We start from the raw sequence: 115,343 nt of genomic DNA, 5'->3' as shown, positions 1-115,343 counted from the left end.
CTGCCTGAAGGCTACCAAATTTCGTGGGGCGGCGAATATGAATCATCCAAGGATGCACAAGAGGCGCTATTTGGCTCGTTGCCAATGGGTTACTTGTTGATGTTCATTATCACCATGCTTCTGTTTAACTCGCTGCGAAAGCCGCTTGTTATTTGGTTTACCGTTCCACTCTCAATTATTGGTGTTTCGATTGGATTACTGGCGACTGACATGCCGTTTAGCTTTACCGCTTTCCTAGGCTTACTCAGTTTGAGTGGCATGATTTTGAAAAATGGGATTGTGTTACTTGATCAAATCAACATTGAACTGAGCTCAGGTAAAGATCCCTATCAAGCGGTTTTTGATAGTGCAATTTCTCGTGTTCGACCGGTAAGTATGGCGGCATTAACCACTATACTAGGGATGATTCCACTGGTATTCGATGCGTTTTTTGGCTCTATGGCAATCACCATTATGGCAGGCCTAGGTTTTGCCACGGTACTGACACTGATTGTGGTACCGGTACTGTTTGCCACACTATATCGAATCAAACCATCCACTGCCGGATAATTCATGGAATGAATGCCGATTCGTTTGAGCCAGCCCGGAACTTTCCGGGCTTTTTTATGCGCGTATAACAGCAAAGGATATTAAGTATATTCAAATAAATTAACTAACCGACACACGACTAAAGTATAGATACGAACCTATTATTAACGATCTTATAAATAGAATTTCGATCTGGTTAATGACGAAAATTTGAATAATAAGTCTAGTTAAATAAGACAAAAGTAAATAAAAAAGCAAAGGAACAAAACCAATATTTATTGATTGAAACGCTAGTGAAAACTGTTTGCAATAAAACAGTGACGAATCCATGCAAATCGATGCAACAAGAATTTATCGCTATAAAACAGTCGGATACATTTAGCTGATAAATCTAAGTATAAATAAAAGTCTCATAAAATCAGAGCTTTGAGATTTCTTAACATGTATATAACATTTCATTCCGTATGAGATCTTGTTCAACTTTATGCACTTTATTTCTTAAATTATTTGAAGTGTAACAAATAAGGTTTAGCTTAAATTAATAAGGCAAGGGAAAGTCTAGCCAAAAAAATATGATTCGCGTCAGTTGGTGTTATCAGCACTATGCAGTCGTTATTAATGATTATTTATTTGCTGTTTAGAATGGAGTCTCTGAATGAAAAAAATCGCTTTGATCACAGGATCAAAAGGCGGAATTGGTTCTGCAATTTCCACACAATTAGTTGAAGATGGCTACCGTGTCATCGCTACTTATTTCACAGGTAACCATCAGTGTGCACTCGATTGGTTCAACTCAAAAGGCTTTACCGAGCAACAAGTCAGACTATTTGAGCTCGATGTCACCGACACACAGCAATGCGCTGAGCGTTTGGCGAAATTACTCGAAGAAGAAGGCACGATTGACGTTGTGGTCAACAATGCTGGCATCACCCGCGATTGTACCTTCAAGAAAATGAACGCTGCTGCTTGGAAAGATGTGATTGAAACCAACTTGAATAGCGTGTTTAACGTCACCCAACCTCTTTTTGCGGCCATGTGTGAGAAAGGCAATGGTCGCGTCATCAATATCTCTTCAGTCAATGGTCTGAAAGGCCAGTTCGGACAAACCAACTACTCAGCGGCTAAAGCAGGCATGATCGGCTTTTCAAAAGCACTCGCCGCAGAGGGGGCACGAAGTGGCGTGACGGTCAATGTCGTCGCGCCAGGTTATACCGCGACGCCGATGGTAGAAGAGATGAATTCAGAGGTACTAGAGTCAATCAAAGCGCAGATTCCTATGCGCCGCTTGGCCACTCCAGAGGAAATTGCTCAATCTGTATCTTATCTCGTTAGTGACGCCGGAGCTTACATCACAGGGGAAACCCTCTCTGTGAATGGCGGCTTATACATGCATTAAGGAGTCATAAGATGGAACGTATATATATTGTTGGTGCAAAACGAACACCCATTGGCTCTTTTGGCGGATCGTTAAAAGAGATTTCTGCAGGAAACCTAGCTTCGATTGCGATAAAAGCGGCGATCTCTCAAAGCGGTGTAGCGGTAGATGACATTGATGAAGTGATTGTCGGTAACGTGGTCAGCGCTGGGCAAGGCATGGGTGTTGGCCGCCAGGCAGCTTTGTATGCGGGGATTCCCGAACAGGTCCCCGCCTATTCATTGAATATGGTTTGCGGAAGCGGCATGAAAACCGTAATGGACGCCGCGAGTCACATCAAAGCGGGTGATGCGGATGTGGTTGTCGCCGCCGGTGTAGAAGTGATGTCACAAATTCCTTTTACCGTGCCTGCCAATGTGCGTGATGGCAACAAGATGGGCAACATGACTTTGACCGATCTGCTGATCAATGACGGCTTAACCGATGTGTACAACCAATACCACATGGGAGTGACGGCAGAGAACGTGGCCAAGCAGGTTGGAATTAGTCGTGAGCAGCAAGACGAATACGCACTATCGAGCCAGCTAAAAGCAGTATCGGCGATTGAAGCCGGTAAGTTCAAACAAGAAATTGTTTCAGTAGAGGTGAAAAAGCGCCGAGAAACCGTTTTGTTTGATGCAGATGAATATCCAAAACCGGAAGCAACATTAAGCGGTTTAGCTAAGCTACGTCCAGCGTTCGACCGAGAAGGAACGGTAACCGCGGGCAATGCATCGGGGATTAATGATGGCGCAAGTGCGATCGTTGTCGCGAGCGAGTCGGCGGTTGAAAAGTACAACTTGGTGCCGATTGCTGAGGTGGTGAGCTATGCTCAATCTGGCCTCGCACCGGAAATCATGGGGTTAGGGCCGGTTGAGGCAGTGTCAAAAGCCTTAGCGAAAGCAGACCTCTCCATCGATCAAATTGGTGTCTATGAACTCAATGAGGCCTTCGCCGCGCAAGCGCTGGGTGTCATTCATCAACTCGCTGACAAGCATCAAGTACCGGTTAGCTCAATCTTAGATAAGGCAAACCTGAATGGCGGGGCTATCGCGCTTGGTCATCCACTTGGGGCGTCGGGCAATCGCATCTTGGTATCGTTAATTCACGAACTCAATCGAAGTAAGCATCAGTACGGAGTCGCGTCATTGTGTGTTGGTGGCGGTATGGGCACGGCTGTTGTAATCAAATCAATTCGTTAACCTTAATAAATGGACTTTTTAGGAGTACTTACTATGTATACCGATTTTTTCAAAACTTTTACTGACCAAACTGAAAAAACGCTTGAACCCTATGTCAATTTCAACAAGCTAGTGACCAAGAATGTTGAAGTATTAACTGAGCTGCAACTGAATGCGATTCGCACTTACAGCGAGATGGGACTGGCACAAATGAAGGCGGCGAGCGAAGTCAAAGACGTGACTTCTTTAACCGCTTTTAATAGTCAACAACTGTCGGTACTCACAAAGCTCTCTCAGCAAATGATGGACGACAGCAATAAGCTTCAAGCGATTGCTAAAGAGTTCAAAGACGATGTTGAGCAAATGACATCGGAAAACCTTAAGACAGTGACTCCTGCATAACACTGACTTGTTTTGCCGCCGCAAGGCGGCATTTTTCCGATCTTAGGAGTAGTAATATGTTACAGCACTTCTTTTCGGACTACCTTGTTAAGCTCCAAGAAACCAATCAAAAATGGTGGGATGATCTAGAACTCAGCAGGGCAGCCACGAATACCCCTCTCAACAAAGCAATGCAGGAAGTCAATTTTGAAGATACGGCTAAACTCTTCGAAAGCGCCGCCAACCAGCCTGCTGCATTGCTAAAAATTCAATCCGATTGGTGGCAACAACAACTGCAAATTTGGCAAAATGTTGCATTGTCGGCCAACACGCGAGACGAAGTCGTTCAAGCTGAAAAAGGCGATAAGCGCTTTGCCAATGAAGAGTGGCAAAAAGACCTGTTTTTTAATTTTATTAAGCAATCTTACTTGCTGTTTAGCAAAACTTATTTAAACACCATAGATAGCATCGAAGGCTTGGATGAAAAGAGCAAAGAAAGGATCAGTTTCTTCTCACGTCAAGCGATCAATGCGCTTTCACCAAGCAACTATATTGCAACTAATCCAGAGCTGCTTAAGCTAACGCTAGAGCAGAACGGTGAAAATCTGCTTGCAGGTTTAGAGAAGTTGAAAGAGGACGTTGAGTCTAGCGCCGATATTCTCAAAATCCGCATGACCAACAACAACGCATTTCGCATTGGAGAAGACATTGCAAATACGCCAGGAGAGGTGGTGTATCGCAATGAACTATTTGAGCTGATCCAATATCGCCCTATGACTGAAACCGTCAACGCCACACCGCTGCTGATCGTTCCGCCGTTTATCAACAAGTATTATATTTTGGACTTGCGCGAAAAGAACTCTATGGTTCGCTGGCTGCTACAACAAGGCCATGCGGTGTTCATGATTTCCTGGCGCAATCCAAGCCAAGCGCAACGAGACGTAGAGTTTGGTGACTATGTGACTGAGGGGGTCGCGAAAGCCGTCACTGCGATAGAAGATATCACTGGGCAAGACCAAATCAACGCGGCGGGCTACTGCATCGGTGGCACTGTATTGGCAAGCACTATTGCCTACTATGCAGCGAAGCGGATGAAAAAGCGTATCAAGAGTGCTACCTTCTTTACGACGTTACTCGACTTTTCACAACCTGGCGAAGTGGGCGCCTATATCAATGACACCATTATCAGTGCGATTGAAGCGCAAAATAACGCCAAAGGGTATATGGATGGTCGCTCGCTAAGTGTGACGTTTAGCTTGTTACGAGAGAACAGCTTGTACTGGAATTACTATGTTGATAACTACTTAAAAGGTCAAAGCCCAGTCGACTTTGATCTTTTGTATTGGAATAGCGACAGCACCAACGTTGCCGCGAGCACACATAATTTCTTGTTACGCGAGCTCTATCTCAACAACAAACTGGTCCAAGACAAAGGCGTCAAAATTGGCGGAGTGTGGATTGATTTGAATAAGATCAAAATACCTAGCTACTTTGTCTCCACCAAAGAAGACCACATCGCCCTTTGGCAAGGTACTTACCGTGGTGCATTAAATGTAGGCGGCAACAAAACCTTCGTTTTAGGTGAATCCGGGCACATTGCGGGGATCGTCAATCATCCAGACAAGGGTAAGTACGGTTTTTGGACCAACGACTCGCTAGATGACAACGCTGACGAATGGTTAACCAATGCCGATCATCAAAGTGGATCATGGTGGACACATTGGGACCAATGGTTACAGGGCTTTAATCCTGATGAACAAGTCGCGCCGTTTAATATCGGCAGTGATCAGTTCCCAGTGCTCGACCTCGCCCCTGGAAACTATGTGAAGCAAGTTTTGCCGATCCAGTCCTAAACTGATGTCCTCTCCTACCAAGCCTCTAGCTAACGCTAGAGGCTTTTTGTTTGTAATCGGTGAACTGATCTGGTTAATTAGCACAGAAGGGTGTTTCAGTGGTTTTAGCTAAGGACAGATTATGAAAACAATCGGCGTGATCGGTGGTATGAGCTGGGAGTCGACCACGACTTACTATCGCTATCTCAACGAAGTGGTCAAGCAAGCGAAAGGTGGCTTACATTCGGCAAAAGTAGTGATCAATAGCGTCGATTTTGCTGAAATCGAGCAACTGCAACGCCAGGGAGATTGGCAACATAGTGGTGAGCTGTTAGCGGGTGCCGCGCGCTCGTTGCAATCTGCTGGGGCGGATTTTTTGCTTATCGCGACCAATACAATGCACAAAGTGGCGTCTCAAGTTGAACAAGCGGTGGATATTCCCTTGCTGCACATCGCTGATGCGACCGGTGAAGCGTTAGTTAACCAAGGTATCACAACCGTTGGGCTACTGGGGACGGCGTTCACTATGGAGCAGGCGTTCTATAAGCAAAGGTTGACGGATAAATTTGGTATCCAGGTAATAGTGCCAAACGGTGTGCAGCGCCGACTGGTACACGATGTGATTTACCAAGAGCTCTGTTTAGGGCAAGTCAACAGTCGCTCAAAAGATGACTTTTGCACCATTATCGAAGAACTCGCATCGAATGGTGCAGAGGGAGTGATTCTTGGCTGTACGGAAATCGGTTTGCTTATCTCTCAAACGGACGTGGCTGTGCCACTGTTTGATACGGTAGCCATTCATGCTCAAGCCGCAGTCAAAGAGGCATTGAACCTTGAATAGAAATGTTTGGTTGCTTTCACTTTGCCAAGCATTACTTATGACTGGCAACATCCTATTGATCTCGGTGATCGGATTAGTCGGAAAAACGCTCGCTCCGAGTCCGAGTTTTATTACCATGCCAGTGGCATTGCAGTTTTTGGGCTTGATGACAGCCACCATTCCGGCTTCGCTGATCATGGGTAAACTGGGGCGCAAAAAAGGCTTTGGTATCGGTAACATCATTGGTATCAGCGGCGCCGCGATAGCAACACTCGGACTAGCTCAACAGCATTTTAGCTTGTTCTGTGTTGGCACGTTTCTACTGGGTATTGGCATAGGATTTGGCACTTTGTATCGCTTTGCTGCGATTGAAGTTTGTGATGAAGACGCGCGCCATCGTGCCATTTCTATCTCGATGGCAGGGGGCGTGTTAGCCGCAGTTCTTGGTCCGAATTTAGCGATCTATTCACAACAGTGGTCGAATGATGGCTTGTATATTGGGGCGTTTATTGCACTGATTGGCTTGAATATTTTAGCGCTGGGCTTATTGCAGACGATTCGTTTTCCGCCTCTAGTCAAAGCGAAAGTTCAGCGAGGCAGTGATTCACTGAAAACCATCATTTCACAGCCCAATTTCTTAGTTTCTGTTTTTGCTGCCATGGTTGCCTATGCGGTGATGAATATCTTAATGACGGCAACACCTTTGGCCATGATTGGCTGCGGCTTTGATTTTCATAAAGCTGCTGGGGTCATTGAGTGGCATGTGTTGGGGATGTTCGTCCCTGCATTTTTTACTGGGCGGTTGGTCGAAAAATTTGGACCGCGGCGGATGATATTAACTGGGGGATTGCTGTTTATCCTTTGCGTTGCTATCAACATTCACGGTCAAACCATTTGGCACTTTAGGCTTGCGTTAGTGTTGCTTGGTGTTGGCTGGAACTTTATGTTTATTTCGGCGACCGGGCTGTTTAGCCAGTCTTACCGTGAAGAAAACAGATCCAAAGCTCAGGCATTTAATGAGTTTTTCGTATTTGGCTGCGTAACTATTACCGCACTATTATCCGGTTGGTTAGAAACCAGTGTCGGTTGGCAAGCGATGAACCTTTATGTGTTGCCGTTTGTCGTGGCAGTAATGGTGGTGTTTGCCATCAACACGTACCGCGCTAAGCAGGTTCGATATCAATAATCGAAGACAAAACTTCAAAAAGCCGCATCCAATATCACAGGTTGCGGCTGGTTGGATTAGTCAGTTGCTATGGGTAGCGATGGCGTTGCACCCCATTCTGTCCATGAACCGTCATAAACAGCAAGATTTTGATAGCCACAAATGTAGTAGGCGAGTAGAACGATACACGCAGTCACGCCAGATCCGCAGCTGAAAATCGTGTGTGGATACGCGCTTGGGTTGAGTTTGCTGAGCGTCTTTTTTAATACTGGGAGCGGTTTAAGCCTGTGACCATCCATCAGCTCGGCAAAAGGCAAACAGGCCGAATTTGGTATGTGGCCACTACGAACGCCAGGGCGAGGCTCAGCGACTTCACCATGAAAGCGGGCTAGGCCACGTGCATCCACAGTGAGGCTGTTGGGGTTATCAATATGTGCGAGCACGTAGTCGGAGTCGACGAAGCAGCGGTTGTCGATGACACCTGAGAAATTGCCCGGACGGGTGACTTCGCTATAGCTTTGAGTGACATCTAAACCCTGGCGCTTCCATTCGGTCAAGCCGCCATCTAGTACATAGACTTGTTGGTGTCCCATCGCTTTGAGCATCCACCAAGCGCGAGGAGAAGCGAACGTACCACTGTTGTCGTAAACCACGATAACAGATTCATTGTTCAAACCCAGCTCGCGTGCCCGTTGGTTAAACAAGGCTTCACTTGGCATCATGTGCGGAAGGGACGAATTCGGATCACTAAAGATGGTGTCGTAGTCAAAACGACGCGAACCTGGAATAAGGTTGATGTTGTCTTTCTCAACTTCACCCGGAATTTGAAATTCGATACTGGCATCAAGTATCACCAAGTTTGGATTGTTGAGTTGTTGAACTAGCCATTCGGTATTCACAAGTGGTGACATAGTGATTCCTTTCTTTAATCTGTTGCGAGACATCTTAGTAGGTGAAATGTGCTGACGTCGCTGAGCAAGCTTTGTCGTTGTTCAATAATCACTGTAGAGCCTTCTGGACACTCTACTTTAGGGTCGACTTGCACTATCAGCTCACCTTGAGTCAGAGATATTTTTAGAAAACGTCGGTGTCCATCAAGCGATTGAGTCAATGTTTGCGACAACACCTGACCATGCAACTGTTGAGTTTGATCGGTTTTAAACCAAAGCAACGCGACAAGCAGGGCACAGGCGAGGGCAAACATTGCGAGAAAAGTCTTAGGTTTATCCATCAATGACTCTCTTGGTCTCAACCACCGCACACGTTACAACTGGCCATCTTGACTAGATTCAATTCACGCCAAGACATAGTGAGAGCATCCAAAATCAAAACCTTTCCTTGCTTGGGTGTGCCGTAGTTGGCTAAAACCTTGATTGCTTCCATCGCCTGAACAGCACCGATGATCCCAACGACAGGGGCCATAACGCCTGCTTCGACGCAGCTTAACGTTCCACTGCCAAATAGAGCACTGAGGCATTGATAACAGGGCTCGCTAGGATCTTTGTATGTAAAGACGCTCACTTGGCCCTCCATACGAATCGCAGCACCTGAGACCAATGGCGTTTTATGCTGATAGCACAGGCGATTGAGTTGGTTGCGAGTGTCGACGTTGTCGCTGGCATCGATAACCAATTGGTGCTGATGAATCAGATCGCTAAGCTCGCTATCACTTAGGCGTCGGTCAACCGTGTCTACCTTAATGAAGGGATTAAGCTGACGTAACGTGTTGGACGCTGAGAGCACTTTTTTGCTCCCGATATCCGAATCATAATGCAGAACCTGACGCTGCAAGTTGGAGAGCTCAACCACATCGTCGTCGATCAGCGTGAGTCGACCGACACCCGCAGTCGCTAGATACTGACTGGCGGCGCAGCCTAATCCACCGGCTCCGAGAACTAACACCGAACTCTGCTTGAGGGCCTCTTGACCCTCAAAGTCGAAATTCTTCAGTACGATTTGACGGTTGTACCGCAGCATCTCTTGATCAGATAAGATCTCCAAGTGTGACCTCTAGTAAAGTGTTGAGTTAAACAGTTGGATGTTAACGGTTTCGCCAACTTCGACGCGGCCACGTTCTCGCTCTAACACGACAAAACAGTTAGCCAAACTCATCGAGCGAAACGCACCAGAGCTTTGATTGCCGGTTGTTTCGACCACAAACTGACCGTTATCAATTGAGTAAATACCGCGCTGGTAATCGGTGCGCCCGGGCGCTTTTTTGAATGCACTTCGTGTTACCGCTGGAATCGATTCCGGCGCTTTCCATTCGGTATGACCCGCCAGTTTAGCTAGTAGTGGCTGAACCAAAACATACATAGTTAATACCGCAGAAACTGGGTTGCCAGGCAAGCCGCAGAACCAAGCGGTTGATAGCTTACCAAAAGCAAAAGGTTTACCCGGTTTGATGGCCAATTTCCAAAAACCGATTTCACCGAGTTGCTCGAGTATATCTTTGGTGTAATCGGCTTCGCCAACGCTCACGCCGCCAGAGGTAACGACGACATCCGCGAGAGTTTGCGCCTTTTCAAAGGTTGCTTTGAGTGTTTCTGGACAGTCAGGAATAATCCCGAGGTCAATGGCTTCACAGCCAAAATTCTCAATGAGCGGCTTAATCCCGTAGCGGTTACTGTCATAAATCTGGCCTTCGGCGAGTGGCTCGCCCAATGGTCTTAACTCATCGCCAGTTGAGAAGAAGGCAACGCGTGGTTTGCGCACCACAGTCACGTGACTGATACCTAAGGTCGCGATCATCGGAATGTCACGAGCCGTAAGACGGGCACCTCTGGCTAACACGACATCACCTTGATTGATATCGTCGCCAGTGGGACGGATGTTTGTCTGTGGCTTGACTTCAGATTGGTTGAACTTAATTCCCGAATCGGTTTGCTCGGTGTTCTCTTGCATGATCACGGCATCACAGCCAGCTGGAATTTTAGCCCCGGTCATGATTCTGATACAGGTGCCCTTTGGCCATTGGCCTTCAAATGGTTGGCCAGCAAATGACTTGCCTGCGAGGGGCATAACTGTGCTCTGGTTCAGGTCGGCAATACGTATCGCGTAGCCATCCATTGCCGAGTTATCGAACGGCGGGACATGAATTGGAGAAAGGATCGGTTCAGCGAGTACATAGCCGATCGCATCGGCCAATGGCAGTTGTAAAGTCGCTTGGATGGGTTTAATTGGCGACAACATTTTGTCCATCGCTTCTTCAATTGGCATTAAGCCTGGTGCATCACAGCAGCCCATATCTGAATCCTTGGCTATTCGTTGTTATTATTGACGGGTCACTTTAGCACAATATCGCTTTGGCAATAATGACCCCTGTAAAATATGGGTGTAATTATTCAAAAATCCGAGTATCCTTGTCAGCCATCCTAAAGGGGTAAATGTGAGGAAGTGGAATGTCAGGTCTTAGCGAATCCGCAAAGTTGGTCAAAGATGCGCTAGAACGCCGAGGATTAGAGACGCCTATGGCGCCTAACTCGTATAGTCGAGAGGAGAAAAAAGAAAAAATTCAGCATCATATGCGTGAAATTCTCTCTCTATTAGAACTTGACCTTACCGACGACAGCCTAGAAGAGACACCGCATCGTATTGCTAAGATGTATGTCGACGAAATTTTCTCTGGGCTTGATTACGCCAACTTCCCCAAAATCACTGTCATTGAAAATAAGATGAATGTCAGTGAGATGGTTCGCGTTAAAGACATTACCGTGACCAGCACTTGTGAGCACCACTTGGTGACCATTGATGGTCGCGCTGCGGTTGCCTACATCCCGCGTGGCAAGATTATCGGTTTGTCGAAGATTAACCGAATTGTTCGCTTTTTTGCCCAGCGTCCACAGGTGCAAGAGCGCATGACCCAACAGATTTTAGTGGCGCTGCAAACACTGCTAGAGTCTGACGATGTGGCCGTGACCATCGATGCGACTCACTACTGCGTGAAATCGCGTGGGGTGATGGATGCAACCAGTGAAACCACTACTACAGCACTAGGTGGCATTTTTAAATCGAACCCGGCAACACGCCATGAGTTCCTGCACGGAATTCGCTAGGCGAGCAGAGTCGATGCAACGAATTCAAAACCGCTTCTATTTCGAAGCGGTTTTTACTTTTTATCGCTGGGAGATTGACTCTTTCAGCCATCCTTAAAGGATAAAACTGTGACAACTTCATTTAAAACGCTTAGCCTGCAACCTGAACTGCTAGAAACCCTAGATAGTTTAGGCTATACCGAGATGACGCCGATTCAACAACAGGCACTACCTATGGTGCTTAGTGGCAAAGATGTGATTGGTCAGGGTAAAACTGGCTCCGGCAAGACGGCGACTTTCTCGCTCGGTTTGCTGAGTAACCTCAATGTAAAACGCTTTCGCGTTCAGACACTTGTTCTATGTCCAACTCGAGAGCTGGCGGATCAAGTTGCGAAAGAGATTCGTACTTTGGCACGTGGTATTCACAACATCAAAGTACTGACTCTGTGTGGTGGTATGCCGATGGGACCACAAATTGGTTCGTTGGAGCATGGCGCGCATATTTTGGTCGGTACACCAGGTCGTATCCTTGATCATATGTCAAAAGGGCGCATTAGCCTCGATGAACTGAATACGCTGGTCCTTGATGAAGCGGATCGTATGCTTGATATGGGCTTTGAAGATGCGATCGATACGATCATCGGAGCAGCGCCAACAAAACGCCAGACACTTCTGTTCAGTGCGACTTTCCCTAATAACATTGAATCACTTGCCGCTAAAGTGATGGTTAATCCGGAGATGGTTAAAGTCGAGTCGACCCATGAGAAAACCACTATTGAACAACGCTTTTACCAGCTAAATACCACCGAAGAGCGTGATGATGCGTTAGAAACACTGTTACTGACCCACAAACCTGAGTCTTCAGTTGTGTTTTGTAACACCAAGAAAGAAGTCCAAAATGTGGCAGATGAACTCAGTCACCGTGGTTTCAGTGTAGTCGAGCTTCATGGTGATATGGAACAACGTGAGCGTGAACAGGCGCTGACGATGTTCGCTAACAAGAGTATCTCTGTTCTGGTCGCAACCGATGTGGCTGCGCGCGGCTTAGATGTGGATAACTTGGATGCGGTATTCAACTTTGAGTTATCGCGCGACCCAGAGGTACACGTGCACCGCATTGGTCGTACTGGTCGCGCTGGTTCAAAAGGGATCGCATTCAGCTTCTTTAGTGAAAAAGAGGCTTACCGTGTTGCGCGCATTGACGAGTATATGGACATCGCTATTTCTCCAGTTCAGTTACCGGAAAAGCCGATTGAACGTCCTTTCTACCCAAAAATGCAGACCATTCAAATTTTAGGTGGTAAAAAGCAAAAGGTACGTGCAGGAGACATTCTTGGTGCCCTAACCAAACAAGCGGGACTGGATGGCAAAAAAATTGGCAAGATTAACATTTTGGCTATGGTGTCTTATGTCGCAGTTGAACATGAGATAGTCAAACCTGCACTGAAACAGCTACAAACGGGTAAAATGAAAGGGCGTAACTTTAAAGCTCGCGTGATGCGCTGATTTGTAACTTAGATAACAAAGCCAACTCATTTGAGTTGGCTTTTTACTAAGCGCATGGAGAAACTGTGGGTTATTGCTCAAATAGGTATAGATAGTCACCGTATCCCTGAGCCAGCATATCGCTCTGCGGAATAAAGCGCATTGCGGCTGAGTTCATACAATAGCGCAAACCCGTAGGCGCGGGGCCATCTTTGAACACATGTCCGAGGTGAGAGTCAGCAAAGCGACTACGCACTTCAGTGCGGGGATAAATCAAGTGGTAGTCGGTTTTAGTGACAATGTAACCTTCATTAATCGGCTTAGTAAAGCTCGGCCAACCTGTGCCGGATTTGTATTTATCCGTAGACGAAAACAAGGGTTCACCGGATACGATATCGACATAAATACCAGGCTGTTTGTTGTCCCAATAGGTGTTATCAAATGCACGTTCTGTCCCTTCTTCCTGAGTAACATAGTACTGGAGATCGGTAAGTTTCGCGCGGATCTCCTGTTTGGAAGGTTTAGAATAAGGTTTCACACTTTGCGCTTTTTTCTGCTGGTCAATCATGCTGCGCAAGGTAACCGGATTATCATTGCGATCCTCTCCGAATATCTCATCTAAATACTGGTCTCGCCCAGAGGCGTAGCGATAGTAGTTATAACGGACTTTATTGCGTTTGTAGTAGTCTTGATGATAGTCCTCTGCAGGCCAAAACTTATCAAACTGAATCAACTCAGTTTTGAGCGGCTTGCGAAAAATACCCAATTGGTCGATTTCATAGATAAAGTTTTCGGCAATCTGCTGTTGTTCAGCGTTGTGATAAAAGATAGCAGGACGATAATGCGCTCCGCGGTCGACAAAGGAGCCTTTATCATCGGTAGGGTCTATATGACGAAAGAACTGATCCAATACTTGCTCGTAGGTAACGCTGTTGGGATCGAAGGTCACTTTGACCACTTCGATATGATTGGTTTTTCCTGAGGAAACTTGTTTGTAGGTGGGATTCTCAAGTTTGCCACCGGAATACCCAGAGACAACATCAATGACACCGGGTAATTTCTCAAGATCCGACTCTGTACACCAGAAGCAGCCTCCGGCCAGTGTCGCGACTTCTTGGCTTGTGCTATTGGGCTTAACCATGTGATTGTCTGCGACACCGAAAAAAGAAACCACAACAGCCAATGCTGCGACTAGGGGTAGGGCAAACTGTAACTTCACTTTCATTTCAACCTCATCGATTGTTTTTTTGTTATCGACTTATTAGAACGGTCGACGGCGAAAAAAATTACGCATCAATAATAGTTTTTATTGTGAAGCAGAGATAAAAGATCAAAAAAGGCGCTTCGAGAGCGCCTTGTGGTGTTTGCTTTACTTAACCTAATGACGGCAGCAGGCCAAGGGTAATAAACACTTGGGTCGTCACGATGACAATGCCGACAACTGTCCCGAGAGTCAGCGCGAGGTTGCCTCCAGCGACTTGATACCCTGTTTGAGGCGACATGCTTCTGGCTTTTTTGACCATCATAATCGGCAAAAAGATAGCTAATACCACCAATGCGATGGCGGCATAGCCCAAGGCGGTAATGAAGCCCTCGGGGTAGAACAGAGCGAAACCCATTGGCGGCAAGAACGTCACTAAGCCAACGCTGACACGCGAGCTGCTGGCGCCGCGTTGTTTTAGGCTATCACCAAGGAACTCAAATAGGCCAAGGCTGACACCGAGGAAAGAGGTCAACAGCGCTAAATCGGCAAACACCCCGATTGTCTGGCCCAAGTTGGATTGATGAACGGTGGTGGCTAAGGTGGAAATCAGCGCGCTCAATCCTTGATTCTGTAACAGTGTTGACTGATTGACAACGCCAAGAGTGACCAATTGCCAGAAGATGTAAACAATCAAAGGAATAGAAGAGCCGATCACAATCGCTTTACGCAGCGATGGGGTATGTCCGTCTAAATAGTTAACGATGGCCGGGATACTGCCATGAAAACCAAACGATGTGAAAATAACAGGAATCGCGGCGATCACTAAACCTTGTTCGACCGGCATACTGAGTAAGTACGATTCGGTGACATTAGGTGCGAGAAAAACGAGTACGGTAGCCATCGCGATGATCTTTAAACCAAATAGAACGCGGTTCACTCTATCTACCGTCGCTGTACCAATTGTTACGACAGATGCAACAATCAAGGTGAACAACAGCGTGGCATTGGTGGGAGAAATTTCTAGATCTAGCAGCGTACTGACACGCTCGGCAAACTGGGCACCGCCCCCAGCGATATAGGCAGCGCAAAGTGCGTAAAACAGAAATAGCATGGCAAAACTTGCCAGCCACTTGCCTTTTTTGCCAAGAAATTGATTGGCCAATGTATGCAGAGTCGCGCTGTGATCGGCATGTTGGTGCACTTCTATCATAAGTAGAGCGGTATAGGCCATCAAAGCCCATAGCCCAAGCATAATCAATAGTGAGGTGGTAAATCCGATTCCGGCCGATGCCAAAGGGAGTGCCAACATACCGGCACCTATGGTGGTGCCAGCAATGATCAAAGTACTACCTAATACCTTTGAATTGTTCATTGTATCTAATTCTTTACATTTGTGTGCTGTATATCGAGTGAGCTGCTAGCTATTAACCAATTTTTGGATGAGATAACTAGCAATGTCGGCATTGTGCAGAACTAAATGAGGAATTTCAAGGCTGATGTACATATTATTTACCACTAGTGTACATTAAAGTTTACTAACTTTGTGCGGGTCGATAAACCAAACGTTTGCATGAGAGTCAAATCAAAGCGCCAACAGATTTTACTTTGCGCTTTCAAAAAACTGTCATATAAGTGGTTTAAAAAGGAAGCATGGGCCCGCATAGTAAGTCATGGACTTACTGAGTCTATATCGTGTTTTATAAAGGAGGTCCCAATGAGTGACCAAACAAGAAACGAAGAATGTCTTGAGCTACTTGATGCGATGGAGGTTGGCTTCGAGTTGTCTGATTATGATCAGTCTATAGAAGAACTCGCGGAAGATATTTTTAAGTAGTTATTATTCATTTCAGTACTGACGCTATACAGCGTCCCAAGGTAAGCCAGTGCAAAAGCGCTGGCTTTGTGCTTTTATTAAGGTTTGAATTGACTGCTATTTCACTATGAACTTCCTTGCTCATCTGCATATCGCTGATCATTGTCAGTCCAATTTACTCGGCAACTTATTGGGCGATTTTGTCAAAGGAGCGCCAGAGCCACACTACCCAGAAGCCATCGCTAAAGGCGTGAGACTGCATCGCTTTGTTGACTCTTACACTGATCAGCATAGTGAGGTGAAGTGTGTAAAAGCGCTATTTGCCAATGGAACCAGACGTTATGCTCCGATTGCACTCGATATGTTCTGGGATCACTGTCTCGCCGCTCATTTCAGTGACTATCACCCGCAGTCGTTGTCGTCATTTAGTTGTGCTGCGCATCGACGAGTGGCCAAGGATATGCAATTGGCGCTTCCGCCCCGTTTTGTTCAAGTTCATAGTGCGATGCAACAAGGGCGATGGTTGGAGTCGTATCAGCACCTAGACAATATTGGCTATGCCCTTGAGCGAATGTCGCAGCGCTCGCCGAGAATGGCGCCGCTGGCTGACTGTTTTGCCTATTTAGAGCGCCATCAATCACGCTTAACTGAGGTGTTTAGTCGCTTCTACCCTCAGGTACTAAACGCCAGCAAAAGTTTCTGTTAGAATCGTCGCCCTCGTCACTACAGGTAATCCTTCATGTCATCACCATTTTCTCTACTTGGACTCGGTCCAACACTGGTCACGACGCTTGACTCTCTCGGCTTTACGCAACCGACAGACATTCAACGTCAAGCAATTCCTCACGTGTTAGAGGGCAGTGATGTGTTGGCTGGAGCGCAAACAGGGACAGGGAAGACCGCCGCTTTTGGACTACCGATCTTACAGCGGATGTTAGACCAACCTGTACACAGAGACTTGCAAAGCAATGACGTTACTGCGCTGGTGTTAGTGCCAACTCGTGAGCTTGCACAACAAGTGTTCGACAGTATTAAGCAGTACTCAGGCAGTAGCGATTTGCATATCGTGACCGCGTATGGTGGAACCAGTATGAATGTTCAGACTCGCAATCTAGCCAACGGATGCGATATCTTGATTGCCACACCAGGCCGTTTATTGGACCACCTCTATTGCAAAAATCTGAACCTGAAAAAGACATGCCATTTAGTTCTCGACGAGGCAGACCGCATGTTAGACATGGGGTTCATGCCTGATCTAAAACGAATCCTTAAGAATTGCAATCCGGATAGGCAAGCCTTGTTCTTTTCTGCTACGTTTGACACGCGGATCAAGAACATTGCCTATAAAATGTTGCAGCAGCCCGTTGAAATACAAGTGAGTCCGTCCAATAGCGCAGCAGAAACGGTGAAACAGATGGTTCACCCAGTGGACAAAAAACGCAAAGCTGAACTGCTTGCTTACTTGATTGGCTCACGCAACTGGCAGCAGGTATTAGTATTTACCAAAACCAAACAAGGCAGCGATGCGTTAGCCAAAGAGCTGAAGCTCGATGGAATCAAGGCAGTGTCAATAAATGGGGACAAAAGCCAGGGTGCACGTCAAAAAGCGCTCGATGATTTCAAGTCGGGGCAGGTGAGAGCGCTCATTGCGACCGATGTGGCGGCGCGCGGTTTAGACATCCAGCAACTCGAGCAGGTGGTGAATTATGACATGCCCTATAAGGCTGAAGATTATATCCATCGCATAGGTCGCACGGGCCGAGCAGGTCAGCCAGGCTATGCGGTGTCGCTAATGAGCCGAGATGAAGAGTATCTGCTTGAGGCAATAGAGCGGCTGCTTGATGCCAAACTACCGCAAGAATGGCTAGCGGGCTTTGAGCCTAGTTTGGTTGAAGATGTTGAGCCAGACAAAACGCCGCGAAGGAAAGGCAGAGGTGCGGAGAAACGCAAAATGAAAGCGAAGCTTAAAATCCACGCGAATCGCGGCAAGAAAAAATAGTCGACAGGCTCATATCATTGGTATGAGCCTTTTGTTTTACTGATAAAGGACTAACTAGTGAAACTGGCGTTACTCAACTTAAAAGATGCTGCTGAGCTACTCAAGTTCGAACTAGAAAATAGAGCGTGGTTTGAGCGCTTTATTCCGCCGCGCGAAGTCGGTTTCTACACTTTGTCTGGTGTTCAACAGCATATTCGCGAATTTTTGCTCGACTATCACTGTGGTGAGATGTTGCCGCTGCTAATCAAGACCGCTCAGGGAGAGATCATCGGTCGAGTCAATGTTACTAATATGAGTAGTAACAGTTGCAATGCACACCTTGGGTATCGAGTTGGCCAATCGTCAGTCAATCAAGGCGTCGCCAAGTGGGCGGTAGGGCAAGTTCCATCTCTACTAACAAACCACAACATTTCTCAGCTCTATGCCTATGCACAAACCACAAACCTTGCGTCGCAGAAGGTGTTACAGGCAAGTGGCTTTGTCTTTACCAAACGCGTTGATAACTTCGCACAACTGCATGGTCAGCCGATTAATTGCTATGAATATCGACTTAAGCTTGGTGAGGGAAAACGCTGACAGCACAGCTATAAAAAACGGAAGCACTTGGCTTCCGTTTTGTATGAGTGGCGTCACGAATATTGGGCGATGAGGTTGTCCCAACTCTTACGTTGCTGGGCTAGGTCATGTTTGATTTGCTGATATCGCATTTTTAACAAGCTACGCTCATACTTTTCTACCAAGCCGTTGCGCGTCGCTTCCAACATTTGCTTTTTCACCTCATAGTAGTCAGACATTTTACCAACCAGTTGCTCAAACTCTCTATTAAGTGCGTCATTGATTGCCCTAGCATTGGGGAGCTGGTGGACTCTATTTGTTGCGGTAATAAGCGCCTGTTTTGCTCGCGCTTTCTCTATTTTGAGCTTGGGAGTGATTCTGAGTTTCGAGGTCAAACCTAGCCATGAGCAGCTTTTAATCAACCACTTGGTAGGGTCGTATTGCCACCAATAAATACCGTTGCGATAGTCATTTTCGAAAATGTGGTGGTAATTGTGGTAGCCCTCGCCGAAAGTAAACACTGCAAGCACGGCATTGTCGCGAGCGGTGTTTTTGTCAGTATAAGGCTGCGAACCCCAAATGTGAGCCAACGAGTTAATAAAGAAGGTTGAGTGGTGACTGAGCACTAGGCGCAATACACCGACGATCAACAGCATTCCCCATATATCCCCGTAGATGAGCCCTAGCGCGATAGGTACGCCAAGGTTCATGACCAATGCTAGCACCACGTAGTATTTGTGTTGCCACATCACGATGCGGTCTTTTTGTAGATCACGACAATTGCTGTAGTCCGAATATTGATTGGCGTTGTATTCACGCAGCATCCAGCCTATGTGCGAAAACCAAAAGCCGCGCTTGGCTGAATAGGGGTCTTTGTCATTATTGTCTACGTGCTTATGGTGAATGCGATGGTCAGAACTCCAATGCAAAGCACTGTTTTGTAGTGCGAAAGCGCCACCCAAGGCGAATAGCCAACGCAGAGACCAATGAGCTTGATAGGTTTTGTGCGACCACAGGCGATGATATCCCGCCGTAATCGAAAGATTACAAAAAGAGAAACAAATCAAAAACCAGAACATGTGCTCTAGGCCGTATCCGTAATGGACTCCATACCAAGGAACAACCAGCACTGCCGTTAAGAATGATGACAAAAAGATTACGATATTTAACCAAATCAGAGGGGGCTTGTGAGAATCCGACATGGTGATGACTTCCTTTCAGCTAACACTTGTGCGCCAGAATATCAGCGTACACGTGTAAGTCAAACTAATTTCTATTCATTATTGGTGTCGATCACGTGGGATAGGAACCCTGTTTGTAACTAGAGGTAACATAGGATGATTAGTACTCGCTTATATGCATAAAAATTCGATGAATTTGACAGATTGCTCTAGAATGTTTGGCTTTTTGTTAAATGTTTTATAGTATGAAGGGGTTAAATAATCCTTACAGGAAGTAATAAGGAACTATAAATGGAATTAAAGTTAGCTGAATATAGCGACTATCAGCGTATTGCGACTTTGCATGCTCAGAGTTGGAAGATGTTTTACCAAGGCATTCTAGGCTCAGAGTTTTTGCAACAAGAAGTCGATGAAGAGCGCAGTGCTATTTGGCAAACCCGTCTGATCAACCCTCCTTTTAATCAACATGTCGTTCTTCTCGAAGAGGGAGGGCTGTTATGTGGATTCGTCTGTGCGTTCGGTAATCATGATTTTGAGAAAGGCACCATGATCGATGCCTTGCACGTTGATCCTGCTTATCGCGGCAAGGGTGTGGGAGTGAGGCTGTTGGCCGAAATGGCCAAATGGATCGCCCAGTATTTCCCAGACAATGGTGTTTATCTAGAGGTAATGAAAGACAACAAACAGGCGGTCGATTTTTATCGCTATATAGGCGGAGAGTGTCTTGAGGAGCGTCTTTGGAATGCGCCTTGTGGCCATCAAGTGCCCGAACTAGTGTATACGTGGAAGTCTGGCCAAGATTTGTTAGATTGCGTATTGCCGCACACTAACTTAGAGCCTGTAACGGGTTGATATAAATAACCTTATCGTCGTAAACAGCTTCGATGGTTGATTGTTGAGCGCCATCGCTGGTCACCACTAAAAACGCCCCCACGTTACGTGCGGGGCGTTTTTAATTTAGTCCCAGTTAAGATGTTTTGAACTGAGCGACCGCGCTGTCCATCTCGGCAGCTTGAGCAGAAACGCGGTCCACTTCACTCAGACACTGTTTGGCTGAACTCATGTTGCCTTCCGAGATAGAATTTAGCTCGGTAATTGATTCGCTGACCTGATTCATCACGATGCCTTGCTCTTCAATTGCGGAAGCAATACGTTCAGAATTGGCTTGTATGGTTTCCATATCGGTAATGATTTGGCTTAGGCTGCTATCGAGAGTGCGTGAAGCTTCTAGCGTTTGAACCCCTTGCTCGTTACATTGATCGATATTGGTCACCACTTCTGCCATCTGGCTTTGAATAGCAGACACCACTTTTGTGATCTCTTCTGTCGATTGGTGTGTGCGACTCGCCAGAGCGCGCACCTCATCGGCAACCACTGCGAAACCACGGCCTTGCTCACCAGCACGCGCTGCCTCAATGGCGGCGTTGAGTGCGAGTAAGTTTGTTTGTTCGGCGATTTCTTGAATGATGTTTACCGCATCACCAATTTTATCTACATGGTTGTTGAGTGAACTGATAGATGCTTGGCTGCTACCTAAGATTGATGACAGCTGGTCGATGTTGTTAACAGTAGAATCAACGACTTTACGACCATTTTTGGCGTTTACAGACGCTTGTTGAACGCCCTCTACCGCCACAGCAGTACTCTCTGAAATTTCGTTAATGGTAAGCACCATTTCTTGCACAGAGGTTGCCATGGTGCCGGTGTGGTCAGCTTGAACATGGAACTGCTCGATAACATTTTGTAGTTCGTTGTGCATGCTTGAAGTGCTGTGTGTCAACTCACGAGACTTGGTTTGAGAGCCCGAGATCAGATCTTCGAACTTATCGAGTAGCTCGTTGAAGAAGTTACCAATAACCGACAGCTCATCTTTTCTGGTTAATTTTGCGCGCAACGAGACGTTGTTGGTACGGGCGATTTCTTGTATCGCGTGCAGCAGGTTAGCCACTTGTTGGTTGATAGAACGAGAAATTTGGAAGATAAAACCAAAAATGACTAGAACCACGATAGCTGTAACCACAAGCTTGAGCGTGTTCAGTTGCTCGCGGGAGCTTTGGGTTTGTTCTGCTAACGTTGCTGCGAAAGATTTGAACTGCTCCTCGACAGTGTGGGATAAGCCGCGAGTATCACCAAGTAAACCTTGGTTGTACTTGAGACCGACCACTTTGGCTTGATTGACGTAAGCAGAGGCTGCTTTAAGCAGTGCTGCGGAATCTGGTGGCAGAAGCTCTGACTGAAAATCGCCTTTCAGAATATTTTCATTAAAATCAGCCAATTGTACTAATTGGTCACTAGTCAAAGTCGGGCGAATGAGGTCTAACTCTTTGTTGTATGCGCCGATAAGGTTACTCTCATCATTCAACCCTAGTTGCTGGAAAGCTTTTACTAGTTGATTGAACCCTTTTTGATAGTTAACAATATCGACCCTAAGCTGCTGACTAGAAGGGAGTTGGTAATCTTTTAGGATTACGGCGAGCTCTTTTTCCAGATCAAGGAAAGTTTGCATATTCTTGTTAAACGTATCGAGATATTTGGTGTCTTTACGTAGCAAGAAATCCTTTTCATTGCGCCGTAGATTAAGTAGGCGAATTTCGAGCTTGGCGACGAGTAGTGTCGCTTGATTGAGTTGAGCAGTGGTTTGGGCAAAATGTGCGGTTGCGAAAAGTACAGCGACAACCCCAAAAATGGATACAACACCCAATGAATAAAGTTTATTCTTGATATTCATGAGATTACCTTAAGTTATTACAGCGCATGGTTTGTTAGTATCAGCTTATTAGTATCAATTTGATGGTAGTTGCTAATTACAGATATATCAATTACATCCAGCCACCTCACGTTTAAATGTATGCCATTTAGTGAGTTCAGGCGATAAAGAGACAAAAATGTTGGAACGAATCGACAAGTATCACGCATTAATATTTGATATGGATGGCACTCTTATTGACACCATGCCAGCGCACTTACACGCTTGGGAGGCGACCGCAGCGCATTTTGGCTTTCCTTTTAGTCGGCAGTGGTTACATAGTCTCGGTGGTATGCCGAGTTATAAGATAGTGGCCGAAGTGAACAGTCAATACGGCCTGAGTTTAGAGCCTGATGAGGTTTCGCGCTACAAAATGGACACGTTTGCATCAATTGAGCAACCGGGAGAGCCGATTGAATGCACGTTGCAAATTGTTGAACACTTTATTGGCAAAAAGAAGATGGCAGTGGGAACAGGAAGTCAACGACAAAGCGCGCTGCGCTTGCTGACCATGACTAACCTGCTGCAACATATGGACACCGTAGTGACGGCAACCGACGTAGAGAAGCACAAACCTAATCCTGATACTTTTTTGCAAGCGGCTGAAAAGATGGGGATGAAGGCGCAAGATTGTGTGGTATTTGAAGATACCGCGCTCGGTCTGCAGGCTGCTCATGCGGCAAAAATGGACTGCTTCTTAGTCGATAATGGCGAACTGGTGTTTTACCCGTACTCAAAATGAAAAGAGCTGCATGAAGCAGCTCTTTGTCAATTATCGATCCCAATACGCTTCTTCTAAGCTATCTTCACGTTCTGGTAGTGCGCGGGCCAAGCGAGGTGAATGTTGAGTTAACACTTCGTAGCTGACACGGTTCGCGTACTTACAAATTTGCGAAAGCGAGGAGTAGGTGAGGTAAGGCTGATCGTGCTTCGATGAGTTTGGCACGTTAACTTTGTGATGGCTGTTAGCCGCCATATCATGAAGCAACGCTGAAAGCGCGGCGTCACCAGCACCGTTGGTGTTTTTGATCTCCAATGGACCACCTAAATATGGACCAATGTGAGAATAGACTTTGATTGGCGTTTGGCAGTCAGCTTTGCGCATCGCACGGCTAAACTCGTACTTGTTAAACTCGGCAATGTTACCCGGCAATAACGGTAATTCAGTTTCGCGCTTAACGCTCTCTTCGGTATAGCCAGCCATGTACAGGCCAACAGCCCCTGCGGTACACAGCACGAGATCAACCCATTCTAACGCTTTATCTGCAGCAAGCAGTGGATCTTTCTCACCGGTTAACGCTTCACCTTCCTCTTCGTTCATGGCTAGAATCGAGATATTCTCTTTGATGTACTCCTGCCACCATTTTGCATTGCCCTCGATCACCCACTTAGTACCTAGCGTGAGGACCACAGGAACATTCTTAGCTTTGGCAATCTCGATTGCGCGCGCAACGGCTTGGGGCATTGGATCTTCGGGATTACCACGCATTAGGTAAGAAGACACCACTAACGCCGAGGCTTTATCGAATACGTCTTCAGGAATGCTATCAGGACGAAGCTGATTCATGTGGCCTTCGTTGATTGCGAAGGTGCGTTCGCCGTTTTCTGAAATCAAGGTGTAACAGCGACCGATCGAGCCTTCAACCATTTGCAAGTGGTTAAGGTTCATTCGAGATGAAGTACGACATAAATAACGGTAGGCGAACGAACCGACTTCGATATTGCGTGACATCACACCAAGCAGGACCGACTTGCTGTCGGCTAACACCGAGTAGTTATGCAGGGTATTACCAATGGTATCTCCTGGGTATTGATGGGTGATAAGTTCACGCTCAACCAACTCTTTATAAAGCGCATCCGCTTTACTCTCTTCGAGAACGAGAGAGTGTCCTTTGCTAAGATCGTACTTGCTCAAGAACTCATCATCGACTCTTGCTTCGATATCGACAATGGTTTGACCCACACCCACCACAATCGGGCGATACAGTTTTGGCGTTTGGGTGATTTGATTGACGAGAGGATCTCGAGCGTGAGTCGGAAAGTAGTGCTTAGATTTGCGCTGTCCAGGAAACTTCATTTTGTGTGTAGAGTTAGAAATTTTCCGGGATCATATCACAGAAATGTAATCATGCTTTCATATTTATTGCATAAAAGCGATGGCAAACCGCGTTTGCCATCCACAGCGATTACTGTTCACCAGAGAAAGAGCCATACGCTTTGGTGCCCCAAAGAGGTACTGTCGACAAACTGTGCTTAAAGCTGCCAGAAGTCTCTTTGGTTGAATAGGAGAGATACATGATGGTCTGGTTCTCTACGTCGAGGATGCGGCGGATCTTCATGCTTTTGAAGAAAATACTTTTAGATTTCTTAAACACCACTTCACCGTCTTTAGACTTATCAATCTGCGCAATCATCTCAGGGGTAATTTCACCGGTTTGGCGGCAAGATATTGAACTATCGCTTGGGTCTGCCAGGCTAAAGTCAGCTTCGATCGAGGCCACATGGCAAGTGACACCCGTTACGATAGGATCCTGCATGTGATTAAGTTTAATGTCTTTCATAGTAAAAAGGCCCAAACTGACGTCACCGACTTCGTCACCGGAACAACCGGCCAAGGTTAAGCCCAAGATAGCGGTGCCTACTAGTTTTTTGAACATATTGGCTTTCTCCAAATTAATTGTTCTGTTTGTGCTCACTATATCAGCTTTTGTCGAATGATAGTGCATGCTTGGCTAAAAGACTTGTCGCCTCAAGCGTTTATCGAGTAAGCTTCAGCTACACTTTTCGATCTTGCAACAGGTAAACTCTTCATTATGTCGATACCAAACATCGCTGACATCAAAAACCAATGGCTGTATCAGCAAGTAGAAGTGGAATTTCCGACGAAAGAGAGTTTGGCTGGGTTAGCCCTTTACCGTGCAGAGGTTGAGGGTAAAGAAGTTGTGGAGCTGGACGCTTCAGCCACTGATTCCACGTTTAATCAAGACGATATATTCTTAGTTGATTTCCACCGTTTAACGGTCATGTTCGCGTTGCTTCAAGCCAGCCGCTGGCAAAAGCCTACCGACCAAGAGCATATTGTCGAGTTCCTCACTCAAATCATCTACTCAACACCTTGTGAACTATACCTTGGCTTCCAACAGGGTGAACCGGTTGCTGCCGCTATTTTAACGGTCAACGAACAGCACGCGTTGATATCCGACGTGGTCGTCAAGGCGCAAAGCACAGCAAGCAAACAAGATTTTATTGCAGCGCTAGTGAGCAAAGCTTCATCTAAGCTCGAGCCGATCCAACAACTCTGGTTAGAAAAGTAGCGCTGAGCCACGCTTTTTTAGAGCACCAATCTGCAAACAGTGATGTGCTCTAAGTTTCTTGATCAACAGCGCTAGCTATCCAACAAAGTGTTAAGCACATCATTACATTCTCATCTCCGTACCTTATTATTTGCTGACTAAAGGTAGATAAGGTACTGATGATGGCAGCTTCTCAAATCAAATGTGTCATATTTGACTGTGATGGCACTCTAGTCGACAGTGAACGACTGTGTTGTCTCGCGCTATGTGAAACCTTTAAACGTTTCAATGCCTCTCTAACCATGGAGCAAGCTGTTGAGCATTTTGAAGGGGGTAAGTTGGCTGATATTCTCACCGCCACGCAAGCACGCCTTGGCCTCTCTGTCTCTCTAGACCAACTTGAGCCCGTCTATCGCGATATTCTCGATCAGTTATTTGACCAACAACTCAAGCCTATGGACGGAGTGTTTGAGCTACTCGACTATTTACGCCGCCACGATATTGAGTTCTGCGTGGCTTCTAATGGACCGAGAGATAAAGTTCAGCGTAGTTTAGAGCTGACGGGATTAGCGTGCTATTTTGAAGACGTCATTTTTTCGGCGTTCGATACCAACAGTTGGAAGCCCGAGCCCGACTTAATTCTTTATTGTGCAATGACTATGGGGTTCACGCTCGAAGAGTGTCTTTACGTGGATGATACGCCAAAAGGCCTCGAGGCGGGCGTGCGCGCAGGAGTGGAAACTATCCAACTGCGCGGTTTAAATGACAAAGTGCATCAAAGCGCAAACCAAAGTTTCGACAACCTGCATCAATTAAAACAGTGGATCTCTGCCTCTAATGGCATCGTGAGCCAACCAATGTGATTGATTCACTGCCATGATTGAGCGTCGAAGCGGGTGGGGTGATTTGACTAACTGATTCGAAAAAAGAACCGCACTCGGCACACAACATGTTGTCACTCTCCGACAGCAAGTACTCTTGGCTACCGCACAGCGGACAGCAGAGAATAGGGTATTCAATTAGTTTAATTTTCATATTGGATTCTCAGCAGCAAAGTAAAGTTTATTCAAACGATGTAATTATTGTGGTGCCAAACAAGGTGTAGCCTAATTCGTTGAATGGCTTTAAACCATTCTATCTTAGTCTAATCGGAGCAAAGAGCTCAGCTTCACGTGATAATTTGCTCAAGAATGGGAAGCAATTCATATATTAAATAATGCTCATATATGGATTGTTGAATGTGAAAGCCAATGAGATGACAAAACGCCCGCACAGTTGCGGGCGTTGGTTGTTAGGTTCGCTTGGCGAGATAGGCGTCGTAGTCGGGTATTTCAATAACGACTTCTTGGTTCATCAGTTCTGATTCAATCAAGAATTTAGCCGTAGCGCGGTTGGTCGCGACCGGAATGTTCCATACACTCGCTATTCTCAGCAGGGCTTTTACATCTGGATCGTGTGGTACTGCGTTGAGAGGATCCCAAAAGAAAATCAGAGCGTCGATTTTACATTCAGAGATCATCGCGCCAATTTGCTGATCGCCACCCATAGGGCCACTAATCATGCTTTTAATCGCAAGACCAGTCTCTTTACTCAGCATGCTGCCAGTCGTTCCGGTAGCGAAAAGAAAGTGCCCTTGCAGCTTTTCTTTGTTCTCTTTTACCCAGCGTAAAAGCTCAGGTTTGTAATTGTCATGTGCGACTAAAGCAATGTGTTTGTGGGCCGGTAAGGTTCGAGTTGTTTTATCCATTAAAACTGATTCCTAATTGTGTTCACTATAGATATAAAATGTAGGTCGATATTCTGATGGCGACAGTGAGTCGGCAATGACCGCGGCTGGTAACTGGCTAGGGGTCAGAGGTTCGATCACTGGTGCCTCAATGGGTTCATAGGGTTGATGGCGCAAATAATGGACGGCTTGTTTTACGGATAAGCGCCCTTGCTGCACCATTTTATCACTTGGAGCAAATTCAATTCGGTTGCGTAATAATCCTCGATAGACGCCATGACTCAGGTAGGTAGACACCAATCCTATCTGTTGTTGTTTGCCACTGCTTCTTAGCTCGCTTACCGCGGCCTCAATCGCAACTGCGCTGCCCACCAGATATTGAATATCTGGCTGCTCAATCACTTGTTGAACAAGGTTACGTTGTAACTCCTTGTCATTGTCTGCCCAATAGGTGTGTTTGATTTGGACATCGCTATCTTGGATGGCTGAATAAAACCCTCGTATCACAGGCTTAGTCCCACCACTGGACTTGGGTCCGGGTAAAAGCACAATCTGGACTTTGCCGCTTCCTTTTGGGTGTTTGGTTTTAAGGTAGTCGCCTGCGTAGTAACCCATCCAATACCAATCAACACCCACTTCGCCTTTAACCACAGTTTGATTGCCTACATCGGTAATGAGTTTATTAACCGTAGCGAAAACCGGAATGCCATTGACCTCATGCTTGAGTGATTGTTTAAACAGATCGGGCGCGACAGTACCGAGAATGATCGCATCGGCTTGCCACTCGACGCATAGCGCTAGTTGTTCTCTTTGTTTGTCAATATTGGGATAGCCACCGGCTTCTAAAACTCGTAGGTCAACGCGTTGTTGTCTGGCTTCTTCAACCATGCCGTAATTGACTGAGAGCCAATAAGAATCTTTCAAGTGAGGATATAATGCACAGATGCGCTCCACTTTTTGCGCCATTGCATTCGGTGTCAGCAACAAAACCACAGTAATGCTGGTGGCGAGCCAAGCGCAAATTTTCGGTGTGAAGATCAAAGGCATGCAGTAATTCGTTGGTAAAGGCGATACAAACACTGCAAAATATAGCGCATTATCGGATGCTTAAGAAGTGATGAATTTCAATGTTGCTCGCTAAAGCCAGTATCGGCCGCAAGTTGCTACTGGCATTTCTGGCCATGGCGTTACTGGTGCTAACGTCAGCGGTCATAGGGGTTTCTGGGTTTAGCTTGGTGGCGAAAACAGAGCGTAACGTGGTCAACTCCGCGATCCCGTCGATGCTTGAAGCGCGTCAGGTTTCAGAACTGAGCTCTAGAATCATCTCTTCCGTTCAAACCTTGTCCAACGCCAAAACTGAAGTACAGCGTCAGCAGGCCGGCAAGGAGCTGTTCACTCAGCTTGAATCGTTACTCGCTCATATCAAGCTGCTTGGCTCTGATGCGTTTGATGGTGAACTCCTCAACCGTTTAGAGAACGATGTTCAACGCGTCATTGACACTTTAGCTCAACTGGGAATTGCGGTTGAGCAGCGGTTAATACTCAATCAAAAATTGGCGCTCCAAACTGAAGCATTGCGCCAACTGGCTCAAGAGCTAGAGCAACTGACCCGAACTCAAGTCGCTAACACTTCTACCATTGCGGTGGCAAATGTCACCCACATATACACCTTGTTGGAGCAACAAAACCTGAGCCAAGCCTACCAAGCTCTTGATACCTTGGTGGAGGTCGACCTGGATCTCGCTGAACGCTTACACGAGTTTCACCTACTAGCCTTTAAGCAGCTTAACTATATTGAAGAATCGCGCACTGTTTCCGATATCGATCGTATTCGAACTCTACGTGACGAGTTTAACCAAAATCTCACCATCATGAATCGTCGGGTCCATGCGGTAGAGGATCCCACTCGATCAAAGCAGATGGTTGAACTACTGCAACAGCTCAAACAACGCGTTGACGTATTCGAGATTCTAGAAAACCGTGACCAGAATGAGCGTGACGCACAGCAATTGATGCAAAACACCTTAACTCAGTTTTCGGCGCTTAATGCGACGGTCAGTAAGCTTGTTGATGAGTCAAATCTTTCCACAACCCGCGCGGTCGAAGCGCTTAAATCAACGCTCGACTACGCTCAGCTCACGCTGACTATTATCACGCTACTTGGGATGATCATTGCGGTCCTGATCATCTGGAAAGTGGTGTATGTATCTGTGGTGAAGCGCCTGGCTGAATATTCATCCGCTTTAATGTCGATTGCAAAAGGTCAGTTGCAGGTAGAAATCAATGCGCAGGGTAACGACGAACTAGCGCAGATGGGGCAAGCAATTATTACTGCTCAAAACACAGCCAAAGTGTTAAAAGTGGTTGCAGAGAGTGAAACCAAGGCCAAACGGGAGCTACAAGAGCACAAAGAACACCTCGAAGAGTTGGTGGCTGAGCGCACCCTGCAGTTAAGCCAAGCGAACCAACGTCTAAATGAAGAAGTGACAAACCATGCTGAGGCCCGGGCAAATGCAGAGCAAGCAAGCAGAGCGAAAACCGCCTTTCTTGCAACCATGAGCCATGAAATTCGCACCCCGATGAATGGGGTTCTCGGTACGGCACGATTACTCAAAGATACGGGGCTAAATCGTCAGCAGAGTCGTTATGTTGATGTCATTAACCGTAGCGGTAACAATCTGTTGGCCATTCTTAACGATGTGCTCGATTATTCAAAAATTGAGGCGGGGCATTTAGAGATACGCCCAGTTAATTTTAATTTGCACGCCATGGTCGATGACACCATGCAACTGATGACAGCAAAGGCCCAAGAGAAAGCGCTTGAACTCAGTTGTGTGATTGAAAGTGACGTAGATAGGTTTTGGCTAGGCGACGCGACGCGAATCAGTCAGGTGCTGAATAATCTAGTCGGCAATGCAATTAAGTTTACTGACACCGGTCATATAGACTTATACGTTGCCAATGATTCTGAAAGACCGGGTTGGGTCTGTTTTGAAGTGTCGGACTCTGGAATCGGAATTGATCCTGCTGCGCTCCCCAATCTGTTTGATGCCTTTACTCAGGCTGGGCCAACTCAAGCCTGTAAAGGAGGGACGGGGTTAGGGCTAGCGATCAGCAAGCGTATAGTTGATGCAATGGGCGGTGAGATTGAAGTGGAGTCTGAGCTTCGCGAGGGCAGCCGTTTCTGGTTCTGTGTGCCTTTGGCAAAAGGTGAAAGCGTAGAGCAAATCGAAACTGTGAGCGACAGTAACATTAAGGCTCGTGTATTGTTGGTAGAAGACAACCCGATCAACTGTATGGTCGCAGAAGGGTTTTTGGCCAGCCTAGGCCATGAGGTGGTCACTGCTGTTGATGGTGCACAGGCTAAAGAGGTGTTTACCTCTCAAGCATTCGATATTGCATTACTTGACATCAACTTGCCTGATTGTAACGGTGTAGAGTTGTTGCATGAGCTAAAACAGTGCGCTCAGCAGCAGCAATTAAATCAAGGCATCCCACTGATTGCGGTCTCTGCGCATGTCTATGATGAAGAGGTGGCCAGTTACTTGTCAGCAGGCTTTGATGGCTATCTTCCTAAACCTCTCGATAAAGAGGCGCTATGTCATCTAATTCAACAGCGTTTGGAGTCTAGCCCATTGGTACAGTATAGCGTTTCGTACTCAGCGCAGAGCCCAGCCGCGGATGGGGGGATCATCGACCCTGCGGTGATATTGGCCGACCTAGAGGTGTTAGGTGCTGACAAAATCAATGCTATCGTGACTTTGTTTGAGCAAGGAGTGCAGCAAAGCTTAACTGAGCTCGAACAGGCCTATGAGCAGAATGATGCTGAAGAAATCAAGCAATTGACCCATAAGATAAAAGGCTCTGCAGGCAGCTTAGGGTTAGGGGCGCTGCATGAAGTTTGTTTGAGCATAGAACAATCATCGCAGCCACTCAGCGCCTATTCAACTCAGCGGATTACGCTTCAAGAGAGTGTGGCTGCCGCCCAGCACGCATTGAACACATTAATCAAAAGAGAGACCGAATGAATCACTTAGAATCTGATCAATTACTAATGAGTGCAATTACCGAACAAGATTGGCCGCTTTTTCAAAGATTGCACCAAGATGATGAAGTGATTCGCTACGCTTTTGATCAACCCAGTGTAGAGGAAATTCGTCAACGATTTGAGTCTCGCTTGCCAGTGTGGTCTTGGCCGAGTAAGCATTGGTTGTGCTTGGTCATTCGAGAAAAAACCAGTGGACGAGCGATCGGGATCACTGGGCTTTGTATCGCTGAACAGAATCCAAAGCAGGTTGAAGTCGGATACTTACTTTTGCCCGAGTATCACGGCAAAGGCTATGGCACGGAATCTTTGATCACTCTGATTGAGCATGCGACGCGTCAACTGCCGATTGATGCAGTCAACGCAATTGTGACCGATGGTAATATTGCGTCGTGCAAGGTGTTGGAGAAGGCGGGCTTTACACTCCAAGAGCGCGAAAAAAATGCGTATCAAATCGGTGGTCGTTATTACGATGACCTGATCTATCGTTATCAGGTTGGGTAACAACCTTGTTTGTACCAACGATTTTTATCCTATTAAAAAAAGCAGCTTTCGCTGCTTTTTTGTCTATTAATTAACTCGTTTAGGCAATCGCCAACTCTAAGATTTTACGGCTTTGGTTAAGATCAATGGCTTGGTTTTCACCTAGTGCGACCATACCGTGCTGCTCAAGTTGGTTAATCACCGAATCGACAGCGTGTTGTTTGTCGCCCTCGTATCCGCTGAACTGTACATCCACACCAAGCGACTGGTAGAACGCTTCAATCGCTTTGATGGTTTCTTCGGCAAGATTATCTGATGGTTCTAGACCGAATACGTTAAGTCCCATCTGCTCTAATTTCGCCTTTTTAACGGCAAACTGATTACGCAGCAATGAAGGCTGAACGATGGCCAGTGAACGAGCATGATCCACGCCCCAAAGCGCAGTAAACTCGTGACCAATCATGTGTGTTGCCCAGTCTTGTGCAACACCTGCACCAATTAAACCGTTTAACGCTTGGTTTGCTGTCCACATCAGGTTAGCGCGCCATTGATCACTGTCGCGTTGCTCGAACTGGTCGGCGAGCGTTTTGAGGTTTTTCAGCAGAGTTTCGGCATAGCCGTCTTGTACCATTGCGCCATGTTGAACCGTTAAGTACTGTTCACAAACGTGTACCCAAGCATCGACCAAGCCGTTGATAAGTTGCTTTTCTGGCAATGTTTTCATCACGTCTGGGTCCATAACCGCGAACTTCGGCTGAACATGCGGAGTCATAAACGGAAGTTTGTCGTGTGTTTCCGCTTTGGTGATCACCGCGCCCATGTTCGACTCAGAGCCCGTCGCAGGCAAAGTGAGAATCGCAGCCAGTGGCACAGCAGAGGTCACATGGTGTTTACCAACCATAATGTCCCAGCCGTCACCTTGGTATTTTGCTGCTGCGGCAACATATTTAGAACCGTCAATAACCGAACCACCACCAACAGCAAGAATGAAATCAATGCCTTGCTCTTTAACAATGGCAACCGCCTTATCGAGCGTCTCTTTGGTCGGGTTTGGCTCTACACCGGAAAACTCAGTCCACTGATGATTAGTTAACGCTTGGCTTACTTGGTCATAGACGCCATTGCGTTTAATTGAACCACCACCATAAATGACCAACACTTTTTGCTCGGTTGGAATAGCACTTGCGATGGCTTTGATCTGACCTTGACCAAAATGAATTTGAGTAGGATTTACATAGGAAAATTGCATTATAGGTTGCCTCTTATTTCCGTGTAGGAACATTGTGTTCAATTTCATTGTGCATATTAGTATTGACATTGGGCTAAATAAAGGTCAATTTCTCCGATAATTATGCCTATTTCTATTTTTATGGTGAACAATGATGTCATTAGCACACTGGATGAAAGTGTATGTTGCACAAAACAACTTAGAGCAGTTAGAGGGCATCAGCAAAACGGCGATCGATGGCGTGCATTTTTATCGCAGTAGCAAAGGTAATCAACGCCAACCGTTTGTCTATCAATCGGGCGTGATTGTGCTCGGTCAGGGAACTAAGAATATCTACTTGGGCAATGACCCTGTGCGCTATGGGCCGGATGATTACCTCGTGGTGGGCGTACCTATGCCTCTGGAGTGTGAAGCGATCGCCGAAAATGGTGAGCCTTTACTCGGGTTAAGCATAGATATCGATGCACAAGTACTGCACCGCTTAGTCAACCAACTTGAAAGCCAGGGCTGCTATAAGCCATGTAATGACAGTGGAGCCTGTACTGGTTTAAAGTCGGTAGCGATGGACGATGAGATGCTCGATGTGTGTCTGCGGTTAATGAAAGCGTTATGTCATCCGATTGAGGCCTCAATTCTTGGTGCGAATTTGATGGAAGAGTTAACCTTACGGGCACTAATGAGCAGAGAAGGGCACGTACTGTTTGATCTCGCCCGTCACGAGGGTCATTACGCGAGAGTGGCTAAGGCATTGGAATACTTACATCAGAACTATAATCAGACGGTCACGGTCCAAGATCTGGCTCAAAGCGCGAATATGAGCATTTCCGCCTTCCACAATGCGTTTCGCAGTGTCACCTCAGCGTCACCGATTCAGTACATTAAGAAGGTTCGCCTCAACAAAGCCAGAGAATTGATTCAACTTGAGGGGTTAAAGGTAGGTGATGCGGCAAGGTTGGTGGGCTACAACAGTACCTCGCAATTTTCTCGAGAGTTCAAGCGTCATTTCAACGCCACCCCAAAGGAAGTGAACTTAAGTAGCTAAACGAGGAAATGCAATGTCACATTGTTTACAGTGTTTATCCTGCGCTGTTTCGGTAGTATAACCAAAGAGAATTATTCTCGTTTCCCCTATAGGAGATCTAGTCACTCTCCTTGAAAAAAGCCTTTCTATCGGTTTGATAGAAAGGCTTTAACCTTAGAACTGATAGCTCTCTGGTACTACGACGATACCATTCTCTGAGATATGGAATCGCTTAGCATCCTCTGCCGGATTGAGCCCGATTTCCGTGTATGGGGGGAGCTTAACGTGTTTATCGATAATGCAGTTAACCAACTTGCAGCCTTCACCGACTTCCACCCCGCCAAAGATGATGCTATCGACGATAGTCGCGCTATCGTTAATCTGCACATCGGATGAAATGATCGAGTGTTGCACTGAGCCACCGGAGTTAATGACACCGCTCGCAATCATTGAGTTGATGAAGATCCCTTCGTTGCCTGTTGCTGACGATACAGTCCGCGCCGGCGGCAGTTGCGGTTCATAGGTGCGAATCCCCCAATTCGGTTGATAAAGGTTCATCGGTGGAATGGGTTCCAGCAGGTCCATATTGGCCTGATAGAATGAATCGATCGTTCCCACGTCGCGCCAGTAGCAATCGCGATCGACACGGCCACGGTCAGAGCAGAAGTTGTAGGCATAGACTTGTTGTTCGTCAATCAGTTTCGGAATAATGTCGTTTCCAAAATCGTGGGATGATTGTGAGTTGCTCGCATCGTCACGGAGTATTTTCTGCAAGGTTTCCATTTCGAAAATATAGATCCCCATCGAAGCCAAGCTAGTGTCGTCACTCCCTGGCATAGCTTCAGGGTTAGCGGGTTTTTCGGTAAAGGTACTGACACGCTGATTGCTATCCACTGAAAGAACGCCAAAGGACGAAGCATCTTTGCGCGGCACTGCCATCGAAGCAATGGTCAGGTTGGCGTTAGTTTCAATGTGGGCTTTGAGCATCTCCGCATAATCCATGCGATAGATGTGATCGCCTGATAGAACAATCACGTGTTTAGCATCACTTCGCTCAAGTAACCATAAGTTGTGGTAAATAGCATCAGCGGTGCCTTCATACCATTTGCCGCCACCACGCATTTGCGGCGGTACGACAGTAACAAATTCACCTAATTCTGGGTTGAAAATAGACCATCCATCTCGCAAGTGTTTTTGTAATGAGTGCGATTTGTATTGGGTAAGAACGAGAATTTGACGAAGGCCTGAGTGAAGACAGTTGGTAAGGGTAAAATCGATAATGCGATATTTGCCCCCAAATGGTACAGCGGGCTTGGCACGATCATCGGTTAGGGGGCTTAATCGTGAACCCATACCACCGGCGAGGATCACGGTGAGAACGTCTTGCATTGGAATCTCCATATAGCGCGTAGGGAATACGTAGGTATTAAGCTTAGTTCAAGAAATGAGCCAACTACAAAACGACGTACTATTAAGGACTTAGAGTAGCAGGAGAGGGAATCTGATTTGTTTTGGTGCGCCTTAGAGTGCAGGCGCACCAAAATCAAGCAATAGAATCGGCTTCGATTACAGAAAGTGTAGAGACTTGATTGCGACCACCTGACTTGGACTCATACAGTGCAATGTCCGCACGTTTATAGGTCTCTTCCGGTGATCCAGACATCTCGGTTAATCCAGCGCTGACGGTAATGTTTAGCTTGCTCTCAAGGTTGATGGCGATGCGAATCCGATTGATAACGGTCTCCGCTTCTCGAAGTTCGGTGTGCGGCATGATGATCGCAAACTCTTCACCACCTATTCGGGCAACGACATCAGTTTCTCGGAGGTGGTGTTTGAGTGAACGAGCCACCTCTTTGATCACTTCATCACCTTTGTCATGTCCGTACTTATCATTGATGCGCTTAAAGTGGTCGATATCAATGAGACCGAGTGTGGCGGTTTCGTGTTTGCGGTAACGGCGCACTCGTGAGGCTTGAGTTTGCATCTCTGAATCAAATTTGCGGCGATTCCAAAGTGACGTGAGGGGATCTTTTTCACTCAACTCGCGAAGGCGATCTTCGAGCTCTTTACGGTGTGAGATATCAACAAACGATGCAACATAAAACTGTATGGTTCCACGGCTGTCTTTCACCGTTTGGATTCTAAGGATCTCGGTAATCAGCGAGCCATCGCGTCGCTTGTTGATCACTTCGCCTTCCCATAAACCTCGTTCCTCTAGCACCTTCCACATTTTCATGTAGAACTCTTGTTGGTGACGACCTGAAGCAAAGACTGAAGGTGGCTTACCTTTGACATCCTCAAGGGTATAACCACTAACTCGAGTGAACTCACTATTCACTTGAATGATGCGGTTGTTGCGATCGGTAATCACCACCGCTGACATGCCATTCATTGCCGCGCGAGCGATTTTACTGTCGAGGCTATTCTTGACGTGGTTATGGTTCCAGGCAACAAAGGTAAAAGTGAGCAGGAATAAGATAATGAAAATAAAGCTGGCCTGAATATAGAGATCACGACTCTCTAAATCAGTGAAAGCTTGCGTGGTGGCAAAATCGGTTACGATAAAAAAGGTAAGCGTATCAATGTTATCGATATTGTCGAATGTGGCGGTGGTGAATGACACCCATTGGTTATCACTGCGAAAAGTGCCAGCCTCTTGCTGCTGTATCATTTGCCACAGCAAAGGGTATTGAGAGGCAATGTTATGCTTTTCGTTCGCGGCGACCAAATGTCCCATGATCCCCTGATCATTCGGAGACATAATGTAGTAACCATCTTTATTGACGATATTGGGCAGGTAATCGCTGTTGCGCTTATACGCTAGGCCTCGGTAAATCCGCTTCAAGTCGAGGTTGGCAATAAAATAACCCAGTCTTTGACCATTGAGCGCAATCGGATAGATGACGCGGTAGGCTGGTGTCAGCGGCGTCGTAATTTCCCCATGTTCGGACTCAAGGTCGATACCAAATTCACCCACTTCAGTATTGGTTAGGGTTTGAGCAAACTTAAAGTAGTTGCGGTCACCTTTATACTGTAATCGATCGGGTTCAACGATTTCAGCAAATCCTTCTTTGCTGTTGATTCGCACGATCTCCATGCCTTGAGCATCGATAAATCTTAGGTGAGAGTAGTAACCTTGGGTGCGAACAATCAGCATCCAAAAATCTTGCAAGGCATCAATGTTCTCTCTGGTCGGCTCAGACAGAGCTTTGTTGAGCATGCCATTGTTAGAGAGATAGTTTAATGATGTCGATACCTTAGATAAGGAAGCTTGCAGCTCTGCTTTCGCATATTCAAGTTTGTTTCGGTTTAGCCGCTCGACATATTGCTCTGTTTTTGTCTCAAGCTGACCGAACTGAGAATAGAAATATAGGAAGGGAACAAACGCCAGCGCTGAAAAGACAACGAGGAATTGCACAATGAGTTTTGAACTGCGTTTATTCATTATCAGGTCTTCGACATCCTTGGAGACAATTTCTCGGCCAATATAACGGAACATAGGGTCCTTTGCAGTGAGCATGGTTGAATATTGTGGCCTTAAGCAACTGATTTTATTTAATGAAGGCGTGATGATAAACAAATAAATAAAAAAAGCACCTTCGATTTGAAGGTGCTTAAGCCAATCATCGGGGGAGGTGGCTAATTAAGCGGTTGCGGCTGCGTGTTTTGATTCCGCTTTGCTTTTAAGTAGCGCGTAACCAAATCCGGTCAACGCCGTACCCGCAGCAATGGCCACTAAGTACATAACGACAGGGGTAATCGCATTCGGGATAAGCAGCACAAACAGACCACCGTGAGGTGCCATCAACTTAGCACCAAACAGCATAGACAGAGCACCCGTTAGCGCGCCACCAGCCATACATGCAGGGATAACACGCATTGGATCTTTAGCGGCAAATGGGATAGCGCCTTCTGAAATAAAGCACAAGCCAAGAACGAATGAGGCTTTGCCTGCTTCGCGCTCACTTTGGTCAAACTTGTTTTTAGCGATGAAGGTGGCAAGTCCCATGCCCAGAGCTGGCACCATACCCGCAGCCATAATAGCGGCCATTGGAGCGTAAGTTTGAGACGCAAGCAGACCAACGCCAAATGCATAGGCGGCTTTGTTAACTGGGCCACCAAGGTCAAAACACATCATCGCGCCAAGTAATACACCCAGCAGAATCGCACTGTCTGAACCCATGTTGTTTAGGAACTCAGTCAAACCGTTCATAATGCCAGACACTGGTCCACCAACGACATAGATCATCACCAATCCGGTAAACAGGGTCGCAACAAATGGTATGATTAATATCGGTTTTAGCGCCTCCATAGACTGAGGTAGAGAAACCTTCTCAGCGAGCAGTTTTGCAGCGTAACCGGCAATAAAACCGGCGGCGATACCACCAAGGAAACCTGCGCCAGTCGAACTGGCCAACATGCCACCGACTAAGCCCGGAGCAAGACCTGGGCGGTCAGCAATCGAGAATGCGATGTAACCAGCCAGAACCGGTATCATCAACGCAAACGCAGAACCACCACCTATGGTCATCAGTGCCGCGGCGAGAGTGCCTTCTTCTTTAAACGCTTCAATACCAAACACAAACGATAGGGCAATGATGAGACCGCCGGCCACGACCACAGGTAGCATGTGAGATACCCCGGTCATAAGGTGCTTGTATGCACCTTTCTTTTCATCGCTTGTTGCCGAACTCGTATTACCTGTATGTTGGTAAACTGATGCGAGCTCAAAAGCGTTATCCATCTCTTGTGCGGTTTTCTTGAGCGCTGGACCTGTTTTGGTGCGATACATCTTCTTGCCGTTGAAACGCTCAAGTGGCACCTCAATATCAGCAGCAATGATCACTAAGTCTGCTTCGGCGATATCTTGTTCGGTGAGTTGATTCTTAGCGCCGACAGAGCCACGGGTCTCAACCTTGATTTGATGGCCGCGTCGCTTACCTTCTTCCTCTAGTGCTTCTGCTGCCATAAAGGTATGTGCAACACCAGTTGGACACGCCGTGATGGCGACGATCTTTTTGCTCGCGCCATGTGTTGCAGGTGCTTGAGCTTGGGTTGCTTGCTCAAGCACCACAGCTTGTTGAACCGCTTGTTGCAAGAAGCTATTGGGGTCTGAGACCAATTGGTCGATTTTTGCTTGATAGACCTTTTTGCCGACAAAGCGCGTGGTGTCGACCTGGCAGTTAGCGGCGATAACAATCGCTTCAGCGTGATCGATTTGATCTTGAGTAAGATTATTGGATTCAACCACGGATGACTGACATTCAATCATGGCATTCCAACCGAGCGAAGCAGCTGCTTTTTCAAGCAGACCGGCAGCTAGGATACTGTTCGCCACACCACTCGGGCAGGCAGTGACAATCGCTATATTCATATTGGTAACCCTTTGTCCTTTAATTTCCGTTATCATTTTTTGCTGGTTCAAGTTGTACAACTTGAGTTTCAAACGTGAGTCTTTCCAGCTCTTGTTGACTGGTTACCCCCACGCCCACCTGGCTCACAGCAAGCGCAGAAAGCGCAGTGGCAAGCCTAAGCAATTGAGTTTTTTGTAGATTCTGCATATGGCCCCAGCACAAACCCGCGACCAGAGTATCGCCCGCGCCTACTGTGCTAACCACGTTCATACGAGGCGGTTGAGCGTGCAGCCATTCACCTTGGTTGAGCCACATCACGCCATCTGCACCCATCGAAACGACGATATTGTCGATACCTGACTGACCTAGCTGCTGGGCTGCCTGTTGGCACTGTTCTGGTGTAGACAGAGTTTGCCCAAGCAGATCACCAAGTTCTTCGTCGTTGGGTTTGATAAGCCAAGGCTTAGCTTCAATCCCAACACGGAGCGCCTCTTTACTACTATCAAACAACACTTTTTTGCCCAATTGACGCAGGTGAGCGATCCAGTTGGCATATTGCTGTGGGGAGACGCCTTGCGGTAGGCTGCCGGCGAACACGAAGTAATCGTGTGATTGAGCGAGTCTATTGAGCCTTGCTTCGAACTCAGCGATGGCGGTTTGATTGACCTGCACGCCGGGAAAATTAATGTCGGTGACTTGACCATTAGACTCAACAAGCTTGACGTTAATGCGCGTCGCGCCGCCTACTTCGACAAACTCATTTTGAGCGCCAATCTGTTCAAATAGTTGATGGAACAGTTCTGGATTGTCTTTGCCCAAAAAGCCTGTGACCGTGACCTCTGCGCCTAAGTCTGAGAGAACTTTGGCCACATTAACGCCTTTACCCGCGGCATGTAAGTCGCTGTGTTTTACCAAGCTGACACTGCCGAGTTGGATCGCTTCCAAGCTGCCGGTGAGATCGAGCGCAGGATTAAGAGTGACAGTGACAACGCGGTTGGTGGTTAACTTGTTCATACTGCCTCCTTAGCTTTCACCGAGGCCTGCATTAATCGCATTGCCAATCGACTCAAGTGCATCAGCAGCATCGTGTCCTTGCGCAGTAAACTGCAGTTGGTGGCCATGTTTAACGCCTAGCGCAATCACTTTCATTAAGCTTTTGGCGTTAACTGACTTGCCATCACCGTCTAAGTTAGTGACCTGAATACTCGACTCGAATTTCTTCGCCTCTGCGACGAGCATCGCGCCCGGGCGTGCATGCAATCCATGGGCATTTTTGATCCTAAACACCGCAGTATTATCCCCGGCAACGGGATCGACGGCTGACGCTGAGCGTCCGGTTAGAAGGGTTATTAACTGTTCGGCAGAGGCGTCAAACAGTGTATGTTGCTGCTGCTGATACACCAGTTCCGTAATGCGTTTGAGCGTATCGAGGTGGGCGTTATTACACGCAGAGAAAGCAATCAAAGCACGTACTTTGCTGCGCTGATATTCACAGTCATTGGCGGTGGAAACAAAGGAGAGGCCAGTACGCTGAACGTGTTGCTCACTGCCAACTAGCCACAGTCCTTGACCTAAATGCGTCGGCTCTTTGGTGACTAGATCGGCAACAAAACCGCTGTCTACGCAGCCGGTATTTTTCAGCAAGCCGCCAGCCACTGCTGCCATTTGCACCATGTCACTGGCAGGGAAGTTAAGTTGAATCAACGCTGGGTCAAAATCAATATCAAACTGAACATCGCCATTGAGTAGAGCGATGATTTGCGCTTCAGTTGCCGCTTCTCGGATGCGCTGCTCAACCCCTTCAGCACCAAGCACTTTAGTTAGCTGCTTCAAAATGCCGAGATGCTCGTCGGATTTGGCTGCGATACCAATCGCAAGATACGCTGTTTGACCGTCTCCCCAGTCAACACCTTGAGGAAAGTGGTGAATGGCGATGCCCGTTTGGTTTACTTGATCTCGGGTATCGGTGGTACCGTGCGGGATAGCAATACCATTACCAAGATATGTCGAATTCTGCTGTTCGCGGTTTAACATGCCTTGGACATAACCGGGCTGAACCAACTGCTTAGCGGTTAGGCTCTGTGCAATATTTTTGATCGCTTCGATCTTGTTGTCGGCCGATTGCGATAGGGTGATATCACCTTGATTGATTTTAAGCATGGTGCTCTCCAGCTTGAAGTATTCATAATCATTTTGGCTCTCACTTTGAAAGCCCAGCTTTTGCTGCGTGATAGCAAATTCATAACCATAATCTGCTACTGAATCGATTCAGCAAAAAGCGCAAAATTATTTGGATTCAGCATCTTGATTGGCCTGTTTACATACTATGCCAATCATAAGTGAGCAAAAGTCGTTCAAACTTGGTCAACTGGTGACTGATCTCACTGTTTAGATTTTTGCTGAATCCATTCAGCTTTTATACTGAATCGTTTCAGCGTATAATTCAACTCCGGCATGGATCATTTGGTGTGTTCTATGATCCGGCGCACAGAACAAAGGTTGAGTAAATGACACTGGATGAAATTGCTAAACTCGCTGGCGTGTCGAAAACGACAGCAAGCTATGTGATCAATGGTAAAGCGCAAAAATACCGAATCAGCGAGAAAACACAGCGTAAAGTAATGGCGGTAGTGAACGAGCACAACTACCGTCCAGATTTGGCCGCAAGTACGTTACGGGTGGGTCAGAGCCGTTCGTTTGGTCTAGTGATTCCAGACTTAGAGAACACCAGTTATGCACGCTTAGCAAAATTGCTTGAACAGAATTCTCGTTCGGCGGGTTATCAAATATTGATTGGCTGCTCCGACGATGAACCTGATACTGAAAAGCAGGTGGTTCATGCGTTGATCAGTCGCAAAGTTGACGCGCTATTTGTCGCCAGCGTTATCCCCGAAGCCAGCGACTACTATCTCGAGTTGCAAAACAAAGGAACACCGGTGGTGGCGCTCGACCGTCCGTTAGACGATGAGCATTTTTCTTGTGTGATCAGTGAAGATTTCAGTGGCGCCTTTGAGCTCACCAAATCTGTGCTGAGCGCAAGCGTCACTAGTGTCGGCCTGATTGGCGCACTACCAGAGCTGAATATTTCAAGAGAGCGGGAACTGGGGTTTAAGTCGGCAGCGGCAAGTGCAGGAGTAGAGACAAAAGTGAGCTACGGCGAACACTTCAACCGTGCAGATGGTGAACAAGTGTTTGGACGTTGGTGTGAAGAGGGTAGCGTTCCCGACGCTATTGTAACGACGTCCTATACGCTGCTAGAGGGAATTTTGGATGTATTGGTCAAGAAACCCCACTTGATGTCGCAGTTAAAACTCGCCACCTTTGGTGACAATCGATTACTCGACTTCCTGCCGAGTAAAATAAATTCTCTACCACAGCAATTTGAACTGATAGCAGACAGCGCGATGGAGTTAGCGCTCAACGCGACAGCGAAGCGCTATCAGCCTGGAATCGAACTCATTCCAAGAAAAATTATTGTGCGAAACTAACAAAAATCCCGTACTGAGACGGGATTTTAAATGTAAGTTCTAGTACTGAAAACGAACCGACATGGTCATTTGCGGGCCATATAAACCGTTATTGCGGGTTTCTGCGGAGAGGGAAAGCTGTTGCGTAGAATGAAAGCGCACACCCGCGTGGAACACCGAAGAGTTTTCAATCCGACCTAGGCGGCCAGTTACCTCCACTTGCTCTGCTAACCAAACACGGCCACCGATATTTACTTCGGCTAGGGTTTTGCTCTCTCCCCCAGCTTCTTTATTAAATTTGACTTGGTGAATCAGCATCTGGCCATACACGTCGGCAAATTGGTTGATTGGGCCATTAAAGCCAATCCCACCAGCCAAGTCATAATCTTTATCGAACTGAGTATCTGCCCGAACAACGAAGTGTGAGTTTTCGGTGAATTGAGTACTGAACTCAGCACCAAAAGTTTCGGGCCCCATAGCGGTGCGGACTTCCAGATAGTTATAGTTAAAGTTGTTCGCAAACGCGTTTCCACTCAAACCTAAAAGGGCAAGGGCACTGGTCAAGATGATCTTTTTCAAAGTGGTCTCCGACTGGCAACAAAAAATTGACTAAAAAAATGGCTTGCAATAAGCAAGCCAGATAGTAACGCAATCTGATTTTAAAATCAGTTATTTACAACACTTGAATGTGTTTGACCTCGATTTCGGGTTCACTGCCGCCTTCATATTCACCAAACAAGCGCACTCGCGTTTGGTTATCGAGGGGCTTGCTGAGCACTATTCCATCATCCAACTCGACTTCGATTTCATCATTGCCGTCGGAGAAGATGAAGGTATCGTGGGCAATCTGGCGTATCAACACCCCTTCAACGGCCACATCTCGCTCACCAAAAACCTTGGTGTCTTGTAGCAAAGAGGCGACAGTGGTGGTGTCTACTGGTCCTTTGTATTCAATCATCTGTTGAGCACAATTATCTTTAGCCATCACCAGTGCGGGGGCGAAAATCAAACTCAATGCAGTTGCTAATACGATCTTTTTCATGCTGCCTTCCTAATGTTAGTGGGTTTGTTTAACAGTGCGATTAAAACAAGGCTTGGTTGAATTGCCCCTGAGCACTAAGTTCATATTCAATTCATATTATTGAGAAATTTCGCCAAAAGCCGTTATTATGGCGTTTCGATTATCAAGTAAGTCATGTCAAATGTTAGCGACCAATAAAGCTTTAATGGTTCAAGGAACGACGTCGGATGCGGGCAAGAGCGTTCTGGTGGCAGGGTTGTGCCGGGTATTAGCTCGCAAGGGGGTCAATGTTGCCCCATTTAAGCCGCAAAACATGGCCTTAAATAGTGCAGTGACATCAGACGGGGGCGAAATAGGTCGCGCTCAAGCGGTACAAGCTATGGCAGCCAACGTCACTGCCAGTGTCCATATGAACCCTGTATTGCTTAAACCAAACAGTGACATGGCGGCGCAAGTGATCTTTCAAGGCAAGGCGACGACCACGGTCGATGCCATTGGCTATCAAAGCTACAAACAGGTAGCGATGCCAGTAGTGATGGACTCGTTCAAACGTTTACAGTCTGAGTACGATTGTATTTTGATTGAAGGGGCAGGGAGTCCGGCTGAAATTAATTTGCGTGAAAATGACATCGCGAATATGGGCTTTGCTGAACAAGCTGATGTTCCCGTGATTATGGTTGCGGATATTGATCGTGGCGGTGTCTTTGCCCACTTGTATGGCACATTAGCTTTGCTGTCTGAGACAGAGCAGCAACGGGTGAAAGGGTTTGTGATCAATCGGTTTCGCGGCGATATCGGGCTGCTTCAGTCGGGATTAGATTGGCTGGAGAAAAAAACAGGTAAGCCAGTGATTGGGGTGTTGCCCTATTTGCATGGTTTTGATCTTGAGGCCGAAGATGCGATCAACGCCCAACAGATAACGGCTGACAACACCAAGCTAACTGTTAAAGTTCCGGTATTTCCACGCATCAGCAATCATACCGATTTCGACACGCTTCGTTGTAATCCCGATATTAACTTAGTTTATGTCGGTCAAGGCGAGACCTTAGCTGGCGCAGATCTGATTATATTGCCCGGTTCTAAATCTGTTCGCAGCGATCTGGATTATTTGCGTAGTCAAGGTTGGGACGAGCAACTACTGCGCCATCTACGCTATGGCGGAAAAGTGGTTGGGATCTGTGGCGGTTATCAAATGTTGGGTAACTGGATACACGATCCTCTCGGGATTGAAAGTAGCGCAGGATCGAGTCCTGGCTTAGGCTTGCTCGAGATTGAAACAACATTGGCGAGTGAAAAGCTACTGACGAATGTCACCGGCGAACTAACCTTAGGAGCAACAACGGTCTCCGTAAGCGGCTATGAGATACACGCAGGGGTGAGCAAAGTTTCGGCTGCGCAACCTGTGTTACTTGATACAAGTAAAAAGGATGGGGCAATAAGCGATTGCGGTCAGGTATTTGGTACCTATTTGCATGGTATATTTGATAGTTCAGATGCCGTGACTGCGCTCGCAAACTGGTGCGGTATCGAGCAGATTGCCGAAGTTAATCACCAGCAAAACCAGCAACAGGCAATTGATCGAATTGCCGACGCCATCGAACAGCATCTAGATTTAAACAAACTATGGCCACAATAACTCAAGTTCTTCATCATGTTGCTTTTAGAACGTACATTTGCGCTTTGTTGTCGTTACTTTGTGCGTCACCAAGCGCTGCAGAAACATTGCGCATCTACGCTGCATCATCCATGACCAACGCCGTGACTAGTCTGGTTGAAGAGTTCAAACAGCAGTATGAGGTGGATGTCACGACCGTGTTTGGCGCAACGTCGTCACTGGCGCGTCAAATTGAGCATGGTGCTCCTGCGGATATCTATATCGCCGCCAATACCAAGTGGGTCGACCACCTTATACGTCAGCAAGTTGTAAACAGTGACGCTGTCACTAATGTTGCTTCAAATAAACTTGTCGTCGCGAGTAAGCAGCAAGGTTTAAAACTCGATATAACCCAGCTACAAGATTGGCTCACTATTTTATCGGATGGACAACGGCTGGCGATCGCTGAGCCGAATGCTGTACCCGCAGGTATCTATGCGCGGCAATCGCTGCAATCTCTGGATGTATGGAATAGTGTCAATTCGAAATTGGCGCCAACTAATAATGTTAGGGTTGCGCTCACTTTGATTGAGAGAGAAGAGGTACCCATTGGGATTGTGTATCAAACCGATGTACATCAAAGTCCAGAACTCGTGGTTGTCGCCGAATTGCCCGATGAAAGTCATCAGCCGATTGTTTATCCTATGATTCGCTTGACCGATCACTCTACGAGCGTTTTGTTCGCTGACTTTGTTACTGGCGTTCATGGCCAAGCGATATTATCGCAGTATGGATTTTTGCCAGCTAAGGAGCCAAGGTAATGCTTTCTGAGTACGAGTATCAAGCCTTAACCTTGAGCCTCAAGGTAGCAGCCTATGCTTTAGTGTGGCTGATCCCAATTGGAGTCGGGCTCGCGTGGATTCTCGCGCGCAAACAGTTTTTCGCAAAGAACCTACTTGATAGCCTGGTGCATCTCCCGTTAGTGTTGCCGCCAGTGGTGATTGGTTACCTGTTACTCATCTCGATGGGACGTCAGGGTTGGATTGGCGCTTGGCTCTATCAACACTTTGGAGTGGTATTCTCGTTCAGTTGGAAAGGTGCAGTATTAGCTTGCATTGTGGTCGCACTACCTTTAATGGTTCGCTCCATTCGATTAAGTCTTGAGAATGTTGATACTCAGCTTGAGCAAGCCGCCGCCACCTTAGGGGCATCGCCACTTAAAGTCTTTTTTACCATCACTTTACCGTTGACCTTACCAGGAATCATTACCGGAAGTATGCTCTCCTTCGCTAGAAGTCTTGGCGAGTTTGGCGCAACCATCAGTTTTGTTTCCAATATTCCTGGTGAAACCCAAACCATTCCATTAGCGATGTACAACTTTATCGAAACGCCGGGCGCTGAAGCTCAAGCTATGCGATTATGTGTGATCTCAATAGTGATCGCGTTGGGTTCATTAATGGCATCGGAATGGCTTGCTCGCACGAGTGCAAAGCGACTAGGAGCCGGTGATGAGTGATCTTATTGTCCAATATCATCAACGTTTGGGTAGTATGGATTTTGCTATCGATCTTAGCCTGCCTGCACAGGGAATTACCGCTATTTTTGGCCGTTCCGGGTCGGGAAAGTCCTCTTTGATCAACGCCATAGCGGGATTGACCACGCCCAGCAACGGGGTGATCAAAGTTGGTGAACAGGTGCTATTTGATTCTCATCGAAAGATCGATGTACCCACTCATCGAAGAGAGATTGGTTATGTGTTTCAAAATGCGCGACTATTTCCCCATTACAAAGTGAAGAAAAACCTACTGTATGGTGTCAAAAAGATTGATGTACAACACTTCGACCAGATCGTTGAGTTGCTTGCGCTTAAACCATTGCTGCAACGCTATCCTAATCAACTCTCTGGAGGTGAAAAGCAACGCGTTGCGATCGGGCGCGCTCTGTTGTCAAAACCGCGTCTGTTACTCATGGATGAGCCACTCGCATCACTGGACCTGCCAAGAAAACGTGAAGTGTTACCTTTCTTGGAGCAACTGGCTAGATGTGTACAAATCCCAATTCTTTACGTCTCTCATAGCTTGAATGAAGTGCTTCGTCTCGCTAATCAGTTAGTGATTCTCGACTCAGGTCGAGTGATGACTGCCGGCCCCATAGAGCAAGTATGGGCGTCTCAGGCGATGAAACCTTGGCAAAGTTTTTCAGAGCAAAGCTCGTTGTTTGAGGCGAGATTAGTTGGACACAATGAGGCGTACGCCTTGTCGCAAGTTGAACTCGCTCCGCAGGTGTCTTTGTGGGTACAAAAAATTGACGGAGAGATTGGCCAATCTGTTCGTTTGCAAGTGAGAGCGAACGATGTGTCTGTGGCTCTTGATAGCCCCAAGCGTACCTCAATACGCAATGTGCTTCCCGGCACAATCTCTGAGATAGCGCTACATACTCACGGGCACGACCGACAAAGCATTGAAGTAAAAATCGAGTTGGCTACTAATTGCTATCTCAATGCGACGATTACTGCATGGGCACGTGACGAGTTAAAGCTTGAGAAAGGGGTGCCAGTGTTTGCCCAAATTAAGGGGGTCAGTGTAACTCAACGAGATATGGTGGTGAACTGACGCGAGTAAACACAAATAAAAACGCCGCAATAGCGGCGTTTGATATATTACTTAGCGAATACGTCTGTGAAATCCCGTTTTAGGATAGGATCGCGACGTGCTTTTTTAATCTGTTTAACCATGTCTTTTACACAGTTGTGCAGAACTTGATCGAGCAGTTGCGCTCGATACTCTTCTTTGTCTTGATCTGACATCTCTTTCGGGAGGTCGAGGCTAGGAAACTCTTCCATTACATTCAACCCTGCGAATGCCTGACTAACAGAAATGAGCGCGTGAAACTGCTCAAAGTTGTCTAATACGTTTTGCGCACTGTTAGGTAACTCATTCCAAGCTTCGCGAACCGCTTCTTCAGACACCTCGTGGATCGAGGTCACCATGTAGTGCATTGCTTCTGGAACTTCATCAAACTCAATTACCTGGCGAAGCTCGGCTGAAACCTCTGCTAAGTCGACTTTCGGTTGCTCTGCTGGATTAACATCAGACATGTCATAATTCTCTTAAAATGTGTATGTATCGGCGCTATCGTAAAAAAAAAGCGCTAAAAGTCAACCATCGTTGGATGATTAGCAAGAGGTAGAGTATGCTTTCCACTAGTGCTAGTGTCGATTTTTGTTTTTGAAAATCAATTTACTAGCCACTGTTACCTTTGGCATTCTCTTAAGTGTAGGGTAGTAATTGCGTGGAAGTGACCGGTTCATCAATGAAAATTTTGCTGGTTGACGACGTTCAAATGGAACGCATTCAACTCGCTATTAGACTTAAACAGCTCGGTCATTCGGTCGAGATGGCAGAGTCTGGTTTAAGGGCATTAGAGCTGTACCCAGAGTTCGAGCCAGATTTGATCTTGCTTGATGTTACCATGCCTGACATGGATGGCTTCGAGGTCTCACGCAAAATTCGCTCTCGCTTTCCAGACTGGGTACCGATCATCTTTTTAAGTGGTCATGATGAACCTAGCATGATCGCAACCGCGATTGAGGCAGGCGGCGACGACTATTTGATTAAACCTGTTGATAAGTTGGTTCTGAACTCTAAGCTTATTGCGATGCAGCGAATAGCCTTTATGCGTCGTGAACTCAAACAAAAATCTGCTGAACTCGCCAGAGTTAACGCTAAGCTAGAAAAATTGGCTCAAGAAGATGGCCTAACTAAGGTGAAGAACCGTCGATACGTTGATGAAAAGCTTGAAGAAATGATCGCTCTACATGGTCGACACCAATTGCCGCTTAGTATTATCTTGCTCGATGTTGATCGTTTTAAACTCTACAACGACAATTACGGTCATCTTGAAGGTGATAAGTGCCTAATTAATATCGCGAAATGTTTAAGCCAGTTGTTTGTCCGAAGTGGAGAAGTGGTTGGGCGTTATGGCGGCGAAGAGTTCGTCGTTCTCCTTGGTCATACCGATGGCGACAAAGCGCTTCAAGATGCGCAGCGGATCAAGTCGGCTCTTGCTAAGACGGCGATACCTCATCAATACAGTGATGTGTCTCAGGTAGTGACGGTGTCACAGGGTGTGTTGACGTTACAGCCGACTGGGCACGAAAACATTGACTCGCTTTATAAACAAGCAGACGAACGTTTGTATCGAGCAAAGGCAAATGGCAGAGACCAATTTGTCAACCAAATCTAAAACAGTTGCATAGTGTATAATAATTGAAATAAATTCAACTTGTTGAATCGATATTAACCAGGTTGACCTTATCAATGCGAAACACCAAAAAAGCCCCTTTAGCGGTGGCAGTTTTGCTCGTCGCTGCACCATCAATCGGACTCGCTAATGGCTATCCAGTGTTGCAAAAGTACATGGAGCAATCGTTCGCAGCGTCATTGCTTTTGACTGACAGTGATGTGTTTACGGTTGGAATTAAAGATTTTGATCCCAATGAATGGTTCAATCTCAACAATGAGGAAATTGGCTCTGAGCAGTCTCTGTCGTTACGCCAACAGATCGCTGTAACTACTATTCCTATGACATTCGAGTTAGACGACCAAGCTGAACATCAGTTGTTTACCCGTTTTTCGATATTTGCATCGAGACGTGATTATCAGATTAGACGTCAAGACAGCAAAGACTATCAAGAGGAATATATTGTTGGTGGCTTTACTGCCTACCGCTATAATATGCAGCTCGACAAAAGTTGGACTTTGACACCCGGAATAGGGTTGCACCTACAGTACTACTCTAACCGCCATGATTACAAAAGTGACTTCTCACGTCAGTATATTAAACCCTTTCTCGACGATGTACTGTTTAACACCGATGCATGGGCAGTAACAGCGAACCCACATTTAAAGCTCAAATATTACCATGGAACTGACTGGGGGAGTTGGAACTACACTTCTTCAATCAATTATTTTTATGGTTATGGATTTGGCGACGCAAACTACGGAGAAGTCGGCAATCCAGAGGGTTGGTACTTAGCCAACGGGATTAATCTCTATTACGATCTAACGCAAATCGAACGGTCAATCCAAACGGTATACACGAGTTTTCGACGAATCGACGTCGGCGCAGATATTCGCAACCCACTGGGCACTAGCTACTATTATGAGGGATCGCTTGGTTGGTTAATGACACCGCCTTTTAAATCCGATTGGATAGATAATGTCGGTATAGGCTTAAACCTTAACTATGGCAGCAGTTTAAAAGGGGGGAGCATTGTACTGTTTTTCAATCAGACGGACTGATTTACGCCATGCAGACTCGATTTCGCCCGGCCTTTTTGGCTTTGTAAAGCGCGCCATCTGCCGTTTTTATTACTTCTGAAACTTTGTTGGAGTCACTGCTGTCGGCGACACCAATACTGATGGTGATAGTGACGCTGTCACTGGTTTTTTTGCTGCCACGGGTCTTACTGCCTTGTTTGTCATCCTTCGGCCGTTTTTGATGGTCGCGAATGACCATTTCATAGCTCTCGATCGATTGTCGGAGCTGCTCAAGGTGTTCATGCGCTTGCTCGGCATTTTTCCCTTTAAACAAAACGGTAAATTCTTCTCCACCGTAGCGATAAACCTTGGCTTTACCGCCAACTTGTTTGAGTTTGGCTGCGACTAATTTTAAAACATCATCACCAGTATCATGACCATAGGTATCGTTAAAAGACTTAAAGTGGTCGATATCGAGCATGGCGATGGTGTAGCGCCTTCCCAAGTGACGCATGTCAGACTCGAGTGCGAGGCGTCCAGGTATTTCAGTTAATGTATCCATAAATGCCAACTCATAGCTGGCTGATAATAACTGAACCAACAACAAGATCCCGGCCAAGGAAAATAATGTGCTGGAGATATAGGTAGTATCAAAGAAGATAAAGGTCGTGGAGGACAATAACACTGCGGTATACACCACAGTATCAATTATGCGGTTTTGACTTAACACACATATCGCGAGTAACAACACCATGGCAAAGGTATAGAGAGCAAGAATAAACGGCAACTTGGAGACTTGAGGAATCACATAAAGAAACGTCTCGTTAATATTTTCAAACCCGCCATCATAGAAGTACGTGAGTGTTAGATAAGACCAGCCGATTAACATTGCCAAGATCACGCAGTAAAGCGCGAACCCGCGTGACAGCAAGTTAGCGTTTCTAAAGCTATACACTAGAACCAAAGCAACAGGCAGTAACCCTGCCAGTAAAGAGAGTTCGAGTATGGTGGTGCCAGAGGATAACGGGCTTTGCAATCGAGTCTGAATAATCCAGTACGCCAGCATCATCGCACATGAAACCATAGCAATCCGGCTTTGTTTGAATACATGACCCAAGACAATCGCCACTGATAGTAACACCAGAGGCAGGTTGGTGAGTATATCTAAGTTAGCTCGTGTCAATTGAATGACCTTGTCGATACCTAGCGCTACAAACGTCATAAGAAGTAATGGTAGCGACAAGCGAAACCAATTTGTGGTGACGAGCGAAAACGACATTTAACCTAGCCTAAAACAAATTCATTGATTGATAGCTCGTTAAGAATACTTTTATTTGATGAATTTCCAAGCTTTTTACTAAACTTAAGAGTGAAAATTGCCAAGATGGGTAGTTAACGTGCAAAAATGGACGAAACCGCATTCGGTGTTGTGCCATTGGTTGCTAGAGTAAACACAATCAATAGTGGCGAACCAATGATACTGTACTATATAAGTCACTAAGGGAGCTGGTGAGCATGCAGATAAGCGTAGACGTACACAACTACATGGAAACCTTGGTTGGCCAAGAGTTGGCTAAACCCGAGTACACTGACAACTTCGACAATGAACAATTGGCTGATCTCGCCTGCTTGGCACTGAGTCAGTTAAGGCCTGTTTACATTCGTTATGATATCGATTTTCTATCAGCACTGCCTGAAGAGCGATTGGTTACCTTAAAAGAATACGCAGTCACCGCCATAGAAGCGGCCAAGACAATGATCGTTGACGACCGACGCAAAAACCGCAAAGATGATGTGCCGGTTGTATTTAGCCGTCAGGCTTTTGATGACGACGTTGAACTGGAATGGTTCGAGAGACCGATTCTGCAGAAAACCAAATAAATACTAGGAGTAGTGCGTGGGACTTTTTTCTCGCTTGTTTGGTGGCTCCAAGATTCAAGAGGCGCCACCAGTCGAACCCGTTGAATATAAGGGATACTTAATTTACCAAGAAGCGTTAGCGGAAGGCGGGCAATTTCGAATTGCGGGACGGATTACCAAGCAATTTGGTGATGAAACCAAGAGTCACCGCTTTATTCGTTCCGATGTGCTAGCCACGGAAAGTGACGCCAACGAATTCATGCTTAAAAAAGCGCAAATGTTTATTGACCAAATGGGTGATAACATTTTTCAATAGATCCGGTTCAAATTGACAAACATCATAATTTTGAGAGCCATTAGCCGCTATGCTGATGGCTCTTTTTTTATTTTGGACGCAACATAATCTCTTGTTTTTTCGCAATTTTATCTATACTGGTTAGACCTCTGTTCATTGAAAAGAGTGTTGTTGGGTAACGAAATCGAAAGCACAATAATCGATTACCAAAGGTTATATGTAATGATATTTTGTGTTTTTGTTACAAAATGCTTGAAGTATCGGAATACGTTGGATAAAAACAGAACAATCATTGTTGCCAATAGTCAAGGAATAGCTAATGCAAATTGGTGTGCCAAAAGAAATACTTGCGGGCGAAACGCGAGTGGCTGCATCGCCAAAGTCGGTTGAGCAGTTATTAAAATTAGGCTTCGAAGTCAATATCGAAACCGGAGCAGGAGAGTTAGCGAGCTTTGATGACGCTGCCTTTACCGCTGCAGGGGCAAATATTGTCAGCGCTGAAGAAGTCTGGAATTCAGATCTTATCCTCAAGGTGAATGCGCCTTTATCAGATGAAAAACACGATGAGATTGCTTTATTAAAAGATGGGGCAAGCTTAATTAGTTTTATTTGGCCTGCACAAAACCCTGAGTTGATGGAAAAACTTTCTAGTAAAAATATCAACGTTATGGCAATGGACGCAGTGCCGCGTATTTCGCGCGCTCAAGCGTTAGACGCTCTTTCCTCGATGGCCAACATTGCGGGTTATCGCGCTGTTGTTGAAGCCGCGCATGAGTTTGGTCGCTTCTTTACCGGACAAATCACCGCCGCGGGTAAGGTTCCGCCGGCTAAAGTGCTGGTAGCGGGTGCAGGTGTTGCCGGTCTTGCTGCCATCGGTGCGGCAGGTAGCTTGGGCGCGATTGTTCGAGCATTCGACGTTCGTCCAGAAGTCAAAGAGCAAGTCCAATCAATGGGCGCAGAGTTCTTAGAAGTTGATTTCAAAGAAGAGTCTGGCTCCGGTGATGGCTACGCCAAAGAAATGTCGGACGAGTTTAACAAGAAAGCCGCTGAGCTATATGCTGAGCAGGCGAAAGACGTTGACATCATCATTACCACTGCCCTTATCCCAGGGCGTCCAGCACCGAAGCTAATCACCAAAGAAATGGTGGATAGCATGAAAGCGGGTAGTGTTATCGTTGACTTGGCGGCAGCAAATGGCGGCAACTGCGAATACACAGTCGCCGACAAAGTCATTACCACTGACAATGGCGTTAAGATTGTCGGTTACACTGACATGGTCGGTCGTTTGCCAACTCAATCTTCTCAGCTGTACGCTACCAATATCGTTAACCTTCTTAAGCTGTTGGCAAAAGAGAAAGACGGCAACATCAACATTGATTTCGAAGACGTTGTTCTACGCGGCGTAACGGTAATCAAAGAGGGCGAAGTCACTTGGCCAGCACCACCGATTCAAGTTTCAGCGCAACCCGAGCAAAAACCAGCGCAACCAAAAGCGAAACCAGAACCTAAAATCGAAGAGCCAACGTCACCTGTGAAGAAAATAGCGGCTTTGGCTGCGGGCGTGGGTGCATTTGCTTGGGTAGCATCCGTTGCCCCAGCGGCGTTCCTTTCTCACTTTACTGTGTTTGTACTTGCTTGTGTTGTGGGTTATTACGTTGTTTGGAACGTGACCCATGCCCTTCATACTCCGCTAATGTCTGTAACCAATGCGATCTCGGGCATTATTGTCGTCGGTGCTTTACTGCAAATCGGGCAGGGAAATGGTGTCGTTTCTGTCTTGGCCTTTATTGCGGTGTTAATCGCGAGTATCAATATTTTCGGTGGTTTCACCGTGACCAAGCGTATGCTTGAAATGTTCCGTAAAGATTAAGGAGTAACAGGGAATGTCTGCAGGATTAGTACAAGCCGCATATATTGTTGCTGCTTTATTCTTCATTATGAGCTTGGCAGGTTTGTCCAAGCAAGAGTCAGCTAGGTCAGGTAACTACTATGGTATTGCCGGTATGACCATAGCGTTGATCGCAACGATCTTTGGGCCTGAGTCACAAGGTTTTACGTGGATCATCATTGCCATGGTGATTGGTGGTGGTATCGGTATTCACTATGCGAAGAAAGTTGAAATGACCGAAATGCCTGAGCTGGTGGCTATTTTACACAGCTTCGTGGGTATGGCAGCCGTATTGGTTGGTTACAACAGCTACATCGACTCACCTGAAGCCGCGACCCATGCTGAGCATGTTATTCACTTAGTAGAAGTATTCTTAGGTGTATTCATCGGTGCGGTTACCTTTACTGGTTCGGTGGTTGCGTTTGGTAAGCTACGCGGAATCATCTCTTCTTCACCACTGAATCTGCCACACAAGCACAAGATGAACTTAGCAGCGATTGTTGTATCAACACTATTGATGCTTCACTTTGTTAATGTTGACGGCAGTATGTTCGCATTGATAGTGATGACACTTATCGCGTTCGCATTCGGTTATCACCTAGTAGCATCGATTGGTGGCGCTGATATGCCAGTGGTTGTATCTATGCTTAACTCTTACTCAGGTTGGGCCGCGGCGGCGGCAGGTTTCATGCTTGCTAACGATCTACTGATTGTGACCGGTGCGCTGGTGGGTTCCTCGGGTGCGATTCTGTCTTACATCATGTGTAAAGCAATGAACCGTTCGTTCATCAGTGTTATTGCAGGTGGCTTCGGCCAAGAAGTTGTGATTTCTAGTGATGAAGAGCAGGGTGAACACCGTGAAACGACAGCAGAAGATGTGGCAGAGATGCTGAAAAACTCCAAGTCTGTCATCATCACTCCAGGGTATGGTATGGCGGTAGCTCAAGCGCAATACCCAGTACATGAAATTACAGAGAAGCTTCGTGCTCAAGGTGTTGAGGTGCGATTTGGTATTCACCCGGTTGCCGGTCGTCTTCCTGGTCACATGAACGTATTGCTTGCAGAAGCTAAAGTGCCATACGATATTGTGTTAGAGATGGACGAAATCAACGACGATTTCCCAGAGACAGATACGGTACTCGTCATTGGTGCGAACGACACGGTTAACCCTGCGGCGTTAGAAGATCCAAACAGTCCAATCGCCGGCATGCCTGTGCTGGAAGTATGGAATGCACAAAATGTAATTGTGTTTAAACGTTCAATGAACACAGGTTATGCTGGTGTGCAAAACCCACTGTTCTTTAAAGAGAATACTCAGATGCTATTTGGTGATGCGAAAGAGAGTGTTGATGCCATTTCACGCGCTCTTTAGTCAGTAATTCATCTATTAGGAAGCCAGCCTGTGCTGGCTTCTTTCTTTTCTAAGCTTACATTTCTGACATTGATATCACATTTCGGTTTTATATTTTTGTAATAATGATTTACTCTGAATCATAACTCTCTGATTTAATGAATTTTTGCATTGATTAAGACGATAATTACCACAATAGCATTGAGTTCAGCGCTTTTTAGTAGCCTTGTTTTCGCTGAATCACTCCCAGAACGCATTGATAAGTTTGTGGATCTTTTTGATCAGCTTGACGCGACTGTCTCTTATGACATTCGAAGCTTGCAGTCCGACTATCCTACGCGCTTGCTGACGCCACAATCTATGTTGCCACAAACGTCGTCTTATCCACTTAAAGATGTACAGCGCTTGTATAACCTAGCGCAGAACTGTACAGGAAAACTGCCCCTAAGCCCCTTGATTACTGAGCCCCTTGTGTTTACTCGTGCCATGTGCAAAGGCGGGACGTTGAGTGACAAATGGTTTGCTCGTAGTGCACTGATTCACCCTGGCGGCGGCACCTATGCTCACCGTTATGTGCAGGTGCACCCGGAGCGGATTGAAGAACTACAACATTACATGCACATCAAAGAACGGTCGTTAGCACCAGAGAATACGCTGCTCGGCCGACTACAAAGAATGAACGAGGACTCAATCATTGCGCTAATTTCTGGTTCGAGTATGTTCATTGAGAACAGCGAGTTGTGGTTACGCAATAATGACAATTACTTGATTTATCCTGAGTCACTTTGGCGGCAAAACTTAGAACTAGCAGGTTTGACGTTTAGCCTAAAAAGGGACTCAAATAGCTGTTTTGTTCAACGTGGTAACTTATGTTGGGATGTGGAAGATCAATCTGATCTACTGCGAGTTTCTATGATCGTGTTGGCCATAGCCAATATTTTGTTAGTCATTGGTTGGTTCGCGTATCGATGGAACACCAAACGCCAAGAAATGAAAAGTCGTATGTTGGTGTTGCAGATTTTAACCCACGAACTTAGAACACCGATTGCAAGCTTGTCACTCACTGTTGAAGGGTTCAGACGTGAGTTCGAGAAGCTTCCAGAATCTGTCTATGATGAGTTTCGGCGTTTGTGCGAAGATTCAAGACGCTTGCGTCAACTCGCGGAAGCAAGCAAAGACTACTTGCAGTCGGATAACAAGCCGCTCGCTGTCGAATGGGTACCATCGGTACAGGAGTGGCTGGAATTTAAGGTTGAGGAGGAATTTGATGGTAACGTGGAATTCGTCATCAACCAAGATATCGCTGCCAAGTTGAACGTTTATTGGCTTGGAACGTGTATCGACAATTTGATCAGAAATGCTGTCAAATACGGCGTAGCACCGGTCGTTGTTGATGTTACTACAGCGAAACATAAAATTACGGTTAAAGTTATGGACCAAGGGGAGCTGACGGCAAAAGATTGGCGTCAACTTCGCAAACCGTTCGTAAGTAAAAGCGGCCTAGGGCTTGGCTTAACCATAGTCGAGTCGATGGTCGGTAGGATGGGTGGTAAAATGTCACTAATTGGCCCACCCACAACGTTTATTTTGGAGATACCTTGTGAAACAGACACTGCTTCTCGTTGAAGACGACAAAAACTTAGCGGATGGGTTGCTTGTCAGCCTAGAACAAGCGGGATACGAATGTTTCCATGCCGAAACCATCGCTGACGTCGCGCAATATTGGGATAAATCCGATCTTGTTATTCTCGACCGTCAATTACCGGATGGAGATTCTGTTGAGCATCTAACAAACTGGAAAAAGATCAAAGATATCCCAGTGATACTGCTCACCGCTTTAGTCACAGTAAAAGACAAAGTGGCTGGCTTAGATGCAGGTGCTAACGATTACTTGACCAAACCGTTCGCTGAGGCTGAGCTATTCGCTCGGGTCCGCGCTCAACTGCGTACTCCTGAAGGTGAAGCGACTGATGATTCGCGCGTTGTTACCGAGCACTTGGTTATCGACAAGTCGACACGTGAAGTCTTTTATAAGCAAGAATCTATCACCTTAACTCGAACTGAGTTTGACTTGCTTTTATTTTTAGCCAGCAACTTAGGTCGAGTGTTTACGCGTGACGAGCTACTCGATCATGTTTGGGGTTACAACCACTTTCCTACCACCCGCACCGTTGATACTCACGTATTGCAACTACGCCAAAAGCTACCAGGATTAGAGATCGAAACCTTACGTGGTGTTGGTTATAAAATGAAAGCATAATGATTAGAAAATCCCTTTTGCTCAGTGCGCTGATACTCAGTTCGCCATTAATGTCTGAACCGGTCCCTTGGTTTGAAACCAACTCGGCGTTGATTCAAGCACATAAGAGCTTACTCGATGGGGACCTGACGGGCATGTTTAGCTCTCTGGTAGAAGTTTGGCAGTTAGAAGACAGCCAAACCATCACACCACACCTCAATGAGCTGTTCGTTCAGTCACTCGAGGTCGATTGTGGTAAGGGTCTAGACCGAAAACCGTTGCCTCAATGGTTACACAACATCGTAGTTCGAAGAACCGAAATCCAGAGCCCGGGGCGCGATGCTTATCGGGCCATTGTCGAAGCCACATCGTCCAAGGATATTGTTGACATTCGCTTGACCAAGTGGGTGTCGAAAGTGGTGTCTACCGATAACACTTTCATGGTATCGAGTTCGAGTAGTGACAATGACACCAAAACATTCACCAAGCGATATAATCTCAACAGTCGCGTTGATATGGGGTTATACCGTATCGACATAACCGCCGCCGACCAAACTACATGGAGTTCTTGGTTGGTACTTGGTGAGCCTTTTTCATCAACTTCAGTAAGGTGGAATGCTAAAGCGGAGTGGGAGGTGGAACGAAACGCGCTACTTAATCCACATTGTCCGCTACCTAAACTCGATATTTCAATTTACGACTACGTGGATGGCAATTACAACCAAGTCTGGAATCAACGCTATGAGTCAGATTATCCAACCACAATCGAAAAAATTGCTATCGACCCTGGACGTTACGTACTGGCGGTATCGGTCAACAGCCAACGTTGGCAAGGGCCTATAATCGTCGAGCAATCGCAAATAATCAGTAAAACGTATGATGTTTCTGTAGAGGAATAATTAAAGATAATAGACAATAGGTCGATACAAGCCTAAGGAATCAAAAAGTTTATATCGCTATGGAAAATAAAATAAAACTTCTGGCATTGTCTATTGCTCTTTCGGCAACATCTGCATCCGCGGCAAACTACGCCATCGAAGCTCGAGGCGATGCTATGGGCGGAGTTGGTGTGGTATCCGCTAACTTTTTAACCGCTCCGTTTTACAATCCTGCCATCACAGCTATCTATCGACGAAATGACGATGTCGGAATGATCACCCCAAGTTTCGGTCTGGCATACAGCGATGAACACCAGATGGTTGATGACCTTGATAAAGTCTCCGGTCTAATAGATGCAGCGATAAAAGACCCGGCTTCAGCAGATGGCGCCGAAATTCAAAAAAGTTTAGACGCATTACAAGGGGATATCGCTCAACTAGAGTTTGGTGGTGTCGTTGCCTTCGCTATCCCTAATCAGTTTATTGCTGCCAACTTGTTTGGTAAGGCATACGCAGAAACATTTGCTCAAACTGACATATACGCTGGCGCCAATAGTTCAATCGATCCGGCTCTCAATCCAGCGATTAACGCAGAACTTAGTGCGGTAAATGCCGTTGGCGTTGGCGTCACGGAGCTTGGTATTTCTTTAGCCAAGTACCAAACTTTCCTTGGTCAACATATCGCGTTTGGCGTTACACCTAAGCTACAACGAATCTATACCTACGTTTATCAAGCTAATCTCAACAATTATGATATTACCGACGCACGGGAGAATGGTACCGGCGAAACTATGTTCAATATTGATGCTGGTTTCCTTTGGTTTTACGGCCCATTGCGCGTTGGCGTATCTGCAATGAACTTAGTGTCGAGAGACATTACTACCCAAGCGTTGCCTGCGACAACGGTAACGTCAAAAATTGATGCTACTCAGAGTCGAACAATCGCGACCACACAATACGACTACCAAATGCGGCCGCTATATACACTGGGTGTAGGCTTAATCGGTGACTATGCATCTATCAGTGTCGATTACGACTTAAACGAAGAGCAGCGCTATACCAACTTCAAAGACAACACACAAATGCTTCGCGTGGGTGGCGAAATAGATATTTTGCGTCAGCTCAAACTCAGAGCTGGATGGAAACGCAACTTAGCCTATGACAACCTCGACGACACCATTACCGCGGGTATTGGGCTCTCGCCGTTGAACTTGTTCCAACTCGATCTCGGGGCGAGTTATACCAACGAAAACTCGATGGGCGCGTATATTAACTTCCTAACCAGTTATTGATTTATTCAAAGCTAGAAGGGTAGTTTTTGCAACCTAATCGTAATATAGTCGGTTCCTAACTGTTTAGGAGCCGTTTTTTATGTTCGAAGATTTACCGCCACTCACACACGAAGAGCAACAAAAAGCTGTAGAAGTAATACAAAGTCTAATGGCAGAGGGGATGAGTACCGCACAAGCAATCAAAGTGGTTGCGGAGCAGATTCGAGAGACGGCTACCAAACAGAGTTAACTAAATATCAAACTAGAATGAGCGCTTCTGCGCTCTTTTTTTTGCCTAAATATAATTACTCACTATAACTAAATATATTCGCCAACAACAAAACAAACCACTAGTGGCGATGGTTACATTTTCCCAGAACATCTTTGGTTGACTATTCGTGTAAGTAGACAGAAATCGCCAAAGCTTACTAACAAAATATAAATTACCTTCATAATATCAGCACTTTGCAGTAGAGTTTTGTACTGCCGTGGTAGGGCTTTTGTTTGTCTTTGTAATTAAATTACACTCCTGAAAGTCACTCAATTAGACAGTTAAATGGGGTGGTTATTTATGCTAAAAGGTGATGGCGTCACAAACTAAAAAAATAATTGCGCTTGTTGAGTAATAACTGGATGAGTCCAGATACAAATATGGGCGTTCTTGATATGCTCAGCTATCCAAGGCATCTCTTTGGGTGTTTTTAGTTTTGTAACACTGTCATGTATTAAGTTTGTTAACTAATGAAATCAGAACATAAACGCTATCTCGAGCAATATACGTCAACATTAACTAAGCAGCAGCTACAGGAAATACCCGATGCTATTGCCGAGTACTTTTGTGCCGACGAATTCAATGCCAACGAATGCGCGCGTCTCGTTAAGGCGGGAGTCAAACGTGCATCATGCAGTCTGAAGGCGGCATACGAGGTAGAGCAGGAGTCTTTACCTGAGGTTGGACGTTTAACGGTTGTGCTCGATTGGGATGAGAACCCGGTATGTATCGTTCGGTTAACCGAAGTGTCGTGCTGTCCGTTTAATCTTGTACCTGAGGAGTTTGCACACTTAGAAGGCGAAGGAGATGGCAGTTATCAATGGTGGTACAAGGCGCACCTCAAATTTTTTACTGACTACGCCAAGTCGATTGGCAGGGAGTTTTCGCTAAACGACGAACTGGTACTAGAGCGGTTTGAAAAGGTTTATCCCGAAGGTTAATACGTGACCTGGTAACGTAATGTGTTGGGATAGGCATCTAACCAAAGTACGCGATCTAAATCGCGATACAGTGACTCTAGCGCTGACTCTACCTCGGCTTTGTATTCGCAGCACATCGCATGGACTACGGTGTCGTCGTTGAGTTCTGAATTGTCGATTATCTGGAATAGTTTATCGCCGAAAGCTTGTTTTAGAGCGTCTTGAGGACTAATCGCTCTAACCAAGTGATAGCTACGCCAATCACTAACACTAAATAGACTCATTGGCTGTTGGTTGGTCATATCTGTTTTCCATTGCAATGCATAACAGAGGCAGCATAGCGCAACGCATCAGACAATAAAGTAGTAATACTAATTCTAACTATACATTGAGAGTTATACGACAAATTATTTACGCCAAGTGCTTCTCGAAGATGCATTTTCCAGACTATAACTCTTAGTGCGCATTATATGGATTATGTTAAATGTTGTATTTATTTAAAATGAGCGCCTAAGCGCTCTACTTTGTGTGTTTGGTTTTATCTGGCCAAACTCCAAAACCGATTATACATAATGGATTTACCATAAAATACCTAATAATCAGTTTGTTAATCAGAGATTGACCAACCTAATTATTAGGTCTAGCCACCTGCTAGCTTTACGGTGTAGCCTTTCTTTTCTAATAGCTGCTTAATTTTGTCGCGAGCATCGCCCTGGATTTCAATGGTGCCATCTTTAACTGAGCCACCACAGCCGCATACCTTTTTAAGCTCGGCTGCCAATAGCTTGAGTGGCGCATCGTCGAGATCTAACCCAGTGACAATACAGACACCTTTGCCTTTTCGACCTTTAGTTTGACGTTGAATGCGAACAATTCCGTCGCCTTTTTCGCGCTGTGGTTTCTCTTCTTCAGGCTTAATACGACCTACATCAGTGCTATATACTAGAGTCATGCGATTTACTTCTTCTGTTGCTGTTCGGCTTTTTGTTTAGCGAGCAAGTATGCCTCTATGTGCTTCTGGATGGCAAGCTTTCCACCTTTTATTAGCCTGCCGTTAAAGAAACAATACCAGCCGTTTGCTTCTCCAGTATCGTTTTTTATGGTGTAACCATGGAAGTTTTCTTGTGCTGGTTGGCCGTCGGCCTTCTTATTAGTGTTTAGCGAGCTAAATTCTTTGGGATCGATAATGGTTGCGGTATCGCAAAACCAATCAATGCTCTTTTTGACGGCTGCCATGCTCCCTGACAGTATGTGATTCTTAATCTGAACTTGCCAAACGTCAGTTGAATTTCCAGCAGTCTTGAGGTGAAAACCTCGATAAGTTGCAGCAGCCATAAGCACATATCTTTTGAATTAGTTTGTTCTAATGATAATTGTAAATCTCTCATTATCAAGTATATTTAAATTAGTTTTTGTGGTTATAGTGCGTAGTAATGAGAAAAAATGTTCGTGTCATCACATGTGACACTACTCGCAAGCAACTGATTAATCAGTTCAAGCGCTTGGTCAGTTTGGATGAATTTCGTGAATTGACTGACGCTCAATACTCTCATAATTCTTTGTTAGCGATGCGCAAAGATTGGAATTTGTTCGTCGAGTTTTGCCAGCGTAAGCAAGTGTGCCCACTACCAGCTTCCGCAACTGCAGTTAGGCTATTCCTAGAGCGGGAATCAAGTCAACGCAAGTACGCCACTCTCAAGCGTTACGCTGTCACTGTATCTTTGGTTCATAAACTGCTTGCGCTATCAGATCCCACTTCAGTGACTATGGTAAGGACATTGATGTCCAAGCTTCGTTTGGATAAAAAAATGGACGCACACACCACCACCGCTTTTACGCGTCAACATTTAGACAAACTTACCAATACCCTATCTCGCTCAACCAGCCCTGTTGATGTTAGGAATTTGGCTATTTATCACCTGATGTTTGAATGCATGTTAAAGCGCATGGAGCTAAAGCGTCTTAGCTTGAAAGACTTGTATCAAGGTGGGTCAGAAACAGCGCTTATATTAAGCAACGATCGATACCCGCTGTCACAAAATGCCGCTCATTATTTAACGAAATGGTTGCAAGTTCGTGGCAATAACCAAGGTGCGCTGTTTTCGGCGATAGACAAGCACGGCAATGTTAGCCAAAACGCCCTCGATGATTCCTCTATTTACCGTATCTTGCGTGCAGCGAGCGACAGATTAAAACTTGATGTTAATTTTTCGGGCCAATCACTGCGAGTGGGCGCAGTGGCTGAAATGGCAGCTAGAGGAGTTAAAGTAAAAGATATCCAACAATATGGCCGCTGGCAAAGCGCTGCCATGCCCTACCAATACCTTGGCAATCGAGCGCAAGCAGCGGCGGAAAGGTTGATATTTAAGACATTTAAGCCTTGGGGTTAAAGCGATCGACGCACACAATCGGCCAAAAATTCAGCAAAGCTATGGCCGTTGTTCATCAACATTTTCGGAAACATTGAGATTGGCGTCATTCCCGGAAAGGTATTGACTTCATTAAGATAGATATTCCCCTCTGGCGTCAGGAAAAAGTCGATACGAGACAAATGACGCAATCTCATCTGGGTGAATACCTTCTCTGCACTGACACGAATGATTTCGAGTTGTTCTTCGCTCAGGTTTGACGCTTCTATCTCAGTTTTAGAATGACTGCTAGCGCTATACTTCTCTTCATAGCTATAGAAAGCATCCGCAGGCGCGATCACTTCGCCCGGTTTAGTAATATAAAGCTGCCCGTCAAACTCATAAGCGGCCACTTCTAGCTCGCGAGGTTTGACTGCTTGCTCGACCAGTACTTGGTCTGAAAAACTGAACGCATCATCGAGCGCAGATTGAAGCTGAGACACTTCCGTTACCTTGTAACACCCTACCGATGAGCCTTGTCGCGCAGCCTTTACAAAAATATTGCCCCAGTTTTCCAACGCGTTTTTGCTCTGTTGGTAGGCGTCTGGGTTATTTTCAGATAAGAAGATATAGGGCGTGTTAGGAATACCCAGTGCATCGTACCAAAGCTTAGAAGTTATTTTGTTGAAGCTATTTGAACTCGCCTCTGGACCACACCCCAAATATGGGATACCAGATAGCTCTAACATCGATTGAATATCACCCGTTTCGCCAGGAAAGCCATGAATACAAGGAACAACAAAATCTAACTTCACAGAGTCACTATTGGTGTTGATCGTCCCAGAGTTAGTATCAAGGTATGCCAGTTGACCGTCGTCGGTGTACCAACCGTCTGATTTCATCTCGATACGAATCACATCAAAATCGGAGGTCAATGAAAGCTGTGATTGTAGGAAGTCAGCAGACACCAAAGAAACTTCATGCTCTGAAGAGCCGCCGCCACATAGCAGTAAGATTGTCGTTTTTGTCATTAAGAGATCTTTCCGTGATACTACAGGAATAATATTGCCCCAATCATAATCGAATCCAGGTTGAGTTACACGGATTTGGCTGATTTATTGCAGGGCAGCTTGTTTAACTGAGTAACGATTAGACAATAAAAAAGGGCTTGCGCCCTTTTTAATTGAGTTTGTTTAAGGTTGGGTATTGAGAGTTCTTAATATCATCAATACTCTTCACAAACGGTTTTAAGTCTTGGAACTCAACCGGTAGCTCGCTGATGGCTGCTTTGGCATCGGTACGAGTGGCGTAATCACCATAGAGCACCGTATACCACTTAGTACCGTTGACCACTTTATAGTTTTCCCAAATAGGTTGATTATCTCTTGGTAACTTGCGAGCAAAGTGATCGACTTTTGTCTGTGAACCAACAGCCACAACCTGGATAGTAAAGCCATAGCGTGGATTCATTGCTTTTTGTTTGGCTGTCGGCGGGATAATAGTGACCGAAGGTTTCGCTTTTGGTTGAACTTTAGTCATCGGTTTTGAAGACATAGTCACCGTGCCTGGTTGAACGTTGTCTTCAACGATAGCGCTGCTCGTTCCTTGCTGTGAAACAACGGGTTGTTCTACCTTCGCTGTTTTGTATTCCTCACGATAGCTTTCTGAACTAACGTCGGTGACGTAGTCGCTTGATACACAAGCTGAAAGCAACACTGATAAGCCAACAATCGCTACTTTTTTCATGAACTCTTCAAATGCCTTTACTAGAAATTACTGTAAATCATGCCGTTTGCTCGTCGGATAATCAACCCGACATTTTAATTATATATCAATACTCTGTGACAGATGGCACAAACTTTGGCTCAACCTGAGTGATCTGATTAAAACAACAACGAAATCACTGAGTAATCTGCTTGTAGGTTGGTTAGGATATTGATTATCTGCGTTGCAGGAGTCACCTTATGAGTCAACTCAACCATCTGCTAAAACCTCGCTCTGTCGCCGTTATCGGTGCGTCCTCTAAGCCGATGCGCGCTGGCAATATCGTCATGAAGAACCTTCTTCATGGCGGTTTCGAAGGAGCGATCATGCCCGTGACACCCAAATATGATGCGGTATGTGGTGTACTTGCCTACTCTTCTATCGAGCAGTTGCCGATTGTTCCTGATGTCGCCATTCTGTGTACTCAAGCTAAGTACAATCAACGGATTTTTGAGCAATTGGCGCAAAAACAGGTCAAGACGGTAATCGTGCTCTCTGCCGATATGCACCTTGCAAACGACGACGGAGAGAGCATTCAAGCCGCTTGTTTGTCCATTGCTCGAGAGAGCGGTATGCGTATTCTTGGGCCTAATAGTCTCGGACTGATCCTGCCATGGGTTAACTTCAATGCGTCGTTTTCGCCGGTTACCGCAAATAAGGGCAAAATCGCGTTTATCTCCCAATCGGCGGCGATGTGCACCACCATCCTTGATTGGGCTAATGACAAAAACATTGGCTTCTCAGCGTTCATTTCACTCGGAAATGCGCTCGACATCGATTTCGCAGACCTACTGGATAAGCTGAGTACCGACACCCACACAGAGTCAATCTTGTTGTATGTCGATACCATTAAAGATGCTCGGCGTTTTATGTCTGCGGCCCGAGCCGCTTCTCGCAACCGAAGAATATTGGTCCTCAAAGGTGGACGCACTCACGCAGGACGTGTAGCAGCGCAAGCTCATACCGGGGGCGACAATACGTTAGATATTATCTATGACTCCGCTATTCGCCGAACGGGTATGTTACGTGTGAACAACTCTCATGAGCTGTTTGCCGCGGTCGAAACTTTAACTCACTCTGTCCCTCTGCGCGGCGAGCGACTCGCTATCATAACTAATGGTGGTGGCCCGGCGATAATGGCCGTCGACACACTACTTGAGCGAGGAGGTAAGCTGGCCGAGTTATCTCAAGAAACCATAGATAAACTGAGTGACATACTGCCTATCAGTTGGAGCCATAATAATCCTATCGATATGGTCGGCGACGCCGATCATCACCGTTATGTCAACACACTTAACGCGTTGATGGATACCGATTGTGCCGATGCGATTTTGATCATGCACAGCCCTTCTGCTGTTGCTCATTCTGAACAGACTGCGCGCGCGATCGTCGAAGCGATTAAGTCGCACCCAAGACACAAACGATTCAATGTTCTAACCAATTGGTCTGGTGAACTGACCGCAAAACCTGCTCGCGATATCTTTACCCAAGCCGGAATCCCGACCTACCGAACACCGGAGAGTGCAGTCGTGGCATTCATGCACTTAGTCGAGTACAGGCGCAACCAAAAACAATTAATGGAAACACCAACCACCGCTGAACCTGTACATATCGCAGAGCTTAATGAAGCCAAAAGCTGGATTGCAGAAAAACTACTGGATAAAACCACAGTATCACTTGATACCCACCAAATTGGGCCATTTTTGCGTTGCTTCAACTTCAATGTGTTACCCACTTGGATTGCATCTGACTCAAGTGAGGCCGTTCATGTGGCTGAGCAAATTGGCTACCCAGTGGCGGTCAAACTGCGCTCTCCTGATATCGCCCATAAATCCGATGTCCAGGGAGTAATGCTCAATCTGCGTAACAGTCATGAAGTGGCCAATGCCGCCGAAGCAATTTTAGATAGAACTAAGCTCTCCTATCCCTCTGCAAATGTGCACGGCTTGTTGGTACAAGGTATGGCGAAGCTCGCAGGCGGCGAGGAAATTCGGATCAAAGTGATCACTGATGAGACCTTTGGCCCAGTTATTCTCGTTGGTCAAGGAGGCTCTGAGTGGGACGAATCCATTGACGCTGCGTCTGCACTTCCTCCGTTGAACATGGCCCTGGCGAGATATCTTATCGTTCGCGCGATTAAAAATGGCAACATCAGACTGCAAAAACTACCAGAGCCGATGGACATTCATGGCTTATCCGAGCTATTGGTTCGTATATCGCAAATGGTCGTTGATTGCCCTCAAGTCTTCGAGCTGGATATACATCCAGTACTTGCTAATGGTTCGACATTTACCATCCTCGATGCGGATTTGGTGCTAAAACGCTATGATGGCGACGCTCAACAACGCTTGGCTATTCGACCCTATCCAGTTGAATACGAAGAACTGATTACCCTTCGAGATGGCGAAGACGTACTACTAAGACCCATCTTGCCCGAAGATGAGCCTCATCACGCGGACTTTATCCATAACGTGTCGAAAGAGGATTTGTACAAACGATTCTTCACTGACGTGGGTGAGTTTAATCACGAAGCGCTGGCTAATTTAACTCAGATCGATTATGACCGAGAAATGGCCTTTGTTGCGGTGAGTCAAACACGACCAGGTAGCCCGATTATTGGCGTGTCCAGAGCGTTAATTAATCATGACAACACAGATGCAGAGTTCGCTATCTTGATTCGATCAGACTTGAAAGGGAACGGATTGGGCAAAGTATTAATGAATAAAATCATCCAATACTGTCGCCACAAAGGGACCACCCAGATGTCAGGTATGACCATGCCATCCAATCGCGGCATGTTGATGCTGGCGCAAAAGCTCGGCTTCAAACTCGATATCCAATTCGAAGATGGTGTCGCGGATATGGTGCTGCCACTCAATCAATAAAACAGGGGGAGCCATTTGGCTCCCCTGTTTATATTTGTGCGTTCGCTTTCCAGTTTTTCATCAAATATTGAATACACCAGGACTTGGCCTCACCGATCTTGTTGCGTTTCCACGCTAGGATAATGTCCATTTTCATCGGCGCAGTATTGCTGATCGCTTTGAGTTTGCCTTCCTCTATTAACTGTTGTGCCCGCTGTTTTGGCAAAGTACCAATGCCTAGACCAGACGTTAATGCATCCACTTTCGCCGAAAAATTGGTGACAGTGAGCCGGGGTTGGCGTTGGGTTATATTAACGCTGATCGCCGGCTGCTCGCGTGCGGTGTCGGCAATGGCGATTACTCGATATTTTTCGCGCGCTTTGTCATCAAACTCACCACTTCGTTTGTGCACGTAATGATCGCTGGCTGCAACCCAGACCATTTCCATGCTGCCAATCACCTCCGCCTTGACATCTTGAGGTAAGGTGTCCAGTTTAGGGCAAACCAAAAGATCGGCCCGACCACTGTTCAACGACTCCCAACAACCGGCCAAAATCTCCTCTTGAAGTTTGACTCTCGTAGAGCTGACATTACTTAGATCAGCGACGAGTTGAAAAAAATTGCTGACAGGGATAATGCCGTCATACGCAAGGGTAATATCTAACTCCCAACCATTTGCCAACACACTCGCGTCATTGACGAGCTTCTCAGTGGCAATCAATATCGAACGTCCGCGCTGCAAAATCAGTTGACCTGCCTCAGTAAAATTCGCCTTATGCCCGGAACGGTCAAAGATCATTATATCGAGTTCTTGTTCGAGTTTTTGAATTTGGTAACTCAATGATGATGGTGCCCTATCAAGTTCATTAGCCGCCGCAGCGAAACTCCCTCGCCGATCAATCGCATCAAGAATATGAAGTGCTTCTAAGGTGATTGGACTTTGCAAATGCATTACCTCCAAAACATTAACGTGATGTATATCACATTAATTTAATAATTGTTCTTTCTCTGATTTTGTAACAAAGACATTTATCTATCTAATATATCTTACTTTTTTATTTACGCCGCTTAATTAACTCGCAAATTAGTCAATAATTACGCAAATGCAAATGATAGTAATTATTATTAAGATCCAATAGAATGCCGCCCATCCCAAGAACGACTAATTATGGAATGAGGTAGTTCATAATGTACAAACGCTCACTATTGTCAGCTTCAATTGTTTTTGCTTTAACGTCAACTGCATATGCACAAGATTATGCGCTATTTGATGAAGTTGTGGTTTCAGCAACTCGCACCGAACAAAGCAAAGCCGATGTTAGCTCTTCTATCGAAACGGTTTCGTCCGAAGAGGTTGACAACTCCCTTTCAACCGACGTTAAGCAGGCAATGAAATATGTGCCGGGCGTAAATGCTCAAGGCTCCGGCCGTTTTGGTATTTCTGGTTTCAATATTCGTGGTATGGAGAACAGTCGCGTAAAAGTTATGGTTGATGATGTTCAGCAGCCGGTTCCATACAACCCTGGCGCGTCAGAGCAGCGTAAATACCCTAACAATATTGAGATCGATACCTTACAAGCAATTGAAATTAATAAAGGGCCATCTTCAACACTATACGGTTCTGATGCCCTAGGCGGCGTGGTATTGTTCCGCACAAAGAATCCTGACGACGTGTTAGTTACTGATGGCGATGAACATCGATTTGGCATTAAAAGTGGCTATGCATCAGCTAACGAGGAGTTTAAAAATACCCTAACTTGGGCAATGCGCCAAGGTAAGTTAGAAACTCTTCTCATGGCCACATACGCTAAGGGGCACGAAACGAAAACCCATGGTTCAGGTTCACAAGTTGAAGGCCCTGACCGCGGTGCCGCCAACCCAGCCGATAGCGAGATCGGAAACCTACTTGGTAAGGCTTTCTATCAAGCGAATGATTTGCATAGATTTGGTGTAACGGTAGAGTACTACAACAAGCAATACGATGAAGATGAGCTAAACTACAACGGTTACTCTATGTCACCGATGTTTACCTACACCGATAACTTCAACAAAGATACCAACCAACGTTTAAGAGTTGGCTTCGAGCACGAGTGGTTATTGGCTACCTCGCTGAGCGATAAAGTGGACTGGTCGATTAACTACCAAGACTCAAGTTCGTTGTCTAAAAACTACGATACTACGCCATTCTATGGCAAGCGCATGCGTGAACGAGACTCCAGTGACAAGTCGATTCAGTTCAATGCACAAGCTTCAAAAATAGCAGAGCTTGCCTCTTCAGCCCATGAATTTACCTATGGGGTTAATTACGTTGCGACCAAATTTAACCTAGAAAATACTGACTACAGGCTTGATCAAGGCACATCCGCACCGGGTAGCACTGGAATCCCTGACGCCGACTTGCTTCAATGGGGTATGTTCCTTCAAGACCAAGCTTATCTGTTAGATGAAGCGCTGGTCATGACAGCCGGTGTTCGCTACGACTCATTCAGTGCGAAACCAAAAAGTGATGACGGATACAAAACCCAGTATGACAACAACGAGGATAGCGCGTTAACGGGTAAACTCGGGGCGGTCTATCACTTGAATGACAATTTGTCTGTGTTTGGTCAGATCAGCCAAGGTTTTAAAGCTCCGACGGTCTACGACTTGTACTACTTCTACACCCGCGGAGCGATTATTGAGGCCAACCCTGACCTTAAGTCTGAAAAAAGCCTCTCATATGAAGCAGGACTTCGTGGTCAAAATGAGAGTGCAAAATTTGAGTTAACAACATTCTTATCTGATTACCGAGACTTTATCGTACAAGAGAAAACGGGCGAACAAGGTGGCAAAGACGTCATTTCTAAAAAGAACTTAGATAAGGTCGAGATCTATGGTGCTGAATTTAGCTCAACAATTCTAATGGATCAGGCATTTAATGCGCCTCAAGGAATCTACACTCGCTTGGCTGTAGCCTATGCTCAAGGCAAGGATAAAAATACAGGCAAAGCACTCGATTCGGTCGCGCCACTCACGGCAGATCTTGGTATTGGCTTGAATCGTGATACTTACGGCGCATTAGCCAACCTAAAAATGGTTGCACGTAAATCAGATTGGAACAGCGACACTAACGTTGATGCACCGGGCTACACCCTTGTAGACCTAACAGCGTACTACCGTCCGATGCAAGATCTCACTTTCCGAGCAGGTCTATTTAATGCTCTTGATAAGAAATACTGGCTATTCGATGAACTTGCTGGCCGAGATGCTACAGGTGAGAAATTTAATATCGACTCCAAGAGCCAGCCGGGCCGAAACTGGGGTATTACAGTCGACTATCAGTTCTAATCTAAACACTTAACTAAAAAGCCAGCTATTACGCTGGCTTTGTTATCTTTATCTAAAAAATATTTTAAATAACAGATAGTTAGATACAAAAGAGCTCCAATTAAGGAGCTTTTATTAACACAAATTCATTAAAAAGTCGTTTAAAAATGGAATGAATGAGTGATTTATTTCGCTGCTGCCATCTCTTTCTTAACCATAACGGCTGCTGAGACGATAAAAGCGATGATAAGACCGAGTTCCATTGTGCACCCTTACTATATATTTGGAAAAACCGAAGATTAACTGCGGATATTCTAACAGGTTAAAAACACAATGATAGAGCTTTTGCTAAATTTTGTTGATTTTCTGCGTTAAGTTCAAAAAAAAGCCCTAGAGGCCTATTTCTTACAATTTGAGCTTAATTGTTATACAGCCATTTTTGTGGGATATAATTCTGCATGGCGACTACTTCACCAAGACTTTGCCGCCGATTATTTTAAATGCAGGCGTGCCACGCACTAGAGTATCTCGCGCAAACTCAGTGCCACAAGTAGGGCACAAACATGGCTTTCGGGTGTAATCCGATACGATACGCTCTTTGAAGCATTTCACTAATGCCCCTTTTCCCCCTTTGCGGTACTTAAACAGCGGTGTTTTGCATTTTGCGCAGAATATATCGACGGTTTTACTGGGCTGTTTCTTGTTCGGTTTCACCACCAGAATGCCTTACTCGTTATTTGATAATGTCGGCTTTACCCAAACCTGACTAAAGTCAAACCAGCCTAATGCGTTGCACTTAGTATTTTGCAGTGCTCCGCAATGATCTTTGCTCACCCCAAGCCAGCAATGGAACATGGGAATCAGCTGCTTTTGTTCAACCAGCGACTTACCTAACAGTTTGGCTGGAAACGGCGCGTTTTCTGTTGCTTGCCACTGTTTCACTACATTAGACCAATAGTCGAAATCTTGTTTTCGGCTCAACGATTGAATATCGCTGTAGTTGAGTAACCATCCAGCCAGTGCATCATCACGATTGGTTGCGATACCCATTGGCTTGATCCAGATATCAACGTCTTGAGTCGATTCAACGCTGTGATCATACTTGATCAACTGAATGCTCAGACCATCTTGCTTCAATAGTGCTTCGATGCATTTGACTAAGGTTGGAAACATAGGGTGCTGCGCGTGATAGGCAACGGTAACACTGCGACTGCATGGTGGCTGTGGCTGACCTTGCCGAGTATGATGATACCAACCGGGCTTGAGACCATGCGCTGGTAATACTCCGAGCTCGACAATTTTGTCTTGGGGAAGCAATTGGTATAGCGCCAATGAGTTGAGCCGTTGACTAAAATAGTCCGCCCACTCTTCGGAGGCGGCCAAGCCATTGTTTCGATTGAGCAGCAATAAAGTGCTGCCTGGATCTAGCTCAACCTCATCACTATAGTTGACCACATCGGGTTTGATTGGTTTGGTTAAACTTGGAAAGACCATAGAGGAGTATGCTTCATCAATCACCCATACCTCAACTCGGTCCAGTAACGGGCGAAACCCAAAATATCCATCGAACGCTTGCAACACCAGTCGTTTATCATCATTTTGCACGACGCGATATGGACCCGTGCCGACAGGAAAACGATCAAAATCCTCTGCCCTGCGTTCCTTAGGTAACACCACTTTTGCGCACGACTCTGCGAGTAGAAGCGGTAAGGTATAGTCATCTTGACTGAGATGAATATCGACCACTAATTGGCCCGGCAACTCAATCTGCTCTATATGGGAAAAAAGCGGTTTGAGAGTGAGCTGCTGTAAACAATCTTTGATGATACTGGTGGTCAGCAAGTCACCATTGTGAAATCGAACACTTGGCCGAATGTAAAAGCGCCAGTGTTGGGGTGTGAGCATTTCCCATGAGTGAGCTAAATCGGGTTGCAGCGCTTCCTTTTCATCTAGCTGGGTTAGCCCGCTAAAAATCTGCCGCGCGATGTGCAGCTCTGAGCGACGCATTGGTCCATTCGGGTTGAGGTTGGTTAGCGGCCGATAATAGGGCAAACGGACCACTTGTTGCCCTTCTTGCTGAACAATACCAAGATAAGCCTCGACGACTTGAGCAAGCTTGGCGGTGTCGTTGTCGAGCACCTTAAGTGCCTGACCAATTTTGCCTTCATCAAGATAACGACGAGCAAGATTTTCACTCACATCGGAGCGACTGCGCTTGAAGATAAGTTGGGAAAGCTTGCCTCGACCTGGCGCTGGGTGCCACTCAAGCCAGCCCTCTTCTTCCATTTTATTGAGGACAATGCGCGCATTTCGCCGAGTACAAAACAAGATATCAGTGATATCTTCAAGTTGAACACCGGAGTCTTGTCCTTTGTAGTGCTCAAATAGTGTTTCAAACTGTACGCGTAAACGTGGGCTACTCATAAAGGGGAAATCTTAACTAGCAAGTGATAGTGGAAGTTTCCCCATTTAGCCCACTGTGATCAAGTGTTGTTGTCCATTATTGGATGTCGATGCCGATTTGTTGCGCGATTTGAAGTAACTGCTCTTGATTGTCGAGCTTGACCGACCAAGTCGTTTCACTGCCGTGGGCGACAATGACATTGGCGCCCTTTCCAATCAGTGACACAGCATCAATCTGCGATTGTAGTGAGACCCTGTGTGGGCCAGACAACTTCACCACCAATTCATGGGCGGTGGCAATGACTTTACCGCTACTAAAGGTAATAATCATTGCACGCCCACTGGTGATTTTTTGTGCTTTTTGACTGCGGTCGTCAAGCGGCTGGTACAGATTAGACGGCCACGTTCATCGGTGATGTTTATTTGCCATACTTGGGTCGACACACCTAAATGAATGGGAGTCGCGGTCCCGATTACCTGCCCACTTCGCATCGAACGTACGTGGTTAGCATTGATGTCGAGACCGACGCAGTAGCTATCTGCGTCGACACAAAAATTAGCGGCAACCGAGCCTAATGTCTCTGCCAGTACAACAGAAGCACCGCCATGTAACATGCCCAGCGGTTGATGGGTAAAAGAGCACACCGGCATTGTGGCTGAAATAAAGTCTTCGCCTACATCGCTGTAAACGATGTTTAAGTGCTCGATCAGGGTATTGTGTGAAGTTTTATTGAGGAGGTCTAAATCAATAGGTCGTTTCCAAATACTCATCTTCATTCTCATTTTATTCAGTTAACAGCGATTGTAACCTAATGTTATGATTAGCCAATTGTCTTTTATTTGGAAATGGAGATTTCAATGCGTGCATGGCTTAAAATCTCAACAATTGCCGCTTCTATTCTGATCGCGGCCTGCTCTGCTTCGCCAACCGGGCGCAATCAACTGTTACTGTTCTCAAATGCAGATATGAATAATTTAGGCGCGCAGTCGTTTGAACAGATGAAGCAGCAACAAACCATCAGTCAGGATAATAAGACCAACGCTTATGTTCAGTGTGTCGCGCAGGCGATCACCGCCAATGTAGCTCCATTGCCTGGCGGACAAAACTGGGAGGTCGTGGTATTTGAGAGCGATCAAGTCAATGCGTTTGCACTGCCAGGCGGGAAAATTGGTGTTTACACTGGGCTGCTTAATGTCGCTGTCAACGATGATCAATTGGCAACGGTTATTGGTCATGAAATAGCCCATGTACTCGCGGATCACAGTAACGAGCGATTGTCGCAATCTCAGCTTGCTAACGCAGGTTTACAGTTGACCAACGTCGCATTAGGAAGCTCGGAATATGCCCAATATCGCGGCGTGACTATGGCGGCGCTGGGTTTAGGTGTGCAGTATGGTGTTTTAATGCCTTATGGCCGAACTCAAGAGTCTGAAGCCGATATTGTTGGGTTAGAGTTGATGGCAAAATCTGGCTTCGACCCTAATCAGAGCATTGAGCTATGGAAAAACATGGCCAAAGCCTCTGGTGGAAATCAGCCACCAGAACTGCTTTCTACCCACCCCTCACACAACACGCGAATTCAGGATTTGGCCAGTAAGATCCAAGCATTACCTGACTACAAGGTAGCCAAGCCGAAATGTTAACAAAGGGAGCTCAACGCTCCCTTTCTCTTAAGTACCCAAAATCATCAACGGTAAGCGCAGTAAGTCGTCTCCGGTTGCGGCAAAGAACCAGATGATCCCAATCAATCCGCCAACTAACCCCACGTACCAAATGGTTGCCACTGCCTGACCATATCGGTCTAGCGGCAACAGATGGCTGTGATGACGGCCGCGCCATTCAAACAAGATCTCGATCATACCCATGATTAACAGAAAGCCAAACAGAGTTAATCCAAGCGAATAACTGAGAACCACACCCCCAACTGCAGCCAGAGTACAAACCGCTATGCCCGCAAGGCTGTTCATTGAAAAGCTGATACTTTTTAGCACGTGTCCACCGTCAAGCGGCAAAATAGGCAGTAGGTTGAACAAATTTAGGAATGCGTTGAACACGGCAAGACCGGCAAAAAACATCTCACCGCTAATGAGGTAAATACCGAGCAAAATGAATGACAAGATAAATCCGAACATTGGTCCCATGATAGAAATGACCACATCTTGCCAGCGCGTATTTATTTTCTCATCGCTGAGCGCCAACCCTCCAAGAAATGGCACTAGATAAATACCTTTGGTTTTCATGCCAAAGTACTTCATTGCTTTTACATGACCATATTCGTGAAACACTAAACAGGCGATCAGCGCCAGCGCGAACTGAAACGAAAACAGCCACGAATAGGCAGCTAAACTGGCCGATGCTAGAACCACTTTGATTAGCTTTGCACTTTTTAGCGCCTTCATGCCAAGTGACACAAGCCCTATCAGACTAAAGCGCCTTTCAGCTGGTGGAGGTGTAAAAGGGACCTGCTGTTCAATGTCTTTGCTGTCACGACTGCCCTGCTCGATAACCTGATCATCCAGTTGAACCCGGTAGTCCAATTTGAATGGTTGCCAAGTCAATGATAGGTCAAGCCGACAGTTCAAAGGTTGCTCACCGGCCATAAGGGTGAACTGATGCTGATGACGCTCACCTCGCTCGGCATTGGCATCTAGTTGCGACACTAACTGATTATCCCAATACAGTTGTTGCCAACCAGCCATCGATCCTTCAAGTCGAAGCGGCTTGCCCATAAAGTTAATGGAGAGTAATTCCAACCTACTACCTATTAAATTGATATAAAGACCAGTCTGATTATGCCTATCAAGTCTAAAGAGGTAAAGATAGTTCGTTTACGGTGACAATGTCACTTATTGTAAGCTATTGATGGATATTAATAATATAGAACATACATAGGGAAAATGTCGATTTGTTCGATTTAAGGCGTCAAATTACAGCTAATTAGGGTTTCCCCTTTATTTTCGACGCATAAAGTGCATAATAACCGCCTTCAATTACACCCTATAAAATGTGAGTCCATTATGTCTTCTCAAGCTACTATGCTAGAACGCTGCCAATCAAAATGTGAATTGTGTGCTGCTGATGCACCATTAACGGCATACGCTGTTCCTCCGCACAGCCATGTGACAGTGGATTACGGGATTATGGTTTGTGATAAGTGTTTGAGCGAAATTGACGAACCTAAAGACATCAATCACTGGCGTTGTCTAAACGACAGCATGTGGAGCCAAGTGCCAGCCGTGCAAGTCACAGCGTGGCGTCAACTTACCCGACTTAACACCGAAAGCTGGGCGCAAGATGCGCTAGACATGATGTACATGGAAGAAGATCAGATGAACTGGGCCATGCAAGGGATGTCTGCCGATGACAAACCGCTTGATTGCAACGGCGTTGAGCTTAAAAAAGGTGACGACGTAACGGTCATCAAAGACCTACCTGTTAAAGGCACTAACCAGGTGATCAAACAAGGCACGGTTATCCGTGGCATCAGCATTGGCGATGATCCTAAGCTGGTTTCTGGTAAAGCGAATGGCGGCCAATCTATGTATGTGATCGCTGAGTACTGTCGTAAGAAGTAACGCTATTTAGACCAACTGAATAGAAATAAGGCGCTCGATTGAGCGCCTTTTTATTAACCGCTGATCACTCCTTTACCAATAGCAATCGCCCGGTCAAAGCAGGCACCTCAATAGAGGCATTGACTGACTGAATATTGATAACTTCGCCTGATATCAAATCGAGTAGCTCTGTTGTTGGCTTAATACGAGAAAGATCGAGCTTGAGTGTTTGAGCGCTCTCTGAGGTGTTCAGCACATAGATAATTTGCTGATCACCATTGACCTTTAGATCTGCGTACAAGCTATCATCAATCCACAGGTTTCTTCGCTCGCCATTGTACAGCGCAGGGTGTTCACTGCGAACTTGCATCAACTTGGTTAGGTAAGCTTTTAGCTCACTTTGCTCTGGGCTAAATGTTGTCTCGGTGACGCCGTCCACTTTGCCACTTGAACGGGCGACATGATCATCACACAGCCCTTGTGCAACGCAGTTCGAGGTCACTTTAGCTGCAAAGTTTTCAACCTCATCACCCATTTCCTCGCCGTAGTAGACAGTAATTGGGCCTGAGTAAGCCGCTAAGAAACTGAATGCGGCTTTGTGACGTTGAAAGTAATTCGACAGCCCGCCACGCTGAACAAGATCGCCGAACCGCACCAAATCGTGGTTACCTATCATTAAGTTTGGCATCGCATGGTAAGGTGACAGCACTCGCGCATTCCAACTGGCGTCGAGACTTCTTGCGCTGCCTTTAGCGCCCGACTCTTCCACTGCCAACGCTTGTACTAAGCCGTATCTTAATGGGAAGTTAAACGCAGACGATAGACCAGGCTCTTGATCACTGCCATAAACGGTGCGCGTAATTTCATCGGCGCCGCTCCAAGCCTCTCCTACCATATAGCCAAGTGTTCCCCACTGATTACCAGCGATGAGATTTTCCAGAGACGCTTGCTCTACTGCGCTTCTCATTCGACGCCATGTGTCTACAGGCACTTGATACGCTTGATCTAGACGCCAGCCATCGATTCCAAACTCTTTGATCCAATAGGTCGCAACTTCAGTAAAGAACGCCTCGCTGTCGCTATCTGGATAGACAACATATTGCCCTGGATAGCCCGATTGTGCCTTTAAGCTGGGTAACTTGCCGCTCGGCGAAGCTTTAACCCCATTGATATGAGTATGGCCAAACACGCCATCAAGGAAGACGAACATCCCTCTCTGATGCGCTTCATCAATCAAGGTGCGCAGTGTTTGATTGGTACCAAATTTTGGATCGACGTTGAAATAATCACACGCAAAGTAGCCAGTAGCGTCGAGTTTGTCATCGCCTCCTTGGCCAGCACATGAGTCGAATATTGGTGTCAGCCACAAGGCGTTCATATTGAGACTAGCAATGTAGTCTAAGCTGTCAATAACACCTTGTAAGTCGCCTTTGTGATGAGAGTTACCATAACCGACGTTGTAATCGCGATTGGCATCTCCATCGACAAAAGACTCAATCATCACTTGATAGATACGCAAATCACATCCTGACCTTGTCTGGTCATAACATGCGTAATCAACTTGCGAATTGATCACCGCCACGCTCAATGACGCTTGATTGCTGGCATCGAACACGAAGTTATAGAGGCCTTGCTCAGTGACGAGTAACTTGATGTTTCCGTTGCCAGCGTCGCTCAAGCTAACAGACTGATTGGCTTGCGCCAGTTCAGCAAAGCCTAGGTTAACCGAGCTCCAATCAGACGAAGCAATCTTGAATTGGTACTCGCCAGGGGTTAAGTAGCCATTAAACTGATAAATCCCCTCGCCTTGATAGCTCAGTTCGTTATCGGTGCTCCAACCATTCATCGAACCGCGCAAGTAAACTTGAGTGCTACCAAACGGGGCCACATCAACCGGTTTGACCTCAATGTTGAGACCTTCACCCTGCTCACCACTTTGAGGAATAACAAACACAGCAGCCGTTAAACCAGGGACACTGAACGTCCCGCTGTCGAACTTAGCTCGCTTAACTCGTGTATCGGCAGAATCGAACAGTGCTTGATGCAACTCAAAGCCTGCGGCATGTTCAACGTACAGATGTTGGGTTTGGGTATTGGCATTGATGATCACCATCACAGCGTCATTGGCGTTATCGAGATCCGCACCGACCGCTACACCATCATTGACCGACATCGCAATCAGCCCTGGCAATGAATCCGGTCCGGTATTGTGGAAGCGCACCCGTTCGATAACTTCTTGCTCACTAACTAATCTCAGTAGCGGTGAAGAACTGCGCACTTTTAGCAGTGCCTTAAAGGCATTGTCGGTCCATTCAATATCCTCAGCGCTTGCCTGAGTATTAGGGTTACTGATCACCGATTTAATCGCATCCCAGTTAGCCTGATCTTTGTCGGCTCGTGGCAATCCGATATTCCAGTTATTGGTTTGCTTACTGAAATCGACCTTATTGTACCAATCACCACTATCGTAGCTATCACGTTCCATCGATTTAGAGCGCAGTAGCTCAGAGCCCATGTGCAAGAATGGCACCCCTTGACCGAGCATGACGGTGGATAAACCCACGATCTGCATGCGAGCACGATCCGCAGCGGTTACCTCTGGCGACGCTTTATATTGGTTAAAGTCCCACAAAGTTTGATTATCGTGTTTAGAGACATAGTTAATCGACTCTTGGGGATCGAGCGTGTAGGCCGCGCCTTGTCCGCCATATTGGAAATCGCGACCATACACAACGCTGCCACTCGCTGTTTGCAGTGGGTAGTTTTGTAAGTTGCCGGTCATTCCATAACGAATCAAGTCCATTTTCGATTGCAGACTGGCGTCAAAACGATCGCCTGCATTCGCAAAGCCAGGGGTTTTCAGCAGCGCATCACCGCTATCAAATGGTCCGCCACCACGCACACCATCGCGCAATCTATCATTGTAGGTACCAATGCCAGTGCCTGCCATTGGCCATTGAGTGGCGTTTTCACCTCGCTGGCCATTAGCCACTTCGCCGAAGTTCCAACCTTCACCGTAGAACCAAGTATCGGGATCGACTTTTTTGGTTTGCTCATAAACATGCAGCATGCTCGATTTCATCAGGTGTCCCATCAGATCAAAGCGGAAACCATCAATCTTGTAGTCTTTGGCCCACATCATCACACTGTCTGTCACCAGTTTTTCAAACATTCGATGTTCGGAAGCGGTGTTATCACAACAGGTTGAGTTTTCAACGGCGCCTGTGATCGGATTCAATCTGTGGTAATAGCCAGGAACGGTTTTATCCAACACAGACTTATCATACAAGCCGGACGAATAGGTATGGTTGTAAACCACATCTTGCACCACCCTAAAGCCGAGTTGATGAAGCTTTTGCACCATCTCTCGATATTCTCGAATACGTTCGCGACCGTCACTTGATACGGCGTAGCTGCCTTCCGGCGCACTATAGTGGAACGGATCGTATCCCCAGTTGAAGCTGTCCAAGGGTCGTATATCGGCCAGTAGCGCTTGCGCTTCACCACTAGAAGGGTCAGTTTGCTCTAACAGTTCAATAATGGTTGTGCTTGGACTGGTACCATCGCTACAGAGCTTCGCGTTCGGGTTGACCGTGCACAGTTTCGCCACGCTGTCAGTCAAGTTAACGGTTTTGGCCTGATCTTCTGGGATTGAAGCAAGATCATAACTTGGCAATAAGTGAATGGTTGTCAGCCCGGCCTCTCGTAGTGACTTAAGCTGTTTGACGCTATCGCGCTCCTCTTCCAAGAAGGCACCGTATTTTCCGTTTCGCTGCGCTGTACCAAATTGGTCGCTGGCACTGAAGTCACGGATATGCAGCTCATAAATGATGTTGTCTTCTGGGTTGGCAAGTTCAGGGACGGTTTGACTATCCCAACCTGCTGGTTTGGTCTCAGGCACATTCAGGTCGACAAGCTGCGAATGCAGGCTAGATGTGCTGAGCGACAACGAGTAAGGATCGGTCGTCATCATCCATTCTACTTGATCCGTTTTCGGATGGTACGCTTTGACGCGATAACGATAGAACACATTTTCTAGTTCATCCGAGCCTTGGTAGTGCCAAACGCCTGTCTTTGAATCGAGTGTCATCGCCACTGGTGACGATGCTATCAGCGCTTTATCTTGGTCGTACAGATAGAGCTCAACCTGCTGAGCGGTTGGTGCCCAAAGCGCGAAATGTGCCGTGTTGCCTTCAATCCAGCTACCTAGTTTTGCCTCGTCGGCATCATCGCTTCCTTGGGTATAGAGGGCGTCGATAACGCCTGGGACTTGCACACGCGTGGCCGCTAAAGGCAGATTGTCACTATCTAACGCCACCACTATCAACTGCCCCTTGAGCAGTGCTTTGGCTTCGTCTTCACTGACACTCAACAAAAATTCGTGACGATCGTTTAAATGCGGAAAGCCTGGATGTTTGATCTGCCCGCCGAGTGCAATTTCTCGCTTGATAAAGCGCTCCGGCTGAGTAATCTCTGCCCCACCTTGCTTACTCGACCACAACTGATAGCTGGCAGCGTCGGAGTGTTCAAACCAAGCCAGTGTCGTAACATTCAACCAATGCGCCGCAGCGCCACTTAGCTCTACTGCTGTCTGCTGGTCTGGCGAATACTTAAGTGTCGTACTGCCATGTTCTGTATATAGGGTGTTGCCGTTTTTGAACTCTAGCTTTAAATCATCGCCGCCCAATGCTTTATCATTGCCCTTGTGAACGATAAAGTTCATGCACGCACCATGGGCATCTTTTAGTGGCACCACAAATTGCGCGCCAAATTCTGGATCAACGCCCTGCCATTGATACGGATTGCCCCAGTCGACACCTTCTAGTGCAGCGTTAGCGACAGCATCGCAACTGCCATTGTTCCAAAGGTGTAAACCCCAACCGTCGTAATTGGCATCTGCGCGTTTATAATAGATAACCGCTTGCTGGTAATTTGGAGATGGCTGCGTTGAACTATTGTCAGGACTCTTTGGATTTGGATCGATAGAGTCAGGAATTCCGTCGCCGTCGTCGTCGCTAGAGGCAAAGTCGCCCAAGCCATCGCCATTGGTGTCTTGGCTCTCTAATCTATCTTTGGGAAAGGCGTCTAAGGTATTGGGCGAGCCATCACCATCAATATCGCTGTCTTCACTATCAGCAATACCGTCTTGGTCATAATCACTTGGCTGATGTGCAGCAGAATAAGGGTCGCTGCCCAAACGCACTTCGTCTGTGTTACTCCAGCCATCGCCATCAATGTCTTCGTCTAGGCTGTCGGGAATCTTGTCGCCATCTAAGTCGGCTGGGTGATTGTTAGCGTCATAGGGATTGCTGCCAAGAGAAAGTTCAATGTCATCACTAAACCCATCGTTATCATCATCAAGATCCGCGTGATCGCCAATGCCATCGCCATCGAAATCAGCAGATTCTTGTTGATCGTAAGGGAACAGATCGCGCTGGTCAGCGACACCATCTAAGTCACTGTCTTGGGCGACTATCGGTTGATTGTTATCATCTAGGGTTAAGGTCAAATTATCGAGCTGGCCGCGATTTTGTTTGATCGCCGTGCCGAGTGCTTTGGCTCCTTGCTCTAATAGCTCGTGCCACTGACTATCGCTATAGTCGTCCGCCTTCGCTGGCAGGAGTTGGCTTAGCGCTTTAGCGGCTTGCGCTGTGGTCGTGTGTTGCGCTTGCAAATAGTCTTGCTGCACATCCAGTTTAGGCAGTTTAAGCTGACGGCGAAGCTTTCTAAGGGCGCGCTTTTCACTAATTCCCTGCTGCATTTGCAGAGCAATATAGGTGGAAAATGGCGTGATGTAGCTGTACTCGCTCGGTGCCAACATCACATAGTCGCGTGTCGATGTCACGCCGGGAATATCGCTATCAATAGAGCGACCTTTGTTAACCTGTGCGATCAACACAGCACTGCGCTGGTCGCGATTGAGTCCACTCACCGATAGCCTTGCCTTGCCAAGCTGGTCCGTGGTCGCAGTGGGTTCATTGTCACTAGGCTGATAGTCACCATTGATATCTAACCACACTTCGGCGTTTTCGATATAGCCATCCATTACCTGGACGTTAAGCTGATCATTACAACCAACTAACAATCCGAGCGAAGCCATCGCTAAGCTCAGTTGGGTAAGCTTGATGTTCATTGTTTTAATTCCATTATTCATTCACGTTGTTGTTTTCCGCTGTGATCAGCGGGTACTTAGAAAAGCACAACTCAACCTTATAATTGGCTATGAATGCATCACCTCATCCTATGTAATTGATTTAATGGGCGTAGATGCTAGGGAGGAGAAAGTTAAATGGATGAAAGATCACATTGGGGGTGATGAAAGTGATCAGAGAATTACCATCGACAATGGAATTTGGTGAGTGCCATTTCACTTTGTACTGGTCAAATCGGCAAACCTGTAGGAATAGCACAATGTGTTGCATATTTGAGAAATATGACCTGTTGCCAAAAATCGATTTAACGCGAGGCCCTACTCAGCGGCATTTTCAATGATTCATAAAACAAAAAGCCAGCGACTGCTGGCTTTTTAAAAAATGGTCATTGGCTTAGCGATATAAGCCGATGTCTTTTTGCATGTGGCTCGACAAATCACTTGAATAGTGAGCACTTGGTGCGCTGTTGTCAGTGAATAAAATGTCGAGTAAGTGAGCAATCAATCCTTTGAAAGAAACCGAATAGGTTTTTTTATCCATAGAGATAGGAGCATTGATACTACCCATTTGCATTGCTTGTGCCATGATTGCCTCTCTATAAACTGGTTTAATTCGTTTTGATGAGCTAATCATAGGCAATAATTCGGTGCTCAAAAAATGACAAATTTTCCATTTTTAAATTAGAAAAACTAATGAAACAGCTTGTTAACAGTTCGACTTATGGACTATTTTGTTATGGTGCATAAAAATGCTGATTAGGCCACTTTTGGCTAATATTTATTTCTAACCATCGCCACCCCGCGCTGGTATTTCACACAACTTTTACATCTTTATGTACTAAAAAACGCGGGGCGCGCCACAACTATTCTAATACCTTGGCATGTTCAGTGAGAGTCCGCTTTTTCACGACTGAAGCAATCACAGCCGCGGCCATTGTCACCAAAAGTACCGTCAGTGACCAAATGGTGGGTATCTCCCACTCACTGCCGACCAATATCATCTTGATGCCGATAAACACCATAATGAATGCCAATGCTGGTTTTAGATAGATAAACTTATCCATCATGCCTTGCAGCACAAAGTACAATGATCGCAGTCCTAATAGGGCAAACACATTCGCGGCGAGAACTAAAAACGGCTCTCTGGTTACGGCAAATATCGCTGGGATTGAGTCGAGCGCGAACATCACATCCATAAAGGCGATCACTGTAATCACAATAAGCATCGGCGTCGCCACGCGTCGACCGCCTTCCACCACGCTCAGCGCTCCTCCAGCAAACTGTTGGCTGACAGGCATCAGACGTCGAATAAGGCGCTCCGGCAAAGGATTAACCTGACTTTCACCTTGCTCTCTCGCCAGTTGAATACCGGTCCAAATCAAAAACGCCGCAAACAGATAGAGTACCCAGTGGTATTGCGCTAACAATTGCGCACCAACGGCTATCATTATTGCTCGTAGCACTAACGCACCAATCACGCCCCAAAGTAACGCTCGTGGACGCAACTGCTCCGGTACCATGTACTGATGAAAGATGATGGCAAAGACAAATAGATTGTCGACACTCAGTGATTTTTCTAACAGGTAGCCTGTGATAAATGCAATGGTCGCTTTTTGCGCACTGTAATCACTGTTGGGCGCGTACACATCCCAAAACAGATACAAGGTGGCGGCAAACAAAAATGCCAATAGAAACCAAAACAGGCTCCATATTGCCGCTTTTTTAAGCGAAACGTTGCCACCTCGCGTTTGCCAAATGTCGATGGCGACGAGCATTAAGGTAAACAGGGCAAAACTGATGTAAGTCACCGGGGTCATATGTCCTCCTGAAACGGAGGGATCGGGGCAAATGAGATGAATGTGACGATCCCTACCGCAAACAAACCACCTGCACCTGAATAAAGCGATGCAGAATTTGATTACGTTGGTCTCGTCGAAGCTAAGCTGATGAACAATATCAACGTCACTTATACTTACCGGATAACAAACAGGCTATCGAGATGACGATAAGTAAACCAGAGGCGACTACTCCCCAAACAGCGCGGATATTAAGTCGCTATTTATCAGACGTCTAGTAAAAAAATCAAAAAGGAGCAAAAAATGCTCCTTTTATTGGTGAGTACACGGTGGGCTCAAACGCCGCCCGTTGGGACGAAATAGACAAGAGCGGTCCAAATACTTATCCAACCAATCACTACCACCACATCAAGCCAATCTTTACTCCACATAAATCCCCCTTTACTGCGATATTGCGCGAGTTTGGATTCATCGGAGATTTAGCAACCTTTATGCCATTTCTGATCAACTGATGGGGTATTTAGACGATTAAGCGCCTCGGGATGATCTTTTACGAAGTTAATAAAACAGTCAGCCATTGAATAAGTGGTAATAGTCCCCTCACCTTGCATCTTACTCATGGCTTCATAGCCTTCTTTGCCTTTCATGGTATAAGCCGAAGAGGTGCCGCAGTACACTTTGTCATCTTCAACCTCCTGCCATTGACCGCAATTATCAAGCAACTTGAGCCGTTTAATACGCGCTCCCAATGGTTCATCACAGCAGTACTCGAAGCATAAGTTATGCGTGTAAGGGTATGAGCCATCACCGGTTCCTACCACGCCATTGTTCAGTGCGTTGTTTATTGCGCCCTCAAGAATGTTGGCAATCTCGCGTCCCTCAATATAGTAAATGCCAATCGGGACCGCGAAAGGCAGCAGTTTACCTGCTATGTCAGCCACAGATACTTGGCCTGCACTGAGTGAGTTTCTCACCCCACCGGCATTATGAATCGCAAAGTCGACTTGATGGCCCAATTTTTTCATCTGATAGGCAAAGGATTCAGCCACTAAAGGGGCAATGTCGCTTGGCCCCTGCTGATCGGGTATGCGGGTATGGCGCAGCGTTTGATCGCAAGTGGCGATGATTTGCTTTTGCAGTTGTCTCACTTGCGATGTGTATTTTTGCTCAAGTAGGGTCTGTAGTGACTGCTGCTTTTTACACACGATGACATTGGGATGGGCGTCAATGTAGCTGCGAGCGACTTGATACGGTGAGTCATTATGGGTTTCGTTCATGCTGGCATCGATGAATAATCGGCGACCGAGCAACAACTCATTTTTACCCTCGAATCGGGTAAGAGTGCCGTCTGGTGCAAACTCTAGATCACAATGGCCTAAGCTCAATGCGTGCATGCCCGATTGCACTACATAAGTTTGGTTGACTCTCACGCCATAAGGGTCATCTTTTGCTAGCCCAAGCAGACTAAAGTCACCCTGTAACCTATGACTGTGTCCGCCCACGATGACGCTTATCCCATCGACATGGTTGGCCAAGTCGAGATCAGCTTCATAGCCCATGTGGCTGAGCAGAATAATTTTGTTGATACCAGATTGTCGGATAGCGGCGACGGTATTCTTGGCGGTCTCTACCGCATCAACAAACGGTGTATCCCAATCTGGATTAGAAATTTCGGCCATTTTGTCTAGCGCCAACGAGAAGATTGCGACTCTATCGTCGCCAACCGCTTTCTCTATCCAATTGGCGCGGTGTTGATCTGTATCGTAAGGCACCACATTCCTGTGACCTTGCAATCGAAAACGCTTATGAGGTAACTCATTGGATAAATCCCAGTTACCCGCTAATAGTGGAAACTGGATGCGATCAACGAAATGTGCGACCGGCTCATTTCCCATATCGAGTTCATGATTTCCGAGCGCCATCGCATCAATATTAAGTGCATTGAGCAACGTCGCGTTGGCCTCTCCTTTGAACAGCGAAAAATAGAGCGTGCCTTGAAAGCAATCGCCAGCGTGGAGAAACAAAAAGCCCTGTTGCTGTTGCTCTGCTTGCTGTTTTAACTGGTCGACCCGCGTCGCAATGCGAGCGAAGCCCCCAGCGCTGACGAATGGATTTAACTCCACCCCGTCGACATTTATCGCCAATTGCAATGAAGTGGGTTCAAAGTATGAATGAGTATCGTTGATGTGCGCTAGACGTAGTTTGGTTACGTTATAATTTTTATTTGTCATATGTATCTCTCTTTTCCGCTACATCGTACCGCATTCAATGTGACAGATTCATTATATTTCACACAATTAATGCAAAGCGAGCCGCGAGTGCACGACAAAACTTGATCTGTCACTACAAAGGAAAATCTGTCTGATTTTTAATTACTTGTCACAGTGTGAGCTAAATGTCTGCTATCACAGGAGTTTTCTATTATGCTTAATAGTAACAACAGCGTAATGGAGCCACTCTATGAAGCTAGAGCGCATTGAGATTTCCGGTTTTCGCGGCATTAAGCGCCTGTCTATTGCATTCGATGATCTCACCACTTTGATTGGTGAAAATACATGGGGGAAATCCTCCCTACTTGACGCTTTGAGCGTTGCCCTGCCTCCTGAAGGTGTGCCTTACACCTTTGAAATGACCGACTTTCACGTCGACTATTCCATCGCTCACCCGCAAACTCAGCACTTACAGATCGTACTCAGCCTGGTTTCTACCGAAAAACAAGAAATTCATGCTGGTCGTTATCGCCGACTAAAACCGATTTGGGTCGACGATCCAACGAATGGACATCGCATTATCTATCGGCTTAGTGCGTCTCGCGAAGGGCACAATATCACCACGCGTTACAGCTTCTTAGACAATGATGGAAATGCACTTGCGCTGCATCACAGTGAAAAACTTGCGCAAGAGCTGATGACTTTGCACCCGGTGATTCGTCTTAAGGATTCCCGTCGCTTTGAGCGCCCTATCGGCAATGGCAACAATCACAACACCCGGGTTGAAAAAAGAATAGACAATACCTATCGACGCCTGATGGCGATCCCTGGTCACGTCAACAAAGGCGAGATGCGGAGCAGCATCAATTCAATGAATGCCTTGGTTGATCACTACTTCTCATTTAAACCTAACAATCGCAAGAATTTACGCAAACAGCGCGACGGAATATTTTTCAATGCCGCACCGGGTGCGAAAAGTCTCTCTCAAGTGGTTGAAGAGACAAAAGACAAACAGACTCGATTACTTTTAATGGGGCTGTTAAACGCTTACTTGCAGGCGAAAGGCCCGACCGCACTGCGCCGCTGTGCTCGGCCGCTGTTGATCGTCGAAGATCCCGAAGGACGCCTCCACCCAACCCATCTGGCTAGGGCGTGGGGATTGCTCCAGTTACTGCCGATGCAAAAGATCTTAACCACCAACAGCGGCGATTTGTTGCGTCAAGTTCCACTGTCGAGTATTCGACGTTTGGTGAGACAGTCCGACCGTACCATTACCACCTACCTATCCGACCAAAAGTTGGGCCGAGATGAACTGCGCAGAATTGGCTTTCATATTCGTTTTCATCGCTCTGGCGCGCTATTCGCCCGCTGTTGGCTGCTGGTCGAAGGAGAAACGGAAGTTTGGCTATTCAACGAGCTCGCCAATCAGTGTGGTTACAACCTTGCGGCTGAAGGTGTGCAAATCATAGAGTTTGCCCAATCGGGGCTAAAGTCATTGATTAAAGTCGCCAAAGCATTTGGTATCGATTGGCATGTTGTCACAGATGGCGACGCTGCGGGTAAAAAGTACGCCACGACGGTGCGTAACCAACTGGGTCATGATCAAGAACGTCATCGGCTGACCGAACTCCCTGATCGGGATATCGAGCACTTCCTTTACAACAATGGATTTGAGCCATTTTTTAAAGGCATGCTGAAGATCCCATTAGACCACCCGATTCCGGCTAAGAAAGTCGTTACTAGGGTATTGAAGAAATTTGCTAAGCCCGACCTTGCGCTGGCCATTGTGTCGCATTGCGAGTTAAAAGGAATTGAGGGAATACCCATCTTGTTGCGTTGGACGCTAAAACGTGTGGTGACTATGGCCAATGGCAACACATAAAAAAGCGGCATCTGGTTTCAGATGCCGCGTATCAAAAACTTGCTGCTGATACAAATCAATCGGGGGTATTCCTAATCACTAGGAGAGGTGTTTAGGAATGTATCGCAAACTAAGAGTGGCTTTGTACACCGCTAGTAGCTTGAGATTGAGTTGACCTTTGATGTAACCACACACCACTGGTTTTCATTAGATAACCGAAAATACCACCTAGAATTAGCGACGGTACCACCAGTTGCCAATTACCCGCTGCTGCAAAAGTGGCGCAACAGCCGATAAACGTGCCCGGAATATAGCCGAGCCATGCTTTCTTAGCCTGAATACACATCAAGAACGCGACAACTGCAGTAATCACATAGCCAAGAATCTCTAATGAAGCAAACTCAGACGCTTTGATGATCACCATCGCCCAGAACACACCACTCATATTGGTTATCAAACTTTCTGATAGCCCTTTTAAGCCATCATTAGGGGAGGCAAAATAGCTGGTACACCCCAAGAATCCTGCCCAAGACAGTAAACCTAGTGAGACTGCAATCCAGCCCCATAAGCCTGACAAAATACCGGTAGTTAGTGAAATTGCGATTAAAGTGCTCATAACGTCTCGCTTTGTGTGGCTTCACACATCAAGTGTCCAAGAAGGCATACTAGGCAAAATACGCGAGCATGCACATCGCATAGATCACATTAATTAAGAAACGATATGTATGTTTGTGCATTTATTTGTGATGCAATCGATATTTCAACAGAATTAGGAAATATCGAGCTCGTTACAAAACGCTCGGTTTGCCCTTCATCATTCTGGCTCCCTCGCGTTTGATACATTCGACCAACGGATTTTCAACCATATCAGCGCGCCAAATAAAAGAGAGCGTTCGCTCCATATTGAGCTCGGGGACATTCAGAGCAACCAACTTACCACTTTCGATAAAACGTTCGACATCAAGATATGGAAGGCAAGTTAAGTACTGACCATTTTCCACCATACTGCGCAGTACTGGGACGTGTTCGTACTCTCGCCACACATCGAGATCTTCGGTTAAGTGCTGGATGGAACTATCAAACACCATGCGTGTGCCGCTGCCATGCTCACGCAATACCCAACGCGCTTCTTCTAACTGTGCACGACTTACCTTGTCATGTTTCGCGTAGGGATGATGGGCGGCAGCTACTACAGTGAGATGATCACGACACCACACTGCTTGATCAAGGCGATTATCATCACAGCGCCCCTCTATGATGCCTAGATCATATTTATAGTCTAAGACACCTTGAATGACACTATCCGTGCTTTTAACGCTCAGCGAGATACGCATCTCTGGAAAGGAATTATCAATAATACTGATGAGATCGGGGACTAAGTGCTCGGCGGGGGTCTGACTGGCGCCTAGCTTGATTTCGCCACTCAATAAATGTTGCTCGTAAAACCCCATTTCGATCTGTTGTGCATCTTGCAGCAACCGCTTGGCTTTCGGTCTTAGCCACATGCCCCAGTGGGTTAAAGCCATTTGCTTACCTTGACGCTCAAACAGAGGGCGACCCAGCATCTTTTCCAGTTGAGCCAGCGACATGCTGGTCGCAGATTGCGTTAATGCCAACTTGTCCGCCGCTTGGCTGACGCTGCCCGTATCGGCTACCGCGTCAAAAACGGCGAGCTGTTTTAATGAATATCGCATCGTGATCCAAATCCTTGTGAACTACATCTTAGTGCTACGCCATTGAATTAACGGAAAATTCTGACCGGACATTTTCGCTAATAAGCAAGCCGTTTCATTCTACCTCGATCTGCTCTTATATCAATTAATTTGATGTGGTTTTTAAAAATTATCAATTTTACCTGTAGGTGTCGTCGACGTAATTTGATTGGGCAGCAACGTTGTGCTGCCTGTGTTTAACCAAGGAGTTTTTATGAGAATCAAAGTCGGGAGTCCCTATGGCGTCCTTACCAGCGAATAAACAGTACTTTTCTCCGAGCGAAATGATGGCAGAAGCTGAACGGTTCGCTTTGAGTAAAGCCAATAAAACCAGTTCGATGACGTTAGGGTTAGCCATCATGGCGGGCGCATTTATCGGCCTAGCGTTTCTGTTCTATATCACTGTAACGACAGGCGCAGAGACAACGGGTTGGGGGCTTAGCCGTCTGGCTGGTGGCGTCGCGTTTAGTATGGGATTGATCCTCATCGTCATTTGTGGCGGTGAACTGTTCACCAGTTCTGTGTTGTCGAGCATCTCTTGGGCTAACCGCGAAATTAGCTTAGGAAAAATGCTCTCTATTTGGGGAAAAGTCTATGTCGGTAACTTCATCGGCGCCATGTTACTGCTGACGATCGTCAGTGCTGCTGGTCTGTATCAAATGGACCACGGTCAGTGGGGCTTAAATGCACTCAATATTGCGCAGCATAAATTACACCATACAACATTGCAGGCGTTCTCATTGGGCGTGCTGTGTAATCTACTGGTTTGCTTAGCCATTTGGCTAACGTTTAGCAGTGCAAATGCATTAACAAAAGCGGCCATGACCATACTGCCCGTCGCCATGTTTGTCTCGAGTGGCTTTGAGCACTGTGTCGCCAACATGTTTATGGTGCCACTAGGTATCGTCATACAACATTTTGCCTCCGACGCTTTTTGGCAACAAATAGGGGTTGATGCCAGCATCTATTCGGACTTAAACATTGCCCAATTTGTGTTCGCCAACCTAATTCCAGTCACTCTTGGCAACATCGTCGGTGGTGCGGTACTGGTCGGGTTAGCCAACTGGATGATTTATCGAAAACCACAAATGAATATCGCGAACATTTCACCAATCACAACAACTCAGATAACAACGGCTAAGGAATTAACTATGAATCACAACGTTACTGCTCAAGACATTATGAACACCCAACCTTTGGTTTTAAGCGCAGATACGCTTGTTAGCGCGGCAATTGATGCGCTGCTTGATCATCAGCAGATGGGGGCTCCAGTTTGCGATATGCATGGTCGCGTGGTGGGTTTTTTCTCTGCGCACGATGTGATGGTAGATCTATGGTGCCAAGACTATTTACCTAACACTGAGCAAAAGGTCGTCGACTTAATGGCTAGAGACGTGGTGGCTATAAAGGCGCAAGAACGTCTAGTCGATATCGCCGAGTTCTTATGCATCGATAAAGAGCAATTATACCCGACGACAAGTATGGGGATCGCCACACAGCTGACTACCTTGTCACTAGAAGAACGAGCCAAAGCGATGAAGGTAAGCAAACCACACGCACTACCCGTCTTAGAAGATGGCGTACTGGTGGGTTTAATTGAGCGCAAAAACGTTCTGCAAGCCTTAAGGCCTATCTACGGTGAGCGCATTCAAATGGTAGAACCTCAACTAGAGACTGCGTCTTAATAGAGACTCACAGATTTTGATCAGGAAATAAGTCGCTTGATCAAAAAGCCCCCAACCAAGGTTGGGGGCGCACTTTGTTTAAATCGATAACTATTTCTTGATGCCTTCTACATGCAGCTCCATGTCGACATAGCTAGACGCCCCCATAACCGCGATATTGAAATCTGCCAGTTCCAAACGCGTAGTACCGTAGAAACCAGCACGTTGGCCACCCCACGGGTCTTGCCCAGCGCCGATAAACTCAGCATCAATCGTAATTGGTTTGGTCACACCATGAAGATTAAGGTCGCCGTTAACAGCCAGCTTGCCATCCCCCTTGTCTACGACACTAGTGCTGGTAAAAGTGGCCGTTGAATATTTCGACGCATCGATGAAGTCAGAGCTACGGATGTGCTTATCACGTTCCGCATGGTTAGAGTCTAAACTGGTGGTGTCGACGGTCACCATCACCTTCGAATCAGCAACATTCGCTGGGTCGTAAGAGAACTCACCATCAAACTTATTAAAACGACCTTTAATGTAGCTGTAGCCAAGGTGGTTCACTTTAAAGTTCACAGATGCGTGTGCACCTTTAGTGTCGATAACGTAGTCCGCCGCGCTTGCACCAAATGGCAACGCCATTGCCATTGCTAGTCCGGTAGCGAATAAAGTCTTTTTCATTTTGAAGCTCCTATCATTTTGCGTAGCGTGTTGTCTTTGTTAATAAAATGGTGTTTTAGGGCCGCCAATGCATGAACGGCAGCGAGCAGGATTAATCCCCAAGCTAGATAGAAATGAACTTGACCAGCAAGATCGGCCTGACCTTCGAATAACGCACCCAATCCAGGGACGGTAAACCAACTGAATACATCGATACCGCGGCCATCCTCTGTCGAGATAAGGTATCCGGAAACGAAGAGAGCAAACAGCAATCCATACATCGCCAAATGCGCCAACTTAGCTCCAATCACTTCATAGGCAGCCCCTTCCACCTTGGGTGACGGCGTAACAATCTTCCATGCCAGTCTGAACAAGGTCACACCTGCAAAGAGTAAACCGACCGATTTATGCCAATGAGGCGCGGTTCGATACCATTCACTGTAGTAAGAGAGGTCAACCATCCACAAACCTACAGCAAACATAGCGATCACCACCAGCGCTGATAACCAGTGAATCGCCCGAGCGAGTAGATTGTAATTCTTCACTTCTGATTTCATTTGACGACCTTAATTAAAATGACTCTGATTGCTATTCAGAGTACATTTTTGTCTCTGTGTTGGACTAAAGTATTTACCATTATTTACAATGCTGATAGCACTTAAGCTTGATTAACTCGTTCGAAAAATTTGAAGAAACTTCTAGAAGTCGCTGATTTGCTCTATTTCGTATAGCTCATCACTGATATCGACCATCTTTCGCTGAAACACCGTTTGTGCATCGGTTAGCCCTTTATTGTAAAACGCTGGGCCAAATTTAGTGACGATAAAATCGAACATAAAATCCGCATCAAACTGGCCGATCTCGATGTCTAGTTCATCTTCTAGATAGCGTTGAAGCGCACTCGACATCGCCTGTTTTTGTTGTGACGTAAATTCAATCTTAGACATAAACCATTAAAGCTCCGTGATTTTTTGACGATTAAGTGTAACGAATGTTAACCAGCGCATGTTAACCTTGTTGCGCCGAAAGCTCATAATGGAGAGATGGATCTTGTTATTGGACGTGCTCGTTCAGAGCGTTAATGAATTCCAAGCTGATTGCATGGCACTGTGCGAAAAACACTACCCGACGATTCACAACAAAGGGATGAGTGAACATCACCTAGGGTTGGCATTCGCGCGTCGCTTGTCTCGCACCTTGAACGAGTTCGGCCACGATTACGATTACAAACCACTCGACAGTAACACTTCGTCTGAGTTACCTCATCACTATCGCGTCAGCTCAGAAATTGGCACGGTTTGGGTATTAACGTCTCACTTAGTCAGCGCAGGTTCTTCTTGTCGCAATAAGCTGTTCAAAACCGTGGCGCAATGGCAACAAGAGTACGGTTATGCGGTTCAACCTAATGACTTGTTGCTGCTGCTCACCGACCACTGGATAAGCCGCAGTAAGCAAAGCCGCGAGTTATTGCATTGGTGGACGGGGCACCTTCCCGATGAAATCGACGAGTACAAAGTGCAAGGTATCACTCTGTATGAAAGTGAATCGCAACTGGCTCAGTCTATGGACAAACACTTTAATCTCAGCCCCTACTTCGTCAAATTCACGCATCCTTTAAAGCGCGCCACTGACAAGCAATTAGTCCGCAAATATATCCAGCTATATTCTGTGATTCAGCTCAGTTAACCTCGATTGTCATCTCCACGTCACAGATACTTCAGACAATACACTTTTATTGCTGTTTAATTCCGTGACGTGAAAACTCTTAAACGCTATCAATATGAGCGATATGCGGTACTTTGCAACTTGGCCTACCAGCCTGTTCTTCGCCAAACCCAGTATGGCTTTTCTCCCAAAGGACAGCGCGTTGTCGCCAATCGTTACGGTCAGCCCGCCATTCGAGTATTGTGGCATGAAGCGCGTGAAGAAGTAATCGTGGTGATAAAAGGCTCGCACAACCCGCTCGACTGGTTGATAAACCTATTGCTATGGCAGCGTTCATGTCGCTCTCTGTCTCTACCCTACCCGATTCACGCTGGATATCTGCATTTACTGCTACAAGAAAGTGCGCCTACACATAATAGTGACCGTTTAGGCGTCACTGTTTTTGATAAGCTCATTGAAGTGTTAACACCGCTAATAGAGAGTGGTAAACGCATTTCACTCACAGGTCACTCATCTGGCGGAGCATTGGCTTGTGTGATTGCCGATAAACTCGAACGCCAGTGGCCAACTTGTGTTAAACGAGTTGTGACTTTTGGTCAGCCTGCGCTCGGAGGCTCTGCTTTCTTTGACGCCTATCTTTTACACCATCGTACCTATCGAATCTGCTGCGACCTCGATGTGGTGACCTTTCTTCCGCCGATCCCGCTCTACTATCGTCACGTTGGCAAAATGTTGTGGCTGTACGATGGCAAGATTCATGAAAATACCCCTACCTGGCTTCGCTTGTCTAAATCGTTGACATCTTGGTTAATTCGTCCGTTCTCTTACCACCTAATGTCTAAATATATCCGCAATAAAGATTTCTTTGACGAGCGCTGATGAGATATACCTCCAAACTATTGTTGGCCTTACTAACAGTGACTTTAAAAGCGCTAAAAGCTCACGTATTTTAATGGTTTCGCGCGTTATATTGATAAAGCAAATATTAGAAGTCACTGTTAACTATCAGATTTAACACTTATCGCACAATTTTAGTGAAGTCTAATTTGTATTGGTTGACAATTATCCAATCTGGCTAATACTATCGATATGTCGGTGTAAAAATGTTCATTTTTATTTACAAAGTCTGGAGCGTCTCAAGTAATGATTCTATCTACCCAGCAGCAGTTTGTTGATTGCTTGGCGCTAAATGAACAGTCACAATATCTGGCCAGCTACCAGTCTCTGACTCTTAACAGTGTTTTTCAGCCTATCTATGACGTGAATAAACGCATGATCGGCCTAGAGGCACTGGTACGAATTCACCATAAGGAACAAGGGGCCATTCGTCCTGATCTGTTTTTTCACTCCGATTTATATAACTTCGAAGATAAAATGAATGTCGAGCGGCTCAGTCGCGTCATTCACATCCGTAACTTTGCTCGCTCAAAATACCGCCACCTTAAACTTTTCCTCAATGTTTTGCCCTCGACTGGGGAATACCTCGCGTTGCAAAACATTGATACCAGCTTGCTCGCCAAGCGAATAAAAGCGCTAAATCTCTCCAATTCACAAATCGTGATGGAAGTGGTCGAATTAGATGCGCCCGACAAAAGTAAACTAGAACAAGCAATGCGCAAGTTAGCCCAAAGTGGTTTTAGCGTTGCCATAGACGATTATGGTGTGAAAGCTTCTAACCGCGAACGTGTTGAACAATTGCGTCCATCAATCGTAAAGCTGGATCGCTCATTGATGCTTGCTTACGTCAATGGTGACCAGTTTCCGCTGTTATCTGGTGTTCAACTGGCGAAGAAAGTGAAGGCTCAAACAGTGGTTGAGGGTATAGAAACACAGCAGCAATTAGAAGCGATGCGCCAGCTAAAAATCGACATGTTTCAAGGCTATTTTCTTGCGACACCAGAGCCACTTGAAGCCATCTATTGCGATCAAAGCAACGACTTGCGTTTCATTGGTGACCCCAGCGTCATTTACCGCTGATCTTAGAGAGTCAAACGACTACCTGCTTACCCCATCATACTGAAAGCAGACAAGGCAAACAGGCATCCGTGGCTATTTGCTATCCCCATAGCGTTCGAGATATAGCACGGTTGCGGCAGTGCGCGACGGCACGCGAAGTTTTTTTAGCAAACTTTTCATATGTACTTTGACTGTCGACTCCGAAATAAACAAACTATCGGCAATCTGTTTATTACGTAACCCTTTCGCAACTTGCTGTAAAATTTGCGTTTCGCGATCAGTCAGTTCATCAAACACACTGGTTTGATTTTGGTGTTCAGACAGATATTTCGCAACCTCGCGACTGTAAGCCTTGGTCCCGCAGATGCTCAGTTTCAGCAACTCGACCAATTCATCTGGCTCCGTATCCTTTAATAAGTAGCCATCCGCGCCTGCTTTTACCATGGTTTCAATATCTGCCGGACTGTCCGATACCGTCAGGATCACGATGATGGCCTGACAATCGTCTGCCCGCAGTGCTTTGAGCGTGTCTAAACCTGACATTCCTTTCATATTAAGATCTAATAAGATCAAATCGGGTTCAAGTTCATGATTAAGAGCGACAGCTTCTGTCCCATTGCTCGCTTCTGCAACCACATTAAAATCATCCTCATAGCTCAATAGTTGTTTGAGTCCACGACGCATTAATGGGTGGTCATCGACCAATAACACACGACATTCTAACAATGTTTCTATCCTTAGTTTTTTGGGTATGTAAGTCGCACTTGGCAACCTTGGTTTGGCTTGGCTGTTATCTCGAGATGTCCGTTTAACCGCTGTGCACGTTCGCGCATTATGCTTAAGCCATAGTGGTGAGCACGCTCTCGACTATCATCAAAGCCTACACCATCGTCTTCTATACTCACTGTTATCTGGCTATCAGTTTCACCACAATGAATATTAATTGTTTGCGCATTCGCGTGTTTGATCGCATTGGTGGTTGCTTCACGGATCAGTTGCAGCAAATGTACTTGTTGATTGGTCTCTAACTCAATGGAAGAAAGTTGATTATCTAGTTCGATATTCGACTTGGTTTGCTCGGCTAGTTGCACGGTCATGCTCTGTAGCGCTTGACCAAAACTGCCTTCCTTGATGGTTAAACGAAATGTAGTCAACAGTTCTCGTAGCTGTATGTACGCCGCAGATAAGCCGCTGTCTAACTCCGAAAGTAAGGGGATAGTCTGGTCCCGTTGCGCTGATTCGGGTAGTTTACTCATACTGCGTTTGAGCAGCGAAACCTGAATTTTTAAGTAGGACAGGGCTTGCGCGAGCGAATCATGTAGCTCACGCGCTATGGTAGCGCGCTCCTCAAGCACCAAAAGTTGCTCTGCTTGTCTTTGCATTTGGTTGTAATAGATAGCGCGCGCCAATATTTGCGCTAAGTTGTCAATCAGTGATTGGTCTGGACAAGGTAGCGTAACCTTATAGTAAAGTGTCCCAAGCATTGCGCCATCGAGCAACAAAGCCTTCCGACGGCACTGTTCACCACATTTTTCACAAATTTCGCCCTGATTAAGCACCAACGGTTTTTCATCTGCTTGATTGATTTCAAGCCGAACCGCAGCAATGCCCTCAAGGCTGGCAATATGATCTAAGATTGCCGAAAAGTTCTCGGCGGTGATTCTTGCCGCGGAGAGTTCTTGCGAGGTTCGATAGAGCACCTCAAGTGAGTCGTTGGCATGTTGCAGTTTGTGGGTTTTCTCGTTGACAGCTTGCTCCAGTCCTCGATACAGCTTACCCAAATCCTGCGCCATGTCGGTAAATGCGCGAGATAATATACCCATTTCATTATTGCTTTGGATATCGAGATCGATGTCGAATGAACGTGACTGTATTTGTTCACTCGCGAGCACTAAGCTATTTAACGGCCCCACCACTTGCTTGCGCGTATAGTGAACAACAAACACACTGATTACCAGCACGCCTCCGAGCCCTAAGCCTCCGGCAATCGCTAGCGAAATCAGTTTACGCTCTGAAAACCCTTGCAGCTTGAAAACAAATCCATCAATCAAGGTGACGAAAGTGGCGACTTCACTCAAGTAGTCGACCCGGTTGTCACTCTTGAGCAAGTGCTTTAACTGGTGCCAACGAGTAATGATGTGATAATAATCGTTGGTAATATCTTTAGGTACTGACCAGTGTTGTAAAGACTTCATGGATGGCGAATAGATTGAGCGTTCAAACTGGTTGATATGCAAAAGGTAGTCTTCAGATTGCGTTTGAATATCGTGCGCAAGTCGATAGCTTTGCATGCGCATCGAGCCCGCCACATTGACCGCCTCTGCGTCTTTCAAACTCGAAGCAAGCGTGACTATGGCGAACCCTGTTGTAGCAACTGACAGTAATAATATCAGCACCATAGCTTTTGCGATGGTTGTTGTTACCGATCTCTTTACCTGATTCTTCAACAATTTCGTCTACCTTTAAACACAAATAGGCCACTAGCGACTACGCTTATCATCAAGGGGCTCGACAATATGTGATCACTCACGGCTAAGTTTCTTGATCTTAAACATGATTTGTCAGCATTTACCCCCTTTGAGGTATTTATACAATTATGTCAAAAACTAAAATTTCTTTACGTAGAAATGACAAGATATGAACAGCATTTCAAGTGGCTTCACATTTTTTAATCGATTAGGGACAATTTGTGGTAGATATCGAAAAACGGCGTTGGTTTTCATTCAATAAAAATCAATCAAACCAATTGCGTTTGCCATGGCTCGACACTGCCCAATCTTTTACCGATATCTGCACCCGATGTGGCAAATGTACAGACCAATGCGAAACTAAAATTATCGTCAACGGCGATGGTGGGTTTCCTCAGGTCGATTTTTCTCTCGGCGAGTGCACTTTCTGCTATCAATGTGCAGACGTTTGTCCACAACCGCTGTTCGTTTCTAAACAACATTCACCATGGACAGCACTAGCCACCATCCACGACTCTTGTTTGGCTAAGAAAAATGTCGAATGTCGCAGCTGCGGCGATATGTGTGAACCAATGGCGATCCAGTTCAATTTACAAGTTGGAAAAGTCGCACAACCCATTTTAGAGAACGAAGCCTGTACAGGATGTGGTGCTTGTGTCGCTGCCTGCCCTACTGACTCGATCTCTGTGAGTCATTCATTTTAGGACGGAAAATACCGATGCCTCTTAACGAAGTGCATATCTCTAGTATAGTCGTTCACTGTTCGCCCGAACACCTCAAGTCGGTCAAGGCGAGCATTGAACAATTTGATAACGCAGAAATCTATGGCGACAGTCCCGCAGGGAAGATCGTCGTGGTACTTGAAACCGAGAACCAAGGTTTTATTACCGACACCATTGAAGCAATCAACAATTTACCTAACGTTTTGAGCACAGTACTGGTCTACCATCAAATTGAGACTGAACTCGAACAACAAGACACTGATAACAACACTGGAAACCACCAGTCCCACATCGAGGGCGAAGTATGAAGATGACAAGACGAGCGTTTGTGAAAGCAAACGCAGCCGCATCCGCCGCCGCGGTCGCTGGAGTAACACTCCCTGCCACTGCCGCCAACCTGATCGCAAGTTCAGACCAAACTAAAATCACTTGGGACAAAGCACCTTGTCGTTTCTGTGGTACTGGGTGTTCAGTTCTTGTAGGTACGCAAAATGGCAAAGTTGTTGCCACTCAAGGCGACCCAGAAGCTCCCGTCAACAAAGGCTTAAACTGTATCAAAGGCTACTTCCTCTCTAAGATCATGTATGGTCAGGACCGTTTAACACAGCCTTTGCTTCGCATGAAAGATGGCCAATATGATAAGGATGGCGATTTTACTCCTGTTTCTTGGGATGTAGCCTTCGATACTATGGCTGAGAAGTGGAAGCAGGCGCTTAAGAAACAAGGCCCAAGCGGTGTTGGTATGTTTGGTTCGGGACAATGGACCGTGATGGAAGGTTATGCAGCAGCGAAAATGATGAAAGCCGGATTCCGTTCAAACAACATCGACCCTAACGCTCGTCACTGTATGGCCTCTGCGGTTGGTGCGTTTATGCGTACCTTTGGTATTGATGAGCCAATGGGCTGCTATGACGACTTTGAGAATGCGGACGCTTTCGTGTTATGGGGTTCCAACATGGCTGAGATGCACCCAGTTCTCTGGACACGCATCACTGACCGTCGTCTAAGCCAACCACATGTCAAAGTCAATGTTCTTTCAACATACTATCACCGCTCATTTGAACTTGCCGACACGGGTTACATCTTCGAGCCTCAAACTGACTTAGCGATTGCAAACTTTATTGCCAACTACATCATCGAAAACGATGCAGTGAACTGGGATTTTGTTAACAAACACACCAATTTCAAACAGGCAACAACCGACATCGGCTATGGGCTACGCGATGACGATCCTCTGCAAAAAGCAGCGGCGAATCCAAACTCAGGTAAGATGTCCTCGATTAGCTTTGAGCAGTACAAACAGTCAGTCGCGCCTTATACTGTGCAAAAAGCGTCTGAGATGTCAGGGGTATCGGAAGATAAGCTGATTGAGCTGGCCAAGCAATACGCAGACCCGAATACAAAGGTAATGTCACTTTGGACCATGGGCATGAACCAACACACTCGCGGTGTATGGATGAACAGCCTGATTTACAACATTCACTTGCTCACAGGTAAGATTGCAACACCAGGTAATAGCCCGTTCTCATTGACCGGTCAACCTTCAGCTTGTGGTACTGCGCGTGAGGTAGGTACATTTGCTCACCGTCTGCCGGCCGACATGGTCGTGGCCAATCCTAAACACCGCAAAATTGCAGAAGACATCTGGAATATTCCCGATGGCGTAATACCACCTAAACCGGGTTATCACGCCGTTCTTCAAGATCGAATGCTGAAAGATGGTAAGCTCAACGCCTACTGGGTTATGTGTAATAACAACATGCAAGCGGGTCCGAATATCAACGGCGAACGTCTGCCTGGTTACCGCAACCCTGAAAACTTCATCGTCTGTTCAGATCCCTACCCAACCGCGACCGCTCAAGCCGCAGATTTGATTTTGCCAACGGCAATGTGGATCGAAAAAGAAGGTGCTTACGGCAACGCAGAGCGTCGTACTCAAGCCTGGTATCAACAAGTCGAAACTGTCGGCGAAGCCAAATCTGACTTGTGGCAGGTAATGGAGTTCACTAAGCGCTTTAAAATGGAAGAAGTGTGGACCGAAGAGCAACTCGCGAAAGCGCCGCAGTACCGCGGTAAAACCATGTATGACATGTTGTTTGCCAATGGTGTGATCGACAAATATCCATTAGATGAAGCGCGTGAACTTAACGATGACGCGCATCACTTCGGTTATTACGTACAAAAGGGAATATTCGAAGAATACGCTGCCTTTGGACGCGGTCATGGCCACGACTTGGCACCATACGACCGTTACCATGAAGTGCGCGGCCTACGTTGGCCAGTCGTTGACGGCAAAGAAACATTGTGGCGCTTCAAAGAAGGCTCTGACCCGTATGCCAAGAAAGGTTCCGGTTGGGATTTCTACGGCAAACCAGATGGTAAAGCCCTGATAATTTCAGCACCATACGAAGCGCCACCGGAGTCACCAGATTCTGAATACGATATGTGGCTATGTACCGGACGTGTGCTGGAGCACTGGCATACCGGCACCATGACACGCCGAGTTCCAGAGCTGTATAAAGCAGCACCTGACGCTTTGTGTTATATGCATCCTGCTGACGCGAAAGCCAAAGGCATTCGTCGCGGCGATGAAGTGCTACTGTCCAATAAGCGCGGTGAAGTGCGTGTTCGCGTTGAAACACGTGGCCGCAATCGTCCACCAGAAGGTTTAGTCTTCGTACCATTCTTTGATGCGCGCATTCTGATTAATAAGTTGATCCTTGATGCCACTGATCCTCTGTCTAAACAGACGGACTTTAAGAAGTGTCCAATCAAGATCACTAAGATCGCGTAAATCAGCATTGTGGCTGCGCCTTAATCTAGGCGCAGCCAATAAAGAATTTTTGCCTTAGGCGGAGAACGAATAATGAAAAAAATCTTCCTTGCACTGTTATCGGTCGGTGCGCTTATCAGTGGCGCGGCGTTCGCTGAACTTGATAATCCCGGTGGTATTGGTGGTTTAGAGTCACTACGTGGTGCCAGCCAACTAGAAGACACTCGTCCTGCGGATGAAATGAAAAAGTACCCGAAAGATCAGATTGTCGCCGATAGTTACGTCTATCAGCCGCCACTGATTCCCCATAGCATTCGTAATTACGAAGTGTCACTCAATGCCAATAAGTGCCTTGCGTGCCACAGTTGGAAAAATGCTAAGGAGATGGGGGCGACTAAAGTCAGTGTTACTCACTACGTAAACCGAGAAGATGCGGTGCTCGCCGATGTATCACCTCGACGTTACTTCTGTCTGCAATGTCACGTTCCTCAAGCCGATGCCAAACCGTTGATTGAGAATGACTTCAAAAAAGTGGACTCACTGAAATAGTTCAGTTGTGACTGATTAAGAGGTTATTTATGAAATTAATTAAAGCGTTTTGGAAACGGCTCGCGACTCCGAGTAAAGCAGCGGTTGGCGTGGTACTGTTTATGGGGTTCGCCGGCGGCCTTCTATTTTGGGGCGCATTTAACACGGGTATGGAAGCAACCAACACCGAAGAGTTCTGCTCAGGTTGTCACGCACCTATTGTTGCAGAAATCCAAGAGACGATTCACTACTCTAACCGATCAGGTGTACGCGCAATTTGTTCTGACTGTCACGTCCCCCATGAGTGGACCGATAAGATCGTACGTAAAGTGCAGGCGTCGAAAGAGTTGTTTGCTCACTTTGTAACACGAACCATCGACACCCCTGAAAAATTTCAAGCACGCCGCGCTCATCTAGCCGAGCGTGAGTGGGCACGTTTGAAAAAGAACGACTCACTCGAATGTCGCAACTGCCATGAGTTCGAATACATGGACTTTTCCGAGCAAGGTCAGCGCAGTGCTAAGCAGCACTCAACTGCCCTAGCCTCAGGAGAGAAAACCTGTGTTGACTGTCATAAAGGGATCGCCCACAAGCTCCCAGATATGCACGGCGTAGAAGGCTGGCAATAAGGAGACCAATATGAGTACTTTAGAATCTATCATTTGGCATATCCTAGGATACGGTGCGATGCCTTTCATCATTCTCAGCGGGTTTGTTGTAGTGGCGGCGATTTCTGTCTGGCTGCTATCTTTGGGCAAAGACAAACAGGTGTAATCGTCACTTACACCCGCGATATAAAATAATAAGCCACCTTAATACGAGGTGGCTTATTGTTTGCTATGTAGACACTATTCACTGTCTGGGTAACCTTGCGGGTTTTGCGATTGCCAGCGCCAGGTATCTTCAGTCATCTGCTCTAAGCTGCGGGTCGCTTTCCAACCTAACTCGTTTTGCGCCTTTTGTGGATTAGCCCAACACTCAGCGATATCGCCTGGTCGTCTCGCAGCGATTTGATAAGGGATGGTCTTACCGCTTGCTGCTTCAAACGCTTTAACCATCTCGAGCACACTCGAACCATTGCCCGTTCCTAGGTTATAGATATGTAACCCAGACTTGTTGCCTACCTTTTCCAGTGCTGCAATATGCCCGTCGGCTAAGTCCATCACGTGAATGTAGTCACGCACGCCCGTACCATCAATCGTTGGGTAATCATTACCAAACACTGACAAATAGTCACGGCGTCCGACGGCCACTTGAGAAACGAAGGGCATAAGGTTATTCGGGATTCCTTGCGGATCCTCACCAAGATCACCACTCGGATGCGAGCCAACGGGGTTGAAGTAGCGCAGCAGAGTAATGCTCCAATCTGGGTTGGCGGCCTGAAAATCGGCTAAACATACTTCAACCATCAGCTTACTTCTGCCATAAGGGTTAGTGGCACTAGTTGGAAAGTCTTCGGTGATCGGTACGGACGCCGGATCGCCGTATACCGTGGCAGAAGAGGAAAAAACCAGTGACTTAACGCCCACTTCTTGCATTGCTGCGACCAGAACTAGGCTTCCGTTGACATTGTTATCATAGTATTGAAGTGGTTTTTCCACCGACTCCCCTACTGCTTTTAAACCGGCAAAGTGGATGACCGCTTGGATATTGTTGGATTTAAGTACATCAACCAGCAACGCTTTGTCGCGTATGTCTCCCTCGATAAACTTCAATCTCTCGCCGGTGACTTTCTCAATGCGCGCAAGCACAGTCGGTTTGCTATTGTAAAGATTATCGAAGATGACTGGCGTCATACCTGCCGCCAGCATTTGTATGCAGGTGTGGCTACCGATATAGCCCATACCACCCGTGACTAACACTCTCATTCGTTGAGCCTTTTTTATTGCTATTGTGTTGATAATAGCGAATCCAAGACAAATGTGACAGCGTCGATAGGCTTTGCCTCAATGAAAGGCGACTAGGCGGTGACAGATTCACCAAATAATGAAATGGATCACTGAATAATTTGGCCAATTGCAACATGTTACTTGATGAAATACATAAGGATTTGGGAAATTCATGACTAAACGATCAATCAGTCTTAACTGCGACATGGGCGAAAGCTTCGGCGCTTGGACCATGGGCAATGACGCTGATGTTATGCCATACATCGACATGGCAAATATCGCTTGCGGCTTCCACGCCTCAGATCCACAGGTGATGAGCCAAACCATCAAGCTCGCCGAGAGTCACGAGGTTAAGATCGGCGCTCATCCAAGCTATCCCGACTTACAGGGTTTTGGTCGACGTTCGATGACAATGAACCCAGATGAAATCAGCAGTATGTTGATCTACCAAATCGGCGCGCTCAAGGGGTTATGTCAGAGTCACAATACCGACATCCATTATGTAAAACCTCATGGTGCGCTATACAATGACATGCAAAAAGATCCAGTCATATTCGAAGCCGTCCTTGATGCCGTTTCTAGTTTTGGCCTGCCTTTAATGACATTGGCGATCACTGAAAATCAAACCCTGCTTGACCTCGCCGACCGTTACGATGTTCCGCTACTGTTCGAAGCGTTTGCCGATCGTCGTTATCAGGCGAATGGTCAACTAGCCCCCCGCAACCTTCAAGACGCCGTATTGCACTCGACCAGTGATATTTTGAGCCAAGTCCAGCAAATCGCTAAGTATCGTAAAGTACGTACCATCGACGGGTTCTCCATCGATATCGAGGCCGATACCATTTGTGTCCATGGTGACAATCCACAAAGTATTGCGGTCATCGCTCAAATACGCGAACTACTGGCCAAGGAGAATCTTAGCCTATGAAGCTCACCACCTCTGTCGATCCCGTCGCTGAGTGCTCGATTCTAATTCGATTTGACAGTGAGCCGAACGATCATCTGTCTTGGGTGATTGGTGAAATCAGTCATTATCTTAGTAATCAACTCGGTGCCTGGGTGATGAACGTTACCCCCTCGTTCAATACAATCTTGGTTGACTATCTCCCGCACAGAATTTCAATCTTCGAGTTTGTCCCTTATTTAGAACACCTGGTGACCGAAGCGCTTGAGAATATGCCTGAGGCACACCAAGCCAATGTGATTCGCTTACCGGTTTACTACCATCTTGAAGTCGGGCCGGACCTTGCGCTCTATCAACAACAAGGCATATCAATAGAACAATGTATCGAGCGACACCATAGCGTCGAGTATACGGTGGGGGCGATAGGTTTTTCGGCAGGTTTCGCCTTTCTAACTGAAGTCGACCAAGTGCTTCAGTTGCCACGCAAAGCCTCTCCTCGCGTTCGAGTTCCGAAAGGCAGTGTTGGCATCGCCAATCACCAAACCGCGGTTTATCCCACTGAATCACCCGGTGGCTGGAACATCATAGGTAACTGCCCGGTTTCCCTCTATCATCCAGACCAAGCGAATATCCTGCCTTTTTCTATCGGCACCCGCGTTCGTTTTGAACCTATAGAACGAGAGCAGTTTATTGAACTCGGCGGCAAAATTGAAAAGGATTGGCAATGACATCAACCAACTTCATCGAGGTAATTAAGCCTGGGCAACAAACCTTGGTTCAAGATTTTGGTCGCTTTGGTCTCGCTCATCTGGGTATCGCTCAGGGCGGACCGGTCGACGATTATGCCTATAGTTGGGCCAATCACCTGCTAGGCAACAGTGTTAACGTCGCCACCCTTGAAATCACACTTGGTCAGACCGAGTTTGCTATCCACGCCTCGTGCGAAATGGCGATTGCGGGCGGCGATCTCAATGCCAGACTTGACGGCGAGCCTGTGTGTAATTGGTCTACCTTTCGTGCGGTACGCGGTCAAACCTTAACGTTTGGCTTACCACGTAATGGTCTACGCGCTTACTTGGCGATTAAAGGCGGGTTTAATGTCACTCCGCAGTTGGGGAGCGTCGCGACTGTCACACGAGACCAATTGGGCGGGCTTGCATCTGGCTGTCCTCTCGCCCAAGGCGACATACTTAATTTCACTCCACACGCCATGCGTAGCAAGCCGATTCAAATGACCTTCCGCTATAGGCCAGATTACGATTTACCACTAGAGCTGCGCTTTATTGAAGGCTATCAAGTGAACGATTTTGAGCGTGATGCTGTTGACTCACTCTACAACCAGCAATTTGAAGTCAGCCAATTGATCAATCGAATGGGCTATCGGCTAACCGGAAGTCGCGTCCAACCTCCAACGAAAGAGTACCTATCTGAAGGTATTGCACTTGGTGCTGTTCAAGTTCCCCCTAGTGGTGAGCCAATTATCTTGCTTAACGACCGTCAAACTATCGGTGGGTATCCCAAGATTGGTTGTGTAGCAAGGATTGATTTACCGCGCCTTGCTCAAGCTAAACCGGGGCAAAAAGTATCGTTTGTGCGGGGCGATTTACTCGGTCTACAGGATGTATGGGCACAATGGGCACGATTTTTTGGCTATTGAGCCCCGTCCCTCAATAAAACAAAACGGGCGACCTTAAGTCGCCCGTTTCTTATCACTCGCCGTAATATTGCGCCAATTGCGCTGGGTAAGCTCTTGATCGAGCAAGCTCCTCAGCACGCAGCTCGACTTCTTCAGCAGTCAGCCCTTGCAACACAGGGTGTAACGCCTCAATACACTCACTCCTATCGTTCGCCAACTGCCACTGCTTGACCAGCTTCATCGCCGCTTCCAGGGCCGACGAACCCTTAACGACTTCAATACGCGCGTAGTGTTCGCCTTCAAATGTCACATCTGCCGCTCTGAGTGTTTCGTCTTGCCCAGGAATCTGTTGCGCGCCAAACAGCGGCGTGCCGTACTCATCGGCGCTGGCATAATCTGGAATAAACTGCGCCATGTGCTCAATGGCACGGCGGCTTCGTTGAACCATCACTTGTGGGTCCCAACCTTGATTGAGTTTGTTCAACAACTGCGGTGGCAGTTGAGGCTGAGAGGAACCTTGTTTACTGGCCACCAAGCCATCATCAAACAAAGTAATGTCTTTGGTCATGCCATGCAGTTGGAACACACCATCGGGATAGGGCGTTAATTGCGCCATACCTCGGTCTGTGCCACGTGGGCCATGAAATATTACCTCTGGCCATTTCTCATTACTTTGCTGCCAACGAGTAACATAGGCCGCTTTAAACTCAACCAGTCTCTGGCGTCTCTTTTTAGCAAGATCGTCAATGGACCCGGTCTCATACCCACACGCATTGACCAAATAATCTACCTGTAAAAAGTCGGTCTGCTGTTGCTTATCGATTAGCTCAATTTTCCAACCGTTATTGGCTTCCTCAATACCAACCACCTTTGTATCTAACATGAGTTGGCAGTTGGCCATCTTCTCTAGCGCTAACGTGGCTGAGGCTGCTAAGCGGAATACACTCCAGCCCGGCTCAGACACCACGACCACTGGAAACTTCAATGCGTCAAGGTCTGCGTGCTTGGCGAACGGAATAACCCATTCGTCCATTGAACTTGGTTCTAATGGTTGTTCACAATGAGCCAATGCTTCAATCTGCGTCCGGGTATAGAGTTTGTAGTAATCCTGGGGTTTGCCAAGCACTTCATTAGCTTTATCACTATCAACCAGTTGCTGGTAGCATTGTTTGATGGTGTCTAATCGACCTAGTAACTGATCAGGGCTACCGCCATCACTATGGGGAACAGCAATGACAGTGGGACGATTGTTAATGGTATGCGGGAACAGACGAACGGTATCGATCGACTGCTTGAGGAGTACGATGCACTGCTCAGTCGAAATCTCTCTGTATAAATTTCCACCAGCATGCAAATGACAGATAGGCGGACCGCTCACTAAGCTGGCTCCCTTCTCTATCAAAGTCACATCAATACCGAGTTCAGCAAGGTGGACTGCTGCAGTAGCGCCAGCAATACCACCACCAATAATCGCGACTCTCGAGCCAGTTAAAGACGATTGTTCAGATTGCATTAATTTTGCTAATTCGTTCATTATCGGAACATTTTACTGCTTATGTTGGGCGAAAAAAATCACATTTTCTGCAGGGTAAAAATGCGAACTTCAAACGTAAAAAAAGTGAAAAAAAACCTTGACTCAAATTTTGCCACATTAGAAACAATCAATATTGTGAATAACAAATCTGCCAAGGACTTTATGGCTATTGGGCTATCTCAAAACTGAACTTATCTACAGGCTAAGTTATCCCAAACTTTATCCACCGTTTTTGTGGATAACTGAATAACTCAGCCTGCCCAATGTTAGCTAACTGCCTTATTTATAGGGATTAACAGCCGTTTAATTAGGCTATTCACAACCAACGCCAGTGTGAAAAACGTGCTAATCGGCAGAACCACCCACAACATAGTATGCAGCGTTGGAGACAGCTCAAAACCAAACCACATAATGGCTGCAACCACGGCTTCCGAGCCAAGAATCGCAATCACACTCGCTATCAAAGCCATCAACCCATACTCTGCCCAAATGGTTCGCTCTACGCGTTTTTTACTCGCGCCAAGCGTTCGATACAACTGGATTTCGTCTTGCCGCTGACCAAGGCTAAGCCTAAGCAAAGTAAAAATAAGCAACAATCCCGACAAAACACCAATGCCCGCCAACAGTGTGATTGACCATACTATCTGCGCCAATAGCTGTTGAATCTTCTCCCCCATCACCCTGATGTCCATCAAACTGACAGTAGGGTGTTGGCGAGAGAGTTGATTGAGTAATTCATCGTTACTTTCATTTACTCTGAAGCTTACCAGATACGTAGTGGGAATGTCCGCCAAGACATCTGGGGTGAAAATGAAATAGAAGTTAGGCTTCATATCACGCCATTCAACCTTGCGGATGGAATTTACGGTCGCGCTGACCGGTTGGCTGTTAATCACAAAGTCTAGTTGGTCTCCAATGTTAAGGCCGAGGTCCCTCGCCACATCCGACTCAACCGAAACCCCACCTTGCTCGCTCCAAGCCCCTTGCAGCACTTCATTGTGCTCAGGAATGCCAGAAGCAAAGGTAAAGTTGATTTCGCGCCTAAGCGCATCACTTGCTTCTTCCCCTTGAGCAACCTGTTTCGCGTCCATGCCATTGACTTGAGTTAAACGTCCGCGAATGATCGGATAGTCTTGTGAACGTTCGATATTGTTGTCATCCAACACCTGTAAATAGGCATCTTTTTCATATGGCGCAATATTGAGGGCAAACGCGTTCGGCGCATCCTCTGGTAGAGTACGCGACCAATCAGACAATAGATCAGTTCTTACTAGCCACATAGTCGAAAGCAACATTAAAGAAAGCGCCAGCGCACCAAACTGTATACCGGTTGCGGCGACAGAGCGATTGATTCGGCTCAGCGCGAGCTTGAATGAGGTGTTGAGCGGCGCTTTTGCAAGTAAGCGGGTTAAGCTAACGCTGACCAGCGCCAGAACCAAAAATAGTGCGACAATACCACTGAACACTATCCAGACCAGCAGATTATTGTAGTAGGCAGCGATCATCGGCACGATTGGAACCAGCACCAGCCAGTATCGCGTTCGAGTTTGTTCACTACTCGCTTGCGGTTGCATCACATTGACAGCGCTGATATTGATCAGCCCTAACAGAGGAATACCAAGCGCAGGCACCGCGATCAATGTACTGGTCAGCACCGATACGACAATCGGCTTAATGCCATAGCTGGGTAGAGGATTAGGCAGTAGATCGACCAAGGGAATGCGCAGCAAGTATTCAAGTAACACGCCTAGCCCTACCCCTAAAATCACCGCACTGACAAACAGTATCAGCACTTGGGTTGCCAGCCATCGAGTGATCCAACGTTTACTCGCACCAAGACTTTTAAGCATAGCGATGGTTTTGCGCCGAGTCGCCACGTAATGCTGGCAAGTGAGAACTAAAGTCGTCGCCGCCATGATGACAACGATGGCGACCGTTAATGAGAGGTATTGCTGCGTCCTTTGAAACACTTCATTGGTGCGACTGCCGCTGTCTTGATCGCGCCAACGATCACTTGGCGTTAATTCCACTTGCTGCTTTAGACGCGCGATGGTCTGTTCGTCACCATTGATATACACATTGAATCGAACTCGACTACCCAGTTGAACTGCACCTGTTTTTTCTAAGTCGTTGCTGTGGATAAAGGCTGAAGGCATCTGCTGAAAAGGGTTAAAGCTTAAGCCGGGCTCTTCGCTTATACGACCACTAACGGTGAAGTCAGCATCACCAACTGTGACAGCGTCACCTATATTCACATTAAGCTGCGCAAATAACCGTTCATCTAACCACAGTTCGCCAGGCTGAACTCGAGTAAATTGCCGCTGGTCATTGGACAATACCATCTCTCCCTGCAGTGGGTAACGGCTGTCGACTGCCTTTACCGTAATCAGCTTCATTGACTGATCGCTAAAAGCCATGGTTCGAAAACGCGTTTGCTCCGAAGTCACTAAGCCGAGGTTTTGCGTAGCCTCGGTAAAGTCGGGACGTATCGGGTTGGACGAAACAAACACGGTATCCGCCGTTAACGCTTGTTTGCCTTGCTTGACGATCACCTGCTCCATGCGCTCAGCCAGAGCGGTAAGTGCAAAGATACAGGCGATAATTAAGGTTAGAGCAATGCTAACAGGCCAAAGTTGACCGTGTCTTATCTCACTGATACTCCATGACCACAATCGCTTGTTCAGCCCGTTCGAGGTTACCTTCGCCATTATGACTCCTCCAACAAACCGGATTTCATGGTAAAGGTTCTGTCGCAGCGTTGAGCAAGTTTAGGATCATGGGTAACCAATACCAGCGTGGTGCCATGTTGGTGATTGAGTTCGAACAGTAACTCGATGATTTTGCTTGCGGTTTGTTGATCAAGATTGCCGGTTGGCTCATCAGCAAAAAGAATTTTAGGTTGAATCATAAACGCGCGCGCTAAAGCGACACGTTGTTGCTCGCCTCCAGACAATTGAGACGGAGAATGATGGGTTCGATTGCCGAGTCCTACTGACTCTAACAAGCTTCGCGCGCGCTGTTGGTCTTCTTCGTCCCCTTTAAGCAGACAAGGGAGCGTAACATTGTCTATCGCACTCAAGCTCGGGATCAGCAAAAAGCTCTGAAAAACGAACCCCACCGACTCACTGCGTATCGCCGCGCGCTTCTCATCATCAAGCTGATGAATCGGTTGTCCGAGCAATTCGATTTCGCCGCTGGTGGGGGTATCTAATCCCGCAAGCAGCGTCATAAGGGTTGACTTTCCTGCCCCTGACGTGCCAACAATAGCGACACTCTCTCCCTCTTTAATCTCGAGGTTAACCTCTTTTAAGATGGTTAGTTGCTCTTGATTGGTAGAGACTCTTTTTGACAATGATTGAGCTTTAATAACGGACGTTTGCATGATGCGACTATTTTCCCTTGTCTTATTAATTCTGTTTATGAGCCCTGCGTTTGCTAAGAGCATTTTAGTTGTTGGTGATAGCCTAAGTGCAGGATATCAAATGCCAATAGAAAACGCGTGGCCTTCTCTTCTTACGCAAGATCTGGCTGAAAAAGGTCAAACTGTTCAAGTTATCAACGCCAGTATTTCAGGTGATACCACCGGAAACGGCTTGGCTCGTTTACCTAACTTACTAAATCAACACCAACCAGATTACGTGTTGATAGAGCTCGGTGCAAATGATGGTCTGCGCGGCTTTCCACCTGGGCTGATTCAAAACAACCTCGAACAGCTGATCGATATGGTCCGCGGGGCAAACGCAAAACCACTTTTGATGCAAATTCACGTGTTACCCAACTACGGTAAACGTTACACCGAAGCGTTTTCTGCGATTTATCCTAAGGTCGCCGAAAGTAAGTCCGTCCCTTTGTTGCCGTTTTTCCTTGAAGGGGTCGTTATCAAGCCTGAGTGGATGATGAGTGACGGATTACACCCTAAACCGGAAGCGCAGCCTTGGATATCAAATTTTGTTGCCAATCAATTGATTAATTACCTCTAATTGCCCTAGCTCAATAAACCTCGCAACCGTTTAAGTTAGGCTATCACGATGCTTAGGCCGTTAGAGGAACAATAATGATTATCAAACCCGTGATCCAAGGGGTGGTTGCCAAAAGCGCTCATCCCCTTGGCTGTAAACAGGCCCTTATTAATCAAATCAACTACGTAAAATCAGCACCTGCGATAAAAGATGGCCCCAAACGGGTGTTAATTCTTGGTGGCTCTTCTGGTTTTGGCTTAGCCGCTCGCATTGCGTTGACCTTTGGCGGTGCCGAGGCTGATACCATCAGCGTCTCGTTTGAAAAGCCACCCGGTGACGGTAGAACCGGCTCTGCGGGTTTTTACAATGACTATTACTTCAAACAATTCGCGCAGCAACATGGTCGCCAAGCGATTAATATTCATGGTGATGCGTTCTCTAACCAAGTCAAAGCCGATGTGATTGAAGCGATTGAAACCTACTTCGAGGGTGAAGTAGACCTGATCATTTACAGTGTCGCCAGTGGCATTCGCCCCGATCCAGACAGCGATAAGGTATGGCGATCCTCAATCAAACCCATGTTAGAACCTGTCTCCGGTGCCACATTGATGCTCGAGAACGATCACTGGCAACCTTCACGGCTTGAAGTCGCGACTGAGCAAGAAGCCAGCGATACTATCAAGGTGATGGGAGGTGAAGATTGGGAAAAATGGATCGATGCACTGATCAACGCCGAGTCAATTGCGCCTGGGTGTCAAACCCTCGCGTTCTCCTATATTGGCCCTGATATTACCCACCCGATCTATCTTGATGGTACCTTGGGCCGTGCCAAAGTCGATTTGCACCAAACCAGTCACTCACTCAATCTTAAACTGGCCAACTTTGATGGTGGCGCTTATGCCGCGGTGTGTAAAGCATTGGTGACGAAAGCGAGTGTTTTTATTCCTGGCCTGAGCCCTTACCTAATCGCTCTGTATAAAGTGATGAAACAAAAAGGCACACATGAAGGTTGTATCGAGCAAATGCAACGGTTGTTTACCACTAAGTTATATAGCCAGAATCCGGTTCCTGTCGATGGAGAGCGCCTGATCCGTATTGATGATTTAGAGCTCGACTCAGACACCCAAACCCAAGTAAAACAGCTGCTCGCTGAAATGAACAGCGAGAACTTTCAGCAGTTAGGTGACTACCAAGGCTTTAAGAATGAGTTT

At 46.5% G+C, this 115,343-nt stretch carries 106 protein-coding genes (2 of these 106 cut by a window edge); 58 read left to right on the top strand and 48 right to left on the bottom strand.

Annotation, left to right across the window (positions count from 1 at the left end):
* The 7 genes from MTO69_RS14420 to MTO69_RS14390 form a co-directional block, all read left to right on the top strand.
* On the top strand, positions 1-549 hold the 3' end of the coding sequence (locus MTO69_RS14420) for an efflux RND transporter permease subunit (protein WP_248335099.1). The gene continues 2,511 nt to the left of window position 1, outside the view; 549 of the gene's 3,060 nt are visible here — the last part of the coding sequence; its start codon lies beyond the left edge, outside the window; its stop codon occupies positions 547-549.
* Positions 550-1,183: 634 nt separating this feature from the next.
* Positions 1,184-1,924, top strand: a complete 741-nt coding sequence (locus MTO69_RS14415) for an SDR family oxidoreductase (RefSeq protein WP_248335098.1) — start codon at positions 1,184-1,186, stop codon at positions 1,922-1,924.
* 11 nt (positions 1,925-1,935) lie between these two features.
* On the top strand, positions 1,936-3,144 hold the full coding sequence (locus tag MTO69_RS14410; protein WP_248335097.1) for an acetyl-CoA C-acetyltransferase: 1,209 nt from the start codon (positions 1,936-1,938) through the stop codon (positions 3,142-3,144).
* Positions 3,145-3,177: 33 nt separating this feature from the next.
* A complete protein-coding gene (locus tag MTO69_RS14405) occupies positions 3,178-3,525 on the top strand; it encodes a phasin family protein (protein WP_248335096.1) in 348 nt (115 codons plus the stop codon).
* 56 nt (positions 3,526-3,581) lie between these two features.
* Entirely contained in the window at positions 3,582-5,357 is a 1,776-nt protein-coding gene (gene phaC, locus MTO69_RS14400; protein WP_248335095.1) for a class I poly(R)-hydroxyalkanoic acid synthase, read from the top strand.
* A 121-nt stretch (positions 5,358-5,478) separates the two neighbouring features.
* Positions 5,479-6,177 (top strand): aspartate/glutamate racemase family protein, encoded by a 699-nt coding sequence (locus MTO69_RS14395; protein WP_248335094.1) that lies wholly within the window; start codon positions 5,479-5,481, stop codon positions 6,175-6,177.
* The gene (locus MTO69_RS14390) at positions 6,170-7,342 is read left to right on the top strand and encodes an MFS transporter (RefSeq protein WP_248335093.1); all 1,173 of its coding nucleotides are present in this window, start codon (positions 6,170-6,172) and stop codon (positions 7,340-7,342) included. Before MTO69_RS14395 ends, MTO69_RS14390 begins: the two co-directional genes overlap by 8 nt.
* Before the next feature lie 56 nt (positions 7,343-7,398).
* On the opposite strand, the gene MTO69_RS14385 is transcribed toward MTO69_RS14390, so the two are convergent.
* From MTO69_RS14385 to moeA, 4 genes are read right to left on the bottom strand one after another with little or no spacing between them, the layout of a single operon-like run.
* A complete protein-coding gene (locus MTO69_RS14385; protein ID WP_248335092.1) occupies positions 7,399-8,232 on the bottom strand; it encodes a sulfurtransferase in 834 nt (277 codons plus the stop codon).
* A gap of 14 nt (positions 8,233-8,246) precedes the next feature.
* A complete protein-coding gene (locus MTO69_RS14380; RefSeq protein WP_248335091.1) occupies positions 8,247-8,552 on the bottom strand; it encodes a hypothetical protein in 306 nt (101 codons plus the stop codon).
* 17 nt (positions 8,553-8,569) lie between these two features.
* A complete protein-coding gene (gene moeB / locus MTO69_RS14375; protein WP_248335090.1) occupies positions 8,570-9,322 on the bottom strand; it encodes a molybdopterin-synthase adenylyltransferase MoeB in 753 nt (250 codons plus the stop codon).
* A 9-nt stretch (positions 9,323-9,331) separates the two neighbouring features.
* Positions 9,332-10,567, bottom strand: a complete 1,236-nt coding sequence (gene moeA, locus MTO69_RS14370; RefSeq protein ID WP_248335089.1) for a molybdopterin molybdotransferase MoeA — start codon at positions 10,565-10,567, stop codon at positions 9,332-9,334.
* A gap of 155 nt (positions 10,568-10,722) precedes the next feature.
* On the opposite strand from moeA, the gene folE reads away from it, so the two are divergent.
* Both folE and dbpA read left to right on the top strand, forming a co-directional pair.
* Complete coding sequence (folE, locus tag MTO69_RS14365; RefSeq protein ID WP_248335088.1) at positions 10,723-11,376, top strand: GTP cyclohydrolase I FolE; 654 nt, start codon at positions 10,723-10,725, stop codon at positions 11,374-11,376.
* A 108-nt stretch (positions 11,377-11,484) separates the two neighbouring features.
* Entirely contained in the window at positions 11,485-12,861 is a 1,377-nt protein-coding gene (gene dbpA, locus MTO69_RS14360; protein WP_248335087.1) for an ATP-dependent RNA helicase DbpA, read from the top strand.
* A 70-nt stretch (positions 12,862-12,931) separates the two neighbouring features.
* On the opposite strand, the gene msrB is transcribed toward dbpA, so the two are convergent.
* Entirely contained in the window at positions 12,932-14,065 is a 1,134-nt protein-coding gene (msrB, locus tag MTO69_RS14355) for a peptide-methionine (R)-S-oxide reductase MsrB (protein WP_248335086.1), read from the bottom strand.
* 148 nt (positions 14,066-14,213) lie between these two features.
* The gene (locus tag MTO69_RS14350) at positions 14,214-15,416 is read right to left on the bottom strand and encodes an aromatic amino acid transport family protein (RefSeq protein WP_248335085.1); all 1,203 of its coding nucleotides are present in this window, start codon (positions 15,414-15,416) and stop codon (positions 14,214-14,216) included.
* A gap of 568 nt (positions 15,417-15,984) precedes the next feature.
* Between MTO69_RS14350 and MTO69_RS14345 the strand changes: the two genes are divergently transcribed.
* Genes MTO69_RS14345 through MTO69_RS14335 form a run of 3 tightly spaced genes read left to right on the top strand, consistent with a single transcriptional unit; the run spans position 15,985 to position 18,432 of the window.
* Positions 15,985-16,563, top strand: a complete 579-nt coding sequence (locus MTO69_RS14345) for an ACP phosphodiesterase (RefSeq protein ID WP_248335084.1) — start codon at positions 15,985-15,987, stop codon at positions 16,561-16,563.
* Positions 16,564-16,596: 33 nt separating this feature from the next.
* The gene (locus tag MTO69_RS14340) at positions 16,597-17,856 is read left to right on the top strand and encodes a DEAD/DEAH box helicase (protein WP_248335083.1); all 1,260 of its coding nucleotides are present in this window, start codon (positions 16,597-16,599) and stop codon (positions 17,854-17,856) included.
* Positions 17,857-17,913: 57 nt separating this feature from the next.
* Positions 17,914-18,432, top strand: coding sequence for a GNAT family N-acetyltransferase (locus MTO69_RS14335; RefSeq protein WP_248335082.1), 519 nt, complete (start codon positions 17,914-17,916; stop codon positions 18,430-18,432).
* A gap of 53 nt (positions 18,433-18,485) precedes the next feature.
* Here the strand turns inward: MTO69_RS14335 and MTO69_RS14330 are convergent, their stop codons facing one another.
* Positions 18,486-19,613, bottom strand: a complete 1,128-nt coding sequence (locus tag MTO69_RS14330) for an acyl-CoA desaturase (protein ID WP_248335081.1) — start codon at positions 19,611-19,613, stop codon at positions 18,486-18,488.
* Positions 19,614-19,883: 270 nt separating this feature from the next.
* Between MTO69_RS14330 and MTO69_RS14325 the strand changes: the two genes are divergently transcribed.
* A complete protein-coding gene (locus MTO69_RS14325; protein ID WP_248335080.1) occupies positions 19,884-20,444 on the top strand; it encodes a GNAT family N-acetyltransferase in 561 nt (186 codons plus the stop codon).
* Between the two features lie 115 nt (positions 20,445-20,559).
* Here the strand turns inward: MTO69_RS14325 and MTO69_RS14320 are convergent, their stop codons facing one another.
* The gene (locus MTO69_RS14320) at positions 20,560-22,320 is read right to left on the bottom strand and encodes a methyl-accepting chemotaxis protein (protein ID WP_248335079.1); all 1,761 of its coding nucleotides are present in this window, start codon (positions 22,318-22,320) and stop codon (positions 20,560-20,562) included.
* A gap of 157 nt (positions 22,321-22,477) precedes the next feature.
* On the opposite strand from MTO69_RS14320, the gene MTO69_RS14315 reads away from it, so the two are divergent.
* Positions 22,478-23,080, top strand: a complete 603-nt coding sequence (locus tag MTO69_RS14315; protein ID WP_248335078.1) for a beta-phosphoglucomutase family hydrolase — start codon at positions 22,478-22,480, stop codon at positions 23,078-23,080.
* A 30-nt stretch (positions 23,081-23,110) separates the two neighbouring features.
* Here the strand turns inward: MTO69_RS14315 and MTO69_RS14310 are convergent, their stop codons facing one another.
* Together MTO69_RS14310 and MTO69_RS14305 are read right to left on the bottom strand one after the other, a co-directional pair.
* Positions 23,111-24,415 (bottom strand): inosine/guanosine kinase, encoded by a 1,305-nt coding sequence (locus tag MTO69_RS14310; RefSeq protein WP_248335077.1) that lies wholly within the window; start codon positions 24,413-24,415, stop codon positions 23,111-23,113.
* Positions 24,416-24,524: 109 nt separating this feature from the next.
* Positions 24,525-24,995 carry a CreA family protein gene (locus MTO69_RS14305; protein ID WP_248335076.1) on the bottom strand — a complete coding sequence of 157 codons (471 nt, stop codon included), beginning with the start codon at positions 24,993-24,995 and terminating at the stop codon, positions 24,525-24,527.
* Between the two features lie 156 nt (positions 24,996-25,151).
* Here MTO69_RS14305 and MTO69_RS14300 point away from each other — a divergent pair, with 156 nt between their 5' ends.
* Together MTO69_RS14300 and MTO69_RS14295 are read left to right on the top strand one after the other, a co-directional pair.
* Complete coding sequence (locus tag MTO69_RS14300) at positions 25,152-25,652, top strand: flavodoxin (protein WP_248335075.1); 501 nt, start codon at positions 25,152-25,154, stop codon at positions 25,650-25,652.
* Positions 25,653-25,813: 161 nt separating this feature from the next.
* Positions 25,814-26,494, top strand: coding sequence for an HAD-IA family hydrolase (locus MTO69_RS14295; protein WP_248335074.1), 681 nt, complete (start codon positions 25,814-25,816; stop codon positions 26,492-26,494).
* A gap of 428 nt (positions 26,495-26,922) precedes the next feature.
* On the opposite strand, the gene MTO69_RS14290 is transcribed toward MTO69_RS14295, so the two are convergent.
* Both MTO69_RS14290 and torT read right to left on the bottom strand, forming a co-directional pair.
* A complete protein-coding gene (locus MTO69_RS14290) occupies positions 26,923-27,378 on the bottom strand; it encodes a methylglyoxal synthase (RefSeq protein WP_248335073.1) in 456 nt (151 codons plus the stop codon).
* A gap of 12 nt (positions 27,379-27,390) precedes the next feature.
* A complete protein-coding gene (torT, locus tag MTO69_RS14285) occupies positions 27,391-28,404 on the bottom strand; it encodes a TMAO reductase system periplasmic protein TorT (RefSeq protein WP_248335072.1) in 1,014 nt (337 codons plus the stop codon).
* 80 nt (positions 28,405-28,484) lie between these two features.
* Between torT and torS the strand changes: the two genes are divergently transcribed.
* Entirely contained in the window at positions 28,485-31,385 is a 2,901-nt protein-coding gene (gene torS, locus MTO69_RS14280) for a TMAO reductase system sensor histidine kinase/response regulator TorS (protein ID WP_248335071.1), read from the top strand.
* Positions 31,382-31,906, top strand: coding sequence for a GNAT family N-acetyltransferase (locus tag MTO69_RS14275; protein ID WP_248335070.1), 525 nt, complete (start codon positions 31,382-31,384; stop codon positions 31,904-31,906). The genes torS and MTO69_RS14275 overlap by 4 nt, the downstream gene beginning before the upstream one ends.
* Positions 31,907-31,985: 79 nt before the next feature.
* On the opposite strand, the gene MTO69_RS14270 is transcribed toward MTO69_RS14275, so the two are convergent.
* Entirely contained in the window at positions 31,986-33,134 is a 1,149-nt protein-coding gene (locus MTO69_RS14270; RefSeq protein WP_248335069.1) for an iron-containing alcohol dehydrogenase, read from the bottom strand.
* Between the two features lie 133 nt (positions 33,135-33,267).
* On the opposite strand from MTO69_RS14270, the gene MTO69_RS14265 reads away from it, so the two are divergent.
* On the top strand, positions 33,268-34,155 hold the full coding sequence (locus MTO69_RS14265) for an AraC family transcriptional regulator (protein WP_248335631.1): 888 nt from the start codon (positions 33,268-33,270) through the stop codon (positions 34,153-34,155).
* 153 nt (positions 34,156-34,308) lie between these two features.
* Here the strand turns inward: MTO69_RS14265 and glgC are convergent, their stop codons facing one another.
* The 5 genes from glgC to fruB all read right to left on the bottom strand — a co-directional run bounded on the left by glgC (position 34,309) and on the right by fruB (position 41,648).
* The gene (gene glgC / locus MTO69_RS14260) at positions 34,309-35,523 is read right to left on the bottom strand and encodes a glucose-1-phosphate adenylyltransferase (protein ID WP_248335068.1); all 1,215 of its coding nucleotides are present in this window, start codon (positions 35,521-35,523) and stop codon (positions 34,309-34,311) included.
* A gap of 154 nt (positions 35,524-35,677) precedes the next feature.
* On the bottom strand, positions 35,678-37,579 hold the full coding sequence (locus MTO69_RS14255; RefSeq protein ID WP_248335629.1) for a sensor domain-containing diguanylate cyclase: 1,902 nt from the start codon (positions 37,577-37,579) through the stop codon (positions 35,678-35,680).
* 198 nt (positions 37,580-37,777) lie between these two features.
* The gene (gene fruA / locus MTO69_RS14250) at positions 37,778-39,508 is read right to left on the bottom strand and encodes a PTS fructose transporter subunit IIBC (RefSeq protein WP_248335067.1); all 1,731 of its coding nucleotides are present in this window, start codon (positions 39,506-39,508) and stop codon (positions 37,778-37,780) included.
* Between the two features lie 19 nt (positions 39,509-39,527).
* Positions 39,528-40,502 carry a 1-phosphofructokinase gene (pfkB, locus tag MTO69_RS14245; RefSeq protein ID WP_248335066.1) on the bottom strand — a complete coding sequence of 325 codons (975 nt, stop codon included), beginning with the start codon at positions 40,500-40,502 and terminating at the stop codon, positions 39,528-39,530.
* A gap of 9 nt (positions 40,503-40,511) precedes the next feature.
* Entirely contained in the window at positions 40,512-41,648 is a 1,137-nt protein-coding gene (gene fruB, locus MTO69_RS14240; protein WP_248335065.1) for a fused PTS fructose transporter subunit IIA/HPr protein, read from the bottom strand.
* A gap of 347 nt (positions 41,649-41,995) precedes the next feature.
* Here fruB and cra point away from each other — a divergent pair, with 347 nt between their 5' ends.
* Positions 41,996-42,976, top strand: a complete 981-nt coding sequence (gene cra, locus MTO69_RS14235) for a catabolite repressor/activator (RefSeq protein ID WP_248335064.1) — start codon at positions 41,996-41,998, stop codon at positions 42,974-42,976.
* 39 nt (positions 42,977-43,015) lie between these two features.
* Here the strand turns inward: cra and MTO69_RS14230 are convergent, their stop codons facing one another.
* The gene (locus MTO69_RS14230; RefSeq protein WP_248335063.1) at positions 43,016-43,534 is read right to left on the bottom strand and encodes a hypothetical protein; all 519 of its coding nucleotides are present in this window, start codon (positions 43,532-43,534) and stop codon (positions 43,016-43,018) included.
* Positions 43,535-43,628: 94 nt separating this feature from the next.
* A complete protein-coding gene (locus MTO69_RS14225) occupies positions 43,629-43,997 on the bottom strand; it encodes a YgiW/YdeI family stress tolerance OB fold protein (RefSeq protein WP_248335062.1) in 369 nt (122 codons plus the stop codon).
* Positions 43,998-44,157: 160 nt separating this feature from the next.
* Here MTO69_RS14225 and MTO69_RS14220 point away from each other — a divergent pair, with 160 nt between their 5' ends.
* Genes MTO69_RS14220 through modC form a run of 4 tightly spaced genes read left to right on the top strand, consistent with a single transcriptional unit; the run spans position 44,158 to position 48,182 of the window.
* Positions 44,158-45,612 carry a cobyric acid synthase gene (locus MTO69_RS14220; RefSeq protein WP_248335061.1) on the top strand — a complete coding sequence of 485 codons (1,455 nt, stop codon included), beginning with the start codon at positions 44,158-44,160 and terminating at the stop codon, positions 45,610-45,612.
* Positions 45,600-46,391 carry a molybdate ABC transporter substrate-binding protein gene (modA, locus tag MTO69_RS14215; RefSeq protein WP_248335060.1) on the top strand — a complete coding sequence of 264 codons (792 nt, stop codon included), beginning with the start codon at positions 45,600-45,602 and terminating at the stop codon, positions 46,389-46,391. Before MTO69_RS14220 ends, modA begins: the two co-directional genes overlap by 13 nt.
* Positions 46,391-47,086 (top strand): molybdate ABC transporter permease subunit, encoded by a 696-nt coding sequence (gene modB / locus MTO69_RS14210; protein WP_248335059.1) that lies wholly within the window; start codon positions 46,391-46,393, stop codon positions 47,084-47,086. Before modA ends, modB begins: the two co-directional genes overlap by 1 nt.
* Complete coding sequence (gene modC, locus MTO69_RS14205) at positions 47,079-48,182, top strand: molybdenum ABC transporter ATP-binding protein ModC (protein ID WP_248335058.1); 1,104 nt, start codon at positions 47,079-47,081, stop codon at positions 48,180-48,182. The genes modB and modC overlap by 8 nt, the downstream gene beginning before the upstream one ends.
* Positions 48,183-48,229: 47 nt before the next feature.
* Here modC and MTO69_RS14200 read toward each other — a convergent pair whose 3' ends face one another.
* A complete protein-coding gene (locus MTO69_RS14200; RefSeq protein ID WP_248335057.1) occupies positions 48,230-48,667 on the bottom strand; it encodes a DUF3069 domain-containing protein in 438 nt (145 codons plus the stop codon).
* A gap of 215 nt (positions 48,668-48,882) precedes the next feature.
* Between MTO69_RS14200 and MTO69_RS14195 the strand changes: the two genes are divergently transcribed.
* Complete coding sequence (locus MTO69_RS14195; RefSeq protein WP_248335056.1) at positions 48,883-49,815, top strand: GGDEF domain-containing response regulator; 933 nt, start codon at positions 48,883-48,885, stop codon at positions 49,813-49,815.
* 74 nt (positions 49,816-49,889) lie between these two features.
* Positions 49,890-50,873: a Solitary outer membrane autotransporter beta-barrel domain gene (locus MTO69_RS14190; RefSeq protein ID WP_248335055.1), complete on the top strand. Its 984-nt coding sequence runs from the start codon at positions 49,890-49,892 to the stop codon at positions 50,871-50,873.
* Position 50,874: 1 nt separating this feature from the next.
* Here the strand turns inward: MTO69_RS14190 and MTO69_RS14185 are convergent, their stop codons facing one another.
* Positions 50,875-52,110, bottom strand: a complete 1,236-nt coding sequence (locus MTO69_RS14185; RefSeq protein ID WP_248335054.1) for a GGDEF domain-containing protein — start codon at positions 52,108-52,110, stop codon at positions 50,875-50,877.
* 236 nt (positions 52,111-52,346) lie between these two features.
* Between MTO69_RS14185 and MTO69_RS14180 the strand changes: the two genes are divergently transcribed.
* The 10 genes from MTO69_RS14180 to MTO69_RS14135 all read left to right on the top strand — a co-directional run bounded on the left by MTO69_RS14180 (position 52,347) and on the right by MTO69_RS14135 (position 61,825).
* A complete protein-coding gene (locus MTO69_RS14180; RefSeq protein WP_248335053.1) occupies positions 52,347-52,712 on the top strand; it encodes a late competence development ComFB family protein in 366 nt (121 codons plus the stop codon).
* 16 nt (positions 52,713-52,728) lie between these two features.
* Entirely contained in the window at positions 52,729-53,007 is a 279-nt protein-coding gene (locus MTO69_RS14175) for an HlyU family transcriptional regulator (protein ID WP_248335052.1), read from the top strand.
* Between the two features lie 298 nt (positions 53,008-53,305).
* Positions 53,306-54,856, top strand: coding sequence for a Re/Si-specific NAD(P)(+) transhydrogenase subunit alpha (locus tag MTO69_RS14170; RefSeq protein WP_248335051.1), 1,551 nt, complete (start codon positions 53,306-53,308; stop codon positions 54,854-54,856).
* A gap of 13 nt (positions 54,857-54,869) precedes the next feature.
* A complete protein-coding gene (gene pntB, locus MTO69_RS14165) occupies positions 54,870-56,246 on the top strand; it encodes a Re/Si-specific NAD(P)(+) transhydrogenase subunit beta (RefSeq protein WP_248335050.1) in 1,377 nt (458 codons plus the stop codon).
* A gap of 141 nt (positions 56,247-56,387) precedes the next feature.
* Positions 56,388-57,851 (top strand): sensor histidine kinase VxrA, encoded by a 1,464-nt coding sequence (gene vxrA / locus MTO69_RS14160; protein ID WP_432715669.1) that lies wholly within the window; start codon positions 56,388-56,390, stop codon positions 57,849-57,851.
* Complete coding sequence (gene vxrB / locus MTO69_RS14155) at positions 57,826-58,485, top strand: response regulator transcription factor VxrB (protein ID WP_248335048.1); 660 nt, start codon at positions 57,826-57,828, stop codon at positions 58,483-58,485. Before vxrA ends, vxrB begins: the two co-directional genes overlap by 26 nt.
* Positions 58,485-59,363, top strand: a complete 879-nt coding sequence (locus MTO69_RS14150; RefSeq protein WP_248335047.1) for a DUF2861 family protein — start codon at positions 58,485-58,487, stop codon at positions 59,361-59,363. The genes vxrB and MTO69_RS14150 overlap by 1 nt, the downstream gene beginning before the upstream one ends.
* A 59-nt stretch (positions 59,364-59,422) precedes the next feature.
* Positions 59,423-60,634 (top strand): conjugal transfer protein TraF, encoded by a 1,212-nt coding sequence (locus MTO69_RS14145; protein WP_248335046.1) that lies wholly within the window; start codon positions 59,423-59,425, stop codon positions 60,632-60,634.
* Between the two features lie 79 nt (positions 60,635-60,713).
* Positions 60,714-60,863 (top strand): YoaH family protein, encoded by a 150-nt coding sequence (locus MTO69_RS14140; RefSeq protein WP_248335045.1) that lies wholly within the window; start codon positions 60,714-60,716, stop codon positions 60,861-60,863.
* A gap of 491 nt (positions 60,864-61,354) precedes the next feature.
* Complete coding sequence (locus MTO69_RS14135; protein ID WP_248335044.1) at positions 61,355-61,825, top strand: ASCH domain-containing protein; 471 nt, start codon at positions 61,355-61,357, stop codon at positions 61,823-61,825.
* Here the strand turns inward: MTO69_RS14135 and MTO69_RS14130 are convergent.
* The 3 genes from MTO69_RS14130 to MTO69_RS14120 all read right to left on the bottom strand — a co-directional run bounded on the left by MTO69_RS14130 (position 61,822) and on the right by MTO69_RS14120 (position 63,139).
* Positions 61,822-62,106 (bottom strand): hypothetical protein, encoded by a 285-nt coding sequence (locus tag MTO69_RS14130; protein ID WP_248335043.1) that lies wholly within the window; start codon positions 62,104-62,106, stop codon positions 61,822-61,824. The genes MTO69_RS14135 and MTO69_RS14130 overlap by 4 nt on opposite strands.
* Positions 62,107-62,444: 338 nt before the next feature.
* Positions 62,445-62,756, bottom strand: coding sequence for a stress response translation initiation inhibitor YciH (yciH, locus tag MTO69_RS14125; RefSeq protein WP_248335042.1), 312 nt, complete (start codon positions 62,754-62,756; stop codon positions 62,445-62,447).
* A 5-nt stretch (positions 62,757-62,761) separates the two neighbouring features.
* Entirely contained in the window at positions 62,762-63,139 is a 378-nt protein-coding gene (locus MTO69_RS14120; protein WP_248335041.1) for a DUF3319 domain-containing protein, read from the bottom strand.
* Positions 63,140-63,237: 98 nt separating this feature from the next.
* On the opposite strand from MTO69_RS14120, the gene MTO69_RS14115 reads away from it, so the two are divergent.
* A complete protein-coding gene (locus MTO69_RS14115; RefSeq protein WP_248335040.1) occupies positions 63,238-64,194 on the top strand; it encodes a tyrosine-type recombinase/integrase in 957 nt (318 codons plus the stop codon).
* Here the strand turns inward: MTO69_RS14115 and MTO69_RS14110 are convergent.
* Together MTO69_RS14110 and MTO69_RS14105 are read right to left on the bottom strand one after the other, a co-directional pair.
* Positions 64,191-65,183, bottom strand: a complete 993-nt coding sequence (locus MTO69_RS14110; RefSeq protein WP_248335039.1) for a D-alanine--D-alanine ligase — start codon at positions 65,181-65,183, stop codon at positions 64,191-64,193. The genes MTO69_RS14115 and MTO69_RS14110 overlap by 4 nt on opposite strands.
* A gap of 148 nt (positions 65,184-65,331) precedes the next feature.
* On the bottom strand, positions 65,332-65,898 hold the full coding sequence (locus MTO69_RS14105; RefSeq protein WP_248335038.1) for an SPOR domain-containing protein: 567 nt from the start codon (positions 65,896-65,898) through the stop codon (positions 65,332-65,334).
* 218 nt (positions 65,899-66,116) lie between these two features.
* Between MTO69_RS14105 and MTO69_RS14100 the strand changes: the two genes are divergently transcribed.
* The gene (locus tag MTO69_RS14100) at positions 66,117-68,801 is read left to right on the top strand and encodes a bifunctional acetate--CoA ligase family protein/GNAT family N-acetyltransferase (RefSeq protein ID WP_248335037.1); all 2,685 of its coding nucleotides are present in this window, start codon (positions 66,117-66,119) and stop codon (positions 68,799-68,801) included.
* Positions 68,802-68,829: 28 nt separating this feature from the next.
* On the opposite strand, the gene MTO69_RS14095 is transcribed toward MTO69_RS14100, so the two are convergent.
* Entirely contained in the window at positions 68,830-69,726 is an 897-nt protein-coding gene (locus MTO69_RS14095; protein WP_248335627.1) for a LysR family transcriptional regulator, read from the bottom strand.
* 242 nt (positions 69,727-69,968) lie between these two features.
* Here MTO69_RS14095 and MTO69_RS14090 point away from each other — a divergent pair, with 242 nt between their 5' ends.
* Complete coding sequence (locus MTO69_RS14090) at positions 69,969-72,107, top strand: TonB-dependent hemoglobin/transferrin/lactoferrin family receptor (protein ID WP_248335036.1); 2,139 nt, start codon at positions 69,969-69,971, stop codon at positions 72,105-72,107.
* Between the two features lie 444 nt (positions 72,108-72,551).
* On the opposite strand, the gene MTO69_RS14085 is transcribed toward MTO69_RS14090, so the two are convergent.
* The 4 genes from MTO69_RS14085 to MTO69_RS14070 form a co-directional block, all read right to left on the bottom strand.
* Entirely contained in the window at positions 72,552-72,803 is a 252-nt protein-coding gene (locus MTO69_RS14085; RefSeq protein ID WP_248335035.1) for a hypothetical protein, read from the bottom strand.
* Between the two features lie 9 nt (positions 72,804-72,812).
* Positions 72,813-74,510 carry an SgrR family transcriptional regulator gene (locus MTO69_RS14080; protein ID WP_248335034.1) on the bottom strand — a complete coding sequence of 566 codons (1,698 nt, stop codon included), beginning with the start codon at positions 74,508-74,510 and terminating at the stop codon, positions 72,813-72,815.
* A gap of 76 nt (positions 74,511-74,586) precedes the next feature.
* Positions 74,587-74,820: a DUF3389 domain-containing protein gene (locus tag MTO69_RS14075; RefSeq protein WP_248335033.1), complete on the bottom strand. Its 234-nt coding sequence runs from the start codon at positions 74,818-74,820 to the stop codon at positions 74,587-74,589.
* Positions 74,817-75,260, bottom strand: coding sequence for a hotdog fold thioesterase (locus tag MTO69_RS14070; protein ID WP_248335032.1), 444 nt, complete (start codon positions 75,258-75,260; stop codon positions 74,817-74,819). The genes MTO69_RS14075 and MTO69_RS14070 overlap by 4 nt, the downstream gene beginning before the upstream one ends.
* 87 nt (positions 75,261-75,347) lie before the next feature.
* Between MTO69_RS14070 and MTO69_RS14065 the strand changes: the two genes are divergently transcribed.
* Positions 75,348-76,133: a M48 family metallopeptidase gene (locus tag MTO69_RS14065; protein ID WP_248335031.1), complete on the top strand. Its 786-nt coding sequence runs from the start codon at positions 75,348-75,350 to the stop codon at positions 76,131-76,133.
* 27 nt (positions 76,134-76,160) lie between these two features.
* Here MTO69_RS14065 and MTO69_RS14060 read toward each other — a convergent pair whose 3' ends face one another.
* The gene (locus tag MTO69_RS14060) at positions 76,161-77,243 is read right to left on the bottom strand and encodes a site-2 protease family protein (protein WP_248335030.1); all 1,083 of its coding nucleotides are present in this window, start codon (positions 77,241-77,243) and stop codon (positions 76,161-76,163) included.
* 264 nt (positions 77,244-77,507) lie between these two features.
* Between MTO69_RS14060 and MTO69_RS14055 the strand changes: the two genes are divergently transcribed.
* Complete coding sequence (locus MTO69_RS14055) at positions 77,508-78,065, top strand: PhnA domain-containing protein (protein WP_248335029.1); 558 nt, start codon at positions 77,508-77,510, stop codon at positions 78,063-78,065.
* Positions 78,066-78,129: 64 nt separating this feature from the next.
* Here the strand turns inward: MTO69_RS14055 and pulA are convergent, their stop codons facing one another.
* Positions 78,130-84,177 carry a pullulanase-type alpha-1,6-glucosidase gene (pulA, locus tag MTO69_RS14050; protein WP_248335028.1) on the bottom strand — a complete coding sequence of 2,016 codons (6,048 nt, stop codon included), beginning with the start codon at positions 84,175-84,177 and terminating at the stop codon, positions 78,130-78,132.
* Here pulA and MTO69_RS14045 point away from each other — a divergent pair.
* Positions 84,170-84,403: a hypothetical protein gene (locus tag MTO69_RS14045; protein WP_248335027.1), complete on the top strand. Its 234-nt coding sequence runs from the start codon at positions 84,170-84,172 to the stop codon at positions 84,401-84,403. The two genes, pulA and MTO69_RS14045, sit on opposite strands and share 8 nt — an antisense overlap.
* Before the next feature lie 186 nt (positions 84,404-84,589).
* On the opposite strand, the gene MTO69_RS14040 is transcribed toward MTO69_RS14045, so the two are convergent.
* From MTO69_RS14040 to MTO69_RS14030, 3 genes are all read right to left on the bottom strand, one after another.
* Positions 84,590-84,781 carry a hypothetical protein gene (locus MTO69_RS14040; protein WP_248335026.1) on the bottom strand — a complete coding sequence of 64 codons (192 nt, stop codon included), beginning with the start codon at positions 84,779-84,781 and terminating at the stop codon, positions 84,590-84,592.
* 277 nt (positions 84,782-85,058) lie between these two features.
* On the bottom strand, positions 85,059-86,012 hold the full coding sequence (locus tag MTO69_RS14035) for a TerC/Alx family metal homeostasis membrane protein (protein ID WP_248335025.1): 954 nt from the start codon (positions 86,010-86,012) through the stop codon (positions 85,059-85,061).
* 458 nt (positions 86,013-86,470) lie between these two features.
* Complete coding sequence (locus tag MTO69_RS14030) at positions 86,471-88,222, bottom strand: bifunctional metallophosphatase/5'-nucleotidase (protein ID WP_248335024.1); 1,752 nt, start codon at positions 88,220-88,222, stop codon at positions 86,471-86,473.
* 229 nt (positions 88,223-88,451) lie between these two features.
* On the opposite strand from MTO69_RS14030, the gene MTO69_RS14025 reads away from it, so the two are divergent.
* Positions 88,452-90,083, top strand: coding sequence for an ATP-dependent endonuclease (locus MTO69_RS14025; protein WP_248335023.1), 1,632 nt, complete (start codon positions 88,452-88,454; stop codon positions 90,081-90,083).
* Positions 90,084-90,192: 109 nt separating this feature from the next.
* On the opposite strand, the gene MTO69_RS14020 is transcribed toward MTO69_RS14025, so the two are convergent.
* Together MTO69_RS14020 and MTO69_RS14015 are read right to left on the bottom strand one after the other, a co-directional pair.
* Positions 90,193-90,678 (bottom strand): DUF1097 domain-containing protein, encoded by a 486-nt coding sequence (locus MTO69_RS14020; protein ID WP_248335022.1) that lies wholly within the window; start codon positions 90,676-90,678, stop codon positions 90,193-90,195.
* A gap of 172 nt (positions 90,679-90,850) precedes the next feature.
* Complete coding sequence (locus MTO69_RS14015; protein ID WP_248335021.1) at positions 90,851-91,756, bottom strand: LysR substrate-binding domain-containing protein; 906 nt, start codon at positions 91,754-91,756, stop codon at positions 90,851-90,853.
* Positions 91,757-92,013: 257 nt separating this feature from the next.
* Here MTO69_RS14015 and focA point away from each other — a divergent pair, with 257 nt between their 5' ends.
* The gene (focA, locus tag MTO69_RS14010) at positions 92,014-93,459 is read left to right on the top strand and encodes a formate transporter FocA (RefSeq protein WP_248335020.1); all 1,446 of its coding nucleotides are present in this window, start codon (positions 92,014-92,016) and stop codon (positions 93,457-93,459) included.
* 90 nt (positions 93,460-93,549) lie between these two features.
* On the opposite strand, the gene MTO69_RS14005 is transcribed toward focA, so the two are convergent.
* The 3 genes from MTO69_RS14005 to MTO69_RS13995 all read right to left on the bottom strand — a co-directional run bounded on the left by MTO69_RS14005 (position 93,550) and on the right by MTO69_RS13995 (position 95,045).
* A complete protein-coding gene (locus tag MTO69_RS14005; protein ID WP_248335019.1) occupies positions 93,550-94,119 on the bottom strand; it encodes a YceI family protein in 570 nt (189 codons plus the stop codon).
* Positions 94,116-94,655, bottom strand: a complete 540-nt coding sequence (locus tag MTO69_RS14000) for a cytochrome b (protein ID WP_248335018.1) — start codon at positions 94,653-94,655, stop codon at positions 94,116-94,118. Before MTO69_RS14000 ends, MTO69_RS14005 begins: the two co-directional genes overlap by 4 nt.
* Before the next feature lie 141 nt (positions 94,656-94,796).
* Positions 94,797-95,045, bottom strand: a complete 249-nt coding sequence (locus tag MTO69_RS13995; protein WP_248335017.1) for a DUF2164 domain-containing protein — start codon at positions 95,043-95,045, stop codon at positions 94,797-94,799.
* 103 nt (positions 95,046-95,148) lie between these two features.
* Between MTO69_RS13995 and MTO69_RS13990 the strand changes: the two genes are divergently transcribed.
* The 3 genes from MTO69_RS13990 to MTO69_RS13980 all read left to right on the top strand — a co-directional run bounded on the left by MTO69_RS13990 (position 95,149) and on the right by MTO69_RS13980 (position 97,740).
* Complete coding sequence (locus MTO69_RS13990) at positions 95,149-95,784, top strand: hypothetical protein (RefSeq protein WP_248335626.1); 636 nt, start codon at positions 95,149-95,151, stop codon at positions 95,782-95,784.
* Between the two features lie 69 nt (positions 95,785-95,853).
* On the top strand, positions 95,854-96,642 hold the full coding sequence (locus MTO69_RS13985; RefSeq protein WP_248335016.1) for a lipase family protein: 789 nt from the start codon (positions 95,854-95,856) through the stop codon (positions 96,640-96,642).
* 264 nt (positions 96,643-96,906) lie between these two features.
* A complete protein-coding gene (locus MTO69_RS13980; RefSeq protein ID WP_248335015.1) occupies positions 96,907-97,740 on the top strand; it encodes an EAL domain-containing protein in 834 nt (277 codons plus the stop codon).
* 72 nt (positions 97,741-97,812) lie between these two features.
* On the opposite strand, the gene MTO69_RS13975 is transcribed toward MTO69_RS13980, so the two are convergent.
* Both MTO69_RS13975 and narQ read right to left on the bottom strand, forming a co-directional pair.
* Complete coding sequence (locus tag MTO69_RS13975) at positions 97,813-98,445, bottom strand: response regulator (protein ID WP_248335014.1); 633 nt, start codon at positions 98,443-98,445, stop codon at positions 97,813-97,815.
* Positions 98,446-98,456: 11 nt separating this feature from the next.
* Entirely contained in the window at positions 98,457-100,169 is a 1,713-nt protein-coding gene (gene narQ, locus MTO69_RS13970; protein WP_432715660.1) for a nitrate/nitrite two-component system sensor histidine kinase NarQ, read from the bottom strand.
* Between the two features lie 239 nt (positions 100,170-100,408).
* Between narQ and napF the strand changes: the two genes are divergently transcribed.
* From napF to MTO69_RS13940, 6 genes are all read left to right on the top strand, one after another.
* The gene (gene napF, locus MTO69_RS13965; RefSeq protein ID WP_248335012.1) at positions 100,409-100,891 is read left to right on the top strand and encodes a ferredoxin-type protein NapF; all 483 of its coding nucleotides are present in this window, start codon (positions 100,409-100,411) and stop codon (positions 100,889-100,891) included.
* A 14-nt stretch (positions 100,892-100,905) separates the two neighbouring features.
* On the top strand, positions 100,906-101,217 hold the full coding sequence (locus MTO69_RS13960) for a chaperone NapD (protein ID WP_248335011.1): 312 nt from the start codon (positions 100,906-100,908) through the stop codon (positions 101,215-101,217).
* Entirely contained in the window at positions 101,214-103,703 is a 2,490-nt protein-coding gene (gene napA, locus MTO69_RS13955) for a periplasmic nitrate reductase subunit alpha (RefSeq protein ID WP_248335010.1), read from the top strand. Before MTO69_RS13960 ends, napA begins: the two co-directional genes overlap by 4 nt.
* 72 nt (positions 103,704-103,775) lie before the next feature.
* The gene (locus MTO69_RS13950; RefSeq protein ID WP_248335009.1) at positions 103,776-104,231 is read left to right on the top strand and encodes a nitrate reductase cytochrome c-type subunit; all 456 of its coding nucleotides are present in this window, start codon (positions 103,776-103,778) and stop codon (positions 104,229-104,231) included.
* A 29-nt stretch (positions 104,232-104,260) separates the two neighbouring features.
* On the top strand, positions 104,261-104,839 hold the full coding sequence (locus tag MTO69_RS13945) for a NapC/NirT family cytochrome c (RefSeq protein WP_248335008.1): 579 nt from the start codon (positions 104,261-104,263) through the stop codon (positions 104,837-104,839).
* Positions 104,840-104,849: 10 nt separating this feature from the next.
* Positions 104,850-104,984: a TIGR02808 family protein gene (locus MTO69_RS13940; protein WP_248335007.1), complete on the top strand. Its 135-nt coding sequence runs from the start codon at positions 104,850-104,852 to the stop codon at positions 104,982-104,984.
* Positions 104,985-105,058: 74 nt separating this feature from the next.
* On the opposite strand, the gene galE is transcribed toward MTO69_RS13940, so the two are convergent.
* Entirely contained in the window at positions 105,059-106,078 is a 1,020-nt protein-coding gene (gene galE / locus MTO69_RS13935; protein WP_248335006.1) for a UDP-glucose 4-epimerase GalE, read from the bottom strand.
* Between the two features lie 193 nt (positions 106,079-106,271).
* Between galE and MTO69_RS13930 the strand changes: the two genes are divergently transcribed.
* From MTO69_RS13930 to MTO69_RS13920, 3 genes are read left to right on the top strand one after another with little or no spacing between them, the layout of a single operon-like run.
* Positions 106,272-107,027, top strand: coding sequence for a 5-oxoprolinase subunit PxpA (locus tag MTO69_RS13930; RefSeq protein WP_248335005.1), 756 nt, complete (start codon positions 106,272-106,274; stop codon positions 107,025-107,027).
* Positions 107,024-107,731: a 5-oxoprolinase subunit B family protein gene (locus MTO69_RS13925; RefSeq protein WP_248335004.1), complete on the top strand. Its 708-nt coding sequence runs from the start codon at positions 107,024-107,026 to the stop codon at positions 107,729-107,731. The genes MTO69_RS13930 and MTO69_RS13925 overlap by 4 nt, the downstream gene beginning before the upstream one ends.
* On the top strand, positions 107,728-108,660 hold the full coding sequence (locus MTO69_RS13920) for a biotin-dependent carboxyltransferase family protein (protein WP_248335003.1): 933 nt from the start codon (positions 107,728-107,730) through the stop codon (positions 108,658-108,660). The genes MTO69_RS13925 and MTO69_RS13920 overlap by 4 nt, the downstream gene beginning before the upstream one ends.
* A 52-nt stretch (positions 108,661-108,712) precedes the next feature.
* Here MTO69_RS13920 and MTO69_RS13915 read toward each other — a convergent pair whose 3' ends face one another.
* From MTO69_RS13915 to MTO69_RS13905, 3 genes are all read right to left on the bottom strand, one after another.
* On the bottom strand, positions 108,713-110,152 hold the full coding sequence (locus MTO69_RS13915) for an FAD-dependent oxidoreductase (RefSeq protein ID WP_248335002.1): 1,440 nt from the start codon (positions 110,150-110,152) through the stop codon (positions 108,713-108,715).
* Between the two features lie 287 nt (positions 110,153-110,439).
* Positions 110,440-112,881, bottom strand: a complete 2,442-nt coding sequence (locus tag MTO69_RS13910) for an ABC transporter permease (protein ID WP_248335001.1) — start codon at positions 112,879-112,881, stop codon at positions 110,440-110,442.
* The gene (locus MTO69_RS13905) at positions 112,881-113,555 is read right to left on the bottom strand and encodes an ABC transporter ATP-binding protein (protein WP_248335000.1); all 675 of its coding nucleotides are present in this window, start codon (positions 113,553-113,555) and stop codon (positions 112,881-112,883) included. The genes MTO69_RS13910 and MTO69_RS13905 overlap by 1 nt, the downstream gene beginning before the upstream one ends.
* Between MTO69_RS13905 and tesA the strand changes: the two genes are divergently transcribed.
* Both tesA and fabV read left to right on the top strand, forming a co-directional pair.
* Positions 113,554-114,153, top strand: a complete 600-nt coding sequence (gene tesA / locus MTO69_RS13900) for a multifunctional acyl-CoA thioesterase I/protease I/lysophospholipase L1 (protein WP_248334999.1) — start codon at positions 113,554-113,556, stop codon at positions 114,151-114,153. The two genes, MTO69_RS13905 and tesA, sit on opposite strands and share 2 nt — an antisense overlap.
* A gap of 74 nt (positions 114,154-114,227) precedes the next feature.
* Positions 114,228-115,343: the 5' portion of an enoyl-ACP reductase FabV gene (fabV, locus tag MTO69_RS13895; RefSeq protein WP_248334998.1), read on the top strand. It continues 75 nt past the right edge of the window; 1,116 of the gene's 1,191 nt are visible here — the first part of the coding sequence; its start codon is at positions 114,228-114,230; the stop codon falls past the right edge of the window.

The organism is Vibrio sinaloensis (genome assembly GCF_023195835.1).
Taxonomy (GTDB): Bacteria; Pseudomonadota; Gammaproteobacteria; order Enterobacterales; family Vibrionaceae; genus Vibrio; species Vibrio sinaloensis_C.
Note: the sequence above shows the minus strand (reverse complement) of the source record. Positions and strands in the feature narration are given on the sequence as shown.

Coding starts and splice junctions, on each gene's coding strand:
- MTO69_RS14415 (WP_248335098.1), top strand. CDS start 1,184: ATGAAAAAAATCGCTTTGATCACAGGATCAAAAGGCGGAATTGGTTCT.
- MTO69_RS14410 (WP_248335097.1), top strand. CDS start 1,936: ATGGAACGTATATATATTGTTGGTGCAAAACGAACACCCATTGGCTCT.
- MTO69_RS14405 (WP_248335096.1), top strand. CDS start 3,178: ATGTATACCGATTTTTTCAAAACTTTTACTGACCAAACTGAAAAAACG.
- phaC (WP_248335095.1), top strand. CDS start 3,582: ATGTTACAGCACTTCTTTTCGGACTACCTTGTTAAGCTCCAAGAAACC.
- MTO69_RS14395 (WP_248335094.1), top strand. CDS start 5,479: ATGAAAACAATCGGCGTGATCGGTGGTATGAGCTGGGAGTCGACCACG.
- MTO69_RS14385 (WP_248335092.1), bottom strand. CDS start 8,232: ATGTCACCACTTGTGAATACCGAATGGCTAGTTCAACAACTCAACAAT.
- MTO69_RS14380 (WP_248335091.1), bottom strand. CDS start 8,552: ATGGATAAACCTAAGACTTTTCTCGCAATGTTTGCCCTCGCCTGTGCC.
- moeA (WP_248335089.1), bottom strand. CDS start 10,567: ATGGGCTGCTGTGATGCACCAGGCTTAATGCCAATTGAAGAAGCGATG.
- folE (WP_248335088.1), top strand. CDS start 10,723: ATGTCAGGTCTTAGCGAATCCGCAAAGTTGGTCAAAGATGCGCTAGAA.
- msrB (WP_248335086.1), bottom strand. CDS start 14,065: ATGAAAGTGAAGTTACAGTTTGCCCTACCCCTAGTCGCAGCATTGGCT.
- MTO69_RS14350 (WP_248335085.1), bottom strand. CDS start 15,416: ATGAACAATTCAAAGGTATTAGGTAGTACTTTGATCATTGCTGGCACC.
- MTO69_RS14345 (WP_248335084.1), top strand. CDS start 15,985: ATGAACTTCCTTGCTCATCTGCATATCGCTGATCATTGTCAGTCCAAT.
- MTO69_RS14340 (WP_248335083.1), top strand. CDS start 16,597: ATGTCATCACCATTTTCTCTACTTGGACTCGGTCCAACACTGGTCACG.
- MTO69_RS14330 (WP_248335081.1), bottom strand. CDS start 19,613: ATGTCGGATTCTCACAAGCCCCCTCTGATTTGGTTAAATATCGTAATC.
- MTO69_RS14325 (WP_248335080.1), top strand. CDS start 19,884: ATGGAATTAAAGTTAGCTGAATATAGCGACTATCAGCGTATTGCGACT.
- MTO69_RS14320 (WP_248335079.1), bottom strand. CDS start 22,320: ATGAATATCAAGAATAAACTTTATTCATTGGGTGTTGTATCCATTTTT.
- MTO69_RS14315 (WP_248335078.1), top strand. CDS start 22,478: ATGTTGGAACGAATCGACAAGTATCACGCATTAATATTTGATATGGAT.
- MTO69_RS14310 (WP_248335077.1), bottom strand. CDS start 24,415: ATGAAGTTTCCTGGACAGCGCAAATCTAAGCACTACTTTCCGACTCAC.
- MTO69_RS14305 (WP_248335076.1), bottom strand. CDS start 24,995: ATGTTCAAAAAACTAGTAGGCACCGCTATCTTGGGCTTAACCTTGGCC.
- MTO69_RS14300 (WP_248335075.1), top strand. CDS start 25,152: ATGTCGATACCAAACATCGCTGACATCAAAAACCAATGGCTGTATCAG.
- MTO69_RS14295 (WP_248335074.1), top strand. CDS start 25,814: ATGGCAGCTTCTCAAATCAAATGTGTCATATTTGACTGTGATGGCACT.
- MTO69_RS14290 (WP_248335073.1), bottom strand. CDS start 27,378: ATGGATAAAACAACTCGAACCTTACCGGCCCACAAACACATTGCTTTA.
- torT (WP_248335072.1), bottom strand. CDS start 28,404: ATGCCTTTGATCTTCACACCGAAAATTTGCGCTTGGCTCGCCACCAGC.
- torS (WP_248335071.1), top strand. CDS start 28,485: ATGTTGCTCGCTAAAGCCAGTATCGGCCGCAAGTTGCTACTGGCATTT.
- MTO69_RS14275 (WP_248335070.1), top strand. CDS start 31,382: ATGAATCACTTAGAATCTGATCAATTACTAATGAGTGCAATTACCGAA.
- MTO69_RS14270 (WP_248335069.1), bottom strand. CDS start 33,134: ATGCAATTTTCCTATGTAAATCCTACTCAAATTCATTTTGGTCAAGGT.
- MTO69_RS14265 (WP_248335631.1), top strand. CDS start 33,268: ATGTCATTAGCACACTGGATGAAAGTGTATGTTGCACAAAACAACTTA.
- glgC (WP_248335068.1), bottom strand. CDS start 35,523: ATGCAAGACGTTCTCACCGTGATCCTCGCCGGTGGTATGGGTTCACGA.
- MTO69_RS14255 (WP_248335629.1), bottom strand. CDS start 37,579: ATGAATAAACGCAGTTCAAAACTCATTGTGCAATTCCTCGTTGTCTTT.
- fruA (WP_248335067.1), bottom strand. CDS start 39,508: ATGAATATAGCGATTGTCACTGCCTGCCCGAGTGGTGTGGCGAACAGT.
- pfkB (WP_248335066.1), bottom strand. CDS start 40,502: ATGAACAAGTTAACCACCAACCGCGTTGTCACTGTCACTCTTAATCCT.
- fruB (WP_248335065.1), bottom strand. CDS start 41,648: ATGCTTAAAATCAATCAAGGTGATATCACCCTATCGCAATCGGCCGAC.
- cra (WP_248335064.1), top strand. CDS start 41,996: ATGACACTGGATGAAATTGCTAAACTCGCTGGCGTGTCGAAAACGACA.
- MTO69_RS14225 (WP_248335062.1), bottom strand. CDS start 43,997: ATGAAAAAGATCGTATTAGCAACTGCATTGAGTTTGATTTTCGCCCCC.
- MTO69_RS14220 (WP_248335061.1), top strand. CDS start 44,158: ATGTTAGCGACCAATAAAGCTTTAATGGTTCAAGGAACGACGTCGGAT.
- modA (WP_248335060.1), top strand. CDS start 45,600: ATGGCCACAATAACTCAAGTTCTTCATCATGTTGCTTTTAGAACGTAC.
- modB (WP_248335059.1), top strand. CDS start 46,391: ATGCTTTCTGAGTACGAGTATCAAGCCTTAACCTTGAGCCTCAAGGTA.
- modC (WP_248335058.1), top strand. CDS start 47,079: ATGAGTGATCTTATTGTCCAATATCATCAACGTTTGGGTAGTATGGAT.
- MTO69_RS14200 (WP_248335057.1), bottom strand. CDS start 48,667: ATGTCTGATGTTAATCCAGCAGAGCAACCGAAAGTCGACTTAGCAGAG.
- MTO69_RS14195 (WP_248335056.1), top strand. CDS start 48,883: ATGAAAATTTTGCTGGTTGACGACGTTCAAATGGAACGCATTCAACTC.
- MTO69_RS14190 (WP_248335055.1), top strand. CDS start 49,890: ATGCGAAACACCAAAAAAGCCCCTTTAGCGGTGGCAGTTTTGCTCGTC.
- MTO69_RS14185 (WP_248335054.1), bottom strand. CDS start 52,110: ATGTCGTTTTCGCTCGTCACCACAAATTGGTTTCGCTTGTCGCTACCA.
- MTO69_RS14180 (WP_248335053.1), top strand. CDS start 52,347: ATGCAGATAAGCGTAGACGTACACAACTACATGGAAACCTTGGTTGGC.
- MTO69_RS14170 (WP_248335051.1), top strand. CDS start 53,306: ATGCAAATTGGTGTGCCAAAAGAAATACTTGCGGGCGAAACGCGAGTG.
- pntB (WP_248335050.1), top strand. CDS start 54,870: ATGTCTGCAGGATTAGTACAAGCCGCATATATTGTTGCTGCTTTATTC.
- MTO69_RS14150 (WP_248335047.1), top strand. CDS start 58,485: ATGATTAGAAAATCCCTTTTGCTCAGTGCGCTGATACTCAGTTCGCCA.
- MTO69_RS14145 (WP_248335046.1), top strand. CDS start 59,423: ATGGAAAATAAAATAAAACTTCTGGCATTGTCTATTGCTCTTTCGGCA.
- MTO69_RS14140 (WP_248335045.1), top strand. CDS start 60,714: ATGTTCGAAGATTTACCGCCACTCACACACGAAGAGCAACAAAAAGCT.
- MTO69_RS14135 (WP_248335044.1), top strand. CDS start 61,355: ATGAAATCAGAACATAAACGCTATCTCGAGCAATATACGTCAACATTA.
- MTO69_RS14130 (WP_248335043.1), bottom strand. CDS start 62,106: ATGACCAACCAACAGCCAATGAGTCTATTTAGTGTTAGTGATTGGCGT.
- yciH (WP_248335042.1), bottom strand. CDS start 62,756: ATGACTCTAGTATATAGCACTGATGTAGGTCGTATTAAGCCTGAAGAA.
- MTO69_RS14120 (WP_248335041.1), bottom strand. CDS start 63,139: ATGGCTGCTGCAACTTATCGAGGTTTTCACCTCAAGACTGCTGGAAAT.
- MTO69_RS14115 (WP_248335040.1), top strand. CDS start 63,238: ATGAGAAAAAATGTTCGTGTCATCACATGTGACACTACTCGCAAGCAA.
- MTO69_RS14110 (WP_248335039.1), bottom strand. CDS start 65,183: ATGACAAAAACGACAATCTTACTGCTATGTGGCGGCGGCTCTTCAGAG.
- MTO69_RS14105 (WP_248335038.1), bottom strand. CDS start 65,898: ATGAAAAAAGTAGCGATTGTTGGCTTATCAGTGTTGCTTTCAGCTTGT.
- MTO69_RS14100 (WP_248335037.1), top strand. CDS start 66,117: ATGAGTCAACTCAACCATCTGCTAAAACCTCGCTCTGTCGCCGTTATC.
- MTO69_RS14090 (WP_248335036.1), top strand. CDS start 69,969: ATGTACAAACGCTCACTATTGTCAGCTTCAATTGTTTTTGCTTTAACG.
- MTO69_RS14080 (WP_248335034.1), bottom strand. CDS start 74,510: ATGAGTAGCCCACGTTTACGCGTACAGTTTGAAACACTATTTGAGCAC.
- MTO69_RS14075 (WP_248335033.1), bottom strand. CDS start 74,820: ATGATTATTACCTTTAGTAGCGGTAAAGTCATTGCCACCGCCCATGAA.
- MTO69_RS14070 (WP_248335032.1), bottom strand. CDS start 75,260: ATGAGTATTTGGAAACGACCTATTGATTTAGACCTCCTCAATAAAACT.
- MTO69_RS14065 (WP_248335031.1), top strand. CDS start 75,348: ATGCGTGCATGGCTTAAAATCTCAACAATTGCCGCTTCTATTCTGATC.
- MTO69_RS14055 (WP_248335029.1), top strand. CDS start 77,508: ATGTCTTCTCAAGCTACTATGCTAGAACGCTGCCAATCAAAATGTGAA.
- MTO69_RS14045 (WP_248335027.1), top strand. CDS start 84,170: ATGTTCATTGTTTTAATTCCATTATTCATTCACGTTGTTGTTTTCCGC.
- pulA (WP_248335028.1), bottom strand. CDS start 84,177: ATGAACATCAAGCTTACCCAACTGAGCTTAGCGATGGCTTCGCTCGGA.
- MTO69_RS14040 (WP_248335026.1), bottom strand. CDS start 84,781: ATGGCACAAGCAATGCAAATGGGTAGTATCAATGCTCCTATCTCTATG.
- MTO69_RS14035 (WP_248335025.1), bottom strand. CDS start 86,012: ATGACCCCGGTGACTTACATCAGTTTTGCCCTGTTTACCTTAATGCTC.
- MTO69_RS14030 (WP_248335024.1), bottom strand. CDS start 88,222: ATGACAAATAAAAATTATAACGTAACCAAACTACGTCTAGCGCACATC.
- MTO69_RS14025 (WP_248335023.1), top strand. CDS start 88,452: ATGAAGCTAGAGCGCATTGAGATTTCCGGTTTTCGCGGCATTAAGCGC.
- MTO69_RS14020 (WP_248335022.1), bottom strand. CDS start 90,678: ATGAGCACTTTAATCGCAATTTCACTAACTACCGGTATTTTGTCAGGC.
- MTO69_RS14015 (WP_248335021.1), bottom strand. CDS start 91,756: ATGCGATATTCATTAAAACAGCTCGCCGTTTTTGACGCGGTAGCCGAT.
- focA (WP_248335020.1), top strand. CDS start 92,014: ATGGCGTCCTTACCAGCGAATAAACAGTACTTTTCTCCGAGCGAAATG.
- MTO69_RS14005 (WP_248335019.1), bottom strand. CDS start 94,119: ATGAAAAAGACTTTATTCGCTACCGGACTAGCAATGGCAATGGCGTTG.
- MTO69_RS14000 (WP_248335018.1), bottom strand. CDS start 94,655: ATGAAATCAGAAGTGAAGAATTACAATCTACTCGCTCGGGCGATTCAC.
- MTO69_RS13995 (WP_248335017.1), bottom strand. CDS start 95,045: ATGTCTAAGATTGAATTTACGTCACAACAAAAACAGGCGATGTCGAGT.
- MTO69_RS13980 (WP_248335015.1), top strand. CDS start 96,907: ATGATTCTATCTACCCAGCAGCAGTTTGTTGATTGCTTGGCGCTAAAT.
- MTO69_RS13960 (WP_248335011.1), top strand. CDS start 100,906: ATGCCTCTTAACGAAGTGCATATCTCTAGTATAGTCGTTCACTGTTCG.
- napA (WP_248335010.1), top strand. CDS start 101,214: ATGAAGATGACAAGACGAGCGTTTGTGAAAGCAAACGCAGCCGCATCC.
- MTO69_RS13950 (WP_248335009.1), top strand. CDS start 103,776: ATGAAAAAAATCTTCCTTGCACTGTTATCGGTCGGTGCGCTTATCAGT.
- MTO69_RS13945 (WP_248335008.1), top strand. CDS start 104,261: ATGAAATTAATTAAAGCGTTTTGGAAACGGCTCGCGACTCCGAGTAAA.
- MTO69_RS13940 (WP_248335007.1), top strand. CDS start 104,850: ATGAGTACTTTAGAATCTATCATTTGGCATATCCTAGGATACGGTGCG.
- galE (WP_248335006.1), bottom strand. CDS start 106,078: ATGAGAGTGTTAGTCACGGGTGGTATGGGCTATATCGGTAGCCACACC.
- MTO69_RS13930 (WP_248335005.1), top strand. CDS start 106,272: ATGACTAAACGATCAATCAGTCTTAACTGCGACATGGGCGAAAGCTTC.
- MTO69_RS13925 (WP_248335004.1), top strand. CDS start 107,024: ATGAAGCTCACCACCTCTGTCGATCCCGTCGCTGAGTGCTCGATTCTA.
- MTO69_RS13920 (WP_248335003.1), top strand. CDS start 107,728: ATGACATCAACCAACTTCATCGAGGTAATTAAGCCTGGGCAACAAACC.
- MTO69_RS13915 (WP_248335002.1), bottom strand. CDS start 110,152: ATGCAATCTGAACAATCGTCTTTAACTGGCTCGAGAGTCGCGATTATT.
- MTO69_RS13910 (WP_248335001.1), bottom strand. CDS start 112,881: ATGGCGAAGGTAACCTCGAACGGGCTGAACAAGCGATTGTGGTCATGG.
- tesA (WP_248334999.1), top strand. CDS start 113,554: ATGATGCGACTATTTTCCCTTGTCTTATTAATTCTGTTTATGAGCCCT.
- MTO69_RS13905 (WP_248335000.1), bottom strand. CDS start 113,555: ATGCAAACGTCCGTTATTAAAGCTCAATCATTGTCAAAAAGAGTCTCT.